Annotated in this window: 109 protein-coding genes, 1 tRNA gene and 1 riboswitch (2 of these 111 running past the window's edge); of the genes, 50 read left to right on the forward strand and 60 right to left on the reverse strand. The window is 64.0% G+C overall.

The window, feature by feature from the left end:
* The 3 genes in view from GGD66_RS37310 to GGD66_RS37320 are tightly spaced (at most 39 nt apart) and all read right to left on the reverse strand, a layout consistent with a single transcriptional unit that may run on beyond the window.
* Positions 1–459, reverse strand: partial view of a Twin-arginine translocation pathway signal gene (locus GGD66_RS37310; protein WP_092255219.1) — the 5' portion only. It extends 90 nt beyond the left edge of the window; the window shows 459 of its 549 coding nt (coding positions 1–459); the start codon lies at positions 457–459; its stop codon lies off the left edge, out of view.
* A 39-nt stretch (positions 460–498) separates the two neighbouring features.
* A complete protein-coding gene (locus tag GGD66_RS37315; protein ID WP_092255216.1) occupies positions 499–894 on the reverse strand; it encodes a VOC family protein in 396 nt (131 codons plus the stop codon).
* The gene (locus tag GGD66_RS37320; protein ID WP_092255213.1) at positions 895–1,281 is read right to left on the reverse strand and encodes a c-type cytochrome; all 387 of its coding nucleotides are present in this window, start codon (positions 1,279–1,281) and stop codon (positions 895–897) included. It abuts the gene before it with no gap.
* A gap of 301 nt (positions 1,282–1,582) precedes the next feature.
* Here GGD66_RS37320 and GGD66_RS37325 point away from each other — a divergent pair, with 301 nt between their 5' ends.
* Complete coding sequence (locus tag GGD66_RS37325) at positions 1,583–1,891, forward strand: hypothetical protein (RefSeq protein WP_026202641.1); 309 nt, start codon at positions 1,583–1,585, stop codon at positions 1,889–1,891.
* 61 nt (positions 1,892–1,952) lie between these two features.
* Here GGD66_RS37325 and arfB read toward each other — a convergent pair whose 3' ends face one another.
* The 7 genes from arfB to GGD66_RS37360 all read right to left on the reverse strand — a co-directional run bounded on the left by arfB (position 1,953) and on the right by GGD66_RS37360 (position 10,945).
* A complete protein-coding gene (gene arfB / locus GGD66_RS37330; protein WP_018321949.1) occupies positions 1,953–2,369 on the reverse strand; it encodes an alternative ribosome rescue aminoacyl-tRNA hydrolase ArfB in 417 nt (138 codons plus the stop codon).
* Between the two features lie 117 nt (positions 2,370–2,486).
* A complete protein-coding gene (locus GGD66_RS37335; RefSeq protein WP_183261655.1) occupies positions 2,487–3,854 on the reverse strand; it encodes a pitrilysin family protein in 1,368 nt (455 codons plus the stop codon).
* Positions 3,851–5,242, reverse strand: a complete 1,392-nt coding sequence (locus tag GGD66_RS37340) for a pitrilysin family protein (protein ID WP_183261657.1) — start codon at positions 5,240–5,242, stop codon at positions 3,851–3,853. The genes GGD66_RS37335 and GGD66_RS37340 overlap by 4 nt, the downstream gene beginning before the upstream one ends.
* A 194-nt stretch (positions 5,243–5,436) precedes the next feature.
* Complete coding sequence (locus GGD66_RS37345) at positions 5,437–6,162, reverse strand: hypothetical protein (RefSeq protein WP_092255207.1); 726 nt, start codon at positions 6,160–6,162, stop codon at positions 5,437–5,439.
* A 95-nt stretch (positions 6,163–6,257) separates the two neighbouring features.
* Positions 6,258–6,752: a signal peptidase II gene (gene lspA / locus GGD66_RS37350; RefSeq protein WP_018318364.1), complete on the reverse strand. Its 495-nt coding sequence runs from the start codon at positions 6,750–6,752 to the stop codon at positions 6,258–6,260.
* A gap of 10 nt (positions 6,753–6,762) precedes the next feature.
* Positions 6,763–9,771 carry an isoleucine--tRNA ligase gene (gene ileS, locus GGD66_RS37355; protein WP_183261659.1) on the reverse strand — a complete coding sequence of 1,003 codons (3,009 nt, stop codon included), beginning with the start codon at positions 9,769–9,771 and terminating at the stop codon, positions 6,763–6,765.
* A 202-nt stretch (positions 9,772–9,973) separates the two neighbouring features.
* A complete protein-coding gene (locus GGD66_RS37360) occupies positions 9,974–10,945 on the reverse strand; it encodes a bifunctional riboflavin kinase/FAD synthetase (RefSeq protein ID WP_183230427.1) in 972 nt (323 codons plus the stop codon).
* 231 nt (positions 10,946–11,176) lie between these two features.
* On the opposite strand from GGD66_RS37360, the gene GGD66_RS37365 reads away from it, so the two are divergent.
* Positions 11,177–11,572 (forward strand): response regulator, encoded by a 396-nt coding sequence (locus GGD66_RS37365; protein WP_008567674.1) that lies wholly within the window; start codon positions 11,177–11,179, stop codon positions 11,570–11,572.
* Between the two features lie 212 nt (positions 11,573–11,784).
* Here GGD66_RS37365 and GGD66_RS37370 read toward each other — a convergent pair whose 3' ends face one another.
* The 9 genes from GGD66_RS37370 to uvrC all read right to left on the reverse strand — a co-directional run bounded on the left by GGD66_RS37370 (position 11,785) and on the right by uvrC (position 20,556).
* Positions 11,785–12,639, reverse strand: coding sequence for a TIGR01459 family HAD-type hydrolase (locus GGD66_RS37370; RefSeq protein ID WP_183261662.1), 855 nt, complete (start codon positions 12,637–12,639; stop codon positions 11,785–11,787).
* 15 nt (positions 12,640–12,654) lie between these two features.
* On the reverse strand, positions 12,655–14,136 hold the full coding sequence (locus GGD66_RS37375; protein WP_092255122.1) for an EAL domain-containing protein: 1,482 nt from the start codon (positions 14,134–14,136) through the stop codon (positions 12,655–12,657).
* A gap of 146 nt (positions 14,137–14,282) precedes the next feature.
* Positions 14,283–15,413 carry a YihY/virulence factor BrkB family protein gene (locus tag GGD66_RS37380; RefSeq protein ID WP_018318359.1) on the reverse strand — a complete coding sequence of 377 codons (1,131 nt, stop codon included), beginning with the start codon at positions 15,411–15,413 and terminating at the stop codon, positions 14,283–14,285.
* Positions 15,414–16,001 (reverse strand): phage holin family protein, encoded by a 588-nt coding sequence (locus GGD66_RS37385; RefSeq protein WP_092255116.1) that lies wholly within the window; start codon positions 15,999–16,001, stop codon positions 15,414–15,416.
* Between the two features lie 92 nt (positions 16,002–16,093).
* The gene (prmB, locus tag GGD66_RS37390) at positions 16,094–17,053 is read right to left on the reverse strand and encodes a 50S ribosomal protein L3 N(5)-glutamine methyltransferase (RefSeq protein WP_183261663.1); all 960 of its coding nucleotides are present in this window, start codon (positions 17,051–17,053) and stop codon (positions 16,094–16,096) included.
* Positions 17,053–17,535 carry a molybdenum cofactor biosynthesis protein MoaE gene (locus GGD66_RS37395; RefSeq protein WP_183236811.1) on the reverse strand — a complete coding sequence of 161 codons (483 nt, stop codon included), beginning with the start codon at positions 17,533–17,535 and terminating at the stop codon, positions 17,053–17,055. The genes prmB and GGD66_RS37395 overlap by 1 nt, the downstream gene beginning before the upstream one ends.
* Positions 17,536–17,538: 3 nt before the next feature.
* On the reverse strand, positions 17,539–17,790 hold the full coding sequence (moaD, locus tag GGD66_RS37400) for a molybdopterin converting factor subunit 1 (protein WP_018318355.1): 252 nt from the start codon (positions 17,788–17,790) through the stop codon (positions 17,539–17,541).
* Positions 17,787–18,404 (reverse strand): CDP-diacylglycerol--glycerol-3-phosphate 3-phosphatidyltransferase, encoded by a 618-nt coding sequence (gene pgsA, locus GGD66_RS37405; protein WP_018318354.1) that lies wholly within the window; start codon positions 18,402–18,404, stop codon positions 17,787–17,789. The genes moaD and pgsA overlap by 4 nt, the downstream gene beginning before the upstream one ends.
* A gap of 97 nt (positions 18,405–18,501) precedes the next feature.
* Entirely contained in the window at positions 18,502–20,556 is a 2,055-nt protein-coding gene (gene uvrC, locus GGD66_RS37410; RefSeq protein ID WP_092255109.1) for an excinuclease ABC subunit UvrC, read from the reverse strand.
* Positions 20,557–20,805: 249 nt separating this feature from the next.
* Between uvrC and GGD66_RS37415 the strand changes: the two genes are divergently transcribed.
* Positions 20,806–21,429: an outer membrane protein gene (locus GGD66_RS37415; RefSeq protein ID WP_020508683.1), complete on the forward strand. Its 624-nt coding sequence runs from the start codon at positions 20,806–20,808 to the stop codon at positions 21,427–21,429.
* Between the two features lie 112 nt (positions 21,430–21,541).
* Here GGD66_RS37415 and GGD66_RS37420 read toward each other — a convergent pair whose 3' ends face one another.
* The 4 genes from GGD66_RS37420 to GGD66_RS37435 form a co-directional block, all read right to left on the reverse strand.
* The gene (locus tag GGD66_RS37420) at positions 21,542–21,757 is read right to left on the reverse strand and encodes a cold-shock protein (RefSeq protein WP_008544396.1); all 216 of its coding nucleotides are present in this window, start codon (positions 21,755–21,757) and stop codon (positions 21,542–21,544) included.
* 264 nt (positions 21,758–22,021) lie between these two features.
* A complete protein-coding gene (locus tag GGD66_RS37425) occupies positions 22,022–22,882 on the reverse strand; it encodes a 23S rRNA (adenine(2030)-N(6))-methyltransferase RlmJ (protein ID WP_183261665.1) in 861 nt (286 codons plus the stop codon).
* A 174-nt stretch (positions 22,883–23,056) separates the two neighbouring features.
* Complete coding sequence (locus GGD66_RS37430; RefSeq protein ID WP_183261667.1) at positions 23,057–23,749, reverse strand: ribonuclease T2 family protein; 693 nt, start codon at positions 23,747–23,749, stop codon at positions 23,057–23,059.
* A 120-nt stretch (positions 23,750–23,869) separates the two neighbouring features.
* Complete coding sequence (locus tag GGD66_RS37435) at positions 23,870–24,331, reverse strand: hypothetical protein (RefSeq protein WP_026202004.1); 462 nt, start codon at positions 24,329–24,331, stop codon at positions 23,870–23,872.
* A gap of 184 nt (positions 24,332–24,515) precedes the next feature.
* Here GGD66_RS37435 and GGD66_RS37440 point away from each other — a divergent pair, with 184 nt between their 5' ends.
* Both GGD66_RS37440 and GGD66_RS37445 read left to right on the forward strand, forming a co-directional pair.
* Entirely contained in the window at positions 24,516–24,815 is a 300-nt protein-coding gene (locus GGD66_RS37440) for a hypothetical protein (protein ID WP_038947472.1), read from the forward strand.
* Positions 24,816–24,858: 43 nt separating this feature from the next.
* The gene (locus GGD66_RS37445; RefSeq protein WP_183236814.1) at positions 24,859–25,389 is read left to right on the forward strand and encodes a DUF3617 family protein; all 531 of its coding nucleotides are present in this window, start codon (positions 24,859–24,861) and stop codon (positions 25,387–25,389) included.
* 11 nt (positions 25,390–25,400) lie between these two features.
* Here the strand turns inward: GGD66_RS37445 and GGD66_RS37450 are convergent, their stop codons facing one another.
* Genes GGD66_RS37450 through GGD66_RS37460 form a run of 3 tightly spaced genes read right to left on the reverse strand, consistent with a single transcriptional unit; the run spans position 25,401 to position 28,078 of the window.
* The gene (locus GGD66_RS37450; protein ID WP_018318346.1) at positions 25,401–26,789 is read right to left on the reverse strand and encodes an ATP-binding protein; all 1,389 of its coding nucleotides are present in this window, start codon (positions 26,787–26,789) and stop codon (positions 25,401–25,403) included.
* A gap of 18 nt (positions 26,790–26,807) precedes the next feature.
* The gene (locus tag GGD66_RS37455; RefSeq protein ID WP_018318345.1) at positions 26,808–27,539 is read right to left on the reverse strand and encodes a response regulator; all 732 of its coding nucleotides are present in this window, start codon (positions 27,537–27,539) and stop codon (positions 26,808–26,810) included.
* Positions 27,536–28,078 (reverse strand): MarR family winged helix-turn-helix transcriptional regulator, encoded by a 543-nt coding sequence (locus GGD66_RS37460; RefSeq protein ID WP_028140157.1) that lies wholly within the window; start codon positions 28,076–28,078, stop codon positions 27,536–27,538. Before GGD66_RS37460 ends, GGD66_RS37455 begins: the two co-directional genes overlap by 4 nt.
* 336 nt (positions 28,079–28,414) lie before the next feature.
* Between GGD66_RS37460 and GGD66_RS37465 the strand changes: the two genes are divergently transcribed.
* From GGD66_RS37465 to GGD66_RS37485, 5 genes are all read left to right on the forward strand, one after another.
* On the forward strand, positions 28,415–29,497 hold the full coding sequence (locus tag GGD66_RS37465; RefSeq protein ID WP_092255091.1) for a branched-chain amino acid aminotransferase: 1,083 nt from the start codon (positions 28,415–28,417) through the stop codon (positions 29,495–29,497).
* 135 nt (positions 29,498–29,632) lie between these two features.
* Positions 29,633–30,157 carry a YegJ family protein gene (locus tag GGD66_RS37470; protein WP_179731594.1) on the forward strand — a complete coding sequence of 175 codons (525 nt, stop codon included), beginning with the start codon at positions 29,633–29,635 and terminating at the stop codon, positions 30,155–30,157.
* A 93-nt stretch (positions 30,158–30,250) separates the two neighbouring features.
* Positions 30,251–31,771 carry a histidine--tRNA ligase gene (gene hisS / locus GGD66_RS37475; protein ID WP_183261669.1) on the forward strand — a complete coding sequence of 507 codons (1,521 nt, stop codon included), beginning with the start codon at positions 30,251–30,253 and terminating at the stop codon, positions 31,769–31,771.
* A 55-nt stretch (positions 31,772–31,826) separates the two neighbouring features.
* Positions 31,827–32,093, forward strand: coding sequence for a tautomerase family protein (locus GGD66_RS37480; protein WP_018318340.1), 267 nt, complete (start codon positions 31,827–31,829; stop codon positions 32,091–32,093).
* A 199-nt stretch (positions 32,094–32,292) separates the two neighbouring features.
* Positions 32,293–32,697 (forward strand): thioesterase family protein, encoded by a 405-nt coding sequence (locus GGD66_RS37485; protein WP_183236817.1) that lies wholly within the window; start codon positions 32,293–32,295, stop codon positions 32,695–32,697.
* Between the two features lie 95 nt (positions 32,698–32,792).
* Here the strand turns inward: GGD66_RS37485 and proC are convergent, their stop codons facing one another.
* Both proC and GGD66_RS37495 read right to left on the reverse strand, forming a co-directional pair.
* Complete coding sequence (gene proC, locus GGD66_RS37490; protein WP_183261670.1) at positions 32,793–33,617, reverse strand: pyrroline-5-carboxylate reductase; 825 nt, start codon at positions 33,615–33,617, stop codon at positions 32,793–32,795.
* A 207-nt stretch (positions 33,618–33,824) separates the two neighbouring features.
* A complete protein-coding gene (locus tag GGD66_RS37495) occupies positions 33,825–34,325 on the reverse strand; it encodes a YbjN domain-containing protein (protein ID WP_183233345.1) in 501 nt (166 codons plus the stop codon).
* A 431-nt stretch (positions 34,326–34,756) separates the two neighbouring features.
* Positions 34,757–34,918: riboswitch (FMN riboswitch) on the forward strand.
* Between the two features lie 75 nt (positions 34,919–34,993).
* Here GGD66_RS37495 and GGD66_RS37500 point away from each other — a divergent pair.
* A complete protein-coding gene (locus GGD66_RS37500) occupies positions 34,994–35,554 on the forward strand; it encodes a 6,7-dimethyl-8-ribityllumazine synthase (protein WP_183261673.1) in 561 nt (186 codons plus the stop codon).
* Positions 35,555–35,672: 118 nt separating this feature from the next.
* Here GGD66_RS37500 and GGD66_RS37505 read toward each other — a convergent pair whose 3' ends face one another.
* The 6 genes from GGD66_RS37505 to GGD66_RS37530 all read right to left on the reverse strand — a co-directional run bounded on the left by GGD66_RS37505 (position 35,673) and on the right by GGD66_RS37530 (position 41,041).
* A complete protein-coding gene (locus GGD66_RS37505) occupies positions 35,673–36,626 on the reverse strand; it encodes a ribose-phosphate pyrophosphokinase (protein WP_026202002.1) in 954 nt (317 codons plus the stop codon).
* Between the two features lie 192 nt (positions 36,627–36,818).
* The gene (locus GGD66_RS37510; RefSeq protein ID WP_092255076.1) at positions 36,819–37,433 is read right to left on the reverse strand and encodes a hypothetical protein; all 615 of its coding nucleotides are present in this window, start codon (positions 37,431–37,433) and stop codon (positions 36,819–36,821) included.
* A gap of 113 nt (positions 37,434–37,546) precedes the next feature.
* A complete protein-coding gene (gene pgeF / locus GGD66_RS37515) occupies positions 37,547–38,314 on the reverse strand; it encodes a peptidoglycan editing factor PgeF (RefSeq protein WP_092255073.1) in 768 nt (255 codons plus the stop codon).
* Positions 38,311–39,429, reverse strand: coding sequence for a class I SAM-dependent methyltransferase (locus tag GGD66_RS37520; RefSeq protein ID WP_018318332.1), 1,119 nt, complete (start codon positions 39,427–39,429; stop codon positions 38,311–38,313). The genes pgeF and GGD66_RS37520 overlap by 4 nt, the downstream gene beginning before the upstream one ends.
* Before the next feature lie 20 nt (positions 39,430–39,449).
* On the reverse strand, positions 39,450–40,295 hold the full coding sequence (gene lgt / locus GGD66_RS37525) for a prolipoprotein diacylglyceryl transferase (protein WP_092255070.1): 846 nt from the start codon (positions 40,293–40,295) through the stop codon (positions 39,450–39,452).
* A gap of 8 nt (positions 40,296–40,303) precedes the next feature.
* Positions 40,304–41,041 carry a dienelactone hydrolase family protein gene (locus tag GGD66_RS37530; protein ID WP_092255905.1) on the reverse strand — a complete coding sequence of 246 codons (738 nt, stop codon included), beginning with the start codon at positions 41,039–41,041 and terminating at the stop codon, positions 40,304–40,306.
* 166 nt (positions 41,042–41,207) lie between these two features.
* Between GGD66_RS37530 and GGD66_RS37535 the strand changes: the two genes are divergently transcribed.
* The 4 genes from GGD66_RS37535 to ychF all read left to right on the forward strand — a co-directional run bounded on the left by GGD66_RS37535 (position 41,208) and on the right by ychF (position 44,252).
* Positions 41,208–41,459, forward strand: a complete 252-nt coding sequence (locus tag GGD66_RS37535) for an accessory factor UbiK family protein (protein WP_157328420.1) — start codon at positions 41,208–41,210, stop codon at positions 41,457–41,459.
* 315 nt (positions 41,460–41,774) lie between these two features.
* Positions 41,775–42,485, forward strand: a complete 711-nt coding sequence (locus GGD66_RS37540) for a 50S ribosomal protein L25/general stress protein Ctc (RefSeq protein ID WP_018318328.1) — start codon at positions 41,775–41,777, stop codon at positions 42,483–42,485.
* Between the two features lie 58 nt (positions 42,486–42,543).
* Positions 42,544–43,149 (forward strand): aminoacyl-tRNA hydrolase, encoded by a 606-nt coding sequence (gene pth / locus GGD66_RS37545; protein ID WP_092255068.1) that lies wholly within the window; start codon positions 42,544–42,546, stop codon positions 43,147–43,149.
* A gap of 5 nt (positions 43,150–43,154) precedes the next feature.
* Entirely contained in the window at positions 43,155–44,252 is a 1,098-nt protein-coding gene (gene ychF / locus GGD66_RS37550; protein WP_018318326.1) for a redox-regulated ATPase YchF, read from the forward strand.
* 123 nt (positions 44,253–44,375) lie between these two features.
* Here ychF and GGD66_RS37555 read toward each other — a convergent pair whose 3' ends face one another.
* Positions 44,376–44,672 carry a DUF4282 domain-containing protein gene (locus GGD66_RS37555; RefSeq protein ID WP_018318325.1) on the reverse strand — a complete coding sequence of 99 codons (297 nt, stop codon included), beginning with the start codon at positions 44,670–44,672 and terminating at the stop codon, positions 44,376–44,378.
* A gap of 167 nt (positions 44,673–44,839) precedes the next feature.
* On the opposite strand from GGD66_RS37555, the gene GGD66_RS37560 reads away from it, so the two are divergent.
* The 3 genes from GGD66_RS37560 to GGD66_RS37570 all read left to right on the forward strand — a co-directional run bounded on the left by GGD66_RS37560 (position 44,840) and on the right by GGD66_RS37570 (position 46,115).
* On the forward strand, positions 44,840–45,292 hold the full coding sequence (locus GGD66_RS37560; RefSeq protein WP_183261677.1) for a MaoC family dehydratase: 453 nt from the start codon (positions 44,840–44,842) through the stop codon (positions 45,290–45,292).
* A complete protein-coding gene (locus GGD66_RS37565; RefSeq protein WP_183261678.1) occupies positions 45,292–45,771 on the forward strand; it encodes a MaoC family dehydratase in 480 nt (159 codons plus the stop codon). Before GGD66_RS37560 ends, GGD66_RS37565 begins: the two co-directional genes overlap by 1 nt.
* Positions 45,772–45,968: 197 nt before the next feature.
* Positions 45,969–46,115, forward strand: a complete 147-nt coding sequence (locus GGD66_RS37570; RefSeq protein ID WP_018318322.1) for a hypothetical protein — start codon at positions 45,969–45,971, stop codon at positions 46,113–46,115.
* Positions 46,116–46,152: 37 nt separating this feature from the next.
* Here GGD66_RS37570 and GGD66_RS37575 read toward each other — a convergent pair whose 3' ends face one another.
* The 5 genes from GGD66_RS37575 to GGD66_RS37595 all read right to left on the reverse strand — a co-directional run bounded on the left by GGD66_RS37575 (position 46,153) and on the right by GGD66_RS37595 (position 49,706).
* Positions 46,153–46,290 carry a hypothetical protein gene (locus tag GGD66_RS37575; protein WP_177237058.1) on the reverse strand — a complete coding sequence of 46 codons (138 nt, stop codon included), beginning with the start codon at positions 46,288–46,290 and terminating at the stop codon, positions 46,153–46,155.
* A gap of 379 nt (positions 46,291–46,669) precedes the next feature.
* Positions 46,670–47,092 (reverse strand): hypothetical protein, encoded by a 423-nt coding sequence (locus tag GGD66_RS37580; RefSeq protein WP_092255060.1) that lies wholly within the window; start codon positions 47,090–47,092, stop codon positions 46,670–46,672.
* 305 nt (positions 47,093–47,397) lie between these two features.
* Positions 47,398–48,315 carry a hypothetical protein gene (locus tag GGD66_RS37585; RefSeq protein ID WP_183236824.1) on the reverse strand — a complete coding sequence of 306 codons (918 nt, stop codon included), beginning with the start codon at positions 48,313–48,315 and terminating at the stop codon, positions 47,398–47,400.
* A 271-nt stretch (positions 48,316–48,586) separates the two neighbouring features.
* Positions 48,587–49,027 carry a nuclear transport factor 2 family protein gene (locus GGD66_RS37590; RefSeq protein ID WP_018318318.1) on the reverse strand — a complete coding sequence of 147 codons (441 nt, stop codon included), beginning with the start codon at positions 49,025–49,027 and terminating at the stop codon, positions 48,587–48,589.
* Between the two features lie 232 nt (positions 49,028–49,259).
* Positions 49,260–49,706, reverse strand: a complete 447-nt coding sequence (locus GGD66_RS37595) for a nuclear transport factor 2 family protein (protein ID WP_026202000.1) — start codon at positions 49,704–49,706, stop codon at positions 49,260–49,262.
* Between the two features lie 300 nt (positions 49,707–50,006).
* Here GGD66_RS37595 and GGD66_RS37600 point away from each other — a divergent pair, with 300 nt between their 5' ends.
* Positions 50,007–50,240 carry a hypothetical protein gene (locus GGD66_RS37600; RefSeq protein ID WP_092255049.1) on the forward strand — a complete coding sequence of 78 codons (234 nt, stop codon included), beginning with the start codon at positions 50,007–50,009 and terminating at the stop codon, positions 50,238–50,240.
* Between the two features lie 245 nt (positions 50,241–50,485).
* Positions 50,486–50,872, forward strand: coding sequence for a hypothetical protein (locus tag GGD66_RS37605; RefSeq protein ID WP_183261681.1), 387 nt, complete (start codon positions 50,486–50,488; stop codon positions 50,870–50,872).
* A gap of 10 nt (positions 50,873–50,882) precedes the next feature.
* Here the strand turns inward: GGD66_RS37605 and GGD66_RS37610 are convergent, their stop codons facing one another.
* The 5 genes from GGD66_RS37610 to GGD66_RS37630 all read right to left on the reverse strand — a co-directional run bounded on the left by GGD66_RS37610 (position 50,883) and on the right by GGD66_RS37630 (position 56,603).
* On the reverse strand, positions 50,883–51,896 hold the full coding sequence (locus GGD66_RS37610) for an HNH endonuclease (protein ID WP_183261683.1): 1,014 nt from the start codon (positions 51,894–51,896) through the stop codon (positions 50,883–50,885).
* Positions 51,897–52,009: 113 nt separating this feature from the next.
* A complete protein-coding gene (gene uvrB / locus GGD66_RS37615; RefSeq protein ID WP_183261686.1) occupies positions 52,010–54,985 on the reverse strand; it encodes an excinuclease ABC subunit UvrB in 2,976 nt (991 codons plus the stop codon).
* A 93-nt stretch (positions 54,986–55,078) separates the two neighbouring features.
* Positions 55,079–55,300 (reverse strand): hypothetical protein, encoded by a 222-nt coding sequence (locus GGD66_RS37620; protein WP_018318313.1) that lies wholly within the window; start codon positions 55,298–55,300, stop codon positions 55,079–55,081.
* A gap of 58 nt (positions 55,301–55,358) precedes the next feature.
* Positions 55,359–55,583, reverse strand: a complete 225-nt coding sequence (locus GGD66_RS37625) for a hypothetical protein (RefSeq protein WP_018318312.1) — start codon at positions 55,581–55,583, stop codon at positions 55,359–55,361.
* A gap of 102 nt (positions 55,584–55,685) precedes the next feature.
* Positions 55,686–56,603 (reverse strand): LysR substrate-binding domain-containing protein, encoded by a 918-nt coding sequence (locus tag GGD66_RS37630; protein WP_177237057.1) that lies wholly within the window; start codon positions 56,601–56,603, stop codon positions 55,686–55,688.
* A gap of 269 nt (positions 56,604–56,872) precedes the next feature.
* Between GGD66_RS37630 and GGD66_RS37635 the strand changes: the two genes are divergently transcribed.
* From GGD66_RS37635 to GGD66_RS37645, 3 genes are all read left to right on the forward strand, one after another.
* Positions 56,873–57,652: a sulfite exporter TauE/SafE family protein gene (locus GGD66_RS37635; RefSeq protein WP_183261688.1), complete on the forward strand. Its 780-nt coding sequence runs from the start codon at positions 56,873–56,875 to the stop codon at positions 57,650–57,652.
* A complete protein-coding gene (locus tag GGD66_RS37640; RefSeq protein WP_183236832.1) occupies positions 57,649–57,879 on the forward strand; it encodes a hypothetical protein in 231 nt (76 codons plus the stop codon). The genes GGD66_RS37635 and GGD66_RS37640 overlap by 4 nt, the downstream gene beginning before the upstream one ends.
* A 117-nt stretch (positions 57,880–57,996) precedes the next feature.
* Positions 57,997–58,695, forward strand: a complete 699-nt coding sequence (locus GGD66_RS37645) for a glutathione S-transferase family protein (RefSeq protein ID WP_183261691.1) — start codon at positions 57,997–57,999, stop codon at positions 58,693–58,695.
* Between the two features lie 91 nt (positions 58,696–58,786).
* Here GGD66_RS37645 and GGD66_RS37650 read toward each other — a convergent pair whose 3' ends face one another.
* Complete coding sequence (locus GGD66_RS37650; RefSeq protein WP_183261693.1) at positions 58,787–58,984, reverse strand: cysteine-rich CWC family protein; 198 nt, start codon at positions 58,982–58,984, stop codon at positions 58,787–58,789.
* A 114-nt stretch (positions 58,985–59,098) separates the two neighbouring features.
* Between GGD66_RS37650 and GGD66_RS37655 the strand changes: the two genes are divergently transcribed.
* The 3 genes from GGD66_RS37655 to GGD66_RS37665 all read left to right on the forward strand — a co-directional run bounded on the left by GGD66_RS37655 (position 59,099) and on the right by GGD66_RS37665 (position 62,282).
* Entirely contained in the window at positions 59,099–60,655 is a 1,557-nt protein-coding gene (locus tag GGD66_RS37655; RefSeq protein WP_183261695.1) for a DUF1800 family protein, read from the forward strand.
* A 2-nt stretch (positions 60,656–60,657) separates the two neighbouring features.
* On the forward strand, positions 60,658–61,872 hold the full coding sequence (locus GGD66_RS37660; protein ID WP_183261696.1) for a DUF1501 domain-containing protein: 1,215 nt from the start codon (positions 60,658–60,660) through the stop codon (positions 61,870–61,872).
* 86 nt (positions 61,873–61,958) lie between these two features.
* Positions 61,959–62,282: an antibiotic biosynthesis monooxygenase gene (locus tag GGD66_RS37665; protein WP_018318304.1), complete on the forward strand. Its 324-nt coding sequence runs from the start codon at positions 61,959–61,961 to the stop codon at positions 62,280–62,282.
* 74 nt (positions 62,283–62,356) lie between these two features.
* Here the strand turns inward: GGD66_RS37665 and GGD66_RS37670 are convergent, their stop codons facing one another.
* From GGD66_RS37670 to GGD66_RS37700, 7 genes are all read right to left on the reverse strand, one after another.
* Positions 62,357–63,298 (reverse strand): aldo/keto reductase, encoded by a 942-nt coding sequence (locus GGD66_RS37670; RefSeq protein ID WP_183261698.1) that lies wholly within the window; start codon positions 63,296–63,298, stop codon positions 62,357–62,359.
* Positions 63,299–63,550: 252 nt separating this feature from the next.
* Positions 63,551–64,006 carry a GNAT family N-acetyltransferase gene (locus GGD66_RS37675; protein WP_028140530.1) on the reverse strand — a complete coding sequence of 152 codons (456 nt, stop codon included), beginning with the start codon at positions 64,004–64,006 and terminating at the stop codon, positions 63,551–63,553.
* A 71-nt stretch (positions 64,007–64,077) separates the two neighbouring features.
* A complete protein-coding gene (locus tag GGD66_RS37680) occupies positions 64,078–64,884 on the reverse strand; it encodes a PAS-domain containing protein (protein WP_183261701.1) in 807 nt (268 codons plus the stop codon).
* Positions 64,885–65,013: 129 nt separating this feature from the next.
* Entirely contained in the window at positions 65,014–65,169 is a 156-nt protein-coding gene (locus GGD66_RS37685; protein ID WP_092255007.1) for a hypothetical protein, read from the reverse strand.
* A gap of 73 nt (positions 65,170–65,242) precedes the next feature.
* Positions 65,243–65,419, reverse strand: coding sequence for a hypothetical protein (locus GGD66_RS37690; RefSeq protein ID WP_018318299.1), 177 nt, complete (start codon positions 65,417–65,419; stop codon positions 65,243–65,245).
* A gap of 156 nt (positions 65,420–65,575) precedes the next feature.
* A complete protein-coding gene (locus tag GGD66_RS37695; protein ID WP_183261704.1) occupies positions 65,576–66,226 on the reverse strand; it encodes a glutathione S-transferase family protein in 651 nt (216 codons plus the stop codon).
* 172 nt (positions 66,227–66,398) lie between these two features.
* Positions 66,399–66,587 (reverse strand): hypothetical protein, encoded by a 189-nt coding sequence (locus GGD66_RS37700; protein WP_183261706.1) that lies wholly within the window; start codon positions 66,585–66,587, stop codon positions 66,399–66,401.
* A 246-nt stretch (positions 66,588–66,833) separates the two neighbouring features.
* Between GGD66_RS37700 and GGD66_RS37705 the strand changes: the two genes are divergently transcribed.
* The 7 genes from GGD66_RS37705 to GGD66_RS37735 all read left to right on the forward strand — a co-directional run bounded on the left by GGD66_RS37705 (position 66,834) and on the right by GGD66_RS37735 (position 74,938).
* Positions 66,834–68,036: a pyridoxal phosphate-dependent aminotransferase gene (locus tag GGD66_RS37705; protein ID WP_183261708.1), complete on the forward strand. Its 1,203-nt coding sequence runs from the start codon at positions 66,834–66,836 to the stop codon at positions 68,034–68,036.
* A gap of 166 nt (positions 68,037–68,202) precedes the next feature.
* The gene (locus GGD66_RS37710) at positions 68,203–68,682 is read left to right on the forward strand and encodes a DUF992 domain-containing protein (RefSeq protein ID WP_018318295.1); all 480 of its coding nucleotides are present in this window, start codon (positions 68,203–68,205) and stop codon (positions 68,680–68,682) included.
* 209 nt (positions 68,683–68,891) lie between these two features.
* Positions 68,892–70,940 carry an elongation factor G gene (locus GGD66_RS37715; protein WP_183236842.1) on the forward strand — a complete coding sequence of 683 codons (2,049 nt, stop codon included), beginning with the start codon at positions 68,892–68,894 and terminating at the stop codon, positions 70,938–70,940.
* A gap of 293 nt (positions 70,941–71,233) precedes the next feature.
* Complete coding sequence (locus tag GGD66_RS37720) at positions 71,234–71,506, forward strand: helix-turn-helix domain-containing protein (RefSeq protein ID WP_026201995.1); 273 nt, start codon at positions 71,234–71,236, stop codon at positions 71,504–71,506.
* Between the two features lie 95 nt (positions 71,507–71,601).
* On the forward strand, positions 71,602–73,344 hold the full coding sequence (locus tag GGD66_RS37725) for a SulP family inorganic anion transporter (protein WP_092255004.1): 1,743 nt from the start codon (positions 71,602–71,604) through the stop codon (positions 73,342–73,344).
* Positions 73,345–73,414: 70 nt separating this feature from the next.
* Positions 73,415–74,254, forward strand: a complete 840-nt coding sequence (locus GGD66_RS37730; protein ID WP_092255001.1) for a shikimate dehydrogenase — start codon at positions 73,415–73,417, stop codon at positions 74,252–74,254.
* Positions 74,255–74,311: 57 nt separating this feature from the next.
* Positions 74,312–74,938 (forward strand): hypothetical protein, encoded by a 627-nt coding sequence (locus tag GGD66_RS37735; RefSeq protein WP_092254998.1) that lies wholly within the window; start codon positions 74,312–74,314, stop codon positions 74,936–74,938.
* Between the two features lie 119 nt (positions 74,939–75,057).
* Here GGD66_RS37735 and GGD66_RS37740 read toward each other — a convergent pair whose 3' ends face one another.
* The gene (locus GGD66_RS37740; RefSeq protein ID WP_018318289.1) at positions 75,058–76,194 is read right to left on the reverse strand and encodes an alpha-hydroxy acid oxidase; all 1,137 of its coding nucleotides are present in this window, start codon (positions 76,192–76,194) and stop codon (positions 75,058–75,060) included.
* A gap of 116 nt (positions 76,195–76,310) precedes the next feature.
* On the opposite strand from GGD66_RS37740, the gene GGD66_RS37745 reads away from it, so the two are divergent.
* The 12 genes from GGD66_RS37745 to GGD66_RS37800 all read left to right on the forward strand — a co-directional run bounded on the left by GGD66_RS37745 (position 76,311) and on the right by GGD66_RS37800 (position 89,673).
* Complete coding sequence (locus GGD66_RS37745) at positions 76,311–76,478, forward strand: hypothetical protein (protein WP_162832259.1); 168 nt, start codon at positions 76,311–76,313, stop codon at positions 76,476–76,478.
* A 220-nt stretch (positions 76,479–76,698) separates the two neighbouring features.
* Complete coding sequence (gene glmM, locus GGD66_RS37750; RefSeq protein ID WP_028140521.1) at positions 76,699–78,042, forward strand: phosphoglucosamine mutase; 1,344 nt, start codon at positions 76,699–76,701, stop codon at positions 78,040–78,042.
* A gap of 288 nt (positions 78,043–78,330) precedes the next feature.
* Positions 78,331–79,578, forward strand: a complete 1,248-nt coding sequence (locus tag GGD66_RS37755; protein ID WP_177237055.1) for an MFS transporter — start codon at positions 78,331–78,333, stop codon at positions 79,576–79,578.
* 226 nt (positions 79,579–79,804) lie between these two features.
* Positions 79,805–80,632, forward strand: coding sequence for an outer membrane protein (locus GGD66_RS37760; RefSeq protein WP_091958410.1), 828 nt, complete (start codon positions 79,805–79,807; stop codon positions 80,630–80,632).
* A gap of 168 nt (positions 80,633–80,800) precedes the next feature.
* A complete protein-coding gene (locus tag GGD66_RS37765) occupies positions 80,801–81,628 on the forward strand; it encodes an outer membrane protein (protein WP_018318284.1) in 828 nt (275 codons plus the stop codon).
* Between the two features lie 75 nt (positions 81,629–81,703).
* The gene (locus tag GGD66_RS37770) at positions 81,704–82,294 is read left to right on the forward strand and encodes a glutathione S-transferase family protein (protein ID WP_183236846.1); all 591 of its coding nucleotides are present in this window, start codon (positions 81,704–81,706) and stop codon (positions 82,292–82,294) included.
* Positions 82,295–82,311: 17 nt separating this feature from the next.
* Positions 82,312–82,776 carry a GNAT family N-acetyltransferase gene (locus GGD66_RS37775; RefSeq protein WP_092254992.1) on the forward strand — a complete coding sequence of 155 codons (465 nt, stop codon included), beginning with the start codon at positions 82,312–82,314 and terminating at the stop codon, positions 82,774–82,776.
* 173 nt (positions 82,777–82,949) lie between these two features.
* Complete coding sequence (locus GGD66_RS37780; RefSeq protein ID WP_246789166.1) at positions 82,950–83,141, forward strand: hypothetical protein; 192 nt, start codon at positions 82,950–82,952, stop codon at positions 83,139–83,141.
* Between the two features lie 81 nt (positions 83,142–83,222).
* Entirely contained in the window at positions 83,223–84,395 is a 1,173-nt protein-coding gene (locus tag GGD66_RS37785) for a phosphoserine transaminase (RefSeq protein WP_092255895.1), read from the forward strand.
* A gap of 168 nt (positions 84,396–84,563) precedes the next feature.
* Positions 84,564–86,153: a phosphoglycerate dehydrogenase gene (gene serA / locus GGD66_RS37790; protein ID WP_018318279.1), complete on the forward strand. Its 1,590-nt coding sequence runs from the start codon at positions 84,564–84,566 to the stop codon at positions 86,151–86,153.
* A gap of 156 nt (positions 86,154–86,309) precedes the next feature.
* Positions 86,310–87,482 (forward strand): acetyl-CoA C-acyltransferase, encoded by a 1,173-nt coding sequence (locus GGD66_RS37795; RefSeq protein WP_018318278.1) that lies wholly within the window; start codon positions 86,310–86,312, stop codon positions 87,480–87,482.
* Positions 87,483–87,699: 217 nt separating this feature from the next.
* Entirely contained in the window at positions 87,700–89,673 is a 1,974-nt protein-coding gene (locus GGD66_RS37800; protein ID WP_183261709.1) for a methyl-accepting chemotaxis protein, read from the forward strand.
* Between the two features lie 59 nt (positions 89,674–89,732).
* Here the strand turns inward: GGD66_RS37800 and GGD66_RS37805 are convergent, their stop codons facing one another.
* On the reverse strand, positions 89,733–93,131 hold the full coding sequence (locus tag GGD66_RS37805; protein WP_183261711.1) for a PAS domain S-box protein: 3,399 nt from the start codon (positions 93,129–93,131) through the stop codon (positions 89,733–89,735).
* Positions 93,132–93,828: 697 nt separating this feature from the next.
* On the opposite strand from GGD66_RS37805, the gene GGD66_RS37810 reads away from it, so the two are divergent.
* The 3 genes from GGD66_RS37810 (at position 93,829) to GGD66_RS42120 (ending at position 94,976) form a co-directional block, all read left to right on the forward strand.
* Positions 93,829–94,263, forward strand: a complete 435-nt coding sequence (locus tag GGD66_RS37810; protein ID WP_091958388.1) for a phasin — start codon at positions 93,829–93,831, stop codon at positions 94,261–94,263.
* A 374-nt stretch (positions 94,264–94,637) separates the two neighbouring features.
* A tRNA-His gene (locus GGD66_RS37815) sits at positions 94,638–94,714 on the forward strand.
* 130 nt (positions 94,715–94,844) lie between these two features.
* A complete protein-coding gene (locus GGD66_RS42120) occupies positions 94,845–94,976 on the forward strand; it encodes a hypothetical protein (RefSeq protein ID WP_283814513.1) in 132 nt (43 codons plus the stop codon).
* Positions 94,977–95,434: 458 nt separating this feature from the next.
* Here GGD66_RS42120 and GGD66_RS37820 read toward each other — a convergent pair whose 3' ends face one another.
* From GGD66_RS37820 to GGD66_RS37835, 4 genes are all read right to left on the reverse strand, one after another.
* A complete protein-coding gene (locus GGD66_RS37820; RefSeq protein WP_183261715.1) occupies positions 95,435–97,729 on the reverse strand; it encodes an SUMF1/EgtB/PvdO family nonheme iron enzyme in 2,295 nt (764 codons plus the stop codon).
* Between the two features lie 25 nt (positions 97,730–97,754).
* Positions 97,755–98,627 (reverse strand): DUF1353 domain-containing protein, encoded by an 873-nt coding sequence (locus tag GGD66_RS42305; RefSeq protein WP_183261718.1) that lies wholly within the window; start codon positions 98,625–98,627, stop codon positions 97,755–97,757.
* 331 nt (positions 98,628–98,958) lie between these two features.
* Positions 98,959–100,686, reverse strand: a complete 1,728-nt coding sequence (locus GGD66_RS37830; RefSeq protein ID WP_183261721.1) for a hypothetical protein — start codon at positions 100,684–100,686, stop codon at positions 98,959–98,961.
* Positions 100,687–100,695: 9 nt separating this feature from the next.
* Positions 100,696–101,892, reverse strand: coding sequence for a hypothetical protein (locus tag GGD66_RS37835; protein ID WP_183261724.1), 1,197 nt, complete (start codon positions 101,890–101,892; stop codon positions 100,696–100,698).
* Positions 101,893–102,336: 444 nt separating this feature from the next.
* Here GGD66_RS37835 and GGD66_RS37840 point away from each other — a divergent pair, with 444 nt between their 5' ends.
* Together GGD66_RS37840 and GGD66_RS37845 are read left to right on the forward strand one after the other, a co-directional pair.
* Entirely contained in the window at positions 102,337–102,870 is a 534-nt protein-coding gene (locus GGD66_RS37840) for a methionyl-tRNA formyltransferase-like protein (protein WP_183261727.1), read from the forward strand.
* Positions 102,871–103,020: 150 nt separating this feature from the next.
* Positions 103,021–106,830 carry a hypothetical protein gene (locus GGD66_RS37845; RefSeq protein WP_183261729.1) on the forward strand — a complete coding sequence of 1,270 codons (3,810 nt, stop codon included), beginning with the start codon at positions 103,021–103,023 and terminating at the stop codon, positions 106,828–106,830.
* Positions 106,831–107,064: 234 nt separating this feature from the next.
* On the opposite strand, the gene GGD66_RS37850 is transcribed toward GGD66_RS37845, so the two are convergent.
* Positions 107,065–111,852: the 3' portion of an NACHT domain-containing NTPase gene (locus tag GGD66_RS37850; protein ID WP_183261731.1), read on the reverse strand. Its footprint extends 132 nt past the window's final position; 4,788 of the gene's 4,920 nt are visible here — the last part of the coding sequence; the start codon falls outside the window, past its right edge; it ends in the stop codon at positions 107,065–107,067.

Below are 111,852 nucleotides of genomic sequence, written 5' to 3' on the forward strand. Positions count from 1 at the left end.
CCAGACCTCTTTCTGGTTGTAGAGCGAGACGATGAGGTCGCCGCGCACCTTCTGGAAGAAGTCGCTTCCCTCGATCTCCTTCAAGAGCACCACACGGTCGGCTTCCCATGGCACTTCGACATAGGGCACCTTGTGGCGATCCCGCGCATTCTGATCGAGCCGCGTGATGCCGTCGCTGATCAGCGACTTGACGGCGGGATCCTTCGCCGCCTTGCCGTCCCACGGCTTGACCGCGGTGATGTAATAGCTGTCGCCGAGCACGTCGTGCGGATAGATGTCGCGCGCGACTTTCAGCAGTGTCTTCATCGTCGCGGGCGAGAGTGCGCTGGCATCATCGGCCCACGCATCTTCGATGCTCACGGTGACGCTGGTCGCGACGGCTACGACCGGCACGGCGGTCGCCGCACCCTTGAGAAAGACGCGACGGCTGTGCTTGCTTCGACGATCGACTTCTCTCATGGCATTCCTCCGTGGATTTTTATGATTTGGACCTTTGTGTCAGCCGAACCGTCCGCCCCGCTGGATCACCTCGATCTTGTAGCCATCGGGATCGCTGACGAAGAAGAAGCGCGCCAGCGTCCTGCCGTCGTGCTTGAAATCGCGTAAGGGCCCCGGCGCGAGCTTCTCGCGCTCGAAGCGGGCATGCTCGGCCTCGAGATCCTCGACCACGACGGCGAGATGGCCGTAGCCGTCGCCGAGTTGGTACGGCGTCTTGCGATCGAAATTCACCGTCAGTTCGACCTCGAAAGGTGAGGAGGGGTGACGCAGATAGATCAGGGCAAAGTCCGCGAATTTCAGATGGTCTGCGACTTCGAGGCCGAAGGCACGCCGGTAGAAGTCGAGCGAGCGCGCCTCGTCGAGCACGCGGATCATGGAATGGACCGGCTTTGCCATTCAGTTCTGCCCCTTCAGGTAAGCGATGATGGCGGCGCGCGTCTCCGGCTTACCTTGCCGATAGGCCATGACGACACCGGGAATGACGGCTTGCGGATTGGTCAGCCAGGCGTCGAGCCGGGCTTCGTCCCAGGTGAAATCTGCGTTGGCGAGGCCTTGCGAATACCGAAAGCCTTCGACCTTGCCGGCGAGACGGCCCACGACCTTGAGCAGCGGCGGTCCCTGGCGCACCGGCTCCGACAGGTTCGTGGTGTGGCACGCCGCGCATTGTTGCTTGAAGAGTGTCGCACCGTCCGGCGGCTTTGCGGCCGGCAAAGGCATCTGTGCGTCGGCAACCCGCACCACCAGCACCATCGCGGTGCACAATCCCAGCACGAACGCGCGCATCGTCTAGAGCCGCCCATCGACATCAACCTGCGCAAACTCTAGGCGGCGTCAGATGGGCGGTGGTAGTAGCGGGCTGTTTCGCTGCGTGCGGAGATGCTCGTGATGCGCGGTGTTCCGCGCTGCCTTATATGCGGAGCACAATTCCGCGAAACCGCCGTCAAATCCCTAAACGATCACCACACCATGCGCATTGCATGACGATTGCGCCGCTTGAACTCTCGACGCGATGCAATGGCCCGGTGCAGATCAGCGGCGTGTGCGCCGCCGAGCCATTCGTCGCGAAAAAATCCAGGAGAAATGGATGAAGTTGGTGAAGACCTCGATGATCGCATGCGCTCTGTCGGCTCTCATTGCGACGCCCGTTCTCGCGCAAAGCGCGCCCCCCACCGCCAAACCGGGCGGCACAGTGCAGAGCAAACCCATGCAAGGCAGCACGATGGGCAGCGGCGACGAGGAGATGAATGCTCAGCCGGGCGCGGCGGGCGAGAAGACCGGCATGAAATCGACCAAAGGCACCAGGGGCACGGTCGGCACCACGGGTAGCGCTGCGCACAAGGGAACGGCCGACGATGCCACGACGGGCGGCGCAGCCCCTTCCAAGCGTTACTAGTCTCGCCGGTGAAACGGCAAAACTCCGGTCGCCCTGCGGCCGGAGTTTTTTGCCGCGCTAATTAGTCGTCGAAGCGCCCGCCGCGTCCGGCCTTGACGTCGCTGCGGCGCTTCTTGCCCTCGAGCCGGCGTTGCTTTGAGCCAAAAGTCGGCTTTGTCGCCCGCCGCGGCTTTGGCCGCACCATGGCTTCGCGCAGCATCTCCGTGAGGCGATCAATGGCATCCTGGCGGTTGCGCTCCTGGGTGCGGAAGCGCTGCGCCTGGATCACGATCACGCCGTCCTTGGTCATGCGCTGACCGGCGAGGCGGGCGAGCCGAATCGCTGCATCCTCCGGCAGGGTCAGCTTGCGCGCGTCAAAGCGCAACTGCGCCGAGGTCGCGACCTTGTTGACGTTCTGCCCGCCCGGGCCGGAGGCGCGGACAAAGCCGATCTCGATGTCGTCCTCGTCGATGACGAGATCGCGGGATATCCGCAGCATGATGGCACCATTCGTGATGTCCGGACATATCGCGGACGTCTGCGTTGGGCAATGGTGCTTGGTGGAAACGCAAATGGCCGGGCGAGCCCGGCCATTTCAGGACATCTGAGAGGGACGTCAGTTCGACTTCGTCGCCGGAGCCGCGGAGGGCTGCGCCGCGGCCTGCGGGGCGCGGCCGACGACGACGGTCAGGAGGCCCTGGCCCCAGAGGCGCTTGGCGGCGGCTTTGGCGTCGTCCAGCGTCACGGCGTCGACGATGGCGTTGCGCTTCTCGATATAGTCGATCGGCAGCTTGTCCTGCTGGTATTGCAGCAGCGCCTGGGCCAGCTTGGACGAGGTATCGAGCGCCAGCATCTGCGAGCCCTTGAGGTAGGACTTGGCCTCGTCGAGCTCCTTCTGCGTCGGGCCTTCCTCGGCGATCCGGCGCACTTCCTTTTCAATGGCATCGATGGTGTCGCCGGCGCGGTCGGCGCGCGTGCCGGTATTGCCGATGAACACCGCCGAATGCTCCATCCAGAGCAGCGCTTCATAGACCGAATAGGCCAGGCCGCGCTTCTCGCGCACCTCACGATAGAGCCTGGAAGACAATCCGCCGCCGCCGAGGATGTGATTGACGACATAGGCCGCCATGAAGTTGGGATCGCTACGCTTCACGCCCGGGCCGCCGAAGGTGATCACGGTCTGCGGCACGTCGAGCGTCACGAAGGCGCGTTGCGGCGGCTTTGCGGCCTCGACGTCGGGGACCGGCGTGAGGTTGGCCTTGGCGGGCAGGCTGCCGAAGGTGTGGTCGAGCAGCTTGCCGAGGGTCGCCGGATCGACGTCGCCGACGACTGCGATCTTCAGCCCATCCTTGGCGAGGACCCGTCCGACATAGTCCTTCATGTCCGCGACCGTGATGGTCGGCACGCTGTCGAGATTGCCGTTGCTCTGCCGGCTGTAGGGATGATCGCCGAAGGCGACCTCCAGGAATTTGCGGCTCGCCAACGAGGTCGGATTGGTGGTCTCGCGGCGCAGGCCCGAGACGACCTGCGAGCGGATGCGTTCGACATCGGCGGGGTCGAAATGCGGCGAGGTCAACGCGCTCCGCAAGAGGTCGAAGGCCTCGTCCTTGTTGTCGCGCAGCATGCGCAGGCTGCCGCGGAAAGTGTCGCGGGTGGCGCTGAAGGAGAGCTCGATGGCGCGGCGGTCGAGCCGCTCGTGGAAGGTCTTGGAGTCGAGATCGCCGGAGCCTTCGTCGAGGAGATCGCCGACGAGGTTGGCGACGCCCGGCTTGTCCTTGGGATCCTGCGCCGAGCCGCCGGCAAAGGAATATTCCATGGCGATCAGCGGCACGGTTGCGTCCTGCACGAACCAGGCCTCGATACCACCCGGCGAGACCAGGTGCTGGATCTTTGCGGCCGCCTGCGACGGCGAGATGGCGGCGAGGGAAAGCGCAGCGCCCGTGACAAACGAGAAGGCAACGCGTCGAAGGAAGGGATAGGTCACGAACGCTTCTCCTCGCGCTTGGCGGCACTGGTGTCCTTGATCAGATAGCCCGTCACCGAGCGCTTCTTCTCGAGCCATTTCTGCGCGACGGCACGGACCTGCTCGGCGGTGACCGCGCGGATGCGATCGGGCCAGCTCCTGATGTCCTCGATCGACAGGCCGGTGGTCAGCGCGCCGCCATACCAGCGTGCCAGCACCGCCTGGTTGTCCTGGGCGTAGATCGCTTCCGCGATGAGCTGGGTCTTGACCCGCTCCAGATCCTCGGCGCGGATCGGGTTCTGCGCGACATTGGCGATGACGCCGTCGACCGCCTGCTCGACCTCGGCAAAGCTGACGCCGGGTTTCGGTGAGGCAGAGATCGCGAACTGGGTCGGGTCGAGCGAGATGCTCGAATAGCTGGCATTGGCGGAGACTGCGAGCGGCTTGTCGACGACGAGGGCGCGGTAGAGATAGGAATTGCTGCCGCTGCCCATCAGCTGCGCCAGCACGTCGAGGGCGGCGCTTTCGCCGGCCGCGGCCGTGGTTGCCGAGGGCACGAGATAATAGCGCCGCATGCTCGGCTGCTCGACGCGCGGGTCGGCCAGCGTGACGGTGCGCGGGGCGGCGGGCTCCGGCTCCTGCGGACGGACTCGCCGCGCCGGGATCGCTGCTTGCGCCGGGATGGAGCCGAAATTGCGCTCGACCAGTGGGCGGATGTCGGCGGCCTCGACGTCGCCGGCGATCACCAGGATCGCGTTGTTCGGCGCATAGAAGCGGCGGTAGAAGGCGAGCGCGTCCTCGCGGTCGAGCTTCTCGATCTCCTGGTGCCAGCCGATCACCGGACGGCCGTAGGGATGATTGAGATAGAGCGCGGCCATGATCTGCTCGTTCAGCCGCGCGTCCGGATTGTTGGCGACGCGCATGTTGTACTCTTCGAGCACGACGTCACGTTCGGGCAGCACGTTCTCGTCCTTGAGGATGAGGCCGGTCATGCGGTCGGCCTCGAACTCCATCATGGTCGGCAGCTGCTCTTTCGGCACGCGCTGGTAATAGTTGGTGTAGTCGACCGAGGTCGAGGCGTTCTCGTTGCCGCCGACGCGAAGCACGGTCTGGGAGAATTCGCCGACGGGGTGCTTCGAGGTGCCCTTGAACATCAGGTGCTCGAGGAAGTGGGCGAGGCCGGACTTGCCCGGCGTCTCGTCGGCCGAGCCGACCTTGTACCAGATCATCTCGGTGACGACGGGCGTGCGGTGATCGGGGATCACCACGACCTGCATGCCGTTGCTGAGCGTGAAGCTGGCGGGCGGGGCCGATGTGACCGTGGTCTGGCCAAGGGCCGCGCCTGATGTCAGGACACTGGTCGAAAGCAGCGCGGCAAGGAGGCAGGCAGCCGATCGGTTTGCGGACATCATGATCCCTAGTGAAAGGCCGAGGTCCGGATGTCCGGCTCGGACGGCACGGCATGCTACACCGTGCGGCTGAGGCTTCGCGTCACGAAGCAGAGAACTCAACGCGATGGCAAGTTACTGATCAGCAATTTATGCGCCTCGGCCGGCGTACATGAATCGCCGGCGCGGGGTTTCGGGTCTGTGGAACAGGAACGCTATTGTTCCTTGTCCTTGCCGGACATGATGTCGAAATAGGTCCGTCGCGACTTGTCCGGCCCGGCGCCATAGGCATAGTTCGGAGACGGCGTCTGATAGCCCGGCGGCGGCTCGACCAGCGACTGGCGCGGCGGCTCCTCGGTGAATTTCTTTTCTTCGGTGGCGTTGCCGCCCTTCATCATATTCCACAGGCCGCCGGAAAAGCCGAGTTCGGCGGGGCTGAGTGACGGATTGCCGTTGGTGCCCGGCTGGATGGGGTCATTGCTTGTTCGGGGGGCTGCGGCGACCTGGCCGGCCTTCATCTCGGCGGGCGTCAGCTGTCGGGCGGCCTGCCAGTTTTCCGTTTCCTTGGTTGCCTTCTTGCGCGCGGCGATGGCTTCCTTGCGGCGCTTCTCCTCGGGGTCCTTGGGCCAGTTCGGCGCGGCCTTGGCCTGGGTCGCGGGAGGCGGCAGGTCGAGCTTGGGCGGCACCACCAGCGGCGAGCGCTCGCGGTATTCGATGCCGGGCTTTTCCATGCTCTTGGCGCCGATGCCGGACATCAGATTGTCGATGATCTTCTCTTCGAAGGTCATCCCGTCATCTTCATCGTCGTCGTCACCGGCGCGTGCTGCGCCGGCCGACATGACGAGGCCGATGCCGAGCGCGACGGCGGACAATCTCAACGCCCGCCAAAGCCCCAATCGGGGGTCTCGAACCATCGAAATGCTGGTCTTCGAGCTGCGCATTACTGTACCTGTTCCATATTGTGTCAGATCGCCGCTCGCACGCGGCAAACCCTCGCAAAGGCCGGGTTCCACCTGCCGGTCCGTATCGGCCGGGATCAGGGCGCTTTTGCGGCGGGTACCCCCAGGAAGGAATCATACAATAGCCCCGCCACCCCAGCAACGATCGCCACGTCGGCGAGGTTAAACACATACCAATTATAGGTATTTCCGCCGATCTCGATGTGGAGCAGGGCGAAATCGACCACCGCGCCATAGGCGAGGCGGTCGATGCCGTTGCCGATGGCGCCGCCGATGATCAGGCCCAACGCGATCGTGGCAAGCCGGGTGTGCGAGCGGGCCATCCAGATCGCCAGCGCGACCACGGCGATGGCCTTGACGGCCATCAGCGCGAGCTGCGCCGCCTGGCCGTCGTTCTGCAGCCAGCCGAAGCTGATGCCGATGTTCCAGGCCAGCACCAGGTCGAAGAACGGCGTCACCTTGACCACGCCGCGACGGGCGAGGTCGAACCCGTTCAGCAGCCAGAGCTTTGAGGCCTGGTCCGCCACGAGGGTGACCAGGGCCGCGAGGATGCCGGCGCGGAGCGGGGTCATGGCCGCGGGATCAGACGCTCACGCCCAACGCCTTCCACTCGCGCAGCGCCTGTGCATCGCGCGGGGTGACGTCGGGATATTCAGCGTCTTCGCCGACCATTGGGGAGATCTTCCAGGAGCGGGCGCATTTGCTGCCGACCGCCTTCTCCACCACGACCGCGACACCGGGCACGGCATCGAGCCGGAACGCCTCGGCGGGCGCCTCGCCCTCACGCACCTCGTAGTTCGAGGTGATGCAGATTTCGGCGAGGTCGACGTCGAACAGCGTCATCAGCATCTCCCGGTCGGCGACATAGATCACCGGCGAGGCCTCCAGCGAGGAGCCGATGTTCTTGGCGGCACGTTCGAGCTCGAGCGCGCCGGTGACGACACGGCGGACGTTGCGGATCGCTTCCCATTTCGCGGCGAGCTTGTCGTCGCGCAAGCCTTCGAGATCGGTCGGGAACAGCGTCAGATGCACCGATGGCTCCGCATCGGGCCGGTACATGCGCCAACCTTCCTCCGCGGTGAAGCTGAGGATCGGCGCCAGCCATTTCAGGACCGAGGCGCACAACAGATCGATCGTCGTCAGCGCCGCCTTGCGCGTTGGAGACGACGGCGGATCGCAATAAAGCGTGTCCTTGCGGATGTCGAAATAGAACGCCGAGAGCTCGCTGTTCAGGAAAGCCGACAGGATCGCGACCACCGATTTGAAGTCGAACTCTCGATAGGCCTTGTCGACCGCAGCCGCGCGCACCGCGAGCTCGTGCAGCATCAGCCGTTCGAGCTCGGGCATCTCGGCAGGCGCCACTGCGTCGGCCGGCTTGTAATGATGCAGCGTGCCGAGCATCCAGCGCACGGTGTTGCGCAGCTTGCGGTAGGTCTCGACGGTGTTCTTCAGGATCTCGGGACCGATGCGCTGGTCGTCGGTGTAGTCGCAGGACGCGACCCAGAGCCTCAAGATGTCGGCGCCGGATTCCTTGATGACGGCCTGCGGCTCGATGGTGTTGCCGAGCGACTTCGACATCTTGCGGCCGTCCTCGGCCTGGGTGAAGCCGTGGGTCAGCACGACGTCGTAGGGCGCGCGGCCGCGGGTGCCGCAGCTCTCCAGCAGCGAGGAGTGGAACCAGCCGCGATGCTGGTCCGAGCCTTCCAGATACATCACCGTGTCGGTGCCGCCGTCGACCTTGCGCTTGATGCCAGCGAGCCCGGGAAACTGCACGGGGTCCTCGAGCACGAAGGCGTGCGTCGAGCCGGAATCGAACCAGACGTCGAGAATATCGTCGACCTTTTGCCAGTCTTCATTGGCCCGTGCGCCCAGGAAGCGCTCGCGCGCGCCCTTCGCGTACCAGGCATCGGCGCCTTCCTGCTCGAAGGCGTCGCCGATACGGGTGTTGACGGCCTCGTCCTGGAGGATCTCGGCGGAGCCGTCGCCCTTCTCGCGCACGAACACGGCGATCGGCACGCCCCAGGCGCGCTGACGCGAGATCACCCAGTCGGGCCGCGCCTCGATCATGCCGTTGATGCGGTTCTCGCCTGACGGCGGCACCCATTGCGTCACCGAGATCGCGTGCAGCGCGCGGGCGCGCAGCGTGTCGCCGCTCTTGGTCTTGCCGCCCTGCGCCACGTCCTTGTCCATCGCGATGAACCATTGCGGCGTATTGCGGAAGATCACCGGCTTCTTGGAGCGCCAGGAGTGCGGATATTGGTGCTTGAGCCGGCCGCGCGCGAGCAGCATGCCCTTTTCGACGAGCGCCTTGATCACGGCCTCGTTGGCGTCGCCCTTCTCGCCCTTGTCGTTGATGACGCGCTTGCCGGCAAAGCCCGGCGCATGATCGGTGTAGGCGCCGTTCTCGTCGACGGTGTAGGGGATTGCCGTGGTGATGCCGCGCGCATCGAGCTCGCGCGCCTGCGCCATCCAGGCATCGAAGTCCTCACGGCCATGGCCGGGCGCGGTGTGCACGAAGCCGGTGCCGGTGTCGTCGGTGACGTGGTCGCCGGGGAGCAGCGGCACGATGAAGTCGTAGCCGCCGGCAAGACCCTTCAGCGGATGGGCGCATTCGATCGCGTCCATGGTGTCGCCGGGCACGTCGCGCACCTTCTCGAAGGCCGTCACGCGCGCCTGCTTGAAGACCTCTTCAGCGAGCGCGTCGGCGAGGATCAGGAGATCTCCGGTCCTGGCCCAATTGTCGGCGGGCGCGTCCGTCACCTTGTACAGGCCGTAGGCGATCTTCGGCGAGAACGAGATGGCGCGGTTGCCCGGCAACGTCCACGGCGTGGTGGTCCAGATCACGACGCTTGCGGTAGCGAGCGCACCGTGCGCGGGCGAGGTGACCGGGAATTTCACCCACACCGTATCGGAGGTGTGGTCCTCGTACTCGACCTCGGCCTCGGCCAATGCGGTCTTCTCGACCACGCTCCACATCACCGGCTTCGAGCCGCGATAGAGCGTGCCATTGGCCGCGAACTTCATCAGCTCCCGCGCGATCTGGGCTTCGGCCGGGAAGCTCATGGTGGCGTAGGGATGATCCCAATCGCCGATGACGCCGAGGCGCTTGAACTCCTCGCGTTGCACGCCGAGCCAATGCGTGGCGTAGGCACGGCACTCCTTGCGGAAGTCAATCATCGCGGTGGAGTCGCGGAAGTCGGGCTTCTGCTTGCCCTTCTTGCGATAGTGCTCTTCCTCGACCTTCCATTCGATCGGCAGGCCGTGGCAGTCCCAGCCGGGCACGTAGTTGGAATCGAAGCCGAGCATCTGCTGGCTCTTGGTGACGAGATCCTTGAGGATCTTGTTCAGTGCGGTGCCGATATGGATGTTGCCGTTGGCATAGGGCGGGCCGTCATGCAGCACGAACTTGGCGCGGCCTTGGGCAGCCTCGCGCAGTCTCTCGTAGAGGCCGATCTCGTACCAGCGCTTGAGGATCTCCGGCTCGCGCTGCGGCAGGCCGGCGCGCATCGGGAATTCGGTCTGCGGCAGGAACAGGGTCTTCGAATAGTCTTTGGCTTCAGACTTGGGGGACTTTTGCGGCTTTTCGGACATGAGGCTGACTGGCTCGGAAGGGCGCGGGAACGGATGGCGATGCGGAATCGCGGGGTGAAACGACAAAATCCCGGTCTTGCGCCGAGCCGAAGGCTCAGGCGGAAGCCGGGCCGCTAATCCCTATGATGCGCCGCGCAAACATGGGCCCTCCATAGCAGGGGGCCAAGGGAAGCGCAAAGGTTCGGGGAAGCCGGGTTCGGGCTCAATCGATGGTGCCGAGCCGCGGAAATGCGTCCGGGGCGGCGGCCAGGATGGCGCGGGCACGGGCGGAATCGTCGTCCATCTGGCGGATCAGGGCCTGCAGACTGTCGAATTTCAGCTCCTCGCGGATGAAGCCGACGAAGGCGCAGTCCAGAGCCTGCCCGTAGAGGTCGCCCTTGAAGTCGAACAGGAAGATCTCGAGCAGCGGGGCACCGTTATCAAAGGTCGGGCGGCGGCCGAAGCTTGCCACCCCGTCCAGCCGCTCAGGCCCGCGGCCGACGCGCACCGCATAGATTCCGTGCTTCAGTCCGCAATTGGCGTCCAGGCGGATGTTGGCGGTGGGATAGCCGAGATCGCGGCCGCGCTTTTCGCCGTGGATGACCTCGCCGGTGACGAACCAGGGCGCGCCGAGCATGGTGGTGGCTTCGCCAAGGAGGCCTTCGGCGAGTGCGATCCGGATGGCGCTGGAGGACACCGGCCGCTCGTCGATATCGACATGGGGCTGCACGTCGACCTCGATGCCGAGGCGGGGCGCTTCGTTGACCAGAAGGCTCGGCGAGCCGACCCGTCCTTTGCCGAAATGGAAGTCATAGCCGACCGCGATCCCGCTGACGCCGAGCCGCCCGATCAGGTCATGGTGAATGAAGTCTTGCGCGCTGGTCCCGGCACGGGCCTTGTCGAAGGTCATGACCACGGCGCCGGCTAGCCCGGTGCCGGCCAGGAGCCGCAGCTTGGCCCGCTCGTCCGTCAGGCGGAATTGGGGGGTGTTGGGGCTGAAAAACCGCCGCGGATGCGGCTCGAAGGTCAATGCCAGCGCGGGGCGGCCCTGCGCCCGGCCCATTTCCAGGGCTGCGGCGATCACCGCGCGGTGGCCGAGATGAACCCCGTCGAAATTGCCCATGGCGACCACGGCACCCCTTGGAATCGCGGAGACCGGCGTGGTGTCGCGGATAATGGTAAAATGCGGAGCCATCAGGGGAATTCTCAAACCGGCAGGATCGGGCGGGACCGTGGCGCGACCGGCCGGATGAAGTCAAGCGGGAGGGAGGCGGCCACATCGAACGCGATTTCAGTTCTTGGCGGGCGTCCCCAATTAACGCGCTGTTTAACGCCTTGGTGCTAGTCCTTGAGCGTGGAACTGCCGGGCTCCGGCTTGGGCAGGTCCGATCGTAATATTCCTTGGGTTTGCGTTGGGGGAGTCGAGATGGCGGTTGATTTGTCGATGCCGGTTCTGGTGGTGGACGACTACAGCACCATGATCCGTATCATCAGGAATCTGCTGAAGCAGCTTGGCTTCGAGAACATCGATGATGCCAGCGACGGTTCGGCAGCACTGAACAAGATGCGCGGCAAGAAGTACGGGCTCGTGATCTCCGACTGGAACATGGAGCCGATGACGGGTTACGACCTGCTGCGCGAAGTGCGCGCGGATCCGAACCTCGCCACCACGCCCTTCATCATGATCACCGCGGAATCCAAGACCGAGAACGTGATCGCGGCCAAGAAGGCCGGTGTGAACAACTACATCGTCAAGCCGTTCAACGCGGCGACGCTGAAGACCAAGATCGAGGCGGTCTTCCCGGACATGGCGAGCGCGTAAAGCGCCGCCTGATCCAAACACAGCTTTCAAAAGAGATCGTCATGCCCGGGCTTGTCCCGGGCATCCACGTTCTTGGGCGTTGGAAGCAAGTCGTGGATGGCCGGGTCATAGGCGAGCGGAAGCGACGCCGTCCTTCGGACGGCTGTGCCCGGCCATGACGGTGTTGAGAGCTAAGCAATTGGTCTAAGCCGGCGTCAGTTCACGCCCAGCCGTCACCACTTCAATTCGCGCATCAGCGCCTTCGGCGGGTGGCCGAACAATTCCATCACCGATGTCGGGTCGAGCTGATCGAGGCCCTCGAACTCCTCGGCATGGATGCCGCGGGTGACGAACAGGCAGTCGATGCCGAATTCGCGCGCGCCGGTTAAGTCGGTGCGGACGGAATCGCCGATCGCCAGTACTTTCTTCCGGTCGATCGGGTGGCCCTGGCGTTCACCGGCAAGTGCCATTGCGCGCTCATAGATCGGCCGGTGCGGCTTGCCGTAGAAGATCACTTCGCCGCCGAGCTCGCGATAGAGCTCCGCGATGGCGCCGGCGCAATAGATCAGCCGGTCGCCGCGTTCCACCACGATGTCGGGATTGGCGCAGACCAGCGTCAGCTTGCGCTCGCGCGCCTTCAGCATCATGCCGCGATAGTCTTCCGCCGTTTCGGTCTCGTCGTCATAGAGGCCGGTGCAGACGATGTAGTCGGCTTCCTCCAGCGGCGCGGTTTTCGCGTCGAGCCCGCGATAGATCGAGTTGTCGCGCTCGGGACCGAGCCAGAACATCTTGCGGCCGGGATGCTCGGCGACATAGAGCCGGGTCAGGTCGCCGGACGACACGATCGCGTCATAGGTCTCGTCGGCGACGCCGAGCTTGCGCAACTGCCGCTGCACGCTATCGGCCGGGCGCGGGGCGTTGGTGATCAGGATCACCGTACCGCCGCGGCTGCGATAAGTGTGCAACGCCTCGCAGGCTTCGGGGAAGGATTCGAGGCCGTTATGGACCACGCCCCAGATGTCGCTGAGCACGACATCGACACCGCCCACGAGCTCGCGCAGGCTTTCGGCGAAATGCAGTGTGGTCATGATGCGCAGCGTCGATCAGATGCGGCGCGCGAGCGCCGCGTTGCCGGTGATGCGTTGTGCCGGAGCGGCTGACGTCGCGCCAGATGTCGCGCCTTGGCTGGGGGGAGCGGAGCCATTGGATCCCTGAATGTCCTGCGCCTGGTTCGGCGAGGCCCCGCCGGTAGCAGATGCCCCCTCAGGCCGCAATGGCCGGGGCGGCGCGAACAGGAAGCCCTGGCCGAACCGCACGTCATAGTCGAGCAGGTCCACGACCGCGCGCTCGCCTTCGATCCTTTCGGCGATCAGGTCGATGCCGAAGCGGCCGAGCAGGTCGGAGAGGTCGGAAGGATGGATGTCCGAGGCCGAGGCCTGCCGGGGGTCGAGCAGCAGGGTGGCCGGCACCTTGATGAAGCGCACCCCGCGGTCGGCCAGCTCGCGCGGCTCGATGCGCAAATCGGTGACATGGTCGATCGAGAAACGGAAGCCGCGCTGAGCGAGCGCCGCGAGATTCTCGGTCTCGGCCGGGCCGAGATTGCGGAAGGTCGATTGCTTGAACTCCAGCACCAGCGAGGGCGCCAGCGCCCGGTTGGCTTCGAGGAAGTCGAGGCATTGCGCGAAGGTCGTGGAATTGCCGAGCGTTGAGGCCGCGACGTTGCAGAACACGCCGACGTCCTTGTTGCGCACCATCAGGCGCCGCAGCACCTGCACACAGCGCAGCATCACCATGTTGTCGATGCGCCCGATCAGGCCGGACGCTTCTGCGATGCTGATGAACTCCTCGGCGGCGATCAGCTGGTCGCGCTCGTCACGAAGTCGCGTCACGGCTTCATAGAACCGCACCTTGCGTTGCGGCAGCGTCACCATCGGCTGCAGGAAGATGTCGATGCGGTTTTCGTCGATCGCGTTGCGCAGCGCCGCCAGCAACTGGGTCTGGTTGCGCCCGTTGACGGCCGGAACCGGATTGGCGGCCTGGGTCTGGATCGCCGGTGCCGGTCGTGACGGCGGTGCGGGCAGCGGAGGCGGGGCAGGCCGCTCCTCGAACGGCGCAATCAGGTCGATTGGCGCCTCCGGCTCCAGCCTGGCGATCGGAGCGGGAGCCGGCGCTGGCGCATTGCCAGCCAACAGATCCTCATGGGTCGATACGGTGGTGGCGAGCTGCCTGACCAATCCGCCGAGCTCGTTGATCTCGCCGACCACCGACTGGATGCGGTCGGAGTTGGTCGAATTGGACGAGGCGATACGGCCCTCGATCGCGGCTAGGCGGCGACCGAACTCCGCCACCTGGCGGGCGAGGTCGGCGGTGCCGCGCGACAAATCGGCGATCTGGCCGCCGACGTCGCTGCGGTCGCGCAGCCGCATCGACACCGCGTTGTAGAGGATCAGGAAGGTCAGCGCGGTCAGCGCCACGATCGCGGATTCGGTTCCGCTGATGCCGGCGACGGCGTAGAGCACAAGCCCGAGCGAGGCCGCGACCAGTACCATGCAGATGGCGATGAAGATCGTCGAAATGCGAATCATGCCGCGCGTTACGCCTCAAAGAGCTGACTGCCTCACCCGGGAAAACACGGGTCACTGTGCGAACCCGTCACGCCTCATGCTCCCCCAAGCTGCATGAGCTTATCATCATTGTTGATTCGAGGGGATAGCGGCTCGTTCCCGGGCGGTCAGGCTGGCGCGGCGGCCCCCACCGTGTCGGCCGAGACGGCGTCGCGGGTGCCGAGCGGCTTGGGTGGCCCCGCGGTCGTGTCCTTCAGCGTCTGCCGTTCGATCTCTGAATTCAGCTCGGCGCCGAACATGATGACGATCGCCGACATCCACATCCAGGTCATCAGGCCGATCGCCGCGCCGAGCGAGCCGTAGGTCGCATTGTAGTTGGCAAACTCCGAGAGATACCAAGACAGCAGCGCCGAGCCGGCGATCCAGAGGATGGCGGCGATCACCGCGCCGAGGCTCAGCCATTGCCAGCGCGGCGCATCGCGGCTGGGCGCGAAGCGGTAGAGGATCGCAAGCGCTACCAGCAGGATGAGGAACATGAGCGGCCATCGTGCCAGCGCCACGATCAGCTTGCTTTCAGGTGCCATGCCGAGATGATTGAGCGCCAGCGGAAAGGCTACGACAACCCCCACCATCACCAGCAGTGCCACGATGCCGCCGACCGTGAAGGCCAGCGAGACCATGTTGAGCCGGATAAAGCTGCGCTTCTCGCGTTCCTCATAGGCCACATTGAGGGCATCGAAGATCGCCTTGACCCCCGCATTGGCGCTCCAGATCGCCAGCAGAAGGCCGAGCAGGAACGTGGCACCGAGCGTGGTATTGCCATGCGAGACCACGCGCGCCACCTGGTCCTCGACGATCTGAAACGAGCCCTCGGGCAGCATCGTTGCAAGCGTCTGCAGATTGGCGCTGATTGTCGCGGGATCGGCGAACAGGCCGTAAGACGAGACCACCGCCGTGACCGCCGGGAAGACCGCGAGCAGCCCGAAGAACACGACGCCGCCCGCGGTCGCCAGCAGGCGATCCTCATCGATGCGCTGATAGGTCCGCCAGAAGATATCCTTCCAGCCCTTCCAGGGGATTTCAAACGGGCTCTTGGCGCGGCGGCCATGGCCGGGCTGCACGGCCGCGCGCGCGGGATGCGTTTCCGGTGAATTCGCCTCGCCTTTGCGATGGTCTTGCGGTGGCCCCGATGGGACCAGGTCCCTGTCCTGAAAGTAGCGCTCCGCCGTCAGCACGAAGACGGCCGTCGCCGCCACCAGCAGCCAGGAGTCGATCTGTTCGGAGCGCCGCACCAGCATTTAAGCGTCCAATCTCCGGCCGTGACGCCGGCGGCGCGCTGCCGTGAACCCTGCCAACCCAATCGCGGCGAGCATCAAGCCAAGCTGCACGGGTCGGTTGGTGCGAACGGGCCGGGCTCTTGCGCCATGGCGGCGCTCGCCTGGTGCGAGCGGCGCAAGGGGAATCGTGGTCGCAACCTCCTTCACGGCCTCCTTGACCGTTCCGCGCGGGATCCGCGGGGTCGCGATCGCAACGCGCAACCGGCTGGCCAGCGGCACGATCGGCTTGGCTTTGCGCTTCATCTGCGCCATTGCCACGCCCGCGCAGACCGCCGCCAGCACCAACAGCACGCCGCCGACGGCACCGAAACCCCAGAACTGCCCGTAGTTGATGGCGACCCAGCGGTACAGGGCGATCAGCCCGACGAAGAATGCCGCGATCACGAACAGGCCCGCGACCGCAAACAGCCCGCCGGCCACGGCGTAAGACGTCACCTTGCCGGTCGCCTGGCTGGTCTGGTCACGCAGATAGGATTGAGCGGCGCGTTTGACGTGGTTGAGCTTCAGCGCCATGCCGGCGCGCAGCAATTCGCCCGATGGCGCGAGCATGCGGACATCCTCCGAGAGCGAGAAAATTCGTTCGGGGGATGAACGTGGCGGAATTTGACTTGTTCCGACGGAGCTCCGTCCGTCGTGGTGAATCAGGCGAGATCGGCGGCCGCGATCCAGAACACCTCGCCCTCGGAGTCCTCGGTGTCGAGCCAGAGCAGCGGCAGTTCCGGAAAGGCCTCGTCGACCAATTCGCGGCCGCGGCCGATCTCGCAGATCAGTCCGCCGTCCGGGGTGAGGTGATCGGGCGCCTCAGCCAGGATGCGGCGGACCACGTCGAGGCCGTCGGCGCCACCGTCGAAGGCGAGCTTGGGTTCGGCCCGGCACTCAGGCGGCAGTGCGGCCATGCCTTCTGCGTCGACATAGGGCGGGTTGGTGATGATCAGGTCGTAACGCGCATCGCCGAGCGGAGCGAACAGATCGCCGCGATACAGGCTGATCCGGTCCTCGAGCCCGTATTCGCCGACATTTCGCGTGGCGACCTCGAACGCTCCCTTCGAGATATCGACGGCATCGACGGCGGCGTTCGGGAAATGCTGCGCGGCGAGGATGGCGAGGCATCCCGATCCCGTGCAGAGATCGAGCACGCGCTCGACGCCCGTAGGGTCGTCGATCAGCGATCCGGCCTCGCCGTCGCCGCCAAAATGCGAATCCAGCAGTTCGCCGATGAAGGAGCGCGGAACGATGACGCGCTCGTCGACATAGAAGGGCAGGCCACGCATGTAGATCTTGTTGACGAGATAGGCGGCCGGTTTGCGCGTGGTCACGCGCTGGTGGATCAGATCGAGCACGGTCTTGCCCTCGGCGGCCGTGACGCGCGCGTTGGCAAAGCTTTCGAGCTGTTCGGGATGCAGATGCAGCGCCTCGCAGACCAGGAAGGCGGCTTCGGCGACCGGATCGGTCGTGCCATGAGCAAAGGCGAGTTTTGCTTCGACGAAGCGGCTCACCGCGTAGCGGACATAGTCGAGCAGCGTGAGAAGCTCGCCGCGTTCGACTGTCGCGAGCTTCGGCGCGGCGCGGCTGCGCGCGGTCTTTTTGGATGCTCTTGCCATCAGGATTTGGTCCAGCGTGCGGCGGCCTCGTCGTCACGGGCGTGGGCCTCGACCCAGCCGGTGCCGGTGGCGCTCTCTTCCTTCTTCCAGAACGGGGCGCTGGTCTTGAGGTAATCCATCAGGAACTCGGCGGCATGGAATGCGGCCTGGCGGTGCTGCGAGGCGGTCAGCACCAGCACGATGTTCTGGCCCGGCATGAAGCGGCCGACGCGATGGATCACGGTGACGCCGTTCAGTGGCCAGCGCGAGGTCGCCTCGTCGGCATGGCGCCTGATCTCTTCCTCGGCCATGCCAGGATAGTGCTCGAGCGTGAGCGCGGCGACCTTGGCGCTGTCATCGTCCGCGCGGCAGATGCCGGAGAAGCTCACGACCGCGCCGATGTCGGTCCGGCTCTTGGTCAGGACAGCGATCTCGCGCGCGATGTCGAAATCGTCTTCCTGAATACGGATGGTGACAGGGCAGCTGGCGACAGGGGAAGACATGGCCTAACCGCCGGTCATCGGCGGGAAAAACGCGATCTCGCGGGCGCCCGCGATCGCGGCATCCGATTTGACATGGGCATGGTCGATCGCGGTGCGGATCACCTTCGGCTTCTCGAACGCGTAGGCATAGGCCTCGCTTTGGCCGGACAGCCAGGCGATCAACTCCTCGACGGTGCGCACGGTCGCCGGCGGCTCGATGGTCTCCTCCGCCTTGCCGACGCGCTCGCGCACCCAGGCGAAATACTTCACCTTCATCCCTCGTCCTCCTTGATGAGGTGATGGATGCCGGCGCGGAAATAATCGTAGCCGGTATAGATGGTCACGATCGCCGAGGCCCACAGCAGGGCGAGGCCAATCATCGAGACGACGGGCACCACCTCGTCGCCGGCAGGTCCCGCGAGCAAAAAGCCGATCGCGACGAGCTGGACCGTGGTTTTCCACTTCGCAAGCTTGGTCACGGGCACGCTGACCCGGAGCGCGGCGAGGTATTCGCGCAGGCCCGAGACCAGGATCTCGCGGCACAGGATGACGATGGCGGCCCACAACGACCAGCCATGGATGATGCCGTCGGCGGCCAGCATCAGCAGGCACGAGGCGACCAATAGCTTGTCGGCGATCGGGTCGAGCATCCGGCCGAACGCCGATTGCTGATTCCAGATCCGCGCGTAATAGCCGTCGAGGTAATCGGTGACCGCGGCCGCGATGAAGAGGGCGACCGCCACCCAGCGCAGCCAGAGCGGCTGATCCAGAATCGACTGCGCATAGATGCATCCGACGACGACCGGGATCGCGGCGATCCGGCCATAGGTCAGGATGTTGGGGAGGGACATCGCGCGGCTGGTCGTCCCTCGTGTGGTGGCGATGTTCATCCGTCCTACCAATACCGCTGCTGCCTGAACGTCAACCGTCCCGCACCCCAAATGAGGTGCGGACACGACGATCATATGACTGCGGTCCCCCTTTAATTCATCCCGGCTGGGGATGGAAATACTCGAAAATCCTGCGCGCACTCTCGGCACTGACCCCCGGAACCTTGCCGAGATCGGCGATCGAGGCCCGTTCGATCTCCTTCAGGGTTCCGAAATGATGCAGCAAGGCACGTTTGCGTGACGGGCCGATGCCCGGAATCTCCTGCAAACCGGCCTCGCGAATGTCCTTCTTGCGCAGCTTGCGGTGGGAGCCGATGACGAAGCGGTGGGCCTCGTCGCGCAGCCGCTGGATGAAATAGAGCACGGGATCGCGCGGCTCCAGCTTGATCGCCTCGCGCTCGGGCATGAACAGGGTCTCACGTCCGGCATCCCGGTCCGGCCCCTTGGCGACCGACATCAGCGACACCTGGGTCAGGCCGAGATTGGCGAAGATCTCGCGAACGGCGTTGAGCTGGCCGCGGCCGCCGTCGATGATGACGAGATCAGGCCATTGCGGGAAGTCGTCGTCCTTGGCTTTGGTCGCACCCTCCTCGGGCGGGTTGATCAGGCGCTTGAAGCGCCGCTCCAGCACCTCGCGCATCATGGCGAAGTCGTCGCCCGGCGTGATCCCTTCCGACTTGATGTTGAACTTGCGGTACTGGTTCTTCACGAAACCGTCGGGGCCGGCGACGATCATGGCGCCGACCGCATTGGTGCCCTGGATGTGGCTGTTGTCGTAGACCTCGATGCGCTTGGGCGAATGGGGCAGGCTCAGCGTCGTGGCGATGGCATCGAGCAGGCGGCTTTGCGTGGCGGTGTCCGCGAGCTTGCGGCCGAGGGCTTCGCGCGCATTGGTCAACGCGTGGGCGACGAGTTCCTTTTTCTCCCCGCGCTTGGGCGCGGTGACCTCGACCTTGTGGCCGGCCTTGATCGACAGCGCGTTGGCGAGCAACTCGCTTTCCTCGATCTCGTGCGAGAGCAGGATGTTCCTTGGCGGCGGCTTGTCGTCGTAGAACTGGGCGAGGAAGGAGCCGAGCACCTCTTCCGGGGTGTACGTCTTCTCCGCGCGCGGAAAATAGGCCCGGTTGCCCCAGTTCTGGCCGGTGCGGAAGAAGAACACCTCGACGCAGGAGAAGCCGCCCTCCTGATGGATGGCGAACACGTCGGCCTCCTCCACCGTGCGCGGATTGATGCCCTGCTGCGACTGGATCGCCGACAGCGCGGCGAGGCGGTCGCGGTAGAGCGCGGCGCGCTCGAACTCGAGCTCACCGGACGCCTTCTCCATCTCGCCTGCAAGCTCCTGCTTCACCGCATGGCTCTTGCCGGACAGGAAGTCACTCGCCTCGCGCACCAGGGTGGTATAGCCGCCGAAGTCGATCTCTCGGGTGCAGGGGCCGGCGCAGCGGCGGATCTGGTAGAGCAGGCAGGGCCGGCTGCGGCTCTCGAAGAAGGAATCGGTGCAGGAGCGGATCAGGAAGGCGCGCTGCAGCGCCGTGATGGTGCGGTTGACTGCGCCGGCGGAGGCGAAGGGCCCGAAATAGCGCCCCGGCCGGCTCTGCGCGCCGCGATGTTTCAGGATCTGCGGCGCCCAATGGTCGCCGGTGATCAGGATGTAGGGAAACGATTTGTCGTCGCGCAGCTGCACGTTGAAGCGCGGCCGCAGCTGCTTGATGAGGTTGGCTTCCAGCAGCAGCGCCTCGGTCTCGGTGTTGGTCGAGACGATCTCCACGGTCACCGTGGCCGCGATCATGCGCAGGATGCGGGCCGGCTGCGGTGCATTCTGGCGCGCATAGTTGGAAAGGCGCTTTTTGACGTTCTTGGCCTTGCCGACATAGAGCACGTCGGCATTCGCATTGAGCATGCGATAGACGCCGGGCGAGGTCGGGGCGAGCCGGACCGCGCGTTCGATCGCCTCATGGCCAGTCGCCAGCGGTCCTTCGCCGACGGCGCCGCTCTCTTCCAGGATATCGGGCAGCCGCGCATCGTCCTCGTCATCGCCGCCGCTGGTGGCGGGATCGAGGTCCGGAGGCGTTTCGGCTGGGACGTCCGGCACGGCGCCACGCACGGGTTTGCGCGCGCGGTCTTCCGGATTGTCGGTGGAATCGTGAACCATGGAGCGAATTTAGGCGCTGGGGGTGCCGATTTGAAGTTCCGGCCGTGCGGCACGCACAGGATGGCGGCGCAGTTCCCGGTAACGCTTGCTTAAGCCTGTTAACAGCGCGGTAACCCGGCTTAACAGCCCTTTAACTTAAAACTCTCGATAAATCTTACGCGAAAAAGTGGTGGTTCCGTAACCATGCGGTTGCCTCGCGCGGCGGCGCGGGCGCCGCACCGGTGACGGCAGTTGCGTTGGAGTTAAGTGATGAAGAGGCTCGTTGTGGGCGCAGCCGCGTTGGTTGCCGCCGGCTGGACAGCTTCGGCGGAGGCCGCCGACATGACTTACGGTCAGCGCGCGCCCTATACCGTCAACCAGCCGCTCAACGCGTACAGCTGGGCAGGCCCCTATCTCGGCGGCAACATCGGCTATGAATGGGGCTCGGTGGACAACAACCCCTCGAAGCCGTCGGGCTTCGTCGGCGGCGTGCAGGCCGGCTACAACTTCCAGAATGGCCCGTTTGTGTTCGGCGTCGAGGGCGACATCCAGGCCGCCGGTGCCGACGACACCTTCGCGCCGTGGAAATTCTCCAATCCGTGGTTCGGCACCCTGCGCGGCCGCGCCGGCTATGCCTTCAGCAACGTGCTGTTCTATGGCACCGCCGGCCTCGCCTTTGGCGAGCTGCGTGCGCAGACCTTCGGCTGGACGGAATCGCACACCACCGCCGGCTGGACCATCGGCGCCGGTGCGGAAGTCGGTCTGGCCCCGAACTGGAGCGCCAAGCTGGAATATCTCTACATCGATCTGTCGACGACACAGTTCGCAATTACAGGGGTGTCAAACGGCTATAGCGCCAGCGTTGTGCGCGCAGGCGTGAACTATCGCTTCTGATAGCTGAAGAAAAAAATACCGGACCACAACCTCCCGGCCGCTCGCGGCCGGGATTTTTTTGCCAAGTATTTTTTGCGCCAAGTATTGCGCCGAATGTTGTGCGTCAGGCCCGCTAGGAGAGGATGACCAGATTGACCGCCTTCGGTCCCTTCCCCTTCTTGTCGGGTTCGACTTCGAAAGTAATACGCTGTCCTTCCGCAAGGTCCTTCAGTCCGGCCCGCTCCACAGCAGTAATATGTACGAAGACGTCGCGGCCGCCGTCGTCAGGCTTGATGAAACCGTAGCCGCGTTCGCCGTTGAAAAACTTGACCGTTCCCGTCATGGCCATCGGGAAACTCCCCCTCATTGCTCCTCCGCCGCGACGCAGACTCACGTCACGACATGACGGGGCACTACGGAGCCCGGGAGCTGGCCATCCTTGGGCGGACTTCAATGGTCCGGCCGGATCTTTCTTAGGCCTTCACTCCGCCGCAACCATTCGCGGAAGCGGAACGTAAAGCCAGTCACGGAAACAGCATAATACGGTTCTCTGCAGATTGACTACCGCTCCTGCATATTTTTCCCAAGAATGCCGGAGTGTTACGGGCTGGCTTTAAGGCTTGGGCACCTCCAATCGGAATCTGGCAGCACCACCTTGGCCGAGCGGCATTTCCAGCTCGGGCAGGATCGTCTTGAGCTCGCCCTGCAGCGTGTAGGGTGGATTGACGATCAGGAGCCCGGTGGAGGCGAGAGCTCCGCCATCGAGCTGAGGCGCGACGCTGAACTCGAGGCGCAGACAATTTCCCGGCGGTTTTGCTGCAGATGCGAGCCGCGCCACCGTTTGAACCAGTGTGTCGGTGGCGCGCCGATTCTTGGCCGGATACCAAATGACATAGATGCCGGTCGGCCATTTCGCGAAGGCGGTGGAGAAGGCTTCGCCCAGCCGCTCGAACTCGTCCTTGGCCTCGAAGGGCGGATCGATCAGCACGAGGCCGCGCCGCTCCTTCGGCGGCACGAAAGCCGGCAGCGCCATCCAGCCGTCGAGGTCGACCACGCGGGCCTGTTCGTCGCGGCGCAGCACGTCGATCAGCGCTTTCCGCGCCTTCGGCTCCAGCTCGCATGCGATGAGCCGATCTTGCGGCCGGAGCAGGCCGCGCGCAATCAAGGGCGAGCCTGGATAGGCCTTGAGTTCACCCTTGGGATTGAAGGCGCGGACGATATCGAGATAGGGTTGTACTAGCGCGAGGGTCTCGTTCGAGAGGCGCGCCTGCATCAGCCGCGCGATGCCGGTCAGCCATTCGCCGCCCCGGCGCGCCTCGTCGCTGTCGAGATCGTAGAGGCCGGCGCCGGCATGGGTGTCGATGACGCGGAACGCCCCCGGCTTGTCCTGCAGATAGGTGATGATGCGCGCCAGCACGATGTGCTTGATGACATCGGCGAAGTTGCCGGCGTGGAAGGCGTGGCGGTAATTCATGGCGAAGAGTTACGACATCACGCGCCGAAAGTAACTGCTGTCATTCCGGGCGGTGCATGGCATCGAGCCCTGAATCCATTTCGCCACGGCGCATGCTGCTGGATGGATTCTCAGATGCGCAAATGCGCATCATCGTTCGCGCTCCGCGCGCCCCGGAATGACTGCGAACAAATCCTATCCGCCCCTGATCGGCGGCATCGTCACCTGATCGCGGCGGCAGGTGCGGCGTTCGATCTCGTCACAAGCGCGGAATTGCAGGTCCTTGCTGAGGCAGATACGGACCTCGGACAGCCGCGTCCGGTTGCAGGTGACCGAGACGGCGGCATTGCTCAGCCCCGGATTGGCCTTGATGAAGGCTTCCTCGACTTCCGCCGGTGCCACGGTCTTGGCCTGCGACAAATCGAGATATTCGGCCGGGATCTTGATCGCAGCGCGCGCCTTGCGGATCGTCTCGAAATAGCTGCGGCCCTCGAGGCCCGAGCAGGTGCCGTGCTTGTCCCATTCGTTGAAGATCAGGCCCGGCGCCGGCATCAAATCGAGCATCGAGGAGACGATGCTGCGGTTCAGCCGCGGTGCGGGCCGCTGGCAATATTCCGGGAAGCCGGTCTCATATTGTGGCCACAGCCCATGCACCACGAAGGCGTAGGGCCGACCGCTGCACTGGATCTGCGACCGGCCGCCACGCTCGGCGGCCTCCTCGCAGAACGAGGGCGACCACGACAGCGACAGCACATAGAAGTCGAATTCGCCGGGCGCGTTCTGCCGCTTGTCCTGGGCGTTCGCGCCACCGGCGAGCAAGGCCAGTCCGGCGGCAAGGGTCAGGGAGATCACGAGACGGGAAAACGAATGCAATCTGGAATGAAACATGGCGACGCCCCTCAACTAGACTGTGCGAGGAAGCCTAGCAGGCGATGGGAACATTTCAAGAACAAAATTCGAGCGGCCGCCCGTTCGGCGCCTCGAGCAACCCGAATCAGGGCTTCCTGCTCAGGGCTTGGCGGCGCGGCAGGCCGGATTATAGGCCCAGTTGCGGTCGAGCCCGACCACGCACCACTCGACGCCGTTGCCATAGCCGGCGAAGCCGCCATCCTCGATGATCGAGAAGTGCACCTTGCGCACCTTGCCGTCATTGAGCATGGCCTCGCCGGTGCAATAGCGGCGGGGAATATTGTCGGACTGCCAGGGCCGGAATGCGGTCTCGCGAACGGCGGCGAAGCTGGTGATCCTCAACGAGGAATTCCAGAACGTGCTTTCCTTTTCCCAGAACTGGGTGGCGATGGTCGGCAGCGCCCGGTCGCAATCGGCGACGGCGCCGTCATAGCGCGGGCCGCTCAGCCAGAAGTTCAGCTCCAGCGGATTGGCGGCCCTGGCCTCACCGAGCGACATCGCTCCGAACATGAGGCCGAGCACGGCGGCATAGCGGAGCAATTTCAGGAAGGGGGCGCGCATGGTCAATCCGGACAGCTAAAGTCTTGCGAAGGTTGGACGGTGCCGCGAAGGCCGGGGGAGGTCAAGTGCAGCGCGGCAACACTTCGCCAGGAGTTGACCACAACTTCGTGGTTGGCAGGCTTGGGTTCTTTCCACTTTACTCCCGGCACCGTAAACTGCCCGCCAGCCAATTGGAGTGACGGGAATGCGAATCATTGCGGCCGCGGGTCTTCTCGCCAGCCTGGTTGTCTCGGGTATGATGGCGAGCCAGTCGGCGCGCGCTGACTATGTGCCGCCGTTCAAGGGCAATGACACCGGCGGCATCATCGCCTATTCAATGGCCACCCAGGTCGATGCGCGCCAGGCCGCGGTCGATCACTGCGCGCGCTATGGCAAAGTCGTGAAATTCCTGGCGGTGCAGGCCTATGAGGGCGGCTACATCTCGTTCTCCTGCCGCTGGGTGCCTTATGGCGCCGCCGACCAGCCGATCCGCACGCTCTATTGAGGCGCTGTCGCAGGCCTGCATTTTTCAGCCGGGAGCCTCTCACATGACGCGCAAACTCGCTTTGCTCGGCTCGACCCTTTGCCTTGCGTTGTCTGCAAGCGTGGCGTGCGCCGACGACCTGCCGGTCCGCAAGGCCGGTCTTTGGGAAATGAAGCTGGTCACATCAGGCTCGCCCGTGCCCGAGATGACCATGCAGCACTGCACCGACGAGACCGTCGACAAGGAGATGAGCAACAACGTCTCCCCGATGGCCAAGCAGATCTGCGCCAAGCAGGAGATCAAGAAGACCGCGACCGGCTATGTCAGCGATTCCGAATGCAGCGTCGCCGGCGTCAGCACGACCTCGCATGCCGAGATCACCGGCGATTTCAACTCGGCCTATACGGTGAAGACCTCCTCGCACGCACAAGGCGGTGTCGCCGGCGCTGCGGGGCGCGATACCACCATGACGCTGCAAGCCAAATGGCTCGGGTCCTGCAAGCCGGACCAGAAGCCCGGCGACATCGTGATGCCCGGCGGCTTCAAGATGAACGTGCGCGACATGGACAAGCTGAAGGCGCTGCTGCCGAAGTAGGGCTACGGCGGCTACACCGGTATCCTGACGCTCGCCCTTAGTCCCCCCATCGGGCTGTCGCCAAGCGTAATGTCGCCGCCATGCGAGCGGGCGATGTCGCGGGCGATGGCAAGGCCGAGGCCGGTGCCGCCTTCATCCTGGTTGCGGGCGTTGTCCAGCCGCAGGAACGGCTTGAACACCTCTTCGCGCAAATGCGCGGGAATGCCGGGTCCGTCGTCGTCGATCGTCACGGTCAAATAACGGTGATCGCGCTGGCCGGTGATGGCGATGGCCTTGCCGTAGCGGGCCGCGTTGGTGACGAGATTGGCGAGGCAGCGCTTGAACGAGGCCGGCTTCACCGTCACCACGGGCAGGCCATGGAAGGCGACGGTCGCGGTATGACCGTGGCGCTCGGCATCGCTGCGCAGCTCCTCGAGCGCCTGCGCCATGTCGGTCGGCTGCGACTGCTCACCGGAATCGCCGCGGGCGAAGGCGAGGTAATCTTCCAGCATCATCGACATCTCGTCGACGTCCTTGCGCATGCCCTCGAGCTCGGGGCTGTCGCCGATCAGCGCCAGCTCGAGCTTGAAGCGGGTCAGGATGGTGCGCAGATCGTGGCTGACGCCGGCGAGCATCGCGGTGCGCTGCTCCATGGTGCGCTCGATGCGCGACTTCATTTCGAGGAAGGCGACCGCTGCGCGCCGCACCTCGCGCGCGCCCCTTGGGCGGAAGTTCGGCGCCTCGCGGCCCTTGCCGAAGCTTTCGGCAGCGTCAGCGAGGCGCAGGATCGGCTTGATCTGGTTGCGCAGGAACAGCACGGCGACGATCAGCAGGATCGACGACGTGCCGACCATCCAGAACAGGAAGATCTCCGAGTTGGAGGCATAGGCGGCGCTGCGCTGCGCGAACACGCGCATCACGGCGTCGTCGAGCTGGATGCGGATCTCGACGAGATTGGAGCGGCCGACCGTGTCGATCCAGAACGAGCGCCCGATCTGGCGGCCGAGCTGCACGGACAGCGTCTGGTCGAGCAGAGAGAAGAACGGCTTTGGTCCCGGCGGCGGCATGTCGCCGGCGGGCAGGAAATCGACGACGAGGCCGAGGCGCTGCTGCGCGATGCGGCGGATCTGGTCGCGATCCTTATCTTGCGGATAACCCTTGTAGACGTCGATCAGCGCGGCGATGTCCTGCACCACGGCGGCCGACAATCGGCGCGTCACCGTGTTCCAGTGCCGCTCCATGAACACGAAGGCGACGACCGATTGCAGCACCACCATCGGCACGATCATGATGAGGAGCGCGCGGGCGTAGAGGCCGGTCGGCATCCAGCCCTTGAACGCGTTGCCCATCCAGCCATTGGCGGCGGAAACGCGGCCGGCGGCGCTTCGGAGCAGCGTCAGGCCGGTATCGATCGTGCTCATCGCTCGCGCTTCACTGATCTATGGCGAGGCTACCAGCCGGTAGCCGATGCCGCGCACCGCCTGGAGGAACAGCGGATTGGCGGGGTCGGTCTCGATCTTGCGCCTGAGGCGGTTGATCTGCACGTCGACGGCGCGCTCGTTGACGCTGCCGTTGCCGGTCAGCGCGCTGCGCGGCACGGTCTCGCCCGGCGTCTCCGAGAGAATGCGCAGCATCTCGCGCTCGCGGTCGGTGAGGTGGATGACCTCCTCGCCCTGGCGCAGCTCGCCGCGATCGAGATGATAGACGTAGGGACCGAACGCGATCTTCTCCACCGCCGTGGCTTGCGGCGGCGGAGCGGCGCGCTTGAGGATGTTGTTGATGCGCAGCGCCAGCTCGCGCGGCTCGAACGGTTTCGCCACGTAGTCGTCGGCGCCGATCTGCAGGCCCTCGATGCGCGCTTCCGCCTCGTGTCGTGCCGTCAGCATCACGATCGGCACCGAGGAGGATGTCCGGATGAAGCGGGCGAGATCGAAGCCGGTCTCGCCGGGCATCATGACGTCGAGGATCAAGAGGTCGAAATGCAGGCCCTGCAGTTTCGAGCGTGCATCGCCGGCACTCGCGGCGGTGGTGACGCGGTAGCCCTCGGCGGCGAGGAAGCGCGAGAGCAGATCGCGGATGCGGCGGTCGTCGTCGACCAGCAGCAGATGCGGCGCGTCATCGGCCGGGCGTGCCGGCGGGCGGGCGAGAGTGGCAGCGAGCGTCACGGTCACTCCTTGGCGTCGTGGTTGACGGAAGCGAAGATCGTCTCGAGCACCTTGTCCGGATCGTCGCGATCGATCATCGCGCGCAGGAAGCGCTTGACCGTCTCGGCATCCTGCGGACCCATTTCGGCGAGCGCCTTGGTGATCCGCGTGGTCTGCAGACCGGCGAGCTTCTGCACCAGCGCCTCGCCCTTCGGCGTCGCGTAGAGCAGGCGCTGGCGGCGGTCATTGTCGCCGGTCTTCTGCACGATGTAGCCCTCGTCCAGCAGCTGCTTGAGCACGCGGCCGAGCGACTGCTTGGTGATGCGCAGGACGTCGAGCAGATCGGCGACCTTGAGACCGGGATAGCGGTAGACGAAGTGCATGACCCGGTGATGGGCCCGGCCGAAGCCAAAAGCCTCCAGCTCCTGGTCGGGGTCGCCGACGAAGTCGCGATAGGCGAAGAACAGTAGCTCGATGATATCCCAGCGCAAATTGCCTCCGTCGTCTGCGGCCGGCTTGGGCTCGGCGGCGTCGTGAGAGGAAGTCGCGAAATTTATGTCAGGCATATTGACGTATCTTGGGTTCAATGTTACAAAACGATCGACCAGCACGAAATTTTAGATCGTTTCGCGCGGGTGGCATCGAAGCAGGGCGGCTGGAGAGAGCCGGACAGGCGACGACGGCCGGATCAGATCTACCGTGCGATTGTCGAGCGGCGTTTCGGCAAAACATACTGGACTTCCGCCTTCCGCAAAAGCATGTCCTCGGCGATATGCTGGCCACGGAAACCGGCCGTAACAAGGCTGGCGGTGGTCCGGCCTAAAACCAATCAAGCCAGCCGGACCCGAAAGGGGCAGGCCGGCGCCAGAACGGCGTCGCCACCGGCAGCGGGAGGCAAGGACATGAGCATGAAATTCGACATCCAGCCCGCATCCAATCCGACGTCCGAGAAGGACCGCGTGGCCAAGCTGGTGGATCCCGGCTTCGGACGGGTCTTCACCGATCACATGGCGATCGTGCGCTACAATCAGGCCAAGGGCGGCTGGTACGAGGCGAAGATCGAGGCACGCGCCAACTTCCAGCTCGATCCGGCCGGCGCGGTGCTGCACTACGCCCAGGAAATTTTCGAGGGTCTGAAGGCCTACAAGCGTGACGACGGCGGCGTGAACCTGTTCCGTCCCGACGCCAATGCGCGGCGCTTCAAGGACTCGGCCGACCGCATGGCGATGGCGCAGCTGCCCGAGGACGTCTTCATCGAGGCGGTCGAGCAGGTCGTGCGCATCGACCGCGCCTGGATGCCGGGCGGCGAGGGCAGCCTTTACCTGCGGCCCTTCATGATCGCGAGCGAGACCTTCCTCGGCGTCAAGCCGTCGTCCGAATATATCTTCGCCGTCATCGCTTCGCCGGTCGGCTCCTATTTCAAGGGCGGTCCCGCGCCGGTGTCGATCTGGGTCTCGGAGAATTACACGCGCGCTGCCGTCGGCGGCACCGGGGCGGTCAAATGCGGCGGCAATTATGCCGCGAGCCTGCGCGCCCAGGCCGAAGCGATCCAGCATGGCTGCGATCAGGTCGTCTTCCTCGACGCGATCGAGCGCCGCTATATCGAGGAGCTCGGCGGCATGAACGTGTTCTTCGTGTTCGACGACGGCTCGCTCTCGACGCCGCCGCTCGGCACCATCCTGCCCGGCATCACCCGCGATTCCATCATCGCGCTGGCCAAGGATGCCGGCAAAACCGTGCGCGAGGAGCCGTATTCGCTCGACCAGTGGCGCAAGGATGCGGTCAGCGGCAAGCTGAAGGAAGCGTTTGCCTGCGGTACCGCGGCCGTGATCTCGCCGATCGGCAAGGTGCGCTCGGTGAGCGGCGATTTCGAGATCTCGGGCGGCGCCGCCGGCCCCGTCGCCATGGGCCTGCGCAAGCAGCTCGTCGACATCCAGTACGGCCGCACCAACGATCCGCACAACTGGATCCGCAAGGTGTTTTGAGATGCGGCGATGCGCGTTTCTCCTTTCGTGAGGAGAGGGGAAACGCGCATCGTTTGTGGTTTTTCGTGCACTGAACGTGCCGTTGCCGACATGCGACAAAGTCTGGACACATCTGGACATCAGGACATCGCGACCATGGCAACGAAACTCTCCCAACCCATGAAGTGGGTCGTTCTCGCCGCAATCACCGGCGTCTCCGTTTTCGGCATCCTGACCATCGGCCCGATGCATGAGGTGGTCGCGCAAGACCGCTCGCCGATCGTCGATGTGCGCACCAGCGATCCCGAGATGAATGCCGCGATCGCGCGCGCCCGCGGCACCTTGTCGACCTTCTGGGCCTCCTATCAATCGCCAAAGCCGTCGGAGGCCGGGCACGCCCTGAAGGTGCGCTTCTCGACCCGCAAGGGCGGTGAGCACATCTGGATCGGCGAGGTGAAGAAGCGGCCAGACGGGACCTATTCCGGTCTGTTCGCCAACGAACCGCGTGACCTGCCCGGCAAGCGGGCCGGCGACGAGGTCAAGTTCACCGAGGCCGACATTTCGGACTGGATGTTCATGCGCAACGGCAAGATCGTCGGCGGCGAAACCATCAAGCCGACGCTGAAGTCGCTGCCGAAGGCGGACGCGGATGCCCTGAGGGCACGGATGGAGCAGCCGTAAAGGAAGCTCTCTCTTCCCCTCTCCCCGCAAGCGGGGCGAGGTGCAGAACACAGGCCGGTTGCCGCCTCGCGCCCCGGCTGGTAAACGCCGCGCATGGCCGAGAAACCCAAAAAACCCCAGAAACTGAAGGCGCGCCTGCCGCGCGGGCTCGAGGATCGCGATCCGTCAGCGATCCGGGCGACGCGCGAGATGGTCGAGAAGATCCGCGCCGTCTACGAGCTCTACGGCTTCGAGCCCGTGGAGACGCCGGCGATGGAATACACCGACGCGCTCGGCAAGTTCCTGCCCGACCAGGATCGTCCGAACGAGGGCGTGTTCTCGTTCCAGGACGACGACGAGCAGTGGATCAGCCTGCGCTACGATTTGACGGCGCCGCTCGCCCGCTATGTCGGCGAGCGCTACGGCAGCGACGCTCTGGTTTTGCCCTACCGCAGCTACCGGGTCGGCTATGTCTTCCGCAACGAAAAGCCCGGCCCGGGCCGCTTTCGGCAGTTCATGCAGTTCGACGCCGACACGGTCGGCTCGGCGACGCCGGCGGCGGATGCCGAGATCTGCATGATGGCTGCGGACACGATGGAGGCGCTCGGCATCGCGCGCGGCTCCTATGTCGTGAAGGTCAACAACCGCAAGGTGCTCGACGGCGTGCTGGAAGCCATCGGGCTCGGTGGCGACGAGAACGCAGGCCGTAGGCTGACCGTGCTGCGCGCCATCGACAAGCTCGACAAGTTTTCCGCCGACGAAGTGCGCAAGCTGCTCGGTCCCGGACGATGGGACGGCGGCGAGGAAGGCAAGGGCGACTTCACCAAGGGCGCTAACCTCAGCGCGGCGGAGGCTGATGTCGTGCTCGCCATCACCAAGCCGCGCGACGATTGGAAAGAGGCCATTGCAGCGGCCGAAACCTACCTCGCCAAGAGCGAGATCGGTCAGGCCGGCGTCAGCGAGCTGGATGAGATTGCCAAGCTGGTCACGGCGTCGGGTTACGGTGCGGACCGCATCAAGATCGATCCGTCCGTCGTGCGCGGTCTCGAATATTACACCGGTCCCGTCTACGAGGTCGAACTGCTGCTCGAGACCAAGGACGAGAAGGGCCGCCCGGTGCGCTTCGGCTCGGTTGGCGGGGGCGGGCGTTACGATGGCCTCGTCTCACGTTTCCGCGGCGAGCCGGTGCCGGCCACCGGCTTCTCGATCGGCGTGTCGCGGCTCCAGGCCGCGTTGACGCTGCTCGGCAAGCTCGACACGCGGCCGGAATTCGGGCCCGTCGTCGTCACCGTGTTCGATCGCGACCGCGTCGCCGACTATCAGAAGATGGTGGCAAGCTTGCGCACCGCCGGCATCCGCGCCGAGCTCTATCTCGGCAATCCCAAGAACATGGGCAATCAGCTCAAATATGCCGACCGCCGCAATTCACCGTGCGTGATCATCCAGGGCTCGGATGAAAAGGCGCGCGGCGAGCTGCAGATCAAGGATCTGATCGAAGGCGCCAAGGCGGCGGCTGCGATCGCCTCCAACCAGGAATGGCGCGAGAGCCGGCCGGCGCAGTTCTCGTGCAGCGAAGCCGATCTCGTCGCCAAGGTGCGCGAGGTCCTGGCCCGCCATGACGTAAAGTGGGGATAGCCATTCCGCCAAGCCGTCATGCCCGGGCTTGTCCCGGGCATCCACGTCTTGTTTGATGGATGAGCACGTGGATGGCCGGGACAAGCCCGGCCATGACGACAGCAACAGGGAGAAGACGATGCCTGAGATCACTGTCAGCATGGCCGAAGGCCGCACCGACGAGCAAAAGGCCGGCATGATGCGCGACATCACCCAGGCGTTGGTGAAGAATCTCGGCGTCGATGCCGATGCCGTCGTCATCCAGATCAACGAAGCCCCGCTCCGCCACAAGATGAAGGGCGGCAAGACGTTCGTGGAGCGCGCGGCGGCGGCGAAGAAGTAGCCAGCGCTGTAGCGTCAATCACCGCTGTCGTCCCGGACAAGCGTCAGCGCAGATCCGGGAGCCATAACCACAGGGAGTGGTTATGCGGTGAAGCGGTAACTCCGAGTCCCCGAAACCACGACGTCCTGTGGTTATGGGTCCGGGATCGGCGCGCGCTTAAGGCGCGCTTGTCCGGGACGACACCGTGTGTGAGGCCCCCATGGACGCACGCGATTTCATCAAGGTCGGCATGAGCGCCGAGCGCACGCTGGTGGTGCCGGCCGAGCGCACGGTCGGGCATTTCGTGCCGGGCATGCCGTTTGTCTACGCGACGCCGATGATGATCCTGGAAATGGAGATGACGGCGGGCGATGCGATCCGAGCCGCGCTTCAGCCCGGCTGGGTCACTGTCGGCACCGAGGTCGACATCCGCCATCTCGCAGCCGCCCTCGTCGGCGCGACGGTGCGGACCACCGCGAAGGTCGTCGCCGTCGAACGCCGCGTCATCCGCTTCGAGGTCGAGGCGTTCGAGGGCACCCGCAAGCTCGGCGAAGGCCGCCACGCGCGCGGGCTCGTCAATGTCGAGATGTTCAACAGGCGGCTCGCCGCGGGCACGACGCCGTAGGGTGGGCAAAGCGAAGCGTGCCCACGGCTTCCGGAGAGACAATTGAAAGATCGTGGGCACGGCGCCCTGCGCCTTTGCCCACCCTACGGCCCCGTCTACTTCGCCAATTCCCTCGACCTTTGCGTCGCCGCCGCGATCGCGCGGATCATCAGGTCGCGCAGACCCGGCTCGCCCATCAGCACACCGAGCGCGGCGGCCGTGGTGCCGCCGGGCGAGGTGACGTTCTGGCGCAGCGTGCTCGACGGCAGCTCCGACTGGTGCAGCAATTCGCCGGAGCCGGCGACGGTCTCGCGTGCGAGCTTAATTGCCAGCGCCTCAGGCAGTCCGGCTTCGACGCCGGCGCGGGCGAGCTCTTCGGCGAGCAGAAACACATAGGCCGGGCCGGAGCCGGAGACGGCCGTGACCGCGTCCATCAGGCTCTCGTCATCGACCCATTCGACCGAGCCGGTGGCACGCAGCAGCGCATCGGCCACCGCGCGCTGCGCGGCGCTGACGTTGTTCGCGGCGACCGCAACCGTGATGCCGCGGCCGATCGCGGCCGGCGTGTTCGGCATCGCGCGCACCACGGCGCCGCCGCAGACCTCCTGGAGCGATGTGATCGTGGTTCCCGCCATGATCGAGACCACCGACGTCTTGTCCGAGACGAACGCTTTTAGCTTCGCGCCGGCCTCGCGGAACATCTGCGGCTTCACCGCGACGACCAGCGTCTCGACTGTGCCCGCGGCCTTCAAGTCGGGATTGAGCGCGACGCCCCTGGCGGCAAGTGCCGTGATCTCCGGCGAGATATGCGGATCGATCACCGCGACGCGGCGCGGGTCGAGCCCGCCCGAAAGCCATCCGGTCAGCATCGCGCCGCCCATCTTGCCGGCGCCGGCGAGGAGGATGGTGCCGGTGATGTTTTGGAGGGGGTTGTTTGCCATCGCTGTTGCCACAAACTCGCTGTCGTCGCTGCCTAGTGCGCAATTGCGCACGGGAGCGGGGGACCCATAACCACAGGCGGTTCTAGTGGATGAAGGTGTTGGCAACAAGCCGCGTGCCACAAGAGGCATCACGCTGTATGGCTCCAGGAGCGGCGCTTCGCTTGTCCGGGACGACAGGAGGAGGGAGTGTTGGCTTCCTTAAGGGTCCTACGCCTCTCCCACCGTATCGAACATCGCCGCGTCCATCGCTTCGGTCGTGCTCTTGCCAGCCCACACCACGAACTGGAACGCCGGGAAATAGCGCTCGCAGGCATGGATGGCGCCGGCGAGCATGGCCTCGCATTGCGCGGTCGAGGCGGTGAGCCCGCCCGGCAGCACCAGGGCCTGGCGGTGCATGACCATGCCGGTGTTGGTCCAGAGATCGAAATGACCGACCCACAGCTGCTCGTTGACCGCGGCGACGAGCCGCTGCACCTCGCTGCGGCGCGCAACCGGAATCTTCATGTCGAACGCGCAGGCCAGATGCAGCGCCTCGATCTCGCCCATCCAGGTGAAGGAGAGCTGGTAATCGGTCCATTGTCCCTTGGAGACAATCGTGAGTTCGTCCTCGCCGGAGCGTTCGAACGGCCAGTTGTTGCTGGCAGCGATATCCTCGACCACCGCGAGCGGATGGCTTTTGGAATCGATAGTGCCTTCGAGCAGGGACATGCCGTCTCGACCTCTTGCCTTCTTGTTGTCTTTGATACGCACGCGGTTGGGCCCGGCGCGCGCTCCCTAAACGTCGCTACGGCGTCCCCTCGGAGTCTTGCGATCCCTCGGATCAGCGCGGGCCTGTCGCGGATCAAGTGATGTGATTTGCGGAATCTGCGCAACGGGGTCCCGAGTCCGTCCACAAGCCAGGACTCGTTCGTCCACAGCTCATCTCCGCCACAATTCTTAACGGAGGGAAGTCCTCGATCCGGATGGATGAGAACAAACCGGAATCGGATTCGCGGGGGGGCGCCATTCGTTAATTCCGTCCCGCGAGGGCCGCTCCCGCGGGAATGACATGGGACCATGCGATCCGCCCATACGGAACACGCTTGCTGCGGCCGCCGGCTGGCGGCATATTTCCAGCCAGGCCGTTCATCCCGGACGGCCGATGTTCTCAGGGCGGGGTGAAAGTCCCCACCGGCGGTAAGGGCCGAAAGGCCTAAGCCCGCGAGCGCCTTCCCTTAGGTCTTTCTTGCCGAGGGGAAGGGTCAGCAGATTCGGTGCAACTCCGAAGCCGACGGTTAGAGTCCGGATGAAAGAGAACGGTCGGAGGCAGACGCATCGCAAGATGCGGCTGTTTGTCGTTCCGTGTGCCCTGATTCTGGTCCTTAAGAAGGAAAGCCATGAATCAGATGCTGCAAGACCCCAACACCGAAACTTCCGAAGCCGCCCAACCGCCGGTTCCACATGACCCGGCGCCCGACCACCCGCGCTTTGCCAAGCCGCAGCGGGTGGCCTTCGTGCAGGCCTGCTGGCACCGCGACGTGGTCGAGGAGGCCCGCATCGCCTTCATCAAGGAGGCCGAGGCGCGCCATCTCACCCATGTCGACGTGTTCGAGGTGCCGGGCTCGTTCGAGATCCCGCTGCACGCGCAGGTCCTCGCCAAGACGCGGCGCTACACCGCCATCGTCGCGGCCGGCCTCGTCGTCGATGGCGGCATCTATCGCCACGAGTTCGTCGCCGACACCGTGATCAAGGCCTTGATGGACGTGCAGCTGCGTACCGAAGTGCCCGTGTTCTCGGCGGTGCTGACGCCGCAGCAATTCCACGAGACCGAGGTGCACTACGACTTCTTCCGCAAGCATTTTGCGATCAAGGGCGTCGAGGTCGCGGCTGCCTGTGCGGAGACGTTGCTCGGCCTGGAGCGCCTGCGCGGCCAGGTCGCGGCGGGGATCGTGGGGTAGGCGGACTGCCGTAGGGTGGGCAAAGCGAAAGCGTGCCCACCACCTTCATCACAAAAGAAAAGGTGGGCACGGCGCTTTGCGCCTTTGCCCACCCACGAGACCTTTCGGATCGGAAAAACTAGTCGAACAGGCTCGACACCGATTCTTCCGCCGCCGTGCGCGCGATCGCGTCGGAGATCAGGCTGGCGATCGGCAGCGTGCGGATGTTCGGCGCCTTGGTCACCGCGTCGGTCGGCAGGATCGAGTCGGTGATCACGAGCTCCTTCAGCCTCGAGCCCGCGATGCGGGCGGCCGCGCCGCCGGAGAGCACGCCGTGGGTGATGTAGGCGTAGACGTCCTTGGCGCCCTTGGCGATCAGCGCGTCGGCCGCGTTCACCAGCGTGCCGCCGGAGTCCACGATGTCGTCGATCAGGATGCAGGTGTAGCCGGCGACGTCGCCGATCACGTTCATGACCTCGGATTCGCCCGCCCTCTCGCGGCGCTTGTCGACGATCGCGAGCGGGGTATTGATGCGCTTGGCAAGGCCGCGCGCGCGGGCCACGCCGCCGACGTCGGGCGAGATCACCATCGTCTTGGAGAGGTCGAACCTCTCCTTGATGTCGCGCACCATCAGTGGCGCGGCATAGAGATTGTCGGTCGGGATGTCGAAGAAGCCCTGGATCTGGCCGGCATGCAGATCGAGCGTCATGACGCGGTCGACGCCGGCTTGCGTGATCAAATTGGCGACCAGCTTGGCCGAGATCGGCGTGCGCGAGCCGGACTTGCGGTCCTGCCGGGCGTAGCCGAAATAGGGCAGCACCGCCGTGATGCGGCGCGCCGAGGAGCGGCGCAGCGCGTCGGTGATGATCAGCAACTCCATCAGATGGTCGTTCGCCGGGAACGAGGTCGACTGGATGATGAAGGCATCCGAGCCGCGGACGTTCTCCTGGATCTCGACGAAGATCTCCATGTCGGCGAAGCGCCGCACCACCGCCTTGGTCAGCGGCAGGTCCAGGCCCTGCGCAATCGCCTGCGCGAGGGCCGGATTGGAGTTGCCGGCGACGAGCTTGATGGAGCCGTTTTTGGCCGACATAGACGCTTCCTCCCGCGCTTTGCTGGATACGACGTTCAACATCTCAGATCCCACTGGAAGCACGGTTACAACGGGCGAGGAAATATCAGGCCGGGGGCTGCAATGGCAACCCGGGATGCTACGTTTTCCCTTCGAAAATCCTGAGTCGGGCCAACGGCTTGGCCGCAACTCGAGGCCGTGGTTTAGCGGGGGTTATCGTTCGGCATAGCCGAGTGCCGTGGCCGGCATCTCCGCCACCGGGGCCTGCGGGATCACGCTCGCCACCGCCGGGCCCCGCAGGCCAGGAGCCGTGCCCGGGGTATCCGGCGTTCCGTTGATCATGTTGGAAAGTCCGCTGAATCCGGCCTGGGCGATCTTCCGCAGCACGAGGTCGTCGGCTGCTGCCCACGGATCGCGGCCGCCTTTGGCCGAGGTCGGTTCCTCGCCGGAGAGGCGCAGCGCCCGCTGCTGGTTGGCGTCGTAGACGTCCCAGACCCAGGCGATCACCGTCTTGCCGCGCACCACCTGGGCGGAGAGATAGCTGCGCACGCGGTAGGCGGCGGTCCCCTCGCGGGAGATGACGGACAGGCTGCGCAGCTTGGATTCGCTGTCGAGCACGCCGACCATGCGGTCGAACACCTGCGGCGGCGGCCCGTCGATCGATTCGAAGGCGACCGTTGCCCCGGAGCCGGCGGTCGGCGCCATTGCATAGGAGTTGGCGGCCCCACCGCCGCCGGCGCAGCCGCCAAGCGCAGTCGCTGCCGCGAGCAGCATGACCGCCAGCACGCGCGCACCCGCACGGCCCAAGATGAATGACGCGTCCCTCATTATGGAGGGCAGCGATATCGTTAAAATCGATTAAGGTCTAGGGCGGAGGCGACATAGACCACTGTCATCGCATCAGGGCAGCGCCCCGGAATGACACGGCGTTGCCGCTGTGTTCACGCTTCGAGCGCGATTGCGTGAACGTGGCGGCCGTAATCCGGCTCCTTGCGATGCACCGAGCGGCGATAGCTGAAGAAGCGCTCGTCGGCGTAGGTGTCGACGCCGAGATCGTCGATCATCAGGATGCCGGCGGCGTCCAGCCGCTTGCGAATGAAACCGGCGAGATCGAACATCGCGTGTCCCTCGCGCACCGAGGGTATGAAGAATATCGCGTTGTCCGCATCGGCCTCGATGAAGCGCGCGACGAACTCGTTGCCGACCTCGTAGCTGTCCTGGCGGATCAAGGGGCCGATCGCGGCGATGATGCCACTGCGCGTCGCGCCGAGTTTCTCCATCGCTAGAATCGTCGCTTCCAGCACGCCCGTCAGCGCGCCCTTCCACCCCGCATGCGCGCCGCCGATCACGCGCGCGTTGGGATCTACGAACAGCACCGGCCCGCAATCGGCAGTGGAGACGCCGAGCGCGATGCCGGGCGTGTTCGTCACCAGCGCATCGCCCTTCGGCCGCGGCCCGTTCGGCCACGGTGCTTCTGCGACGAGCACGTCGGGTGAATGGATCTGGTGCAGGCTGAGGAAGCGTGCCGGCGCGACGCCGACATGCTCGGCCATGCGGCGGCGGTTTTCCGCGACAAGGGCCTGATCATCGTTGGAGCCGAGGCCGCCGTTCAGCGCCGAGTAGATGCCACTGGAGACGCCGCCTTCGCGGGTGAAGAACGAGTGGCGCAGGCCGGGCACGGCTGACAGCAGCGACGAAGCGAGCGTCATGAGGCTTCTCCGGCCTGTTCGAGATCGCTGAGGCCGGCAATGCCTGTCAGCCGCGGTTCGGAGATGCCGAGCACCTTGAACATCGAGCCCATGCCGCTGCGCCCGGTGTCCGTCAGCCGCTTGAGGGCGATCGAAATGTCGGTGGCGACCTCCGGCGTTGCCTTCTGCATCAAGGCGGCGGCCCTTGTGTCGATGCCGATCCGCTTGAGGAAGTCGCCTTGCGTCACCGGCCCGTGCACGCGCGCGCCGACGTCCTCGGCCGCGCGCGCCAGCGCCTGGAAGTCGACATGAGCGGTGACGTCGGCTTGGCCCGGCGCCTTCAAGGGATCGGCGAAGGTGTGGCGCGCAATCGCCTGGAAGGTGTCGCCGGCGTCGCTGCGCAAATGGCCATAATCGATGATCAGCGCTGCGCCGTCCTGGTCGCGCACGCGCGTGGCGAGCTTCATGATCTCGCCGTCGGGGCGCCATTCGAACACGGCGCCGACGGGTGCGGCGCGCACGAGCGGCGGCAGGAGCACGTCGAAGCGCGGCGTCGGCTCGGACGCCGCGCCGAATTGAAGCTTGCCGTTGGGATCGATCTCGATCACGCGCTCGTGCCAGCCGTTCTCGTGGCGGACCATCTGGTGGACCGGCAGCACGTCGAAATATTCGTTGGCGAGGATGATGCTCGGTCCCTCAGGCACGTCGTCGATGCTGTCGTGCCAGGCAATGTTGCGCACGCCTGACAGCGTCGCATTCTGCCGCTCGCGCAAGACGGGATTGACCTCGACCATGTGGACATGAAGCGCCTGGTAGAGCGGCGGCAGCACGCGAAGGGCGCGTAGCGCGTCCGCCATCATGGTGCCGCGGCCGGGGCCGAGCTCAATCAACCGCAGGAATTGCGGCGAGCCCATTTGCTTCCACACCGAGGCGGTCCATAGTCCCAAGAGCTCGCCGAACATCTGGCTGACTTCGGGTGAGGTTGTGAAGTCGCCTTCACGCCCGAGCGGATCGCGCGAGACGTAATAGCCATGGCGCGGATGCATCAGGCACAGTTCCATGTACCGCCAGACCGGCATGGGACCTGAGGATTTGATCAGCGCCTTGATCTCGTTGAGTAGCGGCTGTTCGGTCACGGCTATCTTCTCGAAATGAATTAACGAACGGCCCCTGCGGGCTTCGGCGCACCGCGCCTGACTGCCAATACAATAAGTATGCCGCCGACGATAAGCATCGGGATCGACAGCAGCATGCCCATGGTTAATCCGCCCCAGAGGAAACCGAGCTGCGCGTCCGGTTCGCGGAAGTGCTCGCCGGCAATCCGGGTCAGACCGTAGATTAGGATGAAGGCGCCGAGGATCATGCCCGGCCGTTTCAGCGCGCCGAGCCGGATCATCACCGCGAGCACCGTGAACAGCAGGATGCCTTCCATGCCGGCCTCGTAGAGCTGGCTCGGATGACGCGGCAGTTGCGTCGGATCGTTGGGGAATATCATCGCCCAGGGCAGGCTCGGATCGGTGGCGCGGCCCCACAATTCGCCGTTGATGAAGTTGGCGATGCGCCCGAGCAGCAGTCCGACCGGCGCGACCGCGGTGGTGATGTCGCCGAGCGACAGGATCGAGATGCCGTTGCGAAAGGCGAACAACATCACCGCGACGACGCAGCCGAGGAAGCCGCCATGGAAGGACATGCCGCCCTCCCATAACCGGAAGATCGCGGCGGGATGATCGATGAAGAAAGGCAGATTGTAGAACAGCACGTAGCCGGTGCGGCCACCGAGAATGATGCCGAGCGTGACCCACAGGATGAAGTCGTCGATCTGCAGCAGCGACATCGGCGCGGGGCCGCCCCACAGGCGCTCCTTCTTCAGCAGCGAGCGCGCATAGAGCCAGCCGAACACGATGCCGCAGATATAGGCCAGCGCATACCAGCGGATCGCGAACGGCCCGATCTCCAGCGCGATCGGCTTGAAGGCGGGGAAGTCGATGAGAAGAAGCTGCATCTCGCCTTCTATTTCTGGACGAGATTGCGGCGATAGAGCGCCAAGAGGCGCTCCCAATGCCGCTCGGCGGCGTCGCGGTCATAGACCGGGCGCTTGGGGAAGGCGAAGCCGTGATGCGTGCCGGGATAGATCTCGACCTCGGCTTTCGCAGCTTTCATGCCTTCTTTGACCTTCTCGATAATCTCCGGCGGCGCGTAGACGTCGGTCTCGGCGCAGGCGAAGTAGAGCTCGGCCTTGGTCTTAGCCGCGGCCAGATGCGGGCTGTCGTCCTGATCCGTTGCCAGCTGCACGCCATAGATCGAGGCGGCCGCCTTGACGCTGTCGGGGAAATGCGTGGCGGCGTTGATGGCGTAGCGGCCGCTCATGCAATAGCCGACGGTGCCGACCAGCTTGGTGTTCGCGGCCGCCTGGCCCTCGGCATAGGCGAGCAGCGCTCTGGTGTCGTCCATGATCATGGGGATGGTGAGCGAGCCCATCAGCTGGAACATGCGCTTGCGCTCCGGCGCGTTCGGGTCGGCCGGTAGCGCGCCGAGCTCCATCACGCCGGAGCGGTAATAAAGGTTCGGCAGCATCACGTAATAGCCTGAGGTCGCGAGCCGGCGCGCCATGTCGCGCAGCTCTTCGCGGATCGCGGGCGCATCCATGTAGAACAGGATGACCGGAAACGGCCCGCCGCGTTCGGGATGGCTGATGAAGGTTGCGGTGTGGCCGTCCCTGGTGGGGATCGCGATCTGCTGGTCGATCATCTCATGCGCCTTGTGATTCTTCTTATGCAGGGACGTTGAATAGGATTGCAAGGAAACCGGGGCATGACAAGGATACCGCCGCTCAGCCCTTGAACCGGCCCAATCGGATTGCCATTGTGTTTTGGAGCGTTCGCGCAAAGTTTATCGGAGCTGCCAGGAGGCCGAAATGACCCAGACCAACAACCGGTTTTTCGACGAGATCGGCCGCCTGATGAACGATGCCGCCGGTGCCGCCCAGGGCGTCAAGCGCGAGTTCGACACGGTGATGCGCACCCAGGCCGAAAAATTCCTGCGCGACATGGACCTGGTCAAGCGCGAGGAGTTCGAGGCGGTCAAGGACATGGCCCGCCTGGCCCGCGAGGAGAACGAGGCGCTGAAGGCGCGGGTTGCAGCGCTGGAGGCCAAGCTCGGCGGGTAGGCGCCCTTCTTACCTTCCCCTGGAGGGGGAGGGTCGATCGCGCGTAGCGCGAGCGGGGCGGGGTGACGGTCTCTCCGCGTCGAAAGTGCCCGTGGGGAGAGATCACCCCACCCCCGTCTCACATTTCGCTGCGCTCAATGTGAGCCGACCCTCCCCCTCCAGGTGAGGGTGCCGCCCATTCTCCTTGTCATTTCCGCATCTTCCGGGTAAAAGCCCGCCAGTTCGTGGCCCCCGCACCCCTGGAGGCTTGCTGCGAACGATGCCATGGGCCGCGCTGCGGCCCATTAACTTTTGCAAAAACAAGGACTTAACGACATGGCGACGACCGTCAAGGAATTGAAGGCGACCGCACGTCCGAAGAGCGGCAAGGGGGCCGCCCGGGCTGAGCGTCGCGCCGGGCGAGTGCCCGGAGTGATCTATGGCAACAACCAGCCCCCCGTCACGATCTCGATCGAAGATCGCGAACTGCGCCAGCGCATCCTCGCCGGCCGGTTCCTGACCACGCTGGTCGACATCGATCTCGAGGGCAAGAAGCACCGCGTGATTCCGCGCGACTACCACCTCGATCCGGTCAAGGACTTCCCGATCCATGTCGACTTCATGCGGCTCGGCGAAGGCGCCACCATCCGCATCAGCGTGCCGCTGCATGTCGTGAAGGCGGAAACGTCCCCGGGCGTGAAGCGCGGCGGCACCGTCAACATCGTCGCCCACGCGATCGAGCTCGAATGCGGCGTCGAGAGCATTCCGCAGTACATCGAGGCCGATGTCGGCTCGCTCGAAATCGGTCACTCCTTGCATCTGTCCGACGTCAAGCTGCCGAACGGCGTGAAGGCGCTGACCCGCGAGGACGCGACCCTCGTCACCATCGTGCCGCCGTCCGGCTACGCCGAAGAGCAGAAGGCCGCCGCTGCGGCTGCAGCTCCTGGCGCTGCTGCGGCTGCTCCGGCGGCTGGCGCTGCGGCTCCGGCCGCTGCTGCTCCTGCCGCGGCTGCCAAGGCTCCCGCCGGCGGCGACAAGAAGAAGTAATCTCTCAAGGCTGGCGCGCGGTCTCTGATCGCGCGCCGAGCGAGGGGCGCGCCGCGTCATGCGACTCTTTGTTGGGCTCGGCAATCCCGGCGCAAAATACGCACGTAACCGGCACAATATCGGCTTCATGGCCGTCGACGAGATCGCGCGGCGTCATGGTTTCGCACCATGGCGCCGTCGTTTTCAGGGCGAGACCTCGGAAGGCACGCTCGGCACCGAGCGCGTGATCCTGCTCAAGCCCACGACCTACATGAACGATTCCGGCCGCGCCGTGCAGGAAGCCGCAAGCTTCTTCAAGATCGCTCCCGGCGACGTCACCGCGTTCCACGATGAGCTCGAGCTGCCGCCGGGCAAGGTGCGGGTGAAGATCGGCGGCGGCATCGCCGGCCACAACGGCCTGCGCTCGATCTCGGCGCATATCGGCAACGACTATCGCCGGGTGCGCCTCGGCATCGGTCATCCCGGCGTCAAGGAACTGGTGCACGGCCACGTGCTGTCGGACTTCGCCAAGGCCGACAACGACTGGGTGACGACGCTGTGCGAGGCGGTGGCCGAGCACGCAGGCCTGGTCGCCAAGGGCACGGATGCGACCTTCGCCAACAGGGTGCATCTCGCCATGCAGGCGAAGGGATTTTTGACCAAGGACGAGAACGGCAAGGAATAACGCTCGTGGGATTTAAATGCGGAATCGTCGGATTGCCCAATGTCGGCAAGTCGACCTTGTTCAACGCGCTGACCGAGACGGCCGCGGCGCAGGCCGCGAACTACCCGTTCTGCACCATCGAGCCGAATGTCGGCGAGGTCGCCGTGCCCGATCCCAGGCTCGACAAGCTCGCGGCGATCGCCAAGTCCGGCCAGATCATCCCGACCCGGCTGACCTTCGTCGACATCGCTGGCCTCGTCCGCGGCGCCTCCAAGGGTGAAGGCCTCGGCAACCAGTTCCTCGCCAACATCCGCGAGGTCGATGCGATCGCGCATGTCGTGCGCTGCTTTGAAGATTCCGACATCACCCATGTCGAGGGCAAGATCGCCCCGCTCGCCGACATCGAGACCATCGAGACCGAGCTGATGCTCGCCGATCTCGACAGCCTCGAGAAGCGCGTCGACAACCTCACCAAGAAGGCCAAGGGCAACGACAAGGACGCCAAGGAGCAGCTCGACCTCGTCAACCGCACCCTGGTGCTGCTGCGTGAAGGCAAGCCCGCGCGCCTCGTCGAGCGCAAGGCGGAGGAGGAACGCGCCTTCGGCATGCTCGGCCTGCTGTCGTCCAAGCCCGTGCTCTATGTCTGCAACGTCGAGGAAGGCTCGGCCGCAACGGGCAATTCGTTCTCCCAGGCGGTGCAGGAGCAGGCCGCCAAGGAAGGCGCGGTTGCCGTCGTCATCTCCGCCAAGATCGAATCCGAGATCGCGACCATTTCGCGTGAGGAACGCGCCGACTTCCTGGAGACGCTGGGTCTCGAAGAGGCCGGCCTCGATCGCCTGATCCGCGCCGGCTACACGCTGCTCGACCTCATCACCTATTTCACGGTGGGTCCGAAGGAAGCGCGCGCCTGGACCATCTATCGCGGCACCAAGGCGCCGGGCGCGGCGGGCGTGATCCATACCGATTTCGAGAAGGGTTTCATCCGCGCCGAGACGATTGCGTATGAGGACTACGTCGGGCTCGGCGGCGAAGCCGGCGCCCGCGATGCCGGCAAGCTCCGCCTCGAAGGCAAGGAATACGTCGTCGCCGACGGCGACGTGATGCATTTCAGGTTCAATACTTAAGTACCAACATCGATGCCGTAGGGTGGGCAAAGCGAAGCGTGCCCACCATCTCTCATATCGCGGAATGATCGTGGGCACGGCGCTTTGCGCCTTTGCCCACCCTACGGCACCTGTGCGTGACGCTCACCGCATCCCGCTGCCCTGGTCGCGGATGGCGCCGAGATGCTCGTTGATGCGGAAGACGATCAGGATCAGCTCCGCGGCGATGCGCGAGAACACGATTCCGACGACGACGCTCGCGATCGACGACAGCAGCACCAGGAAGCCGCCGAACGGACTGATCGCCATCGCAGCCAGGCCGGAGAAGATGCCGGAGAGGCCGAACAGGCAGATCAGCGCGATCACCAGCCAGTAGAAGGTCTTGATGATCGTCGGCGTGATGAAGCGGTCCCACTGAAACAGATCGCTGAATGAAAACATTGCTCTCCCCAGGGCATCGGGCCTTGGTAAATGGATCTTGGCCCTCGGTTGATCCGACTCAAGACCAACGCCGCCACCCCGTATGTAGCACGAGCCATGCGGGCCGGCGGGTTGAGATTGCCGCAAAGTGCGGCCACAATCTGTCATTTCCGCTAGCCAATCCCAAGATGACCCTGACCTTCGAAGATTTCCCGCCCGGCCGGTTCGGAACATTCGGCCCGCGCCACGTCACCCGCGACGAGATTCTGGCCTTCGCGGCCGAGTTCGATCCGCAGCCGATGCATCTGGACGAGGAGGCCGCCAACAAGAGCATGCTGCGTGGCCTGTCCGGCTCGGGCTGGCATCTCTGCTCGCTGATGATGCGGATGATGGCCGACGGCTTCATTACCCGCGCCGCGTCGCTGGGGTCTCCCGGCGTCGACGAGGTGCGCTGGCTCTCGCCGCTCCGGCCCGGCGACGATCTCATGCTCGACGTCGACGTGTTGGAGGCGCGCCCCTCCAAGAGCCGCCCCGAACTCGGCATCGTCAAGTTCAAATGCACCGTGCGCAACGCCAAGGGTGAGGCGCTGGGCGAGATGACCTCGCCGATCCTGATCAAGCGGCGCGAGGGGGCGGTCTGATGCGGTTTTTCGACGACATCGAGATCGGCCAGCGCCGCGAGATCGGCACCTATACGTTCACGGCCGAGGCGATCAAGAATTTCGCAGCGAAGTTCGATCCGCAGCGTTTTCATCTCGACGAGGAGGAGGGCAAGAACTCGCTGTTCGGCGGGCTTGCCGCCTCGGGCTGGCATGTCGGCTCGGCCTGCATGAGCCTGCTTGTCGCTGACGGCCAGCGTCTGGCGCGCGAGGCCGTAGCGCGCGGCGAGGAGGTTGCGGTGTGGGGGCCTTCGCCGGGCTTTCGCGACCTGCGCTGGATCAGGCCGGTTCTTGCCGGCGATACCGTCGCTTACGTCAACGTCGTCACCGACAAGCGCACCTCGGCCTCGCGCCCCGGCTGGGGCATCCTGACCGCCCGCACCACCGGCACCAACCAGCGCGGCGAGGACGTCTATTCCATCACCGCCAGCGCCTTCGTGCCGATGCGGAAGAGCGATTAGATCTGTTCCAAGATGAACGGGCAAATGAGTGCGCAAGTGTTGCCCGCGCGCTATGGACGCGATTCCGAGCGGCTGCCATAAGCCTGCGCAACATGGTTACCGCGAAGCAGTTTGGTGGAACCAGTGAGTTGCTAACTAATTATGAACCTGTCGCTGTCTAATTGAAACGAATTGGGCAGAGACAGGGGACGAGGACCATGGCTGATCGCGGCGCACTCAAGTTTGTTGGATTTATCTTCGCTACCGCGACGCTGGCCGTGATGCTGGTCGCCGGCATGGTGGTGAAGGGCTATGCCGATGGCGCCTACACCCTGGAAGCCTCGGCCGTCGACGCGAGCCGGTAAGAATCTGTTAAGCTCTCGGGGCCGGAAAGCGGCCCCCTCAGCGGCTATAGACGAACGCCAGCACCGCGATCGCAGCCACCAGCAATCCGACGAACCGCAGCATGATCGTGCCGAGCTGACTGGGCGCGGGCCGCAGCGATATCGGATCCGTGTTGTCGGGCCGAATGCTTTCCATGAGATGTCCCCCGGCCCGGCCGCAAAAGAAGCGGGCGCTTGGCATTGGTCGTCGGGAAGGCGCGGCGGGTTCAATAGCGCACCGCATAGCTACGGTGACGGTGTGAACGTGCGTCCACCGTCTTACGCGGCCTTTTTCGCAGCCACACCCACCGCCGTCATGCCCCGGCTTGACCGGGCTTGATCCGGGCATCCAGTACGCCGCGGCGTCTCGGTTCAATCACTGGCGTCTCTGGAATACTGGATCACCCGCTTTCGCGGGTGATGACACCTGTTTTGACGAGATAGCGTCCGGACACGCTACGCCGGGGCGACATCCCGAATCAAAACTGCCGCGCTCCTTGCGGAACGCGGCAGCCGGTGATGCGTGATGTCGGTGCTTAGCTGTTGCGCAGGCCGTCGGCGGCGCGCTTCCACTGCGCGACGTTGTCGGCGATCATCCGGGTCGACTTCATCGCGGCCTGGCTGAGCTGGGCGTAGCCGGAGATCTCGCGCTGGACGCGCTGGCCCTCGGCATGCAGCAGGTCACGCAGGCTCTCGAGCTCCGAGATCAGATTCTCGATCTCGGCGAGCGAGGTGCCGGCGACGCGCTGGATCAGCGAGTTGACGTTGGTGACGGTGGCGTCCGCGCTCGGATCGAGCGGGGGCGCGTCGGTGGTCGCCGCCGCCGGACGGCGCAGATAGGCAATGTCGTTGCGGACGAAGTCGCGGATGCCGGCTTCGACTTCCGTGACTGCAGCGAGGTTGGTGTCGACCGTCTCGGTCTCGGCGGCTTCGGTCTTTTCCGGACGCATGGCGTTCATCGTTATTCCCCTGTTCGCGTTGAGCGCAGCGCGAGTGTCCCCCGCACGACGACGTCTGTGAGGCAGCCCGCATCAGGGCGCCGGAATTTGGCCGCAAATGGGCCGAGATGCGGCAAGGGCGGACCATTCGGGGGTTTTGCCGTGGCGTATGGTTAGGAGAGTGTGAACGTCGCTGCGGCGGCCACCGTTCCAGCTCCTCCTGGTGAGGAGCGCGAAGCGCGTCTCGAACCATGCAGGGCCTCGATCCTTCGAGACGCGCTCCTTCGGAGCGCCTTCAGGACGAGGAGAAAGAGTGGAGGCTCGGCCTACCAGCTCTTCTTGAAACCCGCCGTCAGGCTCTTGTTGATCGCGCCTTGCGAGGTCTCGCCGACCGAGCCGGAGACGGTGACATTGTCGAACAGCTTCTGCTCGGCGCCGACCTTGCGCAGCCATTTGTCGTCGGTGGTCGACAGCGACTGGCCGGCGGTGATGCTGGTGCCGGTGTCGGTGAGGGTCACCTTGGCCGACTGGTCGGTCTCGTAATTGCGGGTGATGTGGCCGCCGATGCCGGGGACCGCACTCGTGCCCTGCTGGTTGACGCTGTAGCCGTTCTGCAGCGTCAGTGAGGTGTCGCCGGACAGTGGCACCGATTTGGTCAGCGAGGCCCCGAGCTTGCTCTGTTCCGAGCCGGGATCGACGCGGGCTTCCACCGCGGTCTTGTCCCAGATCGAGCCCGCGCCGGGCGCGGTTGCCGTCGCCCAGGCGCTGCCGGAGGATTGCGGCAGGTTGCCGCCATTGGTGGCCTTTTGCGCCAGCAGCTCGGACATCGTCCGCGGCTCGCTGGTCACCGTCATGTCGGCGCCGATCCGCGTATCCCAGAACGAGAACACGGATTGCTTCACCGTCACCGCCGAGGAGCCGTTCGCATTGGCGTTCGACGACCAGTCCAGGCCGTCCTTGGCGGCGGCCTTGGCGCGCTTCTTGGCGGCGATCGGGTCAATGCCGGTGCCGGCATCGACCGCGAGCTGGCTCCAGTCGAGCTTGTCGACGTCGATGCCTTTGAGCACGTCGGGGTCGTTGACGTCGGGGGTCTCTGCCGTCTCGGTCTCGGCCTCGTCTGGCGCGGCCGCGGGTGGGGAGAAGGGCGGAAGGATCTGCGCCGAAACCGTCAGCACTGAGCCCAAGATGAACGCGGCCGCCAGCACCGGCAGCCTGGTCCAGCCGAAACCTGTCGAGAATTCCATCGTCCTGCCCGCAAGCCCCAGCGCATGTTGTCCGCCAATATAAGGCGGTCCTTGGTGATGACCATGCGCCATTCGGTCTGCTTGGATCAATGCGGATTTATCGTTGCGAAATTGTGGCAACTCGCGTGGGGACGCGAACCAACGGGCCGCGCGAAAGGCGCGCGCCCGACGACGAGCTTCCGGTACGACGACATCCGGCGGGGCTGGAGGCCAGGACGTCGCGTCAGGCATTGTCATCGGTCCCGAACAGCGGGGCCCGTTGGCGTCCCCCTCAGCCGACGCTGGTCATCTTCGGCAGATGAATGGCGCGGCCGAGTGCCTGCTCGACCAGGTCGAAGGTGTCGATCAGGACGCGCATGCTGGTGAGCTTGCCCGCCCTGAACTGGGCAAACTGCGCGACCCGCAAGCTGATCGGCTTGTTGGAATCCAGTGCCGTCAGCGAATAGCGCATCATCGAGGCGGCGGAATCGACGCCCAGCATGATGCTCTCGCGGTCGAAGCGGCGGACCTGGAAATTGTCGGCGAGCTGGCGGATGACGTCGAGCACGGCGTCCTTGCCCTGGCGCGCGCCGAGGAACGGAAACATGTCGATCGGGCCGTAGAGCGCCCATTCGACGTCCTCGTCGATCAGGGCCTCGATGTCCTCGAAATGCCGGTCGTTGATCGCGCGGTGCAACGCGCGCGAGAAACGCCAGAGGCTGTGCTCTGTCATTTTGGGCAGTCCTGAAGCTGGCTTTGCGAAAGAAAAACGGAAAACGACCCCAGCGCAGTTAGGCGGTGGGGCTCAACTCATTTGTATACGAATAAAATACCCGATTTCGGCCAAAACGCAATTCACGTTTTCGCAATGCACAATTGATAGCGATATGTGAGATCTGCAATAAAACCCCGTAATCTTCCGGGTCCTGGCGGCTCGCGCGCGGGTTCCAGGGGAGGGAGCAGGCTCAGTCCACCCGTGCACCCGTGATCAGCGGCCCGATCTCGCGCTCCAGCACCTGCTGCACCAGATCGTAGGAATCGATGATCTCGCGGATCTCCGCCACCAGCCCGCCGCGGAAGGTGTAGAACACGGCCATGTCGAACTGCACGATGCGGTCGTTGCTGCGCTTCCTGAAATAGGCCTGCATGTAGGTCGCGACCGCCTCGCCCTCGGCCAGGATGTGCGGTGCCTTGTAGCGGATCTCCGAATAGCGCGACCAGACCGTCTGCCACAGCTCGCGCAGCTCGGCCTTGCCGTGGCGCGGCACCATGTGCGGCAGCACGTCGATCGGCGCATGGGTGAGGAAGTCGACGTCATCGGTGCAGCACGCCAGCGCGGCCTCGATGTCGCCGCGCGCGAAGGCGTCGAGCAGATGCAGCACGCGCTGGCGATTGAGCTTCTCGACAGTCATTCCGCCCGTCCTCATTGGCCGTGTGGCGCCCTGCAACGCTAACGCGCGGTCTCCTGCACCGGCAATCCGCAAAATCACAGGGATGTTGCAGACGATATGACGCTCGAGCGCAATGCCAGGTTCATGGCGTGCCAATTGCGAGTTGAATTGCGGCAAGGCTGCACGAATTCTTGCTGCATTCAGCTGCATGACACGCAACGCAGATGGCGCAATGCGCAAGGTCACCGCGGCGCAGCCGTATGGAACCGCCGCGCGCCCGTGCCCGTTGGAGCGCCGACAAACGCATTCGGAGCATCGATCATGAAATCCCTCCTCGCCGTCACCGCCGCACTGCTCATGCTTGGCGCGACATCCACCGCCCATGCCAAGGGTTGCATCAAGGGCGCCGTCGTCGGCGGCGTTGCCGGCCACTATGCCGGTCATCACGGGGTCCTGGGTGCCGCCGCCGGCTGCCTCTACGGCAGGCACCACGCCAAGGAACAGGAGAAGCAGCGGCAGCAGCAGGGTCAGGTGAACGGGCAGGGGAAGTTGTAAGCGACAATCCAACCGCATCGGCGGTCTGCTCCCTCGCCCCGCTTGCGGGGAGAGGGTTGGGGTGAGGGGGAGTCTCTCCGGGGACAGTGGCAGCTCGACCCGCGGAGAGTCCCCCTCACCCGATCGCTTCGCGATCGACCTCTCCCCGCAAGCGGGGCGAGATGAAGAAGGCCGCGTGACGCATCTCACATCACCGCTCCGGCATGGCAGCTAATGTCATCCCCATGTCATCAGGGAGACATGCCATGGCTGCCATCGCCACCGTCAGAAAGTCCCGCCTGCACAACGCGCTCGAAGGCCTCGCGCTGACCACGATCCTGCAGAGCTTCCCGACCTTCGCCGCCGCGGCCTTCCTGCTCAAGCTCGTTGGCAACCACGACCTCGTCGGCGACCCCGGCGTCGCCGTCTTCGTCGCCATCGCCTCGCTCGCCCACGCCATGCTCGCCGTGACCCTCGGCCCGAGCTTCCCGCACATGTTCAAGACCGTCTACGAACCAAAGTTCTTCGAGGCCCATCTATCGCTGTCCGACAAGATCACGGCCTGGCGCACCCAGCCCGTCGCCTCGCTGCAATTGGTGACGATCGTGCTGCTGCTGTCGGTGATGGCGGTGGTGACGGCGAGTGTGGGGTGAGTATTCTCCTTCAAGGAGATTTTAGTGATACTTTGATGGAGCGCGCGTACGAACCCGGCAGATTTGAACGAACTTGTTCTACTGCTTTATCAAGAGCTTCCCCGACAACGGCGTGATACTTCGCGCCTCCAACAATTGCGAACAACCAAAGTTGAACAACAACGTATGTTCGTCCTCCGACATCGACAAGCTCTATATCTACGCTATGAAGAAGATCATCATGATGAGGAAACGCTTCGATAGAGCCGCCAACGAAGTGAGAAATGTCTTTGGCAGCTTGAGATTCTCGTTTCTGACGTACATCCGTGCTGATGATGTCCAGCAGAATGGGTCGAAAGGAAATTGCTCCAAGTTCGGCTACTGCATACGAGTGTGAGATTTTAGCGAGCATTTGAGCGAACGGCGCCGGATAGAAATATCTAGCCGGGGCCACCGCCTTAACGCGCTTCTTCGTGCGCCTTTCGACATCTAGAGCGAATGAAAACAGAACTCTTTTAACCTCTTCAAACGCTGGTCCATTTCGCCATCCAACAACAGCGATCGAGTCCGTCTTTTCTTCGTCAGATTTGCCTGCCAGAAAACCACAGGTCGTGAATTTATGCAGGTAAAGTTCAGTAGGATAGAGTCTGCGCTCTATTCTCACTCGCTCGCACGAATCATCTTCTAGAATGAAATCAATCTCAAAATCTTCCGGATTTTTCTTTTTTCTAGAGGGAAATCCCATGCCAGTTCGAAATGGCCAGATGAAATGCCGTGCGATTTCCTGCTCAAATCTACCCGTAATGCTTTCGCAATCGACGCAGCTGGAGGCTGGAAGAACTAGGTTTCCTCCGAGGCTGAGCGGTATGATATGCTCTTCCTTGAGCTTGCTCGCTCTGGTGCCGCAGTAGATGCATTGCCCTACAGGCGAGTAGGTGTGCGATGGGCTCTTCACCTCAATTTTGGTATTCATGCGATAAGGAGCGACAAATTTCGACTTGCCCAACGGCCACATGCTGGTCGTAAGCTCTGGCTTATCATTCATCTGCGCGATCCTTCTCCGTCCACTTGCCCCAATCGCCAATTCGCATCTCGCGACAAAGGCGTTAGCTACCCACACTGGTAGGGCATTTTAAACGAGAGCTCGCCGAGGATGCCCTACCTCTTCTTCCACCCACCCCGTCTTCCCGGCTGTCCCCCCGTCGACTTCGGTGCCGGCCCGAACTCCGGACCGGATTGCCTTGAATCCGTCGGCTGGATGATCCGGCTCGTACTTCCGAACGGCTTTGACGGCAGAGTCTGGTTCTCGCGGTAGGGCAGCGATTCCGGGCCGTGCATCTCGTCGAGATGCGGCTTGTGGACCTTCGAGCCGCCTCCGCCGCCGCTCGCTTTCAGTGCGGAGCCCACGGTCTTCTTTTTCATGGCGCTGACAGGCAGGTTGGCGGCGTCGCCGTACTTCTTGCTGCCGGCATAGGCGCCGGCCTTGCCCTGGACGGTGCGCTGTTTTGCGGTGGGATCGTCGACCACGGCGAGCTCGGTGGCGCGCAGGCGCTTGACTTCGTCGCGCAGGCGCGCGGCTTCCTCGAAGTTTAGATCGGCTGCGGCCTCGCGCATCCGCGTCTCCAGATCGCCGAGCACGGCTTCGAAGTTGTGGCCGATCGAGATGACGTCGTCAGTCATGTCGTGGCCGCCGACCTCGATCAGTACGTGGTCGCGCTCGTAGACGGAGTTGAGGATGTCGCCGATCTGCTTCTTCACGCTCTCCGGCGTGATGCCGTTGGCGGTGTTGTACTCGACCTGCTTTTCGCGGCGGCGGTTGGTCTCGGCGATGGCGCGCTCCATCGATCCCGTCATCTGATCGGCGTAGAGGATCACCTTGCCGTCGACGTTGCGCGCGGCGCGGCCGATGGTCTGGATCAGCGAGGTCTCGCTGCGCAAAAAGCCTTCCTTGTCGGCATCGAGGATCGCGACGAGCGCGCATTCGGGAATGTCGAGGCCTTCGCGCAAGAGGTTGATGCCGACCAGCGCGTCGAAGGCACCGAGGCGCAGATCGCGGATGATCTCGATCCGCTCGATGGTGTCGATATCCGAGTGCATGTAGCGGACGCGAATGCCCTGCTCGTGCAGATATTCGGTGAGGTCCTCCGCCATGCGTTTCGTCAGCACCGTGATCAACGAGCGGTAGCCGGCCTGCGCGGTGGCGCGGACCTCGCCGACGAGATCGTCGACCTGGGTGCGGGCCGGGCGAATATCGACGGGCGGATCGATCAGCCCGGTGGGGCGAATGACCTGCTCGACGAACACGCCGCCGCTCTCGTTCAGCTCCCAGCCGCTCGGCGTTGCCGACACCGCAACGGTCTGCGGCCGCATCATGTCCCATTCCTCGAAGCGCAAGGGCCGGTTGTCCATGCAGGAGGGCAGGCGGAAGCCGTATTCGGCCAGCGTCGCCTTGCGGCGGAAGTCGCCGCGGAACATGGCGCCGATCTGCGGGATGGTGACGTGGCTTTCGTCGGCGAAGATCAGCGCGTTGTCGGGGACGTATTCGAACAGCGTCGGCGGCGGCTCGCCGGGGCGGCGTCCCGTGAGATAGCGCGAATAGTTCTCGATGCCGGCGCAACTGCCCGTCGCCTCCATCATCTCGAGGTCGAAGGTGGTGCGCTGCTCCAGCCGCTGCGCTTCCAAGAGGCGCCCCTGGTCGTTCAACTGGTCGAGCCGCTGTTTCAATTCGAACTTGATCGACTTGATCGCCTGCACCAGCGTCGGGCGCGGCGTCACATAGTGCGAGTTGGCGTACATCTTGATGAATTCGAGCTCGTCCTGCTTGTGGCCGGTGAGCGGATCGAACTCCTCGATGTTTTCGATGGTGTCGCCGAACAAATTCACGCGCCAGGCACGGTCTTCATAGTGCGCCGGGAAAATGTCGATGACGTCGCCGCGCACGCGAAACGTGCCGCGGGTGAAATCGGCCTGGGTGCGCTTGTACTGGAGCGCGACGAGGTCGGCGATGAGCTGGCGCTGGTCGATGCGCTCGCCCTTCTTCAGTGCGAAGGTCATCGCGGTGTAGGTCTCGACCGAGCCGATACCGTAGATGCACGACACCGAGGCGACGATGATGACGTCGTCGCGTTCGAGCAGCGCGCGCGTCGCCGAGTGGCGCATGCGGTCGATCTGCTCGTTGATCGAGGAGTCCTTCTCGATATAGGTGTCGGTGCGCGGAACGTAGGCTTCCGGCTGGTAATAGTCGTAATACGAGACGAAATACTCGACGGCGTTGTCGGGGAAGAAGTTCTTGAACTCGCCATAGAGCTGGGCGGCGAGCGTCTTGTTCGGCGCCAGGATCAGCGCGGGGCGCTGCGTCTTCTCGATCACCTGCGCCATCGTGTAGGTCTTGCCCGAGCCGGTGACGCCAAGCAGCACTTGAGTGCGGTCGTTGCGCTGGACGCCTTCGACCAGCTCGGCGATCGCGGTCGGCTGGTCGCCCTTGGGCTGGTATTCCGATTTGATCTCGAAGCGCACGCCGCCTTCGGACTTTTCCGGCCGCGGCGGCCGGTGCGGCGTCCACACCTTGGTTGAGCCGTCGTTCTTGCGGAACTCCGGCCGGCCCTCGCGGATCAGCGCCTCCAGCGCATCCGCGGTCGCCTTGACGCCGAGCGCCTCCATCTTGCTGCGCGGCGGACGCGCCAGCGCCTCGGCATCGTCCTCCTCGGTGGGCAGGCCGAGCTGCCGCGCCAGTTCCGGATCGAGCGTCGGGATCGTGGCCGCGGTTCCGTAATTGGCCTGCGGCGCTTCTTCCAGTCCGCCAATTTCGCTGGATTGCCGGGCGCCCGCCGGCTGCGGGTTGGGCCGCAGCGGCATCGGCCGCGCACTGTCCTGCGGAAACTCCTTCGGCGTCGAGGCCCGCGCGCGATGCGCCGCAGCCTCGCCGCCGGAGCGGCGGTCGCGCGAATTGTCCGGCGGCGGCTGCAGCCCGGTGCCCGAGCCAAGGCCGGCGTCGCCGCGATTGATCGCGGGATTGAGCAGCTCGGCCAGCGCCGGCCCGATCGGCTGCACATCAGGCCGATGTGCCTTCGAGTTCGGAGCCTTGGTCTTGGGGGATTTGCCGGATTTTTCGGAGGATGCAGGTTTCTTCGCCATGAGGCGAATATGGGATGAGTCCGCCTCCCGATAAAGGGCGAATGACCGTCCTCATGCAGCCTGCTGACAGCAGGTTGGCAGCAGGGGTCGGCCTCACGCCGCCGGCCCGTCGTCGTCACCCGCCTGATATGGCTTGAGAACGTCGAGATGGATGCCGCCGCAATCGGTGCAGCGCATGGTCCAGTACTCGCACCCCGCGCGGCCGCCGATCACGCGGAGCACCGAAAGATCGCCGTGGCATTCCGGGCAGTTGGACAGCACATTGCGGGCGTAGATTCTCGGCCGCGGCGTGTCTTCGATTTCGATGACTGACATGACCCGGTTCCCCCCTTTGACGCTGCGCTGCCCCTGGTTCGCTTGCCGTCCGGATCGCTTATTCGTCGTCGCTGTCGGCCCGGCGGCGGAAGCGGTCGATGTGGTGCTTGGCGTCGGCGATCGCGGCGTTCTGATCGGGCCAGGCGAAGCCGACTTCCATCGCCGGAAACAGCACGCCGTCGATGGCGACGGGGCTGAGATCGGCGCGGCGGATGCGGGCGTGCCAGAGGCCTTTGCCAGCCTCGAAGGATTCAATGTCAAAGCCGTCGTAAAGGGTCGTCATTCTTGTCGGTCCCACGTTTCTTTTCGGAGGGTCAGGGGACCACGTTTGCGGATTCCGGAATGTGAAGTCGTTCACAAGCGGCAGGCTTTTTTGCCTCCGGCGTCAGTTCCGCGCGGCGACACGGCCCGTCCGCTTGACGGGGCGGGCGGCGGGTTCCGAGGCCGCGCGCATGATCCAGCGGCGGAACGCGGCAAAGTCGCGATGCTCGGTTTGAAAGCTGCGATAGAGCAGGTACCAGCGCATGCCCTTGGGCACCGAGAGGTCGAACGGGGCGACCAGCCGGCCGGCGGCAAGGTCGTCGTCGATATAGGGGCGGATACCCATGGCGATGCCGAGCCCGTCGGCGGCGGCCTGCAGTGCCTGGCCGTAAAATTGGAACTCCGGCCCGCGCGGATTGATGCGGGTGAGGTTCGCGGCTTTCAGCCAGATCGGCCAGTCCTCCGGCGAATGTTCGACGCGGATCAGGCTCGGTCCCTTCAGGTCGGCCGGCCGCTTCAGGCCGCTCGCAAGACGGGGCACGCAGACCGGCGTGAGATCGCCAGCGAACAGGGGTTCGGCGACCAGGCCAGGCCAGTCGCCGGTGCCGAGCTTGATGCCGCAGCTCCAATCCTCGCCGAACGGTACCGACGCGCCGCCAGTGGTAAAGCGCACCTCGATGTCGGGCTCTTCGCTGCGAAACTCCGACAGGCGCGGGATCAGCCAGCGCATCGCAAAGGTGTGGCCGACGCCGATCGTGAGCACGCGGACGCTTGCCGGCGCCGTCACCTGCGCGGTGAGGCTAGCCAGCGCATCGAAGATCGGCGTCAGGCCGCCTTGATAGGCGCGGCCGGGCTGCGTCAGCACCAGGCGATTGGCCTTGCGCTCGAACAGCGCGACGCCGAGCCGCTCTTCCAGGAGATGCACCATGCGGCTGACGGCGGCCGCCGACACGCTCAGCTCGAGCCCGGCCGCAGCAAAGCTGCCGGTCCGCGCCGCCGCCTCGAATGCCTTGATGCCGTTGAGAAACAGCAGACGCCGCAAAGGCCCAACCCTCAGGAAAGCTGATGCCAGGCCAAGATAACTCAGTTTGCGCGGAAGGAGCAAGCGAGGCACGTTCTCCTTCGCCTCTCCCCGCGCGCGGGGAGAGGCCGACGCGCAAAGCGCGGCGGGTGAGGGGGAGTCTCCGCGAGTCCATCTACCACCGTGATTGCGGAAGCGGCCCCTCACCCCACCCTCTCCCCGTAAGAACGGGGCGAGGGAGTGAAGCAGTCTGCGTCCCTTACGATGAGCCACCACCGGAGATTCCCCACGTGACGCCCATCATGATCGCTGCCCTCGGATTGCTGATGGTCGCCACCGCGTTCCTGTCGGGGCTGTTCGGCATGGCGGGCGGGCTGATCCTGATCGGCGTGCTGCTGGCGCTGATGCCGCTGCCGACCGCGATGGTGCTGCATGCGATCACGCAGATGGCCTCGAACGGCTGGCGCGCATTTCTGTGGCGCGCGCATATCCGCTGGCGGCCGGTCGCGAACTATATGGTCGGCGCTGCTGTCGCGCTGGCGGCCTGGTCGCTCACCCGCTACGTGCCTGATAAGCCGATGGCGCTGCTGCTGCTCGGCGTTACACCGTTCATGGCACGGCTGTTGCCCGCCAACATCAAGCCGGATCCGGACCGCCTCTGGCAGGGCACCGTTTATGGCACGATCTGCATGGGCTTGATGCTGATGACCGGCGTGTCGGGGCCACTGCTCGACACGTTCTTCCTCGGCGGCGATTTCGGCCGGCGCGAGAAGGTCGCGACCAAGGCGATGTGCCAGCTCGTCAGCCATTTCACCAAACTGGTCTATTTCGGCGGCATCATCGACCAGGCGGCGAGCCTCGATCCCGTGCTCGCCGGCGTCGCCATCATTGCCTCGATGCTCGGCACCACGCTGGCGCGGCGCATCCTCGAAGCGATGACCGACCAGCAATTCGTGGCCTGGTCGAACAAGCTGATCACCACGATTGCCTGCTACTACATCGCCTATGGCGGCTGGCTCATGGTTCGCACGCCGGTGCTGGCCGCCTTCGACAAGGGAGGCTTGCAATGAACGAGACTGCCGATCCCCTGGTGCTGGACTTCGTCGAATGGGTCGCGCGCGAGCCGCGCGCCTATGCCGAAGTGATCGCGACCTGGAAGACCTCGTGCCCGCGCCTCACCATCTGGGAAGATGCCACTGAGCGCGGCTACGTCGCGCGCGAGACGCTGCCCGGTTTTGGGCTGGTGATCGCGGTCACCGAGGGCGGCGAGAAATTGCTGCGAACCAACGGGCGCTAACTCTCGCCACATCGTCATTGCGAGCGCAAGCGAAGCAATCCAGAATGTCGCCGCGCGGCAGGCTGGATTGCTTTGTCGCAAGAGCTCCTCGCAATGACGGAGCCAGTGGAGGCGTCTTTGTCACTCAAACTCTACGAACTCGTCGGCACCGACGCCTCGCGTCCCTTCAGCCCGTATTGCTGGCGCACGCGGATGGCGCTGGCGCACAAGGGCCTCGCGGCGGAATCGCTGCCCTGGCGCTTCACCGAGAAGAGCGCGCTTGCGCCGCACGGGTCGGAGAAGGTTCCGGTGCTGCTGCACGATGACAGACCGGTCGTCGACTCCTGGACGATCGCGACCTATCTCGAGGACAATTTCCCGGACCGTCCGTCGCTGTTCGGCGGCGAGGGCGGCCGCGCCATGGCGCGCATGATCAACGCCTTCGGCGACATCGCCGTGGTCGGCGGCATCTTTCCGCTGATCGTTGCCGACATCCCGAAAAATCTCGCCGAGATCGATGCCGCCTATTTCCGCAAGTCGCGCGAGGCGCGCTTCGGCGGCAAGAGCCTGGAAGAGGTCATGGCAAGCCGCGACACCGGCGTGGTCGCCTTCCGCAAGTCGCTCGAGGTGATGCGCCAGACGTTGAAGAAGCAGCCCTATCTCGGCGGCGAGGCGCCGAACTACGCCGACTACATCGTGTTCGGCGGCTTCCAGTGGGCGCGCGTGGTGAGCCCGTTCAAGCTGCTCGAGACGGACGATCCGGTATATGCCTGGCGCGAAAAGCTGCTCGATGCGTTCGACGGCATGGCGCGGAAATCGCCGGGGCATGAGGTGTAGCTTCGCCGGGTGAATCTTGTAGGGTGGGCAAAGGCGCATAGCGCCGTGCCCACGCAAATGAAAATGGTGGGCACGCTGCGCTTTGCCCACCCTACGATACTGCCGTTGCCGCCGCCTTGCGCAAGCACTCCCGGCACAGGCAGTCTTCCCCTTCGACCGGCATCGGCAGCTTCGCGGTTTCCTCCGCGCACCAGCAGGTGCCCGAGAGGTCGCAGCCGAACTCGGTGCCGCAGCGCGCGCAGGCGAGGCGGCGCGGTTCCGGCGATGCGGATTCTTTCGGATTTGTCATGATTTACGTCGAAGCTTCGCCGTGATTTTCATGTCGGGTTCATCGGTCGCTGCGGTATATTAGGCGTCGCGCGCGGACTCCGAAAGCGGCTCCCGACACGCGAAGGACAAATCGATGGCCCGCGATTCGCAAGCCGCGCTCGTCGCGCTCAACCGTTTTGGCTTCGGCGCCCGCGGCGGCGCCTCGGGCGATCTCATCAACGCAGCCTCCGATCCTCGCGGTTTCGTGAAGGCAGAGCTGGTCCGTGCGAGTGGGGTGTTGCTGGAGGCGCCCGGTCTGCAATCGACCCAGCAACTCGGGCAGGCCGTCTTCGCCTATCAGGATCAGGTCAGGCAGGCGCGCGAAGCGGCGAAGGCCGCCGCGCCCGCCGAGACGCAGCCGCCTGCGCCGAGTGAACCGAAGCCCGGGCTCCGCCGCAATCTCTCGCTGAATGCGGCAGCAACGGAAGTCGCCGGCCAGATGACGGAAGCCAAGCCGGCGGACAATGCGGCAAAGCCGGACGCGATGCAGCCCAATGCGGCTGCACCGCCGGCGGCCAAGCCGGCCCCGCAGCCGCTCAACGTCATCCAGAAGACCTTCCGCAGCGAAGCGCTGGCGCGCCTGCAGCGCGCGACGCTGGCCACCTGCGGCTTCACCGAGCGTCTCGTCGCGTTCTGGTCCAACCATTTCTGCATTTCCGCGACCAAGGGCGAGCTGGCGCGGATCTGGGCCGGCGCGTTCGAGCGCGAGGCGATCAGGCCGCATGTGCTCGGGCGCTTCGCCGACATGCTGAAAGCGGTCGAGCAGCATCCGGCGATGCTGTTCTTCCTCGACAACCAGCAATCGCTCGGCCCGGATTCGCGCGCAGGCCAGAACCGCAAGCGCGGCCTGAACGAAAATCTCGCGCGCGAGATCATGGAGCTGCACACGCTCGGCGTCGGTGGCGGCTACACGCAGGAGGACGTCACCTCGCTCGCGCGGATCATCACCGGCTGGACCTTTGCCGGAAGGCAGGGGCAGCTCGGCACACCCGGCTCCTTCGTGTTCAACACCAATGCGCACCAGCCCGGCGCGCAGATGTTGCTCGGCAAGAGCTACGAGGCGACGGGCCTTGCGCAAGGCGAAGCCGCGCTCGCTGACATCGCGCGCCATCCGTCGACCGCGAATTTCATCGCCACCAAGTTCGTCCGCCATTTCGTCGCCGACGATCCGCCGCCGGGATTGGTGGCGCGGCTGCGCGAAATCTTCGTCAAGACCGACGGCGACCTCAAGGCGCTTGCCACGGCGCTGGTCGATTCCGACGAGGCGTGGAAGGCGCCGCTGACCAAGATGCGCTCGCCCTATGATTTCCTGGTCGCGAGCGGCCGCCTGCTCGCGCGCGTGCCGGAGGATCCAGGCGCCTATCTGAACAATCTCAACCTGCTGGGACAGCCGCTGTGGTCGCCGGCCGGCCCCAATGGTTTCCCCGATACCAGCGCCGCATGGGCCGCGCCTGAGGGCATGAAGCTCAGGCTCGATATCGCCGCGCAGATGGGCGCACGGCTCGGGCCCAACATCGATCCGCTGGATCTGCTGGAATTCGCAGCGGCGGATGCGGCCTCCATCGAAACGCGGCGGACCATCGAGCGCGCGGAGTCGCGCCAGCAGGCGCTGGCGCTGCTCTTGATGTCGCCGGAAATGCAGAGGAGGTGACGATGGACTGCACCGAGAACCGGCTGCTCACCTCGCGCCGCAGTCTCCTGCTCGGCGGCACCTCGTTCGCGGCCTGGGCTTATTTGCCGAAATTCGCGCGCGCGGCCGATGGGCGCGATCCCCGGCTGATCGTGGTGATCCTGCGCGGCGCGCTCGACGGTCTTGCGACCGTCGCGCCGATCGGCGATCCCGATTATGCCGGCCTGCACGGCTCGATCGCGCTCACTTCTGACGGCGCGCATCCCGCGATCATGCTGGATTCCTTCTTCGCGCTGCATCCGGCGATGCCGGAATTTGCGCGCATGTATCGCGACCAGCATGCCGCGGTGATCCATGCCGTGGCGACGCCTTATCGCGACCGCTCGCATTTCGACGGCCAGGACGTGCTCGAAAGCGGCTATGCCGGACCGGGCCGCGTGCAGTCCGGCTGGCTCAACCGCGCCCTCGAAGCGCTGCCGCGCGGCGAGCGCGTATCGAGCGCTCTTGCAGTCGGGCCCACTACGCCGCTGGTGCTGCGCGGCAACGCGCCGACCGTCGGCTGGGCCCCGGTGGCGCTGCCGCAGGCCGATGACGACACCGCGATGCGCCTCGTCGATCTCTACCGTCATCGCGATCCCGCACTGGCGATGGCCTTGTCGCAAGGCCTTCAGCTCGACAAGGCCGCGAGCGGAGACGACATGAAGCCGAAAGCCGGCAATGCGGTGGCGCAGATGCGCCAGGTCGCGCGCGGCGCGGCCAAGCTGATGGCCGCGGACGATGGCCCGCGCATCGCCGCGCTCGCCTTCGATGGCTGGGACACCCATGCCAATGAAGGCGGCCCCGTGGGGCGTCTCGCCTTCCTGCTCGGCGGGCTCGATGGCGCGCTCGCCGAATTCCAAAGCGGTTTGGGGGAGCGCTGGCGCGACACCGTCGTCGTCGTCGCCACGGAGTTCGGCCGCACCGCGCGCATCAATGGCACCGATGGCACCGATCACGGCACCGGCACGATCGCGCTGCTCGCCGGCGGCGCCGTGAAAGGCGGACGCGTGATCTCCGAATGGCCGGGCCTCAAGCTCGCGAACTTGTATGAAGCTCGCGATCTCAAGCCGACCACCGATCTGCGCTCCGTGATCAAGGGCGTGCTGCAGGGCCAGTTCGGCCTGTCCGATCGCGTGCTGGCCGAGACGGTGTTCCCGGATAGTGCGGGAGTACGGCCGATGAAGGGATTGGTCGCCTAACCCCACGCGCCGTCATTCCGGGCCTGCGCCTTGCGGCGCATCCCGGAATGACGAGATAATGGTGCAACATCAGGAGAACCATCCCCATGTACATCGCCATGAATCGCTTCCGTGTCGCCAAGGGCTCCGAGGCCGCTTTCGAGCAGGTCTGGCTCGGCCGCGATACGCATCTGGACAAGGTGCCGGGCTTCGTCGAATTCCATCTGCTGCGCGGACCCGAGCTCGAGGACCACACGCTCTATGCCTCGCACACCGTGTGGGCGAACCATGCCGCGTTCGAGGCCTGGACCAAGTCCGAAGCATTTCGCGCCGCGCACCACAAGGCAGGCGACAACAAGCCGCTCTATCTCGGCCATCCCCAGTTCGAGGGCTTCGAGGTGATGCAGACCGTGGGACGCGGCGCGAAGTAGCGCGCCGCGCCGGCCTTTGTTTGTCTGAGCATGATCTTTCCGGAAAACCGCTGCGCACTTTTCCGGATCATGCTCTAGCCCAGCGTGATCCTGTCGATCTCCGCCATCTCCTCCGCGCTGAGCTGCCAGGCGATCGCCTTGACGTTCTGCTCGATCTGCTCGATGCGGGTGGCGCCGGCAATCACGCTTGATACTTGCGGGCGGGCGGCGAGCCAGGAGAAGGCGAGCTCGAGCATGCTGTGGCCGCGGGCCTTGGCGAAGGCCTGGAGCTTCTCGACGATATTCTCGTTGCGCGGCGTGACGTAGCGGTCGCGCAGCCGCTCCACCTTGCCGAAGCGGGTATCATCAGGCGCGGCTTCGCCCTTCCGGTATTTGCCGGTCAGGAGGCCGCTTGCGAGCGGGAAAAACGGCAACAGGCCAAGCTTGTATTCCGTTGCTGCCGGCAGCAGGTCCTTTTCGATGTCGCGCACGACGAGCGAGTATTCGTCCTGGCACGACACGAAGCGGCTGACATTCATCGCGCGCGCGACGTACTCGGCTTCCGCGACGCGCCAGGCCGGAAAGTTCGAATTGCCGATGTAGCGAACCTTGCCCTGGCGGACGAGATCGTCGAGTGCGCGCAGGCTCTCCTCGATCGGCGTCAGCGGGTCATAGTCGTGCTGCTGGTAGAGATCGATGTAATCGGTCTTCAGCCGCTTCAGGCTCGCTTCGACGGCGTCCATGATGTAGCGGCGCGAGGCGCCCTGCTTGGTTCCGTCCTCCGCCATCGGCTTGGAATATTTCGTCGCCAGCACGATGTCCTTGCGGCGGTCGCCCAGCACAGCACCGAGCACGGTCTCCGAGCCGCCCATGTTCGAATAGATGTCGGCGGTGTCGAACAGCGTGATGCCGAGATCGAGCGCGCGATGGATCACCTTCCGCGAGGTCTCCAGATCCGTGCGCTGGCCGAAATTGTTGCAGCCGAGCCCGACCGCGGACACGCGAAGGCCGGAGGCGCCGAGATTGCGAATTTCCATGGGAGATCCTGTCAGAGAGAGCAGCCACGCATTGTGACCATCGTGCGCCACAGCAGCAAGGCGCGCGCCGCGCTGCTGCCATGCTGACAAGGCGGACAAAAAAATGCGGCCCCTGTCAGACGCGGCGACTGACGGGGACCGCTTGGGGCGCTTGATCGGTGACGGGGGGCCAGATCAGACGCAGGCACAGCGTAGTCCCGCTATGTTACGCGGGGGTGACAGCGGGAGTTATCCACAGGCTGCGGATGGGGATCAGAACAGCTTGCGATAGACGATGAAACCGGAACGCTCCGCGACCTTGTCATACAAGCGCTGTGCCGTGAGATTGGTCTCGTGCGTCTGCCAATAGACGCGCGGCGATCCCGCCAGTTTCGCCCGCTCATACACGCCGTGGATCAGCGCCGAGGCGACGCCTTTGCCGCGCGCGGCTTCCAGCGTGAACAGGTCCTGCAGATAGCAGGACGGCTCGATCGCGGTGGTGCTGCGATGAAACAGGTAGTTCGTCATGCCGAGCAGCTTGCCGTCGCTCTCGGCGACCAATCCATGCACCGGCTCATAGGCATCGAAGAAACGCTGCCACGTCATCGCAGTGATCTCGCCCGCCAGCGCGGTCGGGCCGGAGCGGCCGTAGAAGGCGTTATAGCCGTCCCACAGCGGCAGCCATTGATCGTAGTCCTGCCTGGTGACGGCGCGAATGGTGAGCGACATGTGGATTTCCTGCGATCGATGGGACGTCCTTCATACGTGATGACGGGCGTGCCGATCAATCGCCAGTCGCATCACTCCGCGGCGCGCAGATGCCGGATCAGCCTGCGGCCCGTGGGATCGCGCAGCGAGCGGTAGTAGTCGGCGCGCGAGGGCGCATCGGTGTGGCGCACGAGATCGGTCACCGGCGTATAGCTCAGCATACGTCCGCCATCGGGCAGGGCGTTGCAGACGAAGCGCAGCACCTCGCCGTTGCGCAAGGCGATGTTGATCGGCGTGGCATCGCCGATCCGCACCATCTCCATGCGCTGGGCGATGAAGGTGCCGAGCTCGTCTTCGGGCAGCTCGAACGCGCCGGTGTCGCGGCTGTGATACATCAGCGCGATGAAGGGCGGCTTGCCGTCGGCGATCTCGTCCGGCACCGCAAAATAGTCGCGGAAGGCGCGGTTGATGAATTCGGCCCGCGTCTCGGCATCGAGCAGCACGATGCCGATATCGACCTGATCGAGCGCGGCCGACAGCCGCGCGGCCGTGGCGTGGCTCTGCCGTTCGGCCGCGACCGTACCGAGCAGCCGCTCGCGCATCAGTCCGGTGATGCCGGCGGTGGCGGCAGCCGTGATCGCCATGAGGCCGAACTGGACCAGATCGGCACTGGTGGCGCCGGAAACGCCGTGGCGGCCGAGGAGGAGCAGCGCCGCGCCGATCACCGCGACGGCCGCGCTGGCGATGGCGGAGGCGAGACCCGACAGTGCGCCGGCGAGCGCCACGATGCCCACGAGCAGCGGCGCGGGCGAGGGGATGAAGCGATCGAAGTGCATCGTCAGCAGCAGGGCTGCTGCCGTCAGCGCCGGACCGGAGATCGCACGCCATCCGAACCGCATGGACCCGTCTCGCTCCTCCCGAACCGAGGTAACGTCGCAACACTGGCTGATCGTTGCGTCACCGCGATACGTTTTCCTGCGGTGTGTTTAAGGTCCGCTTGCGTGCAAGCTTCTGGTTTTCGGATGATTTTAGACCAAGTGGGCGTGCTTGAGGGGCTGTTGCAGCGCCGGCGCATTCAGCGTCGAAATCCCCGGGCCCTTGCGCGTGACGACAATCAACAGCGACGCCGCGACCAAAATGGCCGCAGTCAGTGTGATTGCAACGACTACCACAGGTGATTTCATCGACGTCCCGTCGCGATGCCTGAAGGCGCGGAGCACACGGCGCCTTGAAGGCTGGACCAGGATGAAACGGGAATCAGACCGGCAGGCCCATCGCCATGGTCGCCTTGGTCGACAGCACCGTCAGGGTGACGATCAGGCACAGCGAGAGCGCGGCGACGGCGAGCGAGGCCGCGACCGCGTTGGTCAGCCGGGAAGACGCTACGGTAGCGGGATGGCCCTGAAAGCCTGCCGTGCCGGACGCCCGTATCATGGTCTAAATCCTTCAACGCGCGAGCGAATCACCCGCGACTTTCCACAATTTCCCAGTTTCAACCGGCAATATTGCGGCGGCTATCGCGCGGAAAATGGCGGGATTGCGGCGAACGTCACCTTTGTACCCGCTATTCGCGGGAGGGCAGGGGCGCGCTCAGGCGCCGGCTGCAATGCTGGCGGGGTCGTCGACGTCGACCGGCCGCCAGTCCATCGACACGAAGCCCGGCGCAGCTTCCACCCGCTTCAGCCAGTCGCGGATCGCCGGGAAGGCCTGGAGGTCGAAGTCGCAGCGGTCGGCGAGGTGGGTGTAGCCGTACAACGCGATGTCGGCGACCGTGAGCTGGCGCGCGGCGAAATAGGCGTTGGTCTTGAGGTGGTTCTCCATCACCTGGAGCGCGCCATAGCCGCGCTCCATCCAGTCCTCCAGCGAATGGGTCTGGAGGTCGCGCCCACCCTTGACCAGCGACAGCCAGAAATAGGCGGCGCCGATGTTCGGCTCCAGCGCGTGCTGCTCGAAGAACATCCATTGCAGCGCCTCGGCGCGGTCGATGCGGTTCTCGGGCGCGAGCGGGGTGCCGACGGCGACGTACCAGAGGATGGCGTTGGACTCGGCAAGAAAGCGGTCGTCGCCGACCTCGAGCAGCGGCACCTGTCCCGACGGGTTCTTGGTCAGAAAGTCCGGCGTGCGGCTCTCGCCGCGCAGAATGTCCACCTCGATCGCTTCGTAGGGCACGTTGAGCAGCGCCAGCGCAAGGCGGACCTTGTAGCTGTTGCCGGAGCGTTGCATCGAATAGAGCTTGTACATTCTGAGAATGATTCCGGAAGACGGGGAGGCACTGCGCTCGTCGCCACGCGAGGCGGCTAAACAATGATGCCGATGCGAATCCGCCGCAAGGGCCGGCCAATAGAAAAACTCGAAATCCCTACCGCACTGCAGCGCTGCGGAAGATCATTTCCGCGCGACGATGCAAATCAGATCACGCTTGCGTCAGCATGCGCGCGCTTGGCTCGCGCGATTGTGCGCAGGGCGAGCGATTGGGGGAGAGCGCCGTCATCAATCCAGTGCGCCGGGCATCGACGTTCTTCGTGCCGGGGGCGAGGCGTGGATGGCCGGGAAACAGGCGAGCAGAAGCGACGCCGTCGTTCGGACGGCTATGCCCGGCCATGACGGCGCTTCAGCACGCAACACGCAAAATTGCTCCGAGGACAAGCCTTCCGGGATATGAGCGATTCGCGCGGTAAAGTTGCGGAAAATTGCTGGAAATCGCGGCTTGAACCGCTCCAAATCCGCAAGTTTTTCCGAGATCGGGCCGAAGTTTCTTGCGGCGCAGCGGCACACGTTTTAGGGTAACTCATTCCCACAATCAGAGTCGTGAGGCCTAGGGCTTTTCGACGCTTGTCAGGAGATGACGATGTCCTTCCTTGCCGCTGCGCTCGACCGTGTGAAGCCGTCCGCGACCATCGCGGTCACGGATAAAGCACGCGCGCTGAAAGCGGCGGGCCGCAACGTCATGGGTCTCGGTGCCGGCGAGCCCGACTTCGACACGCCCGCCAACATCAAGCTGGCTGCGATCCGCGCCATCGAGGCCGGCAAGACCAAGTACACCGCGGTCGACGGCATTCCCGAGCTGAAGGAAGCCATCATCGCCAAGTTTCAGCGCGAGAACGGCGTTGCCTACAAGCCGAACCAGATCATCGTCGGCACCGGCGGCAAGCAGGTGCTGTACAACGCGCTGATGGCGACCATCAATCCGGGCGACGAGGTGATCATTCCCGCGCCGTACTGGGTCAGCTACCCTGAGATGGTGGCGCTCGCCGGCGGCGAGCCGGTGCCGGTGGTCTGCACCGCTGCGACCGGCTTCAAGCTCCAGGCCGAGGCGCTCGAGCGCGCGATCACGCCGAAGACCAAATGGGTGATCCTGTGCTCGCCATCGAACCCGACGGGAGCCGCCTACACGCGTTCGGAACTGAAGGCCCTCACGGACGTGCTGGTGAAGCATCCCCATGTGTGGGTGATGACCGACGATATGTACGAGCATCTCGTCTATGACGACTTCCAGTTCACCACGGTCGCGCAGGTCGAGCCGAAACTTTACGACCGCACGCTCACCGTGAACGGCGTGTCGAAGGCCTATTGCATGACCGGCTGGCGCATCGGCTATGCCGGTGGCCCCGCGCAGCTGATCAAGGCGATGTCGACGATCCAGTCGCAGTCGACCTCGAACCCGTCCTCGATTGCGCAATGGGCCGCGGTGGAAGCTCTGAACGGTCCGCAGGACTTCATCCCCGCCAACAACAAGGTGTTCAAGGAGCGGCGCGACCTCGTCGTCTCCATGCTCAACCAGGCCAAGGGCATCGAATGCCCGCGTCCCGAAGGCGCCTTCTACGTCTATCCGTCCTGCGCCGGCACGATCGGCAAGACCGCGCCGTCCGGCACGGTGATCGACAATGACGAGACCTTCGTCACCGAGCTCCTTGAGACCGAAGGCGTCGCGGTGGTGCAGGGTTCAGCCTTCGGCCTTGGCCCGGCCTTCCGCATCTCCTACGCGACCAAGACCTCGGATCTCGAAGACGCCTGCAAGCGCATCCAGCGCTTCTGCGGTAATTTGCGCTGATCGCGTCGCGATGAACGATCGGAAAGGCCCGCCTCGGCGGGCCTTTTTGTTGTTTGCACGCCAATCCCTCTGCACGATCTGGCACGGCCACGCCTGTTGTGGCATAGACGCGCAAAGCGAGTGGGGCGCTCTCTGCTCGCATCCCTTCATCGCCGGAGATATTTTTATGCGCCGTTCGTTCATCTTCGCCGGGCTCGCCGCCGCCAGCCTCGTTGCCTCTAGCGTGGGCGGCAGTGCACAGCAGCGGATGGCGCGGGTGGGCGTGCTCGAATGCCGCGGCGGCGCCAGCGTCGGCTTCATCGTGGGATCGGTGACCCATCTCGGCTGCGTGCTGCGCGCCGACGGTCTGCCCGACGATCGTTACGTCGCGACCATCCGCAAAGTCGGTCTCGACATCGGCATCACCCAGGAGACGGCTTTGGCGTGGGGTGTGTTCGCACCCGTCGACCGGCTCGGCCCGGGCGACCTCTCCGGCAATTATGCCGGCGCGCAGGGCAGCGCCTCGGTCGGTGTCGGCTTGGGAGGCAACGTGCTGGTCGGCGGCTCCAACAATTCGATCGCGCTCCAACCGCTCAGCGTGCAGGGACAGGTCGGCCTCAACATTGCCGCCGGCCTCGAGAGCCTGGAACTTCGTCCGGGCCGTTGACGCCCGACGACGGTGTTTGCTGCTTTCACCTCTTCCCGCCGGGGAGAGGTGGAACACGCAGCCGACAGCCGTACTCGTCGCGTTAAGACCTAATCCAGCCGACGACGCACCGCAGCGACGTTTGATGCTTGCCAAATCTCGGGGACGGGCAGAGCATCTGCGGTTGCCGACCCAATCATGGGCCGAGCTCCACACCAAGGAGGCGGCGAATGGGACAAGACGTCAGAAGTCCCCGAGGTCCACGGTGCATCGCGCTGGTGGGCCCTTTCCAAAGCGGTAAAACCACACTTCTCGAAGCAATACTGGCGCGAACGGGCGCAATCCCGCGTGCCGGCAGTGTCGACGCCGGAACTTCCGTCGGCGACGCTGCGCCCGAGGCCCGTCATCACAAGATGACCGTCGGGCTCACTGCCGCCACCACGAGTTTCATGGGCGACAGCTACACCTTCCTGGATTGTCCCGGTTCCGTCGAGTTTGCCCACGACATGCGCGCCGCGCTGCCCGCGGTCGATGCCGCGATCGTGGTCTGCGAGGCCGACGAGAAGAAGCTGCCGCAGCTTCAGATCATCCTGCGCGAGCTGGAGGAGCTGAAGATCCCGCGTTTCCTGTTCCTCAACAAGATCGACCGCGCGAGCCAGCGCATCCGCGAGTCGCTCGCAATGCTGCAGCCCGCCTCCCGCGTGCCGCTGGTGCTGCGCCAGATCCCGATCTGGAAGGACGAGCTGATCGAGGGCTTCGTCGATCTCGCGCTGGAGCGCGCCTTCATCTATCGCGAGCACAAGGCCTCCGAGGTGGTCGCGCTCGAAGGCGGCAATCTCGACCGCGAGAAGGAAGCCCGCTTCTCGATGCTGGAGAAGCTCGCCGATCACGACGATGCGCTGATGGAGCAACTGCTCGAGGACATCCAGCCGCCGCGCGATGCCGTGTTCGACGATCTCGCCCGCGAACTGCGCGAGGGACTGATCTGCCCGGTGCTGCTGGGCGCTGCCGCGCGCGAGAACGGCGTGCTGCGTTTGATGAAGGCGCTGCGTCACGAGGCGCCGGGCATTGCGGAGACCGCAAAACGTCTCGGTGTGCCCGAGACCAGGGACGCGCTCGGCTTCGTGTTCAAGACACTGCATTCGCAGCATGGCGGCAAACTGTCATTGACGCGGCTGCTCGCCGGCCATCTCGACGACGGCGCCACGCTGCAATCCGCTTCCGGAGGCGCGGGCCGCATCTCCGGCATCCTCGCCGTCAACGGCGCCTACGACACCAAGCGTGCCGCGGCCGAAGCCGGCGACACGGTGGCGCTCGCCAAGGTTGATCCGATCAAGACCGGCGACACGGTCTCGAGCGGCAAGACCCCGCCAGCGGCGCTCGCGGTCTCGGAGCCGACGCCGCCGGTGCTCGCGATCTCGGTTGCGGCCACCGACCGCAAGGACGACGTCAAGCTCGGCCAGGCGCTGACGCGGCTGCACGAGGAGGATCCCTCGCTCGTCATCGTGATGAACGCCCAGACCCACGACACCGTGCTGTGGGGGCAGGGCGAGATGCACTTGCGCGTCGCCAGCGAGCGGCTGCGCGACCGCTTCGGCGTCAAGATCACCTCGCATCCACCGGCCATCGGCTATCAGGAGACCATCCGCAAGCCGATCGTCCAGCGCGGTCGCCACAAGAAGCAGTCCGGCGGCCACGGCCAGTTCGGCGACGTCGTGCTCGACATCAGGCCTTTGCCGCGCGGCGAGGGCTTCAAGTTCGCCGAGAAGGTCGTTGGTGGCGCGGTGCCGCGCAACTACATCGGCGCGGTGGAAGAAGGCGTCGTCGACGGATTGACGCGCGGTCCGCTCGGCTTCCCCGTCACCGATGTGCAGGTGACGCTGACCGACGGCTCCTATCACAGTGTCGACTCTTCCGATCTCGCCTTCCGCACGGCGGCGCGGATCGGACTCAACGAGGGCCTGCCGCAGTGTCAATCGGTGCTGCTGGAGCCGATCCACGTGGTCGAGATCGTCTGTCCGACCGACGCCACCGCCAAGATCAACGCGATCCTGTCGGCGCGGCGCGGCCAGATCCTCGGCTTCGACACGCGTGACGGCTGGAGCGGCTGGGACAGCGTCCGTGCGATGATGCCGGAAGCCGAGATCGGCGAACTGATCGTGGAGCTGCGCTCGGCTACTGCCGGCGCCGGCAGCTTCACCCGCACGTTCGACCACATGGCCGAAGTCACCGGCCGTGCCGCCGACCAGATCATCGCCGCGCATCAACACGCGGCGTGATCAAGCTGGCTTAGTCAGAGGCGCACGCTCTCGCACCCTCTCCCCGCTCTTCGCGGGGAGAGGGTGGGTGAGGGGCCGTCTCTACGCGTGCGGCGTTTCAAGTGATCGCGCCCCAACCGCAAAAGCGAAGCAATCCAGAGAGTCGTTCCGCGGCAGGATTCTTCGTCGCAAGGGCTCCTCGCAATGACGGCGGCGTAGCTGGGCAACCTCTTGCCTTAAGTCCAGTATGATGTATTTTACATCATTGTACACGTCTCAGATATCATTTATAAATGCTGGTAAGTGAGGCCAAGGTGATCACGTCGTTCCAGATGCGGGCAGCCCGCGCGCTGCTCGGCATTGACCAGAAAACCCTGGCCGAGCTCGCCGGCGTTTCGCTGCCGACCATCCAGCGGATGGAGGCCAGCACCGGCAATGTGCGTGGCGTGGTCGAGACCCTGATCAAGGTAGTCGAGGCGTTCGACCGGGCCGGCGTCGAGCTGATCGGCGAGCAGGTCCGCAGCGACAGCGGCGGGCGTGGCGTCCGCCTGAAGGAGCCCGGGCCGCCGCGCCGGGTGGGGGCTTGATCTTGCGGGTCTTGCCCGGAGCAGACTGAACCAACGCACCGTCGCGTCCGAATCGCGGCCGCACGATGCGGTGGAGCATTGTGGGGCAGCGGAGCATGAGCATCACAAGCGATCACGCAAGCCGGCTGCACCAGCTGCGTCAGCCGACTTTTGCCGAATTGTATCTGCCAAAGCTCGTCACCGTCTGGCGTGAAGGCTACGGCGTCGCGGACTTCCGCGCCGATGTCTTCGCGGGCCTGACGGTTGCGATCGTGGCGCTGCCGCTGTCGATGGCGATCGCGATCGCCTCGGGCGTGACGCCGGACCGCGGTCTCTACACCGCTGTCGTCGGCGGCTTCATCGCCTCGCTGCTCGGCGGCAGCCGGTTCCAGATCGGCGGACCCGCCGGCGCCTTCATCGTCCTGGTCGCAGCGACCGCGGAGCGTCACGGCGTTGACGGCGTCATCCTCGCCACCCTGATGGCGGGCGTGTTCCTGATCGCTGCGGGCCTGCTCCGGGTCGGCACTTACATCAAGTTCATTCCCTATCCGGTCACGGTCGGATTCACCGCCGGCATCGCTGTGATCATCTTCGCCAGCCAGCTCCGCGATCTCGGCGGGATCACGCTTGCGGGCAAGGAGCCCAGCGAGTTCGTTCCAAAGCTGGTCGCGCTCGCCGGCGGTCTCAACACCATCAATCCATCCGCCGTCGCGGTCGCGATCGTCAGCATCGCCATCATCGCGGCCTTGCGGATCTGGCGGCCGTCCTGGCCCGGCATCCTGATCGCGGTCGTGATCGCGGCCGTTGCGTGTGCCGTGCTGTCGCTGCCGGTGGAAACCATCGGGTCGCGCTTCGGCGGCATTCCGCGCGAATTGCCGTCACCGGCGCTGCCGGCGTTCTCGGTCGCGAAGGCGAGCGCCGTGCTGCCGGATGCGATCGCGTTCGCGCTGCTGGCCGCCATCGAATCGCTGCTGTCGGCGGTGGTGGCCGACGGCATGACCGGGCGCCGTCACCGCTCCAATTGCGAGCTGGTGGCGCAAGGCGCCGCCAATATCGGCTCGGCGCTGTTCGGCGGCATCTGCGTCACCGGCCTGATCGCGCGGACCGCGACTAACATTCGCGCCGGTGCGCGCGGGCCGCTGGCCGGAATGCTGCATTCCGTGTTTCTGCTGCTGTTCATGCTGATCGCGGCGCCGCTCGCAAGCTACATTCCGCTGGCGGCGCTCGCCTCGGTGCTGGTCGTGGTGGCCTGGACCATGGCGGAGAAGCACGAATTCGCCACGCTCCTGCGTTCGTCATGGGGCGACGCCGTCGTGCTGCTCGCGACCTTCCTGCTGACGATCTTCCGCGATCTCACCGAAGGCATCCTGGTCGGCTTTGCGCTCGGCGCCGTGCTGTTCATCCATCGCATGGCGGAGATGACGGGGATCGAGGAACGCTCGCCGCTGGTCGCCGGCGATCGTCCCGACGACGGCAATGGCGATCGCGTTCGCTACGATCCTGCGCTTGCGGTCGATCGCGACGTGCTGGTCTATCGCATCACCGGCGCGTTCTTCTTCGGCGCGGCCTCCGCCATCGGAGGCGTGCTCGACGAGGTCGCCGACAGGCGCAAGGCCTTCGTGGTCGATTTCGCCGCGGTGCCGTTCCTGGATTCGACGGCGGCCAACGTGCTGGGCCGCGTCGCCGCCAAGGCGCACCGCCAGGGCATCCGCCTGTTCATCACGGGGGCTTCGCCCGCTGTCCGCCGCGCGCTGCTCACCCATGGCGTGACGCCGCCGCGGGCGCGCTATCGCCAGAGCCTCGACCGCGCGATCGCCGACATCAAGGGCCGGGCGGCCGACGAGGCTGCGGCGGACTAGCGACGTCCGCACGCTTGACAGGCCCCACGGGACGCGAAATGGATCGCCTCGGAAACGACCCGAGGGAAAGATGACCGCGCCCAAAGCTCCTGCAGCCTGTCTGATCGGATGGCCGGCCGCGCATTCGCGCTCGCCGCTGATCCATCATTACTGGCTGCGCACGCTCGGCATTGCCGGCGGCTATGTCATCGAAGCGGTTCCGCCCGAGGATCTCAGGGATTTCGTGCTGCGGCTGTCGCTGCGCGGCTTCGTCGGCGCCAACGTCACCATCCCGCACAAGGAAGAGGTGCTGGCGCTGTCGGCGCCCGATGCGCGCGCCAAGGCCGTCGGCGCGGCGAACACGCTGTGGTTTGCCGACGGCGAGCTGCGCTCGACCAACACCGACGTCGAAGGTTTCATCGGCAATCTCGACGCCAGCGCGCCCGGTTGGGATGCCTCCGAGGAGGCGCTGGTGCTCGGCGCCGGCGGCTCCTCGCGGGCGGTCGTGTTCGGCCTGCTCGAGCGCGGGATCAAGCACATCCATCTTGCCAATCGCACCATCGCGCGGGCCGAGACGCTGGCAAGACAGTTCGGGCCGAACGTGCGTCCCGTGACGTGGGACGGGATCGACGACGTGCTGCCGCGCGCAAAACTTCTCGTGAACACGACCTCGCTCGGCATGCACGGCCAGCCCTCACTCGATGTTGATGTCGCGCGCCTGCCGCAGGCGGCGGTGGTCGCCGACCTCGTCTATGTCCCGCTGGTGACGCCGCTGCTCGCCGCCGCAACGGCGCGTGGCCTGAAGACGGCAGACGGGCTCGGCATGCTGCTGCACCAGGCGGTGCGCGGTTTCGAGCTGTGGTTCGGCCGGCGGCCGGAGGTCACGGCCGAGCTGCGGGCGCTGGTCGAGGCCGATCTCACAAAGACTTGAGAGAATAGCACGCGTCGTCCGGAGTTCTCCATTCCTGGGGGACAATCGGAGACCGTCATGTCTGTTCAACGTGCAACTTTCACACGTCCGCTGATCGCCGTCGCGATGGTGGCCGCTTCCACCCTCTATGCCTACGCGCAGAGGGCACCGGTGCCGACGCGCGTGCGCGGCACGATCGAAAGCGTCAATGGTGACACGATGCAGGTCAAGTCGCGCAGCGGTGAGGACGTCAAGCTACGCATCGCTCCCGACGTGAACGTCTCGGGGATTACCAAAATTTCACTCGCCGACATCAAGGTCGGCTCCTTCGTCGGCGCCACCACGGTGCCCGGACCGGACGGCGGCCAGAACGCGGTCGAGGTCCACGTGTTTCCGGAGAGCATGCGCGGCACCGGCGAGGGCTCGCGGCCCTATGACCTCAAGCCGAATTCGAGCATGACCAACGCCACGGTGTCGGAGAGCGTGGTCGGCAATGACGGCCATACGCTGCTGGTCAAGTACAAGGACGGCGAGAAGAAGGTGTTCGTCGCCGACAACACGCCGGTGGTGACCTTCGTGCCGAGCGACAAATCCGAGTTGAAGCCCGGAGCAAAGGTCATCGCCTTCATGAAGCAATTGCCCGACGGCTCGTTCGAGACCAACCGCGTCAGCGTCGGCCGCGACGGCCTGACGCCGCCGATGTGATGAGAAAACAAACGTAAGGTGGGCAAAGGCGCGTCAGCGCCGTGCCCACGTCTTCCTCACGTTGCGCACATTGGTGGGCACGCTTACGCTTTGCCCACCCTACGGCACCGCCGCTGCCGTCACATCGCGATGACATGATCGTCGATCTCGTCGATCCGGTTGACGCCGCACAGGCCCATGGTGGTGAGCAGCTCCTTCTGGATGATGTCGATCGCCTTGGCGACGCCGGCCTGGCCGCCGGCACCCAGGCCGTAGGCATAGGCGCGGCCGAGCATGCAGGACTTTGCGCCGAGCGCGAGCGCGCGCATCACGTCCTGGCCGGAGCGGATGCCGCCGTCGAACATGATCTCCATCCTGTCACCGACCGCATCGGCGATCTCGGGCAGCACCTCGATCGAGGACGGCGCACCGTCGAGCTGCCGGCCGCCATGGTTGGAGACGACGAGCGCCTGCGCGCCGGTCTTGGCGGCTTCCTCGGCGTCCTCGACGTCGAGGATGCCCTTGATGACGAGCTTGCCCGGCCAGATGCTGCGGACCCACTCGACGTCCTTCCAGTTCAGCGAGGTGTCGAACTGCGAGGCCGTCCATTCGGCGAGGCGATTGAGATCCTCGGTGTTCTTTACGTGGCCGGCGATGTTGCCGAAGGTGCGGCGCTTGCCCTGCAGCACGCCGGAGACCCAGCCGGGCTTGCTGGCGAAATCCAGCAGCTTCGACAGCGACCATTCGGGGGGCACCGTCATGCCGTTCTTGATGTCGGCGTGGCGCTGGCCGATCACCTGGAGGTCCACGGTGAGCACCAGCGCGCTGCACTTGGCCGCGATCGCGCGCTGGATCAATTCCTTGATGAAGCCGCGGTCCTTCATGACGTAGAGCTGGAACCAGAACGGCTTCTCGACATTGGCGGCGATGTCCTCGATCGAGCAGATCGACATGGTCGATTGCGTGAACGGGATACCGGCGGCCTGCGCGGCGCGGCAGGCATAAATTTCGCCGTCGCCATGCTGCATGCCGAGCAGGCCGACGGGCGCGAGTATCAGCGGCATGGTCGAGGGCTCGCCGAGGATCGTGGTCGAGGTGTCGCGCTTGGAGACGTCGACCAGGATGCGCTGGCGAAACTTGATCGCCTGCATATCCTCGCGGTTGGCGCGCAGCGTCTCCTCGGCATAGGAGCCGCGATCGCAATAGTCGAAGAACGCCTTCGGCACGCGGCGCTTATGCAGCGTGCGAAGATCGTCGATACAGGTGATATGTTTCATGATCGTTCCCCGGCCCGTCTTCTACCAAGAGTCTTGCATCGGAAGATTTCGGGGTCATCTAGCATGGTTGGATGCACAGCCAAATCCGTTTGCAGACCGTTTTGCAGGAGGGCGCCATGACGAAGCCGCACGCTGGACCTTCGCCGGAAGAGATCAAGGAGAAGCGTGATCTCGAGGAAGCCCTGGAAGAGGGTCTGGAAGAGACCTTTCCGGGCTCCGATCCCGTCAACGTCACCCAGCCGGCGCCGAGCCGCGGCGATGGCCACGTCAAGCGCAGCGATTAAATCGGGTTCCACCCCGACCGGCGCCATGGGTAGGAAATATAATGTTAACAAGACGTTGTCGGAGCGGCGGCGCCCCGGTTCCGTAATGATTCATCATATTTTTTGAAGCCAAGTTAGCCCCATAGGCATTATAAGACGTTTAGCAAATCAGGGATGCGGGTCCCGTTCGGGCAGCCCGTGGTTGTAGAGGGGATCCCCTGGTTGTTGCTCGGGGGACGATATGAGTCGCAAATATTTCGGGACGGACGGGATTCGGGGCCGCGCTAACGGACTGATCACGCCGGAGCTCGCGCTCAAGGTCGGCCAAGCCGCAGGCCTTGCGTTTCAGCGCGGTGATCACCGCCACCGGGTCGTGATCGGCAAGGACACCCGCCTGTCCGGCTACATGATCGAATACGCGATGGTCGCCGGCTTCACCTCGGTCGGCATGGACGTGCTGCTGGTCGGCCCGATGCCGACGCCGGCGGTTGCGATGCTGACCAAGTCGATGCGCGCCGATCTCGGCGTCATGATCTCGGCCTCGCACAATCTGTTCGAGGACAACGGCATCAAGCTGTTCGGCCCGCAGGGCTTCAAGCTGTCCGACGACGTCGAGCGGCAGATCGAGCAGCTGCTCGACGAGCCCATCGACAAGCGGCTGGCACAGAGCGCGAGCCTCGGCCGCGCCCGCCGCATCGACGGCGTGCATGACCGCTACATCGAATTCGCCAAGCGCACGCTGCCGCGCGACCTCTCGCTCGACGGCCTGCGCGTCGTGATCGATTGCGCCAACGGCGCCGCCTACAAGGTGGTGCCGGAAGCGCTGTGGGAGTTGGGCGCCGACGTTGTGCCGATCGGCGTCGAGCCCGACGGCTTCAACATCAACAAGGATTGCGGCTCGACCTCGCCGGAAGCACTGTCGCGGAAGGTGCGCGAGATGCGCGCCGACATCGGCATCGCGCTCGACGGCGACGCCGATCGCGTTATCCTGGTCGACGAGCGCGGTCATGTCGTCGACGGCGACCAGCTCCTGGCGGTGATCGCGCAGAGCTGGAAGGAAGACGGCCGCCTGTCGCGGCCCGGCATCGTCGCCACCGTGATGTCCAATCTCGGCCTCGAGCGTTTCCTGAAAGGGCAGGGGCTCGATCTGGTCCGCACGCCGGTCGGCGACCGCTACGTGCTCGAGCAGATGCTGAACGGCGGCTACAATCTTGGCGGCGAGCAGTCCGGCCACATCATCCTGTCCGACTATGCCACCACCGGCGACGGTTTTGTCGCTGCGCTGCAGGTGCTCGCGGTGGTGCAGAAGCTGCGCCGTCCCGTGTCGGAAGTCTGCCACCGCTTTGATCCGCTGCCGCAGATCCTCAAGAATGTCCGCCACAAGGGCGGCAAGCCGCTCGATGATTCCGACGTCAAGTCTGCGATCTCCGACGGCGAGAAACGGCTCAACGGCCACGGCCGTCTCCTGATCCGCTCCTCCGGCACCGAGCCGGTGATCCGCGTCATGGGCGAGGGCGAAGACCGCATCCTGGTCGAGGACGTCGTCGACACCATCGTCTTCGCGCTCGGCCAGGCGGCGGCCTGAGGTCCCAAGCACCCTGCCGTAGGGTGGCAAAGCGAAGCGTGCCCACGCTTCTGTGGCCGTATCGAAGGATCGTGGGCACGGCGCAAGGGCGCCTTTGCCCACCCTTTTCATGGCGAGATCCAGACCTTCATGGTGAGGAGCCCGTGAAAGCGGGCCTCTTGAACCATGCAGGTCGCGCTGCTCGCGGCAGAGCGCGCGCATTCCAGCCATTTGCGATTGGCGGTGGTTCCATCGCGCGTTGCATCGTACCTACGAGGTCGCGGCAATCTGCCGCGCCGGGATGCTGCATTGAACAAGCCTGTTGTCGTCTCAGAGGAAACGCTGACCGAGCCCGTCGTCGTCGCTGACGTGGCACCCGCCGCCAAAGCGGCCGGGCCGGCCTATGTCGTGCTCGCCGGCATCAGCTTCTCGCACTTCCTCAACGACACCATGCAGTCGCTGATCGCCTCGGTGTATCCGATCCTGAAGGACACCTACGCGCTCGACTTCGCGCAGATCGGCATGATCACGCTGGCCTTCCAGTTTACGGCCTCGCTGCTGCAGCCGGTGGTCGGACATTACACCGACAAAAAGGCGCAGCCTTATTCGCTGGCGGTCGGCATGGCCTCGACCTTCTTCGGCCTCCTGCTGCTCAGCGCCGCGCACCAATATCTCGTCATCCTCGTCGCCGCCGCGCTGGTCGGTCTCGGCTCGGCGGTGTTTCACCCCGAATCCGCGCGCATTGCGCGGCTCGCCTCCGGCGGCCGCTACGGTTTCGCGCAATCGGTGTTCCAACTCGGCGGCAGTTTCGGCACCTCGATGGGGCCGGTGCTGGCGGCGTCGATCGTGGTGCCGTTCGGGCAGGGCAGCATCGCCTGGTTCTCCTCAATCGCCTTCCTCGCGATCCTCATCCTCTGGCGCATCGGCCGCTGGTACGCGCCGCAGATCAAGGCGAAGAAGACAGCGGCGGTTCAGGCCCATCCCGACGCACCGAGCTCGCGCCGCGTCGCCGTCGCGCTGCTCGTGCTGGTCGCGCTGCTGTTCTCGAAACAGCTCTACGTCTCGAGCCTGTCGAGCTATTACATCTTCTACCTGATCGATCGGTTCGGCGTGTCGACGCAGGCAGCGCAGATCTATCTCTTCATCTTCCTCGCGGCTAACGCGGTCGGCGCGTTTCTGGGCGGTCCCTTGGGCGATCGCTTCGGCCGCAAGATCGTGATCTGGATCTCGATCCTGGGCGCGCTGCCGTTCACGCTGGCGCTGCCCTATGCCGGGCTCGTCGGCAGCGCGGTGCTGTCAGTCATCATCGGTCTGATCATCTCCTCGACGACGTCGTCGATCATCGTGTTCGCGCAGGAGCTGGTGCCGCACAGATTCGGCATGATCTCCGGCGTGTTCTTCGGCGTTGCGTTCGGCATCGGGGGCCTGGGCGCCGCCGTGCTCGGCAAGCTCGCCGACCACACCTCGATCGAGTTCGTCTACCAGGTCTGCGCCTACCTGCCGGCGATCGGCCTGCTTGCGGTGTTCCTGCCCAAGCTGCCGCGGCACGCGCGTTAACGGATTCTCTCCCGCTGCACTGCGGCTTTACACATCGTTAGCAATTGCGGCGCCAGGCGCTGCAATTTTGCAACGCTTCTCATCCGTGCGCGCGAGCAGTCAGGAAAAATCAACCTTAAAAATTAGGGTTAAGTGGCGCTTAAACATTTGCTGGCATCGTCCGCTCCGTGAGTTTCCAGAACGTGAGGCCTGCGTATTTGCCTCACCGGCCAAAAGGACGAAGCCAATGCGTAGCGTTAAGTCTCTCCTTGCCGCGGGTGCGGCAACCCTGATCTCGTCGATGGCGTTCGCTGCCGATATGCCGATCGCGGCGCCCCCTCCCATGTACGCGCCGCCGGCTCCGCCCGCGGACTTCGGCGGCTGGTATCTGCGCGGCGACATCGGCATGACCAACCAGAGCGCCAAGCGCATCGATAGCGCCCTGCCGGCCGGCTATTCCAAGACGACGGAGGGGCTCGGCTTCGACTCGGCGGGGCTGTTCGATCTCGGCGTCGGCTATCGCTTCAACAACTGGTTCCGCGCCGACGTGATCGGCCAGTATCGTGGCAAATCCAATCTGCACGGCAGCGACAACGTCGTTGGACCCGGCTTCGTCGGCGTCAACAACTACAGCGGCAGCAAGTCCGAGTGGGTCGTGATGGCCAACGCCTATGTCGACCTCGGCACCTGGTGGTGCATCACCCCGTTCATCGGCGCCGGTGTCGGCGGCTCCTACAACAAGATCAGCGGCTTCCGCGACGACGGCGTGTCCTACAACCCGCTGCTCAACAACAGCGTTGCCTACTTCGCCGATAACGGAAAGTGGAACCTCGCCTGGGCCGCTCACGCCGGTCTCGCCTACAAGGTCAATCCCGGATTCACCGTCGAACTGGCCTACAGCTACATGAACCTCGGCGACGCCGCGCCCGGCAATTACCGCTTGTTCGACAACAGCGCCTCCGGCCCGACCTCGATCAAGGTCAAGGAGCTCACCTCGCACGACATCAAGCTCGGCGTGCGCTGGGATCTCAGCAGCCCGCCGGTCTACGCGCCGCCGCTCGTCACCAAGGGCTGATCGATACTTCGATCGGTTAGGACTTCTTAACGGCGCGGGATTCATCCCGCGCCGTTTTGCTTTGCGTATTTTTCATGGCGAGTAGCGATGAAGGCGGCGGGCGCAACCATTGGTTAAGGTTAACGAGCCATGATCACGATGACAGTTCGAGTTCGATGGAGCGTTGCGATGCGTGGCCTTTTGTTGGCGGCGGCGATGTTGGGGACGGTGTCTGCCGCGCATGCGGCCGATATGCCCGATCTTCCCATCCTGCGCGGCAGCTTCACGGACGGTCTCACCCGGTCCAGCGTCAACTGGCAAGGCTCCTATATCGGAGCCCAGGCCGGTTATGGTTCGTCCGACGAGAACTTCAACGGCTCGACCAGCAACATGATGGCTGCCCTGTTGGCGGATACGTTGATCGAGAGCTCGATGGGCGTGTCTCAGTGGAATCTCGGACTGGGCAAGGCCTCGCAGCGCACCACCGGTTACGGCGCCTTCGTCGGATACAATGCGCAATGGGACGACGTCGTCCTCGGTCTCGAAGTGAGCTGGCTGCACGGCAGGTTCGGAGGATCGTCGTCGGCCAGCGAACGGCGCGTCAGCCCCACTGCACTGTCCGACGGCAACTTCCATGATGTCACGGCGACGTCGACCTCTTCGATCAGCATCAGCGACATCGGGACGTTCCGCGGTCGCGCCGCCTACGCATGGGGATGCTTCCTGCCCTATATGTTTGCGGGGCTCGCGCTCGGTAATGCCGACATCGTTCGCACCGTCAGCGTGCAGGACCGCGTGAGCGCGACCCAGCTCGGGGTCTACACGCCGCTGGCGCCGTTGACCTCGACCGATGCCCAGCACAATCACCTGATCTACGGCTACACCGCCGGTCTCGGCGTCGACGTCAATCTGGTCGGCGGCTTGTTCATGCGCGCGGAGTACGAATATATTCGCTTCACTTCCCAGGTCGACACCAGCATCAACACCGTCCGCGCCGGTCTCGGCTACAAGTTCTGACGGGACCGCGCTGCGCCGCGGTTGACAGCTCCCTTGCGTCCTGATGCTCTGTCGCTCCAAAGCGGGGCGGCAGCGATGAAGATCTACGGCGACAGCAATTCCGGCAATTGCCTGAAGGTGAAGTGGGTCTGCGACAAGCTTGCATTGCCCTATCAGTGGATCGAGATCGACACGCGCAAGGGCGAGACGCGCACGCCGCAATTCCTTGAGATGAACGGCGCCGGCCAGGTGCCCACCGTCGCATTCGACGACGGCCGCACGCTGGCGCAGTCCAATGCCATCATCCGCTATCTCGCCCGCGACAGCGCGCTCGTTCCGCGCGACGCCTTCATTGCGGCCAAGATGGACGAATGGCTGTTCTGGGAACAGTACAGTCACGAGCCCTATATCGCGGTGTGCCGCTTCCTCCTCGTTTATCTCGGCAAGGACGCATCCGAGCTCGACCCCGAAAAGGTCAAGCGCGGCTATGCGGCGCTCGACCGCATGGAGCAGCATCTTTCGGCCAGCCGCTTCTTCGCCGGTGAAGAGGTTTCGCTCGCCGACCTCTCGCTGCTCGCCTATACCCGCATGGCGCATGAAGGCGGCTTCGATCTCGGCCGCTATGCCGCTCTCCGCCGCTGGATCGGCGAGGTCGAAGCGTTTCTCGGCCTCCCGCCGGCGCGCTGAGGTTGGAGTTGTCTGACATGAACGCCGAATCCGTCTCCATTCGCCGCGCGCGCCGCGACGACGTTCCAGCGATCGTGGCGATGCTCGCCGACGATCATCTCGGCCGCGCGCGCGAGCGCGTCGAGGATCCGTTGCCTGCCGCCTATTACGATGCCTTCGCACGGGTCGAGCGCGATCCGAACCTCACGCTCGTGGTTGCCGAGAGCGAGGGCAGGGTGGTCGGCTGCCTGCAACTCGCGATCCTGCCGGGCATCAGCTCGCAAGGCGGCGTGCGCGGCCTGCTCGAAGACGTTCGCGTTGCTTCGGATTGTCGCAGCCGCGGCATCGGCGAGCGGCTGGTGCAATGGGCGATCGCGGAAGCGAAAGCGCGCGGCTGCGGTCTGGTCGAGTTGCTGACGCATGCGAGCCGCGTCGATGCGCAGCGTTTCTACAAGCGGCTCGGGTTCGCGGCGAGCCACGTCGGTATGACTGTCCGCTTTTGAGGCAGCTCTTCGCGAGCCTTGCGCGATCAGCGAATTCGGATCGCGCGTTTGTTCATATTAACAGCTGATAAACTACCCAGCCGTCGTTCACGTTGATCCGGGAACGAACGGTGCTACGGCAGCTTCAGACACCGGGCTCTGTCGGTTCGGGGATTTCGATGACAAGCTATTCAATGATCAAGGTCGACAACGATTACGTCGTGCAGGCCAATGACAAGTGCATTTTGAAAGTCGGCAGCCGCCGCAGAGCCGCGCAATTGATCAGCGAGGCCACGGACTTGCTGAATGCGCTCGCGGTCGTTGAATCCCCTGATATCGCACCGGAAGCACCATCACGCCGCCGTGAGACGCCGGAACTTCCTTGACGACTCTTCCTGTTTCCCGTATCAGCCGCGGCGGGACACCTCCCCCCAACGGGAGGCTGACTATCTGGAAGGGTAGATATGATGACTGTAGCGAAGCCCGCTTCGCGGCCGAACGTGCCGCATTTCTCCTCCGGCCCCTGCGCCAAGCGCCCCGGCTGGAACGCCCAAAATCTCAAGGATGCAGCACTCGGCCGGTCGCATCGCGCGAAGGTCGGCAAGACCAAGCTCAAGCTCGCGATCGATCTGACGCGCGAAGTGCTCGAAGTGCCCGCCGATTATCGCATCGGCATCGTGCCGGCCTCCGATACCGGCGCAGTCGAGATGGCGCTCTGGTCGCTGCTCGGTGCGCGGCCCGTCACCACGCTCGCCTGGGAATCCTTCGGCGAAGGTTGGGTCAGCGATATCGTCAAGGAATTGAAGCTCAAGGACGTCACCAAGCTCAACGCAGCCTATGGTGAGATCCCCGACCTCTCCAAGGTCGATCCCAAGAGCGACGTCGTCTTCACCTGGAACGGCACCACGTCAGGCGTGCGTGTGCCTGATGCCAACTGGATCAGCGCGACCCGCGAAGGCCTGACCATCTGCGACGCCACCTCGGCCGCGTTTGCGCAGCCGCTGGACTGGGCCAAGCTCGATGTCGTCACCTTCTCCTGGCAGAAGGCGCTCGGCGGCGAAGCCGCGCACGGCATGCTGATCCTGTCGCCCCGTGCGGTGGAACGGCTGGAAACCTACAAGCCGGCCTGGCCGCTGCCGAAGATCTTCCGCATGACCAAGGGCGGCAAGATCAACGAAGGCATCTTCGTCGGCGAGACCATCAACACGCCGTCGATGCTTTGCGTCGAGGATTATCTCGATGCGCTGAACTGGGCCAAGTCGATCGGCGGCCTCAAGGCGCTGATCGCGCGTGCCGATGCCAACACCAAGGTGCTCGCCGACTGGAAGGCGAAGACGCCGTGGATCGACTTCCTCGCCAAGGACGCCGCGATCCGCTCCAACACTTCGGTGTGCCTGAAGTTCACCGATCCCGCCATCACCTCGCTGTCCGAGGACGCGCAAGCCGAGTTCTCCAAGAAGCTGGTGGCGCTGGTGGAGAAGGAAGGCGCCGGCTACGACTTCGCGTATTATCGCGATGCGCCGGCCGGCCTGCGCATCTGGTGCGGCGCCACCGTCGAGGCCAAGGACGTCGAGCTGCTGACGCAGTGGATCGACTGGGCTTTTGCCGAGACCAAGGCCACCCTCGCCAAGGCGGCCTGAGTTCTGACCCTCCCCTGGAGGGGGAGGGTCGACGTACCGTCAGGTGCGGCGGGGTGGGGTGATCTCTCCACACGGCGCACTGGCGAATTTCGAATTCGCAGCTTCACCCCACCCCGGCGCTTCGCGCCGACCCTCCCCCTCCAGGGGAGGGTGTGAAGGACACATCCCATGACCAAACCCAAAGTTCTCATTTCCGACGCGCTCTCGCCCGCTGCCGTGCAGATCTTCAAAGACCGCGGCGTCGAGGTCGACTTCCAGCCCAATCTCGGCAAGGACAAGGACAAGCTGGCCGAGATCATCGGCAATTACGACGGCCTTGCGATCCGCTCCGCGACGAAGGCGACCGCAAAGATCCTCGACAAGGCGACCAACCTCAAGGTGATCGGCCGCGCCGGCATCGGCGTCGACAATGTCGAGATCCCCGCCGCCACGGCCAAGGGCATCATCGTGATGAACACGCCGTTCGGCAATTCGATCACGACCGCCGAGCATGCCGTCACCCTGATGCTGGCGCTCGCGCGCGAAATCCCGCAGGCCGACGCCTCGACCCAGGCCGGCAAGTGGGAGAAGAACCGCTTCATGGGCGTCGAGATCACCGGCAAGGTGCTGGGCGTCGTCGGCTGCGGCAACATCGGCTCGATCGTCGCCGACCGCGCGCTCGGCCTGCGCATGAAGGTGATCGCGTTCGATCCGTTCCTGTCGCCGGAGCGCGCCAAGGACATCGGCGTCGAGAAGGTCGAGCTCGACGACCTGCTCAAGCGCGCCGATTTCATCACGCTGCACACGCCGCTGACCGAGAAGACGAAGAACATCATCGACGCTGCCGCAATCGCCAAGATGAAGAAGGGCGTACGCCTGATCAACTGCGCGCGCGGCGGTCTCGTCGACGAGCAGGCGGTGGTCGATGCACTCAATTCCAAGCACATCGCCGGCGCCGCGTTCGACGTTTTCGTCGAGGAGCCCGCGAACGCCAACGTGCTGTTCGGCCATCCCAACGTGATCTGCACGCCGCATCTCGGCGCCTCCACCACCGAAGCGCAGGAGAACGTCGCGCTGCAGGTCGCCGAGCAGATGTCGGATTACCTGCTCACCGGCGCGATCTCGAACGCGGTCAACTTCCCCTCGATCACGGCGGAAGAAGCGCCGAAGCTGAAGCCGTTCATCTCGCTCGCCGAGAAGCTCGGCTCGTTCGCCGGCCAGCTCACCGAGACCGGCATCCTCAAGGTCGAGATCACCTATGAGGGCCACGTCGCCGAGATGAAGATCAAGGCGATCACCTCCGCCGTGCTGTCGGGCCTGCTGCGGCCGATGCTGGGCGAGGTCAACGTGGTGTCCGCGCCCGTCGTCGCCAAGGAGCGCGGCATGGTGGTGGACGAGATCGTGCGCGCCGCCCAGAGTGACTATGAGAGCCTGATCACCGTGACGGTCGCGACCGAACGCCAGGAGCGCTCGGTTTCCGGCACCGTCTATCACGACGGCAAGCCGCGCCTGGTCGACATCAAGGGCATCCGCGTCGACGCCGAGTTCGGCAAGTCGATGATCTATGTCACCAACGAGGACAAGCCGGGCTTCATCGGCAGCTTCGCTGGCCTGCTGGGCGACGCCAAGATCAACATCGCGACCTTCCATCTCGGCCGCGTCGAGCAGGGCGGCGACGCTATCGCGCTGGTCGAGGTCGATGGCGCGGTCCCGGCGGACGTGCTCGCCAAGGTGCAGGCCCTGCCGCAGGTCAAGCAGGTCAAGGCGCTGACGTTCTGAGACGCCGACATATTCCGACCCACGGAACAACGCCGCCTCCGTCACCGGAGGCGGCGTTTTTATTTTCCGCAGCCTTCAAACTTTGTGTACCAATGGCGCCAGGACAACTCGTTCAAAGAGCGCTCCGTTCAAAATCGCTCGACAAGGGAGAAACACATGCGTGAAGCCGTCATCGTTTCCTATGCGCGCACGGGCCTCGCAAAATCCGGCCGCGGCGGGTTCAACATCACGCCGCCGATGTCGCTCGCGGCGCACGCCATCCAGCACGCGGTGAAGCGCGCCGGCGTCGACAAGGACTATGTCGAGGACTGCTATCTCGGCAATTGCGCCCATGGCGCGCCGAACATCGGCCGCCAGGCCGCGCTGCTCGCCGGCCTGCCGAAGACCACCGCCGGCGTCTCGGTGAACCGGTTCTGCTCCTCGGGGCTGCAGACCATCGCGATGGCCGCCAACTCGATCCGCTCGGACGGCGCCGACTGCATCGTCGCCGGCGGGGTCGAGAGCATCTCGATGCCGGGCGGCGGCACGCCGAAGGAATCGATCGATCCGGAATTGCTCAAGGTCGCGCCCGACATCTTCATGGCGATGATCGACACCGCCGACATCGTCGCCGAGCGCTACAAGCTCAGCCGCGAATATCAGGACGAGTTCTCGCTGGAATCGCAGCGCCGCATGGCGGCGTCGCAGCAGGCGGGCAAGTACAAGGACGAGATCGTCCCGATGAAGACCAGGATGAAGGTCGTCGACAAGGCGACCAAGGCGGAGAGCATCGTCGACTACGTCGTCGATCGCGACGAGTGCAATCGTCCTGAGACCACGATGGAAGGATTGGCAAAACTCGAGCCGGTGAAGGGCCCCGGCAAGTTCGTCACCGCCGGCAATGCCAGCCAGCTCTCGGACGGCGCCGCCGCCGTGGTGCTGATGGAAGCCAAGGACGCCGAGAAGCGCGGCCTCAAGCCGCTCGGCCGCTTCGTCGCCTGGGCGACCGCGGGCTGCGAGCCCGACGAAATGGGCATCGGCCCGGTGTTCGCAATTCCGAAGCTGCTCAAGCGCACCGGCCTCAAGGTCGACGACATCGACCTGTGGGAGCTCAACGAAGCCTTCGCCAGCCAGTGCCTGTACTGCCGCGACCAGCTCGGCATCGATCCCGCCAAGTACAACGTCAACGGCGGCTCGATCGCGATCGGCCATCCCTTCGGCATGACCGGTGCCCGTCTCACCGGCCACCTGCTGCAGGAAGGCGCGCGCCGCAAGGCGAAGTGGGGCGTGGTGACGATGTGCATCGGTGGCGGCCAGGGCGGCGCCGGCCTGTTCGAGATCTACAGCTGAGCCGATCCGCAACCGACGGCTTGAAGGGAAGGAAGCACGGCGCGCGCGAGCGCCGTGTTTTTTTGTGCACTTCACCGTGCATAAACGCCATCGAGACCTATCCTGTGACGTGTATCGTGCATAAGTACGTAGTCATACGTGTCCGCAAATTAACGGAAGTTTCCGCGCATTGAGGCTTCATTAATCGCATCAGCCACAACCAATTTTGAAATCAAAGATGCGATTATTCTCCCTGCGGCTCACCCACAAGATCACTGCAATCGGCGTCATCGGCGTCGCTGGTGTCGTCCTGATCGGCGGCATTCACCTCTATGGTGAGCGCGCGATGGCGGTCTATCGCAACGCCGCCGAGGAGGCGCGCACCGTCTTCGAGCTCAACAACAGGATCGCGGTCGAACTGCTCGAGGCGCGCCGGGCCGAAAAGGATTTCCTTCTACGCAGCGATCCGGCCAGAGCCGAGCGCCAGGTCGAGATCAGCCGGCAGGCGGCGCTCGACATCGAGACGCTTCGCGGCAGGATCTCTGTCCTCGGCAAGCCCGAGCTGGCGCAAAAGATCGACGCGATGAACGCATCGCTGAAGACCTACCAGGCGCGCTTTACCGCGGTGGTCGAGGAGCGACAGCGGCTCGGCCTCGACGAGAAATCCGGCCTGGAGGGGCGCCTGCGCGCGTCCGTCCACGGTATCGAAAGCCAGGTCGACCAGCTCCAGGACTCCTCTCTCAAGGTGATCATGCTGATGATGCGCCGGCATGAGAAGGACTTCATGCTCCGTCGCGACGCGCGATATGGCGATGACATCAAGAAGCGTGCGGCTGAATTCTCCGCCAACCTGAACGCCGCAACCATTCCCGACAATTCGAAGGCCGAGCTTCGCCAAAAGCTCGCCGATTACCAGCGCGACTTCTCCGCGTGGATGGAGACCGCGTTGAAGCTCGCGGCCGAGCTGAAGGCGATGTCCGAAGCGTTCTCCGCGGTCGAGCCCGTCATCGAGCAGGTCTCGAAGTCGGTCGACCAGATCCGTGTCGAGGCCGACCGGCTGAACGAGGCCGAACGTGCCAACATCCAGTTCTGGATCGCGGTCGCGATCGCGCTGATCGCATCCGGCGTGCTCGGCCTCGGCATCTTCATCGGCCGCTCGGTTTCCAAGCCGCTGTCGGCCATGCGCGCGGCGATGATCGAGCTCGCCAACGGCAATTTCGCCATCGTGCTGCCCGGGCTCGGCCGTCCCGACGAGATCGGCGAGATCGCGCAGGCCGTCGAGACGTTCAAGGTCAATGCCGAGCGCAAGGCGCAGGAAGAGGCGGAAGAGAAGATCAGGCAGGACAAGCTCGCCGCCGAGCGCCGGCGCGCCGACATGATCAGGATGGCCGACGATTTCGAAGGCGCGATCGGCGAGATCGTCGAGACCGTGTCGTCTGCAGCCAACGAGCTCGAGGCGTCGGCGACCTCGCTGACCACCACCGCCAGCCGCTCGACCGAGCTTGCCACGCTGGTCGAGGCGGCCTCCGAAGAGGCCGCGACCAACGTGCAGTCGGTGGCCTCCGCGGCGGAAGAGCTGACCGCCTCCGTCCACGAAATCAGCCGCCAGGTGCAGGCCTCAGCACGCATGGCCGGCGAAGCCGTCAGCCAGGCCGGGCAGACCAACGACCGCGTCAGCGAATTGTCGAAGGCGGCTGCGCGCATCGGCGACGTGGTCGAACTCATCAGCGCGATCGCGGGCCAGACCAATTTGCTGGCGCTGAATGCCACCATCGAGGCCGCGCGTGCCGGCGAAGCCGGGCGCGGTTTTGCCGTGGTGGCCTCGGAAGTGAAGGCGCTGGCCGAGCAGACCGCGAAGGCCACCGGCGACATCGGTCAGCAGATTTCCAGCATCCAGGTTGCGACCGAGGATTCAGTCGGCGCCATCAAGACCATCGGCGGCACCATCGAGCGGCTGTCCGAGATCTCCTCCACCATCGCTGCCGCCGTGGAAGAGCAGGGCGCCGCGACCGGCGAGATCTCGCGCAACGTCCAGAATGCGGCCGCCGGCACCACGCAGGTGAGCGCCAACATCAGCAGCGTCAGGCAGGGCGCGACCGAGACCGGATCTGCCTCCGCGCAGGTGCTGTCCGCGGCGCAGTCGCTGTCGAACGACAGCAGCCGGCTGAAGATCGAGGTCAGCAGGTTCTTGGACACCGTGCGCGCGGCGTGATGTCTCCGTGTCGTCAGCCCCGGACAAGCCCGGGCATGACGAGCTTGTGGTCGTGACTGCTAAGCGCCCGCCACCACCGGTGCGAACACCACTTCGATCAGCGTGCCGGAATTCCCCGCGCTCTTGATGTTGAAGCGGGCGCGGTTGGCTTCGACCAGGGCCTTGGTCAACGACAGGCTCAGCGCCGAATTGTCCGCGGCGTCCCCGGGCGGCGGGGTGCGGAACGGCTCCATCGCGGCGGCGACTTCGCGTTCGGAGAGGCCATGGCCGGTGTCGCGGATGCGCAAGCAAATCTCGCCGCGGTCGGACAGCGCGGTCGAGACGATGACCTGGCCGCCGGCGCTGGCCAGCCGGATCGAGTTCGAGATCAGGTTCATGGTGATCTGCCGCATCGCGCGCGCGTCCGCCGTGACCTGCGGCAGCGCATGCGCGAGCGAGGTGCGGATGATGATGCGCTCGCGATTGGCCTGCGGCTGCATCACGGTCACGCAGGCTTCGACGAGGTCGTTGAGGCTGAGGTTGGCGAAGTTGAGATCGAGCTTGCCGGTTTCGATCCGCGACAGCTCCAGCAGATCGTCGATGATCGCGATGACGCGCTCGCCGGAGGCGCGGATATCCTTCATGTATTCGCCGTAGCGCTCGTTGCCGAGCGTGCCGAAGCGTTCGGAGATCATCACCTCGGCAAAGCCGATGATGGCGTTGAGCGGCGTGCGGATCTCGTGGCTGATCCGCGCCAGCATGTCGGCCTTGGCGTTGGCCGCGCTGTGGACGAGGTGGCGGGCCTGCGTCAGCTCGCTCTCGCCCCTCTTGCTCTGCGAGAGATCGCGGAACACGGCGAAGAAGTTCGGGCCGTCCGGCCGCGTGCGGCCCATGATCATCGCGAGCGGAATGACGCCGCCCTTCTTCTCGCGTCCGAGCACCTCGCGGCCGTGGTCCAGCAGGCTCGAAATGTCCTGGCTCTTGAGGCTTTCGAGATAGTCGGCGACGATCTGCCGGCTCTCCGGCGCGAACAGCGTCGCCAGATTCTGCTCGAGCAGGTCGGTGCCGTCATAGCCGAACAGCGCCTCGGCGCTGCGGTTGCAGGCGTGGATGTTGCCTTCGGCATCGAACATGACGATGCCCTCGGCCGTGGTGTCGAGGATCGCGGCGAGATCCTCCGCATCGGCGTCGCCGGCCGCGGATTCGAGCTCGGGCGCGTAGGGGAAGGATTCGGCGACGATGGGCTCGACGACGACGGTCTCGGCGATCGAAGCCGCGACGCTGGGCGCCGGCGGCAGCGCGCAGATCAGCGCATGCGCGCTCTCGCCGTCCCAGTCGATCGTGTGCAGGTGCGCCTCGGTGGTTGCAAGCGGCTGCTCGCCGTTCGCGAGCGTTGCGCTGATCGTGACAGGCGTGCCGGCTTGCGAGGTGCTGCTGGCCGAGGACACGCCGGGCTCGACATAGAGCGCATCGAGCCCGCCGGCATTCTCCAGCGCGTTGATGCCGGCATAGCCCATGCGCGCGAGGAAGGCGGGGTTGGCATAGAGCAGGCGGTCGAGCCGGTAGATCAGGATGCCGGTCGGCAACAGGTCGAGCAGGGTGCGGTCGCGCGCGCTGGCGCCGCGCGGCGGCGGCGCGGGCTCGCTCAGCCATTCGGCCGCAGCTTGCGGCGGTGAGGGCTCCGGCGCCGGCGGCTCGGTGAGGGTCTCCGCCACGGGCTCGGAAGCTTCTGCCGCGATCGTCTCGCGCTCGCGTTCGAGCCGTTCGGACAATTGCCGGGCGAGCTCGTTGAACGCGCTATTCTCGACCGGCGTCAGCGTCGGCGATCTCTGATCACTGGGTGATCTGACATCGCCGTGCGGGCGGAACGGCACGACATTCGGAGGGGTTTCGACTGGCGTTTCCACTGACGTTTCCGGATCGGTTGGGTGTGAATTCGCGTCGCTGGTGGGTTCGGGCAGTTCAGGTTCGGATGCTGGCTCGGGCTCGGCTGCGGGCGGCTCGATCGGCGGAGGCGGCGCCTCCGCGACCGGCTCGGCCTCGGGCTCCGGCGCGACCAGTTCGGCAGACGGGCCGTGCTGCGCCGGCGGTTCGGTCACCGTCTCGAAGCGCCTCAGCGCTGCGAGACGATTGAGGCCGTCGAGATCGCGGCAGACGCCAAAGCCCTTGAAGCCGGCAAAGTTGCGCGACTGGTCGTAGACCGGCAGGCCCGCGAGCTCGACCGGCAGATGCTCGCCGCCGTCAGCCGGCCAGTTCACGGTGATCCCGGCCCAGGTGTCGTGGCGCGCAAGCGCCTCCGCGACGCGGCCATCAGGGTCGAGCGAAAAGTCCTCGGCGATCTCGCGCCAAGGGCGGCCGAAGCCGGCGGCAGTGCGCGCGCCGATCAGGCGGATGAATTCGTCGGAGAGAAGCACAAAGCGGCCCTCCGCATCCATCTGCCAGAGGAAGCGCAGCGGATGCTGACGCGGTGCGGGCGGCTCTTGGCCCGACGATTCCCGGCCAGACGATTGCTGGCTCGACGGTGGATCGACCATGCCGGGAGTGATCGGCGCAGCCTGCGGCGAGACGATGGCTTGATGCGGGTTTTCAACCGGAGTCTTTGGCGCGATGTCGGCGGTTTGGTCCGGCGTTTCGTGAGCTGGTTCTCGAACGGGCTCTTCGGCCTCGATCGGCTCGGCGAACGCATCGAACAACGAGATCCCGGCCGATCCGTCCTGCGACGGTGGCGGCTCGCACGGCATGGCCGCGGCCTGCTGCGCAGGTGCAGCCGGCGCTTCGTTTGCGGCTTCCGCCGCGCTCTCGGGTACGGAAGCTGCGGGTGCTGCCTGCGTGGCCGGCTCGATCAGCGCGACAAGGCCGACATCGGCGCCCGTGCCGACCCGTTGCAGCACCATCTGGCCGATGCCGATCGGCGTTTCGACGCGGCCCGCGCGAAGCGCATCGCTGCGCGCCTGTTCGAGGCCGGCCTCGCCGAGATCGCGGAAGCCGAGCAGGGAGCGGGCGGCCTCGCTGGCGCCGACGAACAGGCCGTCGGGCGCGAACGCCGCCATCGGCATCTTCGCGCCCTCGACCAGGCGATGCAGCCGCTCGACCAGCGGCATGGTGCGCAAGGTCGGGTCCATCGCAGTGACGAGCACGGCGTGTCCGCCATCGGCAAAGTCGAGCCGGGCGCAGGCGCAGGTCATCAGCGTGCCGAGCCGGGCGCCGAAGCCGCGCAGCCGTTCGAGCCGCGCGGTGCCGTTCGCCGGCAGCTGCCGGGCGAGCCGGGCGACCTGGCGGCGATGGCTGTCCGCCGGGCCAAAAATCCGCTCCGCGAGCGCTGCGCCATTCGCCGCGCCGAACAGCTTTGCGCCGACCGGATTGGCCCACAGCACGCGCGCGCCGTCGGTGGACCACAGCCAGGTCGCGAGCGGCGAGGTCGCATGCACGGCCAGCCGGGGATCGCCCACACCTCGCAACTGGAAATCCGAACTCGTCATCCGACCGGCTGTGTCTCACGCTTGAAGCTGGCGGCTGCCGGGAATGACAGCCTTAAGAAAGGGTTAGTATTGCCCGCGCCCGCGGGCAGGTCCACGGCCCCGGTCCCCGGCGGCGGCCCTAAGCCGCGATAACCTTAATCAGCCCGAACCCGCAAGCCGCCGCCCGGTTCATCCAAGGGATTCGAAGAGAGGCTGATCGTCGGCCGGCGTGACCTGACTCGGTATGCGCGTCGAGAAAGGTGCATTCCGTCCCCCTTGTGGGGGAGGGTTAGGGAGAGGGGTAGCCCAGCAAGCGGTGTCAGTTATTGATGAAGCACCCAAGCCGGTGCGCGACGGAAAGAGTCCCCGTGCGGCACCCCCCTCCCTGCCCCTCCCCCACAAGGGGGGAGGGAACGGAGAGAGCGGAGCTTGTGGTCAGACTCGCCAACTTCACCCACCCCCTTACCTCAACCCCCGGTTCCCCGATCCCGGAACCTCGCCCTAACCTAGATTAAATTATCGCGGCGCACCCTGCCGCCGCATTGCGCTGCACAATGTTGACATGATAGGCAGCCATAATCCTGGGCGCTGGGCGAGCCATCTCGTTTGTTTCGCGTTTCCAGTCTTTCGTACCCGCTCAATGTGTGACGGCCCAGACCGGGGGCCGGCGGGCGCGCCAGAAGGCTCACTCCATTTTTCATTATCGTGAGGGACAACCATGACAGGTGCGACTGATCCGTTTTCTGCCTCGATCATTCCGTTCGAGGTGCCCGAGCAGATGCGTGCGTTCGCCGAAAAGGGCGTGTCGCAGGCCCGTGAGAGCTACGCCAAGTTCAAGGACGCCGCCGAAACCCACAACGGCACCGTCGAGGCCGTGTTCACCTCCGCCAGCAAGGGCGCGAGCGAATACACCGCCAAGCTGGTGGAATTCATGAAGGCCAACAGCAACGCCCAGCTGGACTTCGCCCAGCAGCTGTTCGGCCTGAAGTCGCCGGCCGAAGCGATGGAGCTGTGGACCGGCCACACCCGCACCCAGCTCGAGACCTTCCAGTCTCAGGCCAAGGAGCTGGTCGAGCTGACCCAGCGCGTCGCCGCCGAGACCGCCGAACCGATCAAGGCCAGCGCCTCGAAGTTCTACAAGCCCGCCGCCTGATCCGGCAGGTTGGTTTGAATTTGAGAAACCCGGGCCGAAAGGCCCGGGTTTTTTCTTCGCCTCTCCCGCTCTTGTCCGCCGAAGCCTTGGCGAAGGCGGATGCGGGAGAGGCCGGCGCCGGGCGATACGAAGCATCGTCGGGCGACGGGTTGAGGGTTGTCTCCGCCCGGGGAGTGCCGCCATAAGCGGCAGAGGCAGCGCAGCACCTGGATGGCCGTGATCAAGCCCGATTTCCTCGCACCGAACGTGATTTCAGCCGGTTTTTCGTCGCTCTGCGGCCTTGCCAAACCGGGCCGTTGCACCTAGTTTCCGCCCCGTCCAGCCCCCTAGGTCGACGGCCTTTTCAGGTAGCCCCGAGGGCGGCTCGCCAGGATGCAGTTGTAGCTCAGTTGGTTAGAGCGCCTGTCTGTGGAACAGGAGGTCGGTGGTTCGAGCCCACCCAACTGTACCAACAAAATCAAGCAGTTACGGAAATCATCGAAGGCTCGCGGATTGTGGTAGCTACCACATAGCTACCACGAGAGCGCTAGTGCATTGCGCTCACTTACCCCATCCGGCAACACGTCGGAGAGAAGGCCGGGGTGAAAGATCAGGTTGCCGATATGGTGACTACCAACCTCGATTTCGCGCGGCTTTGCTCTACGATGTTGGCCCTCTCGGCCGATGAGGAAGGCGGTAAGCCGGAGCCCGGTCTCGAGAAGCTGATCAGCTGATCAACGAATGCCGGCAGATCAACGAGGTCAGGACGCGGGTGGTCCATGGATTGTGGGTGGCCGGAACGACCAGCGACCGCTTGATCCACACCTCACGCGACAAGATGACCGCGAGGATATTCTTCGACAAGCCCGGCGATCTCGACGAACATTCGGAGCGGATGGCAGACTGAGACAGGAAATCACGCACGCGATCTACGGCCGCTGGTTCGGCAACATGGCTTAATGCTGGCGCTGGTCAGGAAAGCGGCAACGAGACGGATTGGTAGGCATGAATGACTCTCTCGTCAAAGCCATCGCATCTGCCTGCCTCCGTTCGATTTCGACGACCTATAGGTAAATACCGTGAGTCGCGAGCTACCTGTTCGTCCGACAATTTGGCTTCTTGGCGCGAGCTTCCTAGCAACTGCACTGCCACAAGCCGCAGTTCGGTGGCACGACGTTCGGCACTAGATCCTTCAACGTTGATAATTTAGAAGTTTTTCCCCTAGATGTTTCATGATGCCTTCGACAGCGCGCTCGTTAGCTAGTTTACGAGCGTTCTCCGGACTGGCTGCATCTTTCAGGCAGGCGTAACCTCGAATAGTCTCCCCAAAAACCGGATGCCCGTCTGGTGCATTGAGCGTGTAGCTCAGGACAGCCACGCTGTGAGGATCGCACGCAGCGTAGCCAGACATATTGGAAGCATATGAGCCTCCCACATCGAGTACGTAGACTTCCGACCGATCCGCGGTTGCCGGTGCCAGAGAAACGCTCTTCAAATTGCTCTGGATCGCAGGAGGCACAAGGCTTTCCAATTGGCTAGTGCTGCTGCTGCCGCTGCGAATCTTGACACGTATCGTGATTGGTCCGTCGGGAGGCTGAACCGTTCTAGCCAAACGAAAGCCATTGTAAACATTCCGGATGCTCGGTAGTTCGCCGTGCCGCATGGTGGATGTGATACCTTCGGAACTGTTGCTCCATGAGCCGCCTCGACGAACGCGGGAACAATTTGGTGATTCAGGCGCACTAGCTCCATTTGAAGGGGCATTAGTGTAGCTATCGGCATAGCAGTCTTGCACCCACTCCCACAAATTGCCGTGAAAATCATGGAGGCCAAATGCATTGGCAGGAAATGAGCCGACATCGACGGGGTGGGGCTCCTTGTCCATCCCAGGATATGAGAAATTCTGGCCGCCCTGGCGTGCAAACTGTGCTTGTGACTGGTTGATTACGGCACCTACCGAGTATCGCGTCGTTGAGTTGGCGCGAGCGGCGTATTCCCACTCGGCCTCCTTCAGCAATCGATATCTAGCGTCGCTCTTGTTACCGCGCCTTTTATTCAACCATGGCAAATACTGCGTGTTGATGTCGTCCCAAGACACAGAATGGACCGGTTGCTGACCGCGGCCCCAGCTTGTTTCTGGTTTGTAAGTGCAGCCACCATCTTCCAAGCAGGCATCCCAGTCAGCGAACGTCACTTCGAACTTGCCTACGGCTAGATGATAATCGATCTTGACCGTCCCAACCGGCTTTTCGTTGGATTGACCGTCCTTTGAGCCACGTTCGTAAGTGCCTTTCGGTAGCACAACCATGGGCATGCAAACCTGCGTACTTTTAGATGTTGTGAAGCAATCTCGGAATTCGCGGCGAGCGGTGTCACTCGGATTGAGACAGGCTTTGCCCTTGCCCAGAATGTCAACTTCGATATCAGCGCAAAGGGGCGGCGGTTGCTCTACCTTGCTCGTTTCCGAGACAATCTGTTTCGACGGTTGTACGGCCGTTTCGGATGAGGACTGCGGCCGTAACTTCTGCCACTGCCACCCGAGGATGAGCAGCGCTGCGATCGCAGCGGCCGCGCCCAAGCTCGCTTTGGCGATTTGAGATTGCAATTTGCGCTTGGATAACGTGTCTTGACCGTGATCACTGCCGGGACGGGTTTGATCGAGTCTTTGCGGCGGTGAAGCTGGAAGCACTCCATTGGATAGTGGCGGCACGAAGTATTCCTTGCGCCGGCCGAACGCGCCGTAGAGCCATGGTTCTTGAGCTCCATTGGTGGCGGCAAGCACGTCATCGTGGACCTCAGCGAAGATGTCTTGGATGGCTAGCCCCGGCTTCTCGATGTGCGCCAGCAGGGCTCTCGTAAACGGGCTGTTGCCACCCTCATCGCCGTCAGAAGCGACCGTACCGTGTTTGGCCGAATAAGCGACTAGCACATTTGCTGGTTCAATGCTGCGAAGGCCACCGGAAGTGTCGCGGTTTCTATACAAGCGAGCCTTGAAGGGGTTGTTGCGGCAGGCATCCAAGATAACAAGGCGAAGTCCTGCGGCTCCCTCTACGGCCCCCAATGCTTGGGTAAGGGGTTTCGTTTCATATTTGGCATCGGCCGTATGGGCGAGCCTGGCATCGACGGGAATGAGGTAGTTCTCGCCGTCAATCTCGATACCATGACCAGCATAGTATATCACGGCCTGTCGGGCGCCTTTGGCAAACCGCTCGACAGCAGCCAGAGCCCGGCCGAGCCGTCTGTCATCGAGGTCAAGCAATGCGCTGACGCCCGGGGCTTTGGAATCGACGGTAAAATCATCGCCAGCTTTTCTGACACCAAAAAATCCGAGGCGAGTCAGCGATAGAGCAATACCGCGCGCATCGTTCGGAGGATTGGTGAGAATGTTGGCATGCAAATAGCGACTGTTGCCGATGACAAGCGCGATTCGGCGCTCGGACACCTGAGGCGGGATGGAAGGCAATACATCGTGAAATGGACGATCCATACCGAACTATCCATCAAACGCACGACTAGGGTGGTGCAAACACGCCAGGTGTACTCTGCCAGACCGCCCAGCTTACGGGCTCATTCGGTAGTTTCGTCAACAAACGACTTCGGCCTTGGCTCTTTTGCTCCCCAGCCTGATCCCAATATTGCCCGCCGAAAACGCGTACGGCCGCCCACAATGCTTTGCGCACGGGGACGGCCACATCTAATTCGGCCATCGCCACTTCAAAAACTTTATCTGCCACGGCTCGATCGCAATCTTGCGTCCAGTACAGCCAGTCATGAAGGATTGCCGCGTGGCCATGCCGGCCCACCGGTTGCACCACCCAGCAGAAGAAAGTTGGAATACTGGCGAGGTCAGTGACGAAGCCCACGGGCACAGAAACACTGCGTGGCAACTCCGCAGGAGCGTCGATTGGTGGAGTCCAATGAATCGGCTTCGCGATCGCAAAGTAGTCCATATCTCGAAATGGCAGAAGGATCGAAGCAGTCATGCTTCGAACGTTTGCGCGCGGATCATAATTAATCCAGTCCGCAACCCAGTCCTTCTTCGAGCGCTGTTTGCCAATTGGGACAGAGAGCTTTGGGGCGAAGTCCGTCGGCGCAAGCTTGTCCACGGTGCGTCCCATGATATAGAGCTTCTGCTCTAGATCTGCATGACTCCGAGGGGTCCCATCGTTGTCATGAATAGTCTCGGCCAGCTTCAAAGTCACGGTTATTCGATCTGGTTGCTTCTGCCACGCCTGCAGGGCGATCTGCGCGCAAGCTATAATGAAGCTGGCAATCGCCATCACGTCGGAAAGGCTTACGTCCGGCAGTGTAATGCCGCGAGAAGGGGCAGCAGCAGATGCTGCCTTGACAGCCGCGTCGACGTCAGGTCCGAGATCAGCTGCCACTAATCGCGCCAGCTCGTTGCCATCTACCCCTGTCACACTCGCAGCCCCATCAAAAGTCAGAGACAATGAAAGCGCGCAATAGGCGCGTGAACTGCAATCAATGAGCTAGTTTATCACAATTGCGGCCTAGAAGCGAGTACTTCGGTCGTAGACTGTCGACCGGCCTTGTTGATTTTGCTGCGCTTTCGTTCGAAACCGATCACGCTCGCGGCGTTTCGTTCGCGCTTTTACTGGTGCGACGTCGTCCCAATTGCTGGAGCGAATGTTAGCCGTGCTCTGGTCTTGTTATTCGGCGGAGAAGTCCCTAGCTGTGCAAGTCTTGGTTAGGCGCTTAATTCGGCGATGTTGCGGAACGTGATGGTAGGAGAATCTTCGCCCAGTCAATCTCAGTGAGGTCGGACGATGGTAATGCGGCCTCGTAGTCGCGCAGATCGGCGCTGCTCGGATGGGCTTCCACAGCGAAAGCGATTAGCTCGCGCGCGCGAGCGTCGCTTCCGGCTTTGCGGTTGAGTTCGGCTAGGATCAGGGAGAGCGCAGACTCCATTACAACTCCAATCTTTGTTGCAGATGTCGTGTGGCGAACCCTGAAATACGTCTTGTGCAACTCCTCCATCTCTACCAACGACCACTCCAACGGATGCCCGGTAACGAGATGCGCCACGAAACTCTCGATGGTCGGAGAATCGAAATCGGACTTGTACTGCTCAAAGAGTGCGGGCCATTGCTTGCAATGGAATTCTGCCCCAGTGAGCTGATGAAATAGGAAATAGAGCGTCAGCATCGGCAAGCGCTGGCTTGCCTTCGACAGACCAGGAATCTGCTCTTCGGCCATGTTCAGAATCGGCCGAAGGTCGGTAAGCTTGGCGTCCTTGTGTTTCAGCAGCATGGCGGAGGTGATCTGCTGCAAGAATCCGCCGAGCCGCGTTGGGGCGCTTCGGTGGCTAAAGCCTCCGGTCGACGCCACCCAATATTCTGGCGAGAGACTTACGTTCACGATGCCCGGAAGCTCCTTTCGATAGTCGAAATTTTCGCGCTCCACGGTAGGGCCAAGCCATACGAACTGCATGATGATATGGCGCGCTAGTCGCGATAAACCAGCGAAAGACAAGGCAGGTTTGCCATCAATATCCGTGGCCTCAGGGAAGCCTTGTATGGTCAGCTCGCGAGGAACATCGCGCAACGTATGCACGTAAGCGGAACGGAACGTGTAGGCCTGCTGAAGCGCGATCGCGAGATCCGGTTTGCCTATTGGTCCGTGGACGCCAGCGGTCCCTTCGCGAAAGTAGGATGAGTCCACGTGTGCAATGGCAAAATCACGAAACCGGCGCGCCATAGCAACATGCTCGCTAGCCAGGACGGCCTTGCGAACACGATCTGCCACATCATCTGCTGCGCCGTCGAGCGCCTTGTCGATGGCGCTCCGCTTGCGTGCATCATAGTCAGCCCACTCCGCCACGTGACCATCGAATGTCTGTGCGAGGGACTCAATCGAGGTAACGAATAACGTGTAGGCGAGATTGAGATCATCCGCGATACGATGCGATCCAATAACAAATTGGCGGATGGAGCGCATGGCTTGGGCAAAGCGCTTGCGCTCAAGCCCAAGCAGTTGAGTCATAAATGCTGATAGCGCGTCGGCGTCGCCGTCTTTGCCGTGAAGGTCCTTATCGAACATGCGCTGAATGAAGCGACTTGGCACGGCCTCCACGCCGAGGCTTGGCCGCTCCTGAGACAGGAGCCGGCGCGTGAGATCAGGATCGGGAGTGCACGTGACATTCAAGAAGAAGGAAATGACGGCCGCGAAATCGTTGATGAGGTCATCCCCGAGCGTCGCGACAAAGACCCCTGGCTTACCCTCCGGATACTTTTCCTGCTTTTCCAATATCTCGCACGTAAGGGTCCCAAGCGACTGCAGGCCCGTTGATGGAAAAAGAGTGCCAATGAGGGTCGTGATTTTTTCGCCCCGCATGACGCGATAATTAGTGTAAAGGATCGCGCGATGAAGTGTCTCGTATCGCTCACCCGGGACGAAGAACTTCTCGGTGATGATCTGCAGCATACGTCTCGCCTAGCTGCCGGTCGGCGTTGGGGGCGCTGTAGCGGCCGCGGCGGCGGCATTCTTTCGTGCGTCGTTAACGAAGGTCAGGAATGCGTCGATCTCATCGGAAGCTCCGGGCGTGCCCGCGTAGCGGTCGAGTTCCATGGAGTATGCGATCAGCAAGCCGTGGACGAGGGTCGTGAGGCTTGGTCTGCTCGCACGTAGCGAGTGATTTAGGGTGGACCACGTTCCGTGGAGGATGCGTGACCGATCCCTCACCAACCCCTGCGCAAATTGCTCGACGGTAATCTGGGATTGTGCGTTGATGAAATCGGTACCGCTTAGCCCATAGAACGCTTCGATGGCCTTTATGACGCGTGCTTTGCTGCCCTTGGTGCTTTCCGAGCGCAGCAGAATCTCAATTGCCGTCTCGAGCTTTGGGACGGCGATCGTATCAAGAGGCTCTGCCAAGCCTTCGTGAAACCAATACGCCGCGTCGGGCCATGGCATTTCAAGCTTCGAAAGTGAGGCCGCGCCATCGACAAACGCGGCAACCCGACGTCCCGCCGTCTCCAGCACCGCCTTTGCTTCCGAGAGCCTTTGATCGAGGAACCCGGGGCCGAAGGCGCGTCCAGGCTCGGAATTAGTGGAGGCACTCGAGATCTGGCCGTTTGAGCGGGAAATCGCTTGGCGAAATACCGGCATAGTTCGGCCGGTCATCCGCGCGATGTGCTCGCCCTCTTCGGGAAGGCAGAGTTGCAGGCTCGTAAGCGCGAGGTCCGCCGCAAGATCTGCAACTTCCTGGGCGCGCTCCTTGGTTCGTCCATCGAGTTTGACCGTGGCCATCCAATTCGCACCGGAACGCGCGATCTGCTCGGCGACGGGCCCGAACGTCACCTCGTACAATGACCCTGATACAGCTTGAGCCTCGGGTACGAAGTCTCGAATATGTTTGAACGCAACCGGACCGATCGAAAATGGCTTGGCGTCCCAAGGGGAAATGACGCACGGAATGAAGAACTCGCGCTGCGCGATTTCTCCCTGGAGCCATGTCAAGAGCTGCTGCTCGATCGAGGCTAGATCGGCAGCCTGAACCGCGACGTTCGCCCGGTCGCGGAAGTCGACCATGATGATATTCGCTAGTTTATTCAGGAAGGATTCGAATGTCGTCGCCTTCTGAAAGGGACCTCCTGTGAAGATGGTCTCCGCCAATTGGTCGAGGGCCATGGCAGCTTCCACGCGTATGCCAATTATTCCCTCAGGCCCTATCAAGCCCCTGTGGAGCCTCAAAGCCCGCAGGTCGACGGGCGTTATTGGAGCGTCCTTCCTGGGCTCCCGGTGGAGGTGCTGCACAACGTGCTGAAGCAAGCCAATTGGTGTCGTGGGATGGGTCATCGAATATCCGAACGCGAATTTGAACGAACGCACCAAAATCAGCTTAGAAGGCTCGTTCCAATGCGAAGACGTGGACTACCTTCTAAGCCGCATATTTATAAAACATACGAAAAATCAAATGGTTACTCCTTGATTTGATTGTGGATTGAGACGGATTCGTCCCATTCGTTCCGGAGCTATCTGCCACATGAGTTGCTCGGGATCCATCAACGCGACAATCAACTTGAGGTCGAATCTTACTGTACAACTATCCTGGGCATCGCGGGATAGGCTTTGATGGATGGATTGACTGACATATTGGGAGCGGCGACAGCTCTTGTCGGCGCGGAATATTTTCACCTACCCGTCCATGGCGGCGGACCCGTCTATCGCGAACGCGTCTATTGCTACGAGCTTTATCACCAGATGCGCTTGCGGTGGCCGAACGAAGGTCCCTTTCGCCTGAACGGTGAAGTAGACAAGGCCGCGCATCCCATCCTGTCAAAGCGTGGGGCGAGCCACGCCAAGCCTGATCTTTTGGTTCACGGGCCCGGAGACATGGGCCTCAATCACGCGATCATAGAAGTCAAATCGCTGCGGGCGAGCGGCGATGGCATAGAGAAGGACCTCAATACCCTCTCCTTGTTTCGGAGAGCAGTGGGCTATGAACGAGCTATCTATCTTATCTATGGAGGCGAACGCCTCGGCCGCGTCTTCGCATGGATCGACCGGTTGGCGGGCAGGATACCGGACTTGCCTGTCGTTGAGGTCTGGGCGCACCAACAGGTGGGCAGACCGGCAGAGAACCTCTTCAACATTGGTCGGCCGTGACCAGATCCAGCCTCACTGATCCGCGGGCCCGAGAATCTCTCGCTTTGCAGAGGCGCAAAAAGATGTGGACCGGCTGGGCGGATGGTCGCGGGAACCGGTCGATATCGCCACATGTTGCCAACCAACATTCCCATGAGGGCCTTCTAGATCATGTTTGAGATCACGCGTGACGACATTGCGGCCCTGAACGACGAAGATTTGCGCACGCTGATTGGCCGGCTTTGCGAGGCCGAACTTCGCCGCAAGGACTTGCCGGTGTCTGCCGTCACGTGGGGCGGCGACCAGACCGCCAAGGATGGCGGGCTCGACGTACGCGTTGCACTCGCGCCCGGTACCCATATTGAAGGCTTCGTCCCAAAGGCGGCCACGGGCTATCAAGTCAAGAAGCCGGATATGCCGGCCGCCGAAATCATAAAGGAGATGAAGCCCAAGGGAGTGCTTCGGCCCGCAATCGAGGAACTTGCAGCAACCTCCGGCGCCTATGTCATCGTGAGCTCGAACGGCTCGACTTCCGACTCCGCCCTAAAAAGCCGCCGCAAGGCCATGGCAGACGCCATGCGGGGTTGTCCGGATGCTGCCAAGCTTCATCTCGATTTCTACGACCGCAACCGCGTTGCAAGCTGGGTCCGAGAACATGCTGGGCTGATCCCATGGGTTCGGTCGCGGATCGGCAGGGCGTTCCGTGGATGGCAATCCTATGGCGGATGGTCGCCGGTACCGGCAGGTGCCGACAACACGTACCTTCTTGATGACAAGGCCAGCATCAAGACCGGACAAAAGGACGACGACGCTGACGGGGTGACCGTCGTGGACGGCATCAACCGCATGCGGGACGCGCTCCGTAACCCGGGTCAGGTCGTCCGGTTGGTCGGATTATCCGGCGTCGGAAAGACCCGGCTGGTAGAAGCGCTTTTCGACCTCTCGATCGGAGCGAAAGCTCTCGACCCGTCACTCGCGATTTATACCGATACAGCTCATGAACCTGACCCGCAGCCACGTGGTCTTGCCTCCGACCTTCTTGCGCAAAGGACACGCGCAATTCTGGTCGTCGACAATTGCCCGTTTGATACCCATCGGCAACTCGCCGAGGTGGCGCGCGTCGATGGTTCGACGATAAGCGTTATCACAATCGAATACGATATTCGCGACGATCAGCCCGAAGGAACGGACGTCTTCTCGCTGGAAACGTCGTCACTCCCTCTCATCGAAAAGCTCGTGCGAGCCCGATTTCGGGACATATCACAAATTGACGGCCGCACGATCGCTGAATTCTCGGACGGCAACGCCAGGATCGCGCTCGCCCTCGCAGGAACCGTGAAGAAGACCGAAACCATTTCGGGTCTGACCAACACCGAGCTGTTCACGCGCCTATTTCAGCAGCGTCACAGCTACGATGCCAACCTTCTTCAGATCGCCGAAGCCTGTTCGCTAGTCTACTCGTTTCAGGGAGAGGCCTTGGAAGGCGAGAACGCAGAGCTACCGATACTCGGCCAGCTGATTGGAAAATCCGCTCAAGACGTATTTGCCGCAGCCGCTGAGCTAGAGCGACGCGATCTTCTCCAGCAGCGACGGGAGTGGCGAGCCGTTCTGCCGCATGCCATAGCAAACCGGCTCGCGAAATTGGCGCTTGAGAACATTCCTTATCCGCTCATTGAGTCCGCAATCGTTGAAGGTCCCTCCGAACGCCTGCTTCGCTCGTTTTCGCGGCGCCTTGGCTATCTCAACGACAGCAAGCAGGCGCAAGACATTGTGCGTGGCTGGCTTTCCAAGACCGGGCTCCTCGCCGATGTCTTGGAGCTAAACGAACTCGGACGCGCGATGTTTGCAAACGTTGCGCCAGTGGCCCCAGAAGCGACGCTCTCGGCCCTCGAGAATGTGTTTGGGAATGCTGAGCGGCTCACGCTTCTGAGGGGAGGGCACTTCATCCGCTTGTTGCATTCCCTTGCTTATGACCCGCCTCTGTTTGAGCGCGCGGTTCGGCTGCTTATCGCGTTCGCGGGCGTTCTTGAGGAAGGCAGCTTTGATGGAGAGGCCGCGAGGGCCACGACGCCCCTCTTTTATCCCGCGTTTTCCGGCACGCACGCCCCGCTTCCCATGCGCTTGCCTGTCGTTGACCGGTTGTTGAAGTCAGATAAACCGGTCGAGCAGTATCTCGGCATCCAGGCCCTTGAAGCACTGATGACCACGCACAACTTTGCGCCCTATGGCCAGTTCGAGTTTGGAGCGCGGTCGCGCAACTATGGCTATCACCCGAAAAGTGGCACGGAAGCCGGCCGGTGGTTCGAGGATGTCCTGAGCTTCGTAGAGCCATTTGCGCTTGGCGACAGCCCCATCAAGGCCCGCGTGCGCAAGGCGATCGCTCATAAATTCCGCTGGCTCTGGACTCATGGCGGTCGGTACGAGGCCCTAGAGCGGATCGCCAAGAATATCGCCGGAGGCGGCTTCTGGCGCGACGGCTGGGTCGCTGCGCGTCAAACTCACCACTACGACAGCAAGCGCCTGACTAAAGAGGCCGCCGAGCGACTTACGCGCTTAGAGGAGTTTCTCCGGCCGAAGGACTTGGTCAATCGCGTGCGCGCGATTGTCCTCGGCGATCGCAGTGGGCGCCTCACGCTGGACGACCTTGGTATCGACGATCAACCAGCCGTAAAGGCGTCCGAGCGTATGAGGCGATCCAACATCGCCGCCGAAGAATTGGGCCGGGACGTTGCCATGGACGATGCGGCGTTTTCCGATCTACTTCCTGAGCTCGTCAGCGCCTCAGGAAATCTGGGCGAGTTTGGTCGCGGTCTGGCACTCGACGCTCTCGAGCCCCGCCTTCTATGGCGCCGGTTGGTCGATGAGGTAAGTCGGACCGATAACGCCAATGTTCGAGTACTCCTCGGCTTTCTGAGCGGCCTCGAAGCCCGAGACACTGCCCAAGCCAACGCCCTACTCGACGAAGCTCTTGACGATCCGATCTTGGCTCCATGGTTGCCAACGCTACAGACAGCCGTGACCATTGATGACAAAGGTGTCGCTCGGCTGCAGCGCGCCTTGGATCTCGGCAAGGCGCCGATCGGCCAATACTTCAGTCTCGTGTATGGCGGCGTTTGCGAGCCGATTCCGGGCCCTGCGTTTCGCGACCTCGTCCTTGCCATCGGCGCCAAGCCCGACGGAAATCGCATTGCGCTCGAAATTCTCGCTATGCGTCTGCATTCGGACGCAACAGCGAAGCGCAAGCCGTTGCCGGAGAGCGCCGAAGCGGGCCGCCAATTGCTGCTCGACCATCGCTTTACCCGCCGAGGAAATGCCGCCGATTCCGACGACTATCGCTTGGGCCTTGTGACGGCAGCTTCGCTCACCGGGCCGGAGGGGGCATCAGTTACGCGCAAGTTATTGCGCGACTTGAAAGAGGCCGTTGCAAGATATGATGTCTCGGCCGGCGAGCAGGACGACCTGCTCCGCAGTCTGTTCAAGAGGCAGCCTATCGCGGTGCTGGATGAGCTCGCATCCGGCGACGAGGAGGACCGGCAACGGAGTGCCCAGCTTGTCCGGGAACTGCTGCATCAGCAAAACCCTTCAAGCGTAGTTCCTGACGACGTGTTGCTTGGCTGGTGCAAGACCAATCCTGCCCTGCGCTACCCATTTGCCGCGGGCGTGGCGCTGCTCTACTTGCGTCCGAATGATCAGTCGCCGGATGAATGGCAGCCTATTGCCAAGCTGCTGCTCGAACGGGCTCCAGATCCGGTCGCCGTATTCGAAGCCATGGGCCGGCGAATCTGGCCGACGAGTTTCGATGGTTCACCCGCCTCGAAGTTCGAATCCCGGATGCAGCTTCTGGACAAACTCGAATTGGGTGACAACGCCGCTCTCCGCGCGGCTGTCGGCAAGTACCGCGGAGAGCTGGCTGACGAAACGGCGAGGTGGCGGCAGCGAGAGCTGGAAGAGGATTTGGAGCGCAGCGCGCGCTTTGAGTGATGCTGGCTGGCAGCCGAGCGATAGGATCGTGCGCAACGCGGCATCGCGCACGGATCCTATCGAACTACTCGCAGGAGCGATCGCGCCGCGCGGCTGATCGACGAAATGCTGCATAGAAACGCCTCGATCGCCGCATTGCGGTGTCCGGCGCCCTCGAAAACTTCGAATATCCACCCCTCAGCAGCAGCAACAACTCTTTCCTGTGCGGCGGGTGCGGCACAGGCCGCGTGTTCGCTACGTGAGAATTTCCTGAAGGACATGCAGTGCAAGCCGGTTGGAACTGGATGTCACATCGTACCCGACCGGCGGCGCGGTGGTTGCTGCCACGCGCTCCATTTCGCGCGCGAAGAAGGCACGATATTTGACCCGGCCGTTGCTGCTCCCACCCGCAAGCGCGAGAAGTGAAATAGCGGCAGATGCTGAAGGAGCGCCGTCGACCGCCTCGATCAGGCTGTCCCCGATATCGGGGTTCCGCTCAATCCGCCGCAGCAAGGAGGGGGTCCAGTACGCGCAATTCCAAAAGATGGTGTCGTGCTTTGCTTCTTCGAGGAGCCAGAACAGCGCATCGATGATTTTGTCTGCCGTGCTGACCGCCGATAGGACCTTGAAGGCTGCCGCAAGTTCGACCGCCTGTGGGGAGCCGCGCTCCTTCAATAAGTTCACGATGTCGGGCTCATGCCTTCTCAAGGTGACTTCAGCCAAGGCGGCCGCGGCGCACGAGCGGGCAGGGTCCTCCTTGAAGCAATCGATAACCTGCTGCAAAAGCGCGGGATCGCCTGAGAATTGATCGGCAAACAAATCGGCAGCGACCATGGCCGCCCAAGTATCGGCATTGGTCTCGCCGTAGCCATGTCCATGCGTCAGCACAATCGGCATGATCAACTCGCGCAAGCGATCGCTTTCGGGGCGAAACCGGGCCACCACCTCGATGTGATCGTGCTTCGTCACATGGCGTGCCGTGGGAATGGTCGCGGTCATCACCTCAAAGACATGATCCGCATTATCGATACCAGGGTTGAGAACCGAAAGGCAGGTCTCCGCCGAAAGCTCCAACCGTTCCAGAACCTCATTGTCACCGCCGAGGGCTGTTGCGAAGCGCCCCCAGAGCGGAAGCAAGCGCCGAAAATACCGATCATCCTTGCTCATCAAAGAAAGAGATCCGATCCGGATCGACCGTGACTGTCCCTGGCGGTCCTTGGCCGTCGCAAATGCTCCGAGCCTATCCGCCATGCCAAGCCCAATCACGCCGGCGGCCCGCCGGTGCTCATATTCGGGCCCGATCGCGTCGAGTTCTTCGACGAGATAGCTTTCCTTGTCCTTATCGAGACTGCCCTTGGTGATGTTCACCTCAGACCAGCCCATGATGGCCGTTCCGCACGCCGCGCCATCGGTGTCAAACCGCGCGCGATCGAGCAGCGCGAGTGCGGCATCGCCTGATTGCGCCGCTGTCTCCACGTGGTTGATCAATGTCAACCGGGCCGTGGTGGGGAGCGGAGCTACGGCAGCGAGAACGCGCGCACACATCTCGGGATCATTGCCAAAATTGTGCGAGATCGCCTCAATATTCCCGTCGCGCCGCCCAAGTTCGGCAATCGCAAGCTCACGTATTTCAGGACGGAATCGGAACGTGTTTATCAGCTCGCGCCGCCACATGTCGGGATAGAGCGATTGTTCGGTCAACGAGTCCGCCTCATAACAAGCTCTGAAGAGTTCCTCGTCGTCCGGTGCCACGCCAAGCTTTCTTACACCTTTGACCAGTATCTCGGCTCGCTCAGGCCGGCTCGCAAACGCGCGGAGAATACCCGCGCGGATGGCGGCCCTATCGTCGATTACATCTGGAAGATATTCGGCCACATAGGCGATCTTTTCAGGAGGACCATCGAGCACGGCTTGAAAAGCGGCCAATACCTCCGGGTCGGCTTTGCCCCACCCGTCCACCAAGCCATGCGCCGACCAAAAAGCGAGCGAGTGCTTCTCCTTGAGCGACGTCAGCAGCTTCTCTTTTACAAATGGCAAGGGAAGCGCTCTGCTGATGTGATATGCCACGTGTTCAGAAAAGCGTTCCTTGTTCAGGTGCGCTTCGATCAGCGCGATGTTTTCCTTGGACCATGTCACCTTCTCGGTCGAAATATTCGAGTGCGCAAAGAGATCGTGGAACGCATAGTCGCGCGACAGTATCTGGGACAGTGTCGGATTGATGAGGTCGTGCGTCGGATCGACGGCGATCAAGCTGCCGACAAGCGAAGTTTGATCGTTGTAGCGCGTTCCATTTCTGAGCGCGTTTTCGATGTGAGCAATGACTTCCGCCTTGTACTTCTTGCCGAAGTAGCTAATGAGGTCGGGTGCAGGAACGTCGCTTGAAAAGCGTTCTTCCCGGCTGAAGGCGATCGGCGCAAATATCTCGAGATCGGTGAGGTCGGCCTCGTCCTTTGCCGTCCGAATGCGGATGGCCTCGATCCGGATCCCGTTGTCCCCACTCTCCCGAAGGTCCTCGGCGATCGCCGCTACATCGGCATCCCCCTTCCATCCAAGGCCAAGGGCGACCAGCGATGCCTGCACTGTGTCCGCCGATCGCGGCCTTTGCAGCAACTGTAGCAACGCATCTTTCGTGCCTTGATCGCCGCCCGCGAATTCGGCCAAGACCTGCGCGCTCTCCCTCCAGACATAGTTGTTTTCGCCGGCAATGGTCCGGAGCAGATAGGGCATGCAAGCCGACCGCATGGCCTCGTCCCATTGGCGCATCCCCCTGACCGCGGCTGCACGCCCAGAGCCGTGAAAATCCGGGATCCATTCGGTGAGCTTTTGGCGGCATTGGACGAATAACGATTGCGAAAACAGTCCATCGGTGACGGCCGAGAGCAACTGCCGCTGCCGTGCGCCCCAGGCGAAGAGTTCCGCCTCGGCAAAAAGCGTGCCGGCAAGGCGCCGAACGGTCGGAAGGTCATGCGAGAAGTCAGCGAATACCGCTTCGGTTAACAAGGCATCGCGGACGGAACGCTCCGCAACACCAGATGTCGCAGCCTCCTCAATAGCCGTCAGCAACTGCCCCACTTCCTGCTCGTTCGTCTCCAGATACAGAAGGTAGAGGATCGGTTCGCTCCACACCGGTTGCGCGGCACGAGCCTTGATGAACGCAATCCGTTCGGCAAGTGAGAATTGGTCGACTTTGCGGGCTACGAGATATTCCTGCAGGAGACGGTGCAGGAAGCCGATCGTATCCGGCGCCTTCTTAACCAGCAGCCCAGCGCTTTCCTCGCTAAATGAGAACACGGTTCGCGCCGAGGCTTCAGCCACGTCAAGATTGGGGTTGCCGGTACGGTCAATGATGATGTTCGCCGCTCTTGCGACCGCATCGGTTTCAAAGCCGCCATCGGCTACCGAACCAGGCAGATCACCTGCATGGAGACCGTAAGCGAAATCTTCGAGAAGCCTGTCGCGAAGCCTCGTATCGAGCGGAGCCGCTTTGGTTTCCACCGCATCCTTGGCGCGGCGCTTGGGCTGATGCTCCAAGAGCTGGTCGACGATCTCTTTGCTGGCCTCGAAACGATTGCGCGGCAGATCGCGGCCGGCTCGGTGGAGCTTGAGGAGCGCCACGAGAAACAGCGGCGTCAACGAAAGACGCGCGATACCGGCGTGCTTGGCAAGCGCGGTGGCGAAGTTCTTCGCCCGGTGCCGCGCCTGCGTTTCGACCACGGCGTCGGCCGCGTTCGATCCAAGGTCGCTTCGCTCCAGTATCCTGTACCAGAGCAAAGCGAGGGCATCGCGCTTCGGCTCAGATAGCGGCGCCAACTGAAGCCGGGTCCAGTTCCCTCCGATGGCGCTCAAGGCCTTCATCCCGTGTGGCCTCGATGTGGCGATGACAGGAACATTGCGCATTTCGGCGAAGGTCGTCAGCCCAGCGACCACGGTGTCCGGCGCGGCGCTGCCGCGCGCTTCATCAAGACCGTCGACGAGGAGGATAATCCTTCTGGTGGCGAGCACCTGCCTCATACTCTTGGCGAGCGCCACGTCGTTCTGGGCGGCAATGAAGGCGTGAACGACATCCTCCAGCGGTGGTGGATGATCCTTGCCTTCTGCCATGCGCGCCCACAGCGCGAACGGCACCCAAACCGGGATGTAACCGGCATAGTGGTTACGCACCGCCTCGATCTCGGGCGTCTCCGCGAGAATGTCGAGAGCAAGGTATCGAAGCAGGGTCGTCTTACCGGCACCGGCCTCCGCCGTAACGATGGATCGCTTTTCGCTCGCCATGAATTGATCGACAGAGATCGATCGTTCGCGGGAGCGCGGTGCCTGCGGACGCTGCGCCGGCGCGGCCATGCCTTGGTTAGCACTCGTTGCCTCGGTACGGGGGCTATCCCGAGCCGGGGACTCTTGTTGGGCGGTGCCCGGCCCCTGATCGATGGTCCTGACATTCATGACAAGGTCTGGCAGCACGTAGCGCTGCCCGAGCTTTGGGGCCGGGATCTGTTGACCCTCCTTGTCCTGCCCGGCGATAGGCAAGCCTGGATCTACGGTAGCAATCCATGCGGTGTAAAAATCGCAAAGCTGCGTCCGCAAGGCGTCGATATCAAAACGGGACAGACGCGCCGAGAGTTGCGCGGCAACGTCACACCCGCAGATGACCTCAACCCAAGCTCGACCAAAGAAATCATCGATGATCTCCGGCCCGTCTCGCAACTGCTCGGTCAGCTCGGTCTGTCCAACCGGCTCGAAAGCAATACCCTTTGCATCGAGTGCTGTCCTTGCCTCTTCCAGCGCGTCGATGGCTCGAGGGTCCTCATTGAGGGGACACGCCAGCGCGAGAACGAAACGCGTCGCCTTCTCCGCCCACTCATGCTTGAGGAAATAATCGACGGCGCTCTTAACCTGGGTCGGCCCAAATTTCTTGTGGCGCTTGCTTTGCCAGACCTCAAATGTGCCGTCCTTCATCCGCACGAGAACGTCGATGCCGCGCTGCGCGTGCCCCGGGCCGCCATAACACCAGGCCTTCTCCACCGCACCGCCACGCTCGGCAAGCTT

The sequence above is a fragment of the Bradyrhizobium sp. CIR48 genome, from assembly GCF_014198315.1.
Lineage (GTDB): Bacteria > Pseudomonadota > Alphaproteobacteria > Rhizobiales > Xanthobacteraceae > Bradyrhizobium.

What these genes read in the sequence shown, in the direction of transcription:
- GGD66_RS37315 (WP_092255216.1), bottom strand. Translation starts at nt 894, where the DNA reads ATGGCAAAGCCGGTCCATTCCATGATCCGCGTGCTCGACGAGGCGCGC.
- GGD66_RS37320 (WP_092255213.1), bottom strand. Translation starts at nt 1,281, where the DNA reads ATGCGCGCGTTCGTGCTGGGATTGTGCACCGCGATGGTGCTGGTGGTG.
- GGD66_RS37325 (WP_026202641.1), top strand. Translation starts at nt 1,583, where the DNA reads ATGAAGTTGGTGAAGACCTCGATGATCGCATGCGCTCTGTCGGCTCTC.
- arfB (WP_018321949.1), bottom strand. Translation starts at nt 2,369, where the DNA reads ATGCTGCGGATATCCCGCGATCTCGTCATCGACGAGGACGACATCGAG.
- GGD66_RS37340 (WP_183261657.1), bottom strand. Translation starts at nt 5,242, where the DNA reads ATGTCCGCAAACCGATCGGCTGCCTGCCTCCTTGCCGCGCTGCTTTCG.
- GGD66_RS37345 (WP_092255207.1), bottom strand. Translation starts at nt 6,162, where the DNA reads ATGCGCAGCTCGAAGACCAGCATTTCGATGGTTCGAGACCCCCGATTG.
- lspA (WP_018318364.1), bottom strand. Translation starts at nt 6,752, where the DNA reads ATGACCCCGCTCCGCGCCGGCATCCTCGCGGCCCTGGTCACCCTCGTG.
- ileS (WP_183261659.1), bottom strand. Translation starts at nt 9,771, where the DNA reads ATGTCCGAAAAGCCGCAAAAGTCCCCCAAGTCTGAAGCCAAAGACTAT.
- GGD66_RS37360 (WP_183230427.1), bottom strand. Translation starts at nt 10,945, where the DNA reads ATGGCTCCGCATTTTACCATTATCCGCGACACCACGCCGGTCTCCGCG.
- GGD66_RS37365 (WP_008567674.1), top strand. Translation starts at nt 11,177, where the DNA reads ATGGCGGTTGATTTGTCGATGCCGGTTCTGGTGGTGGACGACTACAGC.
- GGD66_RS37370 (WP_183261662.1), bottom strand. Translation starts at nt 12,639, where the DNA reads ATGACCACACTGCATTTCGCCGAAAGCCTGCGCGAGCTCGTGGGCGGT.
- GGD66_RS37375 (WP_092255122.1), bottom strand. Translation starts at nt 14,136, where the DNA reads ATGATTCGCATTTCGACGATCTTCATCGCCATCTGCATGGTACTGGTC.
- GGD66_RS37380 (WP_018318359.1), bottom strand. Translation starts at nt 15,413, where the DNA reads ATGCTGGTGCGGCGCTCCGAACAGATCGACTCCTGGCTGCTGGTGGCG.
- GGD66_RS37385 (WP_092255116.1), bottom strand. Translation starts at nt 16,001, where the DNA reads ATGCTCGCGCCATCGGGCGAATTGCTGCGCGCCGGCATGGCGCTGAAG.
- prmB (WP_183261663.1), bottom strand. Translation starts at nt 17,053, where the DNA reads ATGGCAAGAGCATCCAAAAAGACCGCGCGCAGCCGCGCCGCGCCGAAG.
- GGD66_RS37395 (WP_183236811.1), bottom strand. Translation starts at nt 17,535, where the DNA reads ATGTCTTCCCCTGTCGCCAGCTGCCCTGTCACCATCCGTATTCAGGAA.
- moaD (WP_018318355.1), bottom strand. Translation starts at nt 17,790, where the DNA reads ATGAAGGTGAAGTATTTCGCCTGGGTGCGCGAGCGCGTCGGCAAGGCG.
- pgsA (WP_018318354.1), bottom strand. Translation starts at nt 18,404, where the DNA reads ATGAACATCGCCACCACACGAGGGACGACCAGCCGCGCGATGTCCCTC.
- uvrC (WP_092255109.1), bottom strand. Translation starts at nt 20,556, where the DNA reads ATGGTTCACGATTCCACCGACAATCCGGAAGACCGCGCGCGCAAACCC.
- GGD66_RS37415 (WP_020508683.1), top strand. Translation starts at nt 20,806, where the DNA reads ATGAAGAGGCTCGTTGTGGGCGCAGCCGCGTTGGTTGCCGCCGGCTGG.
- GGD66_RS37420 (WP_008544396.1), bottom strand. Translation starts at nt 21,757, where the DNA reads ATGGCCATGACGGGAACGGTCAAGTTTTTCAACGGCGAACGCGGCTAC.
- GGD66_RS37425 (WP_183261665.1), bottom strand. Translation starts at nt 22,882, where the DNA reads ATGAATTACCGCCACGCCTTCCACGCCGGCAACTTCGCCGATGTCATC.
- GGD66_RS37430 (WP_183261667.1), bottom strand. Translation starts at nt 23,749, where the DNA reads ATGTTTCATTCCAGATTGCATTCGTTTTCCCGTCTCGTGATCTCCCTG.
- GGD66_RS37435 (WP_026202004.1), bottom strand. Translation starts at nt 24,331, where the DNA reads ATGCGCGCCCCCTTCCTGAAATTGCTCCGCTATGCCGCCGTGCTCGGC.
- GGD66_RS37440 (WP_038947472.1), top strand. Translation starts at nt 24,516, where the DNA reads ATGCGAATCATTGCGGCCGCGGGTCTTCTCGCCAGCCTGGTTGTCTCG.
- GGD66_RS37445 (WP_183236814.1), top strand. Translation starts at nt 24,859, where the DNA reads ATGACGCGCAAACTCGCTTTGCTCGGCTCGACCCTTTGCCTTGCGTTG.
- GGD66_RS37450 (WP_018318346.1), bottom strand. Translation starts at nt 26,789, where the DNA reads ATGAGCACGATCGATACCGGCCTGACGCTGCTCCGAAGCGCCGCCGGC.
- GGD66_RS37460 (WP_028140157.1), bottom strand. Translation starts at nt 28,078, where the DNA reads ATGCCTGACATAAATTTCGCGACTTCCTCTCACGACGCCGCCGAGCCC.
- GGD66_RS37465 (WP_092255091.1), top strand. Translation starts at nt 28,415, where the DNA reads ATGAGCATGAAATTCGACATCCAGCCCGCATCCAATCCGACGTCCGAG.
- GGD66_RS37470 (WP_179731594.1), top strand. Translation starts at nt 29,633, where the DNA reads ATGGCAACGAAACTCTCCCAACCCATGAAGTGGGTCGTTCTCGCCGCA.
- hisS (WP_183261669.1), top strand. Translation starts at nt 30,251, where the DNA reads ATGGCCGAGAAACCCAAAAAACCCCAGAAACTGAAGGCGCGCCTGCCG.
- GGD66_RS37480 (WP_018318340.1), top strand. Translation starts at nt 31,827, where the DNA reads ATGGATGAGCACGTGGATGGCCGGGACAAGCCCGGCCATGACGACAGC.
- GGD66_RS37485 (WP_183236817.1), top strand. Translation starts at nt 32,293, where the DNA reads ATGGACGCACGCGATTTCATCAAGGTCGGCATGAGCGCCGAGCGCACG.
- proC (WP_183261670.1), bottom strand. Translation starts at nt 33,617, where the DNA reads ATGGCAAACAACCCCCTCCAAAACATCACCGGCACCATCCTCCTCGCC.
- GGD66_RS37495 (WP_183233345.1), bottom strand. Translation starts at nt 34,325, where the DNA reads ATGTCCCTGCTCGAAGGCACTATCGATTCCAAAAGCCATCCGCTCGCG.
- GGD66_RS37500 (WP_183261673.1), top strand. Translation starts at nt 34,994, where the DNA reads ATGAATCAGATGCTGCAAGACCCCAACACCGAAACTTCCGAAGCCGCC.
- GGD66_RS37505 (WP_026202002.1), bottom strand. Translation starts at nt 36,626, where the DNA reads ATGTCGGCCAAAAACGGCTCCATCAAGCTCGTCGCCGGCAACTCCAAT.
- GGD66_RS37510 (WP_092255076.1), bottom strand. Translation starts at nt 37,433, where the DNA reads ATGAGGGACGCGTCATTCATCTTGGGCCGTGCGGGTGCGCGCGTGCTG.
- pgeF (WP_092255073.1), bottom strand. Translation starts at nt 38,314, where the DNA reads ATGACGCTCGCTTCGTCGCTGCTGTCAGCCGTGCCCGGCCTGCGCCAC.
- lgt (WP_092255070.1), bottom strand. Translation starts at nt 40,295, where the DNA reads ATGCAGCTTCTTCTCATCGACTTCCCCGCCTTCAAGCCGATCGCGCTG.
- GGD66_RS37530 (WP_092255905.1), bottom strand. Translation starts at nt 41,041, where the DNA reads ATGATCGACCAGCAGATCGCGATCCCCACCAGGGACGGCCACACCGCA.
- GGD66_RS37535 (WP_157328420.1), top strand. Translation starts at nt 41,208, where the DNA reads ATGACCCAGACCAACAACCGGTTTTTCGACGAGATCGGCCGCCTGATG.
- GGD66_RS37540 (WP_018318328.1), top strand. Translation starts at nt 41,775, where the DNA reads ATGGCGACGACCGTCAAGGAATTGAAGGCGACCGCACGTCCGAAGAGC.
- pth (WP_092255068.1), top strand. Translation starts at nt 42,544, where the DNA reads ATGCGACTCTTTGTTGGGCTCGGCAATCCCGGCGCAAAATACGCACGT.
- GGD66_RS37555 (WP_018318325.1), bottom strand. Translation starts at nt 44,672, where the DNA reads ATGTTTTCATTCAGCGATCTGTTTCAGTGGGACCGCTTCATCACGCCG.
- GGD66_RS37560 (WP_183261677.1), top strand. Translation starts at nt 44,840, where the DNA reads ATGACCCTGACCTTCGAAGATTTCCCGCCCGGCCGGTTCGGAACATTC.
- GGD66_RS37565 (WP_183261678.1), top strand. Translation starts at nt 45,292, where the DNA reads ATGCGGTTTTTCGACGACATCGAGATCGGCCAGCGCCGCGAGATCGGC.
- GGD66_RS37570 (WP_018318322.1), top strand. Translation starts at nt 45,969, where the DNA reads ATGGCTGATCGCGGCGCACTCAAGTTTGTTGGATTTATCTTCGCTACC.
- GGD66_RS37575 (WP_177237058.1), bottom strand. Translation starts at nt 46,290, where the DNA reads ATGGAAAGCATTCGGCCCGACAACACGGATCCGATATCGCTGCGGCCC.
- GGD66_RS37580 (WP_092255060.1), bottom strand. Translation starts at nt 47,092, where the DNA reads ATGAACGCCATGCGTCCGGAAAAGACCGAAGCCGCCGAGACCGAGACG.
- GGD66_RS37585 (WP_183236824.1), bottom strand. Translation starts at nt 48,315, where the DNA reads ATGGAATTCTCGACAGGTTTCGGCTGGACCAGGCTGCCGGTGCTGGCG.
- GGD66_RS37590 (WP_018318318.1), bottom strand. Translation starts at nt 49,027, where the DNA reads ATGACAGAGCACAGCCTCTGGCGTTTCTCGCGCGCGTTGCACCGCGCG.
- GGD66_RS37595 (WP_026202000.1), bottom strand. Translation starts at nt 49,706, where the DNA reads ATGACTGTCGAGAAGCTCAATCGCCAGCGCGTGCTGCATCTGCTCGAC.
- GGD66_RS37600 (WP_092255049.1), top strand. Translation starts at nt 50,007, where the DNA reads ATGAAATCCCTCCTCGCCGTCACCGCCGCACTGCTCATGCTTGGCGCG.
- GGD66_RS37605 (WP_183261681.1), top strand. Translation starts at nt 50,486, where the DNA reads ATGGCTGCCATCGCCACCGTCAGAAAGTCCCGCCTGCACAACGCGCTC.
- GGD66_RS37610 (WP_183261683.1), bottom strand. Translation starts at nt 51,896, where the DNA reads ATGAATGATAAGCCAGAGCTTACGACCAGCATGTGGCCGTTGGGCAAG.
- uvrB (WP_183261686.1), bottom strand. Translation starts at nt 54,985, where the DNA reads ATGGCGAAGAAACCTGCATCCTCCGAAAAATCCGGCAAATCCCCCAAG.
- GGD66_RS37620 (WP_018318313.1), bottom strand. Translation starts at nt 55,300, where the DNA reads ATGTCAGTCATCGAAATCGAAGACACGCCGCGGCCGAGAATCTACGCC.
- GGD66_RS37625 (WP_018318312.1), bottom strand. Translation starts at nt 55,583, where the DNA reads ATGACGACCCTTTACGACGGCTTTGACATTGAATCCTTCGAGGCTGGC.
- GGD66_RS37640 (WP_183236832.1), top strand. Translation starts at nt 57,649, where the DNA reads ATGAACGAGACTGCCGATCCCCTGGTGCTGGACTTCGTCGAATGGGTC.
- GGD66_RS37650 (WP_183261693.1), bottom strand. Translation starts at nt 58,984, where the DNA reads ATGACAAATCCGAAAGAATCCGCATCGCCGGAACCGCGCCGCCTCGCC.
- GGD66_RS37655 (WP_183261695.1), top strand. Translation starts at nt 59,099, where the DNA reads ATGGCCCGCGATTCGCAAGCCGCGCTCGTCGCGCTCAACCGTTTTGGC.
- GGD66_RS37660 (WP_183261696.1), top strand. Translation starts at nt 60,658, where the DNA reads ATGGACTGCACCGAGAACCGGCTGCTCACCTCGCGCCGCAGTCTCCTG.
- GGD66_RS37665 (WP_018318304.1), top strand. Translation starts at nt 61,959, where the DNA reads ATGTACATCGCCATGAATCGCTTCCGTGTCGCCAAGGGCTCCGAGGCC.
- GGD66_RS37670 (WP_183261698.1), bottom strand. Translation starts at nt 63,298, where the DNA reads ATGGAAATTCGCAATCTCGGCGCCTCCGGCCTTCGCGTGTCCGCGGTC.
- GGD66_RS37675 (WP_028140530.1), bottom strand. Translation starts at nt 64,006, where the DNA reads ATGTCGCTCACCATTCGCGCCGTCACCAGGCAGGACTACGATCAATGG.
- GGD66_RS37680 (WP_183261701.1), bottom strand. Translation starts at nt 64,884, where the DNA reads ATGCGGTTCGGATGGCGTGCGATCTCCGGTCCGGCGCTGACGGCAGCA.
- GGD66_RS37685 (WP_092255007.1), bottom strand. Translation starts at nt 65,169, where the DNA reads ATGAAATCACCTGTGGTAGTCGTTGCAATCACACTGACTGCGGCCATT.
- GGD66_RS37690 (WP_018318299.1), bottom strand. Translation starts at nt 65,419, where the DNA reads ATGATACGGGCGTCCGGCACGGCAGGCTTTCAGGGCCATCCCGCTACC.
- GGD66_RS37695 (WP_183261704.1), bottom strand. Translation starts at nt 66,226, where the DNA reads ATGTACAAGCTCTATTCGATGCAACGCTCCGGCAACAGCTACAAGGTC.
- GGD66_RS37700 (WP_183261706.1), bottom strand. Translation starts at nt 66,587, where the DNA reads ATGGCCGGGCATAGCCGTCCGAACGACGGCGTCGCTTCTGCTCGCCTG.
- GGD66_RS37705 (WP_183261708.1), top strand. Translation starts at nt 66,834, where the DNA reads ATGTCCTTCCTTGCCGCTGCGCTCGACCGTGTGAAGCCGTCCGCGACC.
- GGD66_RS37710 (WP_018318295.1), top strand. Translation starts at nt 68,203, where the DNA reads ATGCGCCGTTCGTTCATCTTCGCCGGGCTCGCCGCCGCCAGCCTCGTT.
- GGD66_RS37715 (WP_183236842.1), top strand. Translation starts at nt 68,892, where the DNA reads ATGGGACAAGACGTCAGAAGTCCCCGAGGTCCACGGTGCATCGCGCTG.
- GGD66_RS37725 (WP_092255004.1), top strand. Translation starts at nt 71,602, where the DNA reads ATGAGCATCACAAGCGATCACGCAAGCCGGCTGCACCAGCTGCGTCAG.
- GGD66_RS37730 (WP_092255001.1), top strand. Translation starts at nt 73,415, where the DNA reads ATGACCGCGCCCAAAGCTCCTGCAGCCTGTCTGATCGGATGGCCGGCC.
- GGD66_RS37735 (WP_092254998.1), top strand. Translation starts at nt 74,312, where the DNA reads ATGTCTGTTCAACGTGCAACTTTCACACGTCCGCTGATCGCCGTCGCG.
- GGD66_RS37740 (WP_018318289.1), bottom strand. Translation starts at nt 76,194, where the DNA reads ATGAAACATATCACCTGTATCGACGATCTTCGCACGCTGCATAAGCGC.
- GGD66_RS37745 (WP_162832259.1), top strand. Translation starts at nt 76,311, where the DNA reads ATGACGAAGCCGCACGCTGGACCTTCGCCGGAAGAGATCAAGGAGAAG.
- glmM (WP_028140521.1), top strand. Translation starts at nt 76,699, where the DNA reads ATGAGTCGCAAATATTTCGGGACGGACGGGATTCGGGGCCGCGCTAAC.
- GGD66_RS37760 (WP_091958410.1), top strand. Translation starts at nt 79,805, where the DNA reads ATGCGTAGCGTTAAGTCTCTCCTTGCCGCGGGTGCGGCAACCCTGATC.
- GGD66_RS37765 (WP_018318284.1), top strand. Translation starts at nt 80,801, where the DNA reads ATGCGTGGCCTTTTGTTGGCGGCGGCGATGTTGGGGACGGTGTCTGCC.
- GGD66_RS37770 (WP_183236846.1), top strand. Translation starts at nt 81,704, where the DNA reads ATGAAGATCTACGGCGACAGCAATTCCGGCAATTGCCTGAAGGTGAAG.
- GGD66_RS37775 (WP_092254992.1), top strand. Translation starts at nt 82,312, where the DNA reads ATGAACGCCGAATCCGTCTCCATTCGCCGCGCGCGCCGCGACGACGTT.
- GGD66_RS37780 (WP_246789166.1), top strand. Translation starts at nt 82,950, where the DNA reads ATGATCAAGGTCGACAACGATTACGTCGTGCAGGCCAATGACAAGTGC.
- GGD66_RS37785 (WP_092255895.1), top strand. Translation starts at nt 83,223, where the DNA reads ATGACTGTAGCGAAGCCCGCTTCGCGGCCGAACGTGCCGCATTTCTCC.
- serA (WP_018318279.1), top strand. Translation starts at nt 84,564, where the DNA reads ATGACCAAACCCAAAGTTCTCATTTCCGACGCGCTCTCGCCCGCTGCC.
- GGD66_RS37795 (WP_018318278.1), top strand. Translation starts at nt 86,310, where the DNA reads ATGCGTGAAGCCGTCATCGTTTCCTATGCGCGCACGGGCCTCGCAAAA.
- GGD66_RS37800 (WP_183261709.1), top strand. Translation starts at nt 87,700, where the DNA reads ATGCGATTATTCTCCCTGCGGCTCACCCACAAGATCACTGCAATCGGC.
- GGD66_RS37805 (WP_183261711.1), bottom strand. Translation starts at nt 93,131, where the DNA reads ATGACGAGTTCGGATTTCCAGTTGCGAGGTGTGGGCGATCCCCGGCTG.
- GGD66_RS37810 (WP_091958388.1), top strand. Translation starts at nt 93,829, where the DNA reads ATGACAGGTGCGACTGATCCGTTTTCTGCCTCGATCATTCCGTTCGAG.
- GGD66_RS37820 (WP_183261715.1), bottom strand. Translation starts at nt 97,729, where the DNA reads ATGGATCGTCCATTTCACGATGTATTGCCTTCCATCCCGCCTCAGGTG.
- GGD66_RS37830 (WP_183261721.1), bottom strand. Translation starts at nt 100,686, where the DNA reads ATGCTGCAGATCATCACCGAGAAGTTCTTCGTCCCGGGTGAGCGATAC.
- GGD66_RS37835 (WP_183261724.1), bottom strand. Translation starts at nt 101,892, where the DNA reads ATGGCCCTCGACCAATTGGCGGAGACCATCTTCACAGGAGGTCCCTTT.
- GGD66_RS37840 (WP_183261727.1), top strand. Translation starts at nt 102,337, where the DNA reads ATGGATGGATTGACTGACATATTGGGAGCGGCGACAGCTCTTGTCGGC.
- GGD66_RS37845 (WP_183261729.1), top strand. Translation starts at nt 103,021, where the DNA reads ATGTTTGAGATCACGCGTGACGACATTGCGGCCCTGAACGACGAAGAT.